Raw genomic sequence first — 102,696 nt, 5'->3', positions numbered from 1 at the left:
CGCGTCCGTCCCTTGGGCCTCGCTCGACGCAGAGCACACCGCCTCCTCGGCGGGCTCCACGGACTCGGCCGGCTCGATGAGCTCGGGGGCGGCCGGCTCGGGGGCTCCGGTGGCCTGCCCGCCGCGGCCATCCCGGCCGCCGTGAACGTCTCGGACATCCCCGGTGTTCTCGACGCTGCCGGTCTCCCCGGCCTTCTCCGCGTTCCGGCCGCCCTCGGCGCCCAGGATGTTGTCGGCGTCTGCGGTGGCTTCGGCGTCCTGAGTGTCCGGGCGGCTGCCGAGATCCTCGGCGTCGCTGGTGCCAGCGTCCTCGAGGTTCTCAGTGTCCTCGGTGTCGCTGGTGCCGACGTCCTCGAGGTCCTCCGTGTCCTCCTGGCAGTTCTCGCTGTCCTCGGTGGCGGTGGCGTCCTCGGGGTGGTTGGCGTCGTCGTCCTGGTCGGGGGCGGTGTCGGTGACCGGGTCGGTGGGGAGGGACTCGGCGTTGACCAGCACCAGAAGCTCGGCGACGATCTTCTGCTCCAGCAACGCGATCAACGCATCGGCCTGACGTACCCGCAGCGGCCGGTCATCACCCTCCGCCCGGGGCCGGGCATAGGCATCCAGCAACACCCGCAACCGGGCGGCCGCCTCACGCGGCAGATAAAACTCCCCCTCCAGCCCACCCCCTTTGCCGGGACGGACCCGCAGAAACCGCCGCCCGTAATCGGCCCGCTCATCACGCTCGTCCCCATCAGGGTCCAGCACCGCCCGCAGATACCGGCCCGCCCTGGCCACCTCCGCCGGCCCCGCCCGGCCCGCCAACTCCAGCAAAATCGGCTCGGCCAGCCCCACCTGCTCACCGGTCAGGTGCTCGGTAGCCACACAGATGGCCTCCACCACCCCCGCCGACAGCTCACCGTCCGCAAACTTCTTCCGCACCCGCGGCAACCGGGCCAGCTCCACGCCCAACGTCAGCAGCCGGCCCGCCCCCGCCACACTCAACCCACCCGCGGTACGCAACCAACTGCGAGTGGAGGCATGCCCATGCTGCCTAGCCTGCCCCGCCCGATGCACCCGCCCCACCCGATCCGCCAACGCCGACGTGATCCGATCCCGGGCGAACAACAGGTCCTCGGCCTCGGCCAGGCAGACACCGGCATCGTCGGGAACCGGCGCCAGCGCCAACGCCTGCGCCGACTCCCGCAACGAGGCCACCAACACCCACGACGACCGCACCCCCGACGGCCGACCCCGGCCCCGACCCGCACCACCACCGGCATCCCCGGCAGACCCGGCACCAGCCGAACCAGCCCCGGCACCACCGGCGGCGGCACCAAAACCACTGGAACCAGCCGCGGAAGCGGCCCCGGCAGCATCGGCTGAACGGGCGGTCAACCGATCCCACCAGTCGCCGTCGGCATTATTCGAACAACGAGAGTGATCGGGATCCCAGTCGAACAGATCCATCACACCCCCAATTCATTCGAAAGCCTGTATCAATTCTCTCCTGGTCGATACACCTCGGGCAACCGCACAACGTGATTTGTTGGAGCTACAGGCATAGGGGGAGCAGCGGAAACGCGCGCGCCAAACCAGGCGGGAAACGCGGCAGAAAACGTCACAAAGGCTGCTTGTGGGCTCATTGAGCGGTAAGCGGGGAATCGAGCACTCGTGCACGGGGTCGAAGTGCCTGGCTGACCGTGGCTCGGCTGACTGTGGCCCGGCCGCCGCCCCCGCGTCGCGGCCGGGGCGCAGCCTCACCAGGCCCAGGCCTCCGGGCCGGGGCCGCCGTTCCCGACGGGCGGGAACAGCTCCTCCAGCCGGGCCAGGGTCCCGGCGGACAGCTCGGTACGCAGCGCGGCCAGCGGCAGGTCGAGCTGCCGCAGCGCCCCGGACAGCGCGCCGAAGTGCAGCGGCGAGTAGGGCAGGATCCCGATGCCCAGCTCGATCGCCGCGGGCAGCACCTCCAGTTCGACGTGCCGGGTGAGCAGGTTGTACTTGCACTGTTCCGAGACCAGGCCGAGGAAGTTGCGCCGTTCGGCCGCCGCCTGCGCACGGGCGAGGTGCCAGCCGGCGAAGTTGGACGAACCGACGTACCGCACCTTGCCCTGGACGACCAGCGTTTCCGTGGCCTGCCAGATCTCCTCCCAGGGGATGTCCCGCTGCACGTGGTGCATCTGGTAGAGGTCGATCCAGTCGGTCCGCAGGCGGCGTAGCGACGCCTCGCAGGCCGCGATGATGTGGCGGGCCGAGAGCCCGCCGTCGTTCGGCCGCTCGGTCATCGGGGCGTACACCTTCGTAGCGAGCACGATGCGGTCCCGGTGGCCCGCCTTGTCGAACCAGCGGCCGATGAACCGCTCGCTCAGGCCGTCGCCGGTCTCCCGGCCGTACATGGTCGCGGTGTCGACGAAGTTCACGCCTTTCTCGTACGCCCGGTCGAGGATCGCGTGGCTTTCGGTTTCGCCGATCTGCCAGCCGAAGTTCATCGTGCCCAGGCAGATGCGGCTGACGAGCAGGCCGGTCCGCCCCAGACGGGTGTATTCCATGCGCCGACCGTAGGAACCGGGGGGTGCTCTCCGCTAACCGTTCGAGCGTGCTCGAATGGACAGGTGATCCGGATCGAGTTCGCCCTCGCCGACCTGTTGCGGCTCAGGTTCGCGCACAGCCCGATGGCGGAGGTCGTGGCCAGTTGCCTCGCGCTGCGGTCCCGCTCTGCGCGCCTGGTCCCCGCGTCCTGGCGGGCCAGGGTCGAGCCGCTGCTGCGGGGCCTGACCACCCTTGGCGCGCTGGTCCCCGGCCCCACCGGCTATGTGCCGGACTTCCTCACTCCCGCCCCCGGCGCCGCCCGGCCGACCCTGGAACAGGAGCTGCGGGTGGTGGCCGCCACCCCGCTCGACCGGGCCGCGTACGAGGTGGACCGGGCCTGGGCGGGGCACCGGGCGCCGCCGCAGATCGAGCGGTTCGCGGCCGACCCGGCGGCAGCGCTGGCCGCGACGGTGCGGGAGGCCAGGCGCTATTTCGCGCTGGCGATCGCGCCGAGCTGGCGGACCTGCATCCCCGGTTGGACTGGGACGGCGAGGCGCTGCGGCTCGCGTACGCCAAGGATGGGGAGTTCGGCCTGGACGGGCACCCGCTGACCCTGCTGCCCACCGGCTTCACCGGCTCGCCGAGCCGCCGGCGGCGCTGGCCGCCCTGCTCGGCCCGACCCGCGCGGCCGTGCTCGTATATAGACCGGTCTAGTTGCGCCTACTGGACCGGTCGGTCTAGTGTGATCGGCATGACGCGAAGGAACGACACGCGCGAGCGCGTCCTGCGCACGGCCGCCGGGCTCTTCCAGCGGCAGGGCTACAACGCCACGGGCCTCAACCAGGTGCTGGCGGAGAGCCGGGCGCCCAAGGGCTCGCTGTACTTCCACTTCCCGGAGGGCAAGGAGCAGCTGGCCGCCGAGGCGGTCGCCCTGTCCGGCGGCGACCTGGGGGAGCGGATCACGGCCGCCGTGGCCGCCGCCTCCGGCCCGGCCGAGGCGATCGCCCTGATCGGCGATCTGCTCGCCCACGACCTCGAGCAGTCGGAGTTCCAAGAGGGGTGTCCGGTGGCCACGGTGGCGTTGGAAGCCGCCGGTGCCAGCGAGCCCATCCGGTCGGCCTGCGACGCGGCGTACGCCTCCTGGCTGGACGGGCTGACCCGTTACCTGCGCGGGCACGGTGTGGGTGAGGCCGAGGCGCTCGCCGACCTGGTGCTGTCCTCCCTGCAGGGGGCGCTGCTGCTGGCCCGCGTGCGCCGCGACACCGGCGTCATCCACTCGGTCACGCGGCGGATCGGCGCTCTGGTCGACGACACCGCTCAGGGGAAGGGCTCCGCATGAAGATCCACCACCTCAACTGCGCCTCGATGCGGAAGATCGAGCCCGTGTATGACGACCTGGCGCCCGCGCACGCGGTGGCCCACTGCCTGCTTGTCGAGACCGACCACGACGGCCTGGTGCTGGTGGAGACCGGGCTCGGTCTCGGCGACGTACGCGACCCGGCGGGCTCGCTCGAACGGGAGTGGACGGAGATGGCCGAGCCGCTGCTCGACCCGGCCGAGACCGCCGTACGCCAGGTCGAGCGGCTCGGGTACGCCCCCGCCGACGTGCGGCACATCCTGCTGACCCACCTCGACGTCGACCACTCCGGCGGCCTGCCGGACTTCCGGCACGCCCGGGTGCACGTCCTGGAGGAGGAACTGGCCGCCGCGATGGCCGAGGCCCCCAGCCGGCGCTACCGCCCGGCGCACTGGGCCCACCGGCCGCACTGGGTGACGTACGAGCCCGGCCGGGGGGAGGAGTGGCTCGGCTTCGGCGGCGTACGGCAGCCGGAGGGGCTGCCGCCGGAGTTCCTGCTGGTGCCGCTCGGCGGGCACACCGCCGGGCACGCGGCGGTGGCCGTGCGCGACGGCGGCCGGTGGCTGCTGCACGCGGGCGACGCGTACTTCCACCACGGCGAGCTGCGGGCGGGGGAGCCGCAGCCGCACCCGCTGCTGGACATCGTGCAGACCGGCTCGCAGGTCGACGCGGAGCTGCGGCTGCGCAACCGCGACCGGCTACGCGCACTCGTCCGCGACCACGCGGGCGAGGTGGAGGTCTTCTCCGCCCACGACCCCTGGGAACTGAGCCGGTACAGGACGGAGCGGTAAGGCGACAGGCTCCGCACCGGAGTCAGCCGGCGAATGAGCCGGTCCCCGGGCCCGGCCGCGCCCGCTGAACAGGTCTTCGGACCTCCGGACGGCGGGGACCAGAAACGCCGTCCTGGTCGGCCGGCCCGGCGACGACGTGACCGTCGTCGAGCGCCTCTGACCCGGCCTCAGCCCTCGGGCTCCCCGCCGTCCGGCGCGGGCAGATGGAACACCAGCGAGTGTCCCGCGCTGTCGACGACGTCGGCCAGGGTGAGGTGAAAGGTCCGCGTCCCCAGGCCGGGGGCCGTGATCGTGCGGGGCCGCAGGCGCGGACCGTGGACGTGCCGCTCGTCCCACCAGCGGCGGAACTCGGGGCTGGCCTCGCTCAGGCCGGTCACCAGTGCGCTCATCCTCGGGTCGCCCGCCAGCGGCGGGTAGGCGGTGCGCAGCCGGGCGACGACGTCGAGGGCGTCGCCGTGCCAGCCGGGCAGCCGGCGCTTGGCCTCGGGGTCGGTCAGCAGCCACCACAGGATGTTCCTGCGTGCGTCCGGCAGTCGCCCGAAGTCCGTGTACCACCGCGCGGCCGCCCGGTTCCACGCCACGACGTCGCCATACCGGTTGCCGGCGTAGAGCGGCCAGGGGCCCTGCCCGGCGGCCTCGACCAGCCGCGCGACGAGGTCCCCGTCCACGACGGTTCCGTCCGCGGCGACCGGCCGGGTGCGCGCGAGCAGGTGGACATAGCGGCGCTCGTCCTCGCTGAGACCGAGCACGCGGGCCAGGCTGTCGAGCACCGCGGGCGAGGGATTGATGTCGCGGCCCTGCTCCAGGTAGGTGTACCAGGTCGGGCTGAGGCCGGCCAGCACGGCGACCTCCTCGCGCCGCAGCCCCTTCGTCCGGCGATGGGGCCCGACCGGCAGACCCATGTCCTGCGGCGCCACCCGGGAGCGGCGGTCGCGCAGGAAACGCGCCAGCTCGCGCCTGTTGTCGTGCCCGGTCTCGCCCATCAGCCCCCCGCCGGTCGCCCGTGTCCGTCCATCATCGCGAAGCCGGCGATCCCGCAGAAGAGCCCGGCGCGCCCCACCACCGGTCCGGCACCGTGAGCACCGCGGCGGCCGCCGCCAGCGCCCCCAGGCAGACCAGGCTCGCCGCGAACGCCCTGCCGTACGCGACGGGGGAGGAGCCGCCACCGAGGACGCCGAAGAAGACGATCCCGATCACCGCGACGCCTAGCGCCCCGGCCATCTGCTGCACGGTGGACAGCACGCCCGCGGCCGAGCCCGCGCTGCCGGAGCCGACGCCGGACAGCGCCTGCGACAGCAGCGGGGCGCCGACCATGCCGATCCCCGCTCCGGCCACCGCCATCAACCCCTCGTACAGCGGGAGGTTCACCCCCGCGCCTGCGTCCCGGGTGACCAGCGCGAGGCAGCCCTCCCCGGCGACGATGAGGACCGCGCCGGTCGTGAGCGTACGGCGGCCCAGCAGGCGGGTGAACCGCGCGGCGTTCGCCGAGGTGGCGAAGAACGCCACGCCCATCGGGAGGAACACCAGGCCGGCGCCGAGAGGGGATCGGCCCAGCCCGTCCTGCACGTACAGCGCGATGACGAGCATGAACGAGGCCATGCCGCCGTAGACCGCGAGCACGGTGGCGAGGCCGGCCAGAAACGACCGGGACCGGAACAACGACGGCTCCACCAGCGGGGTGCCGCCCGCCCGCGACAGGCGCAGCTGCTGGACCGCGAACAGGGCGAACATCATCGCGCTCGCCGCCAGCGACGCGAACGTCCAGCCCGGCCACCCCTCCTGCCTGCCCTCCACGAGCGGCACCAGCAGGAGCAGCAGCGCGGGCACGACGAGGGCCACGCCCGCCAGGTCGAGCCCCCGCGCGGTCTCGGAGCGCGACTCGGGCACGAGGCGCAGCAGGAGCAGCGTGACCACGCCGACGGGCAGGTTCACCAGGAAGCAGGCGCGCCAGCCCAGGCCGAGCACGTCCGCCGCGATGAGCAGGCCGCCGAGGACCTGACCGCCGACCGTGGCCAGGCCGAGCGCGGCGCCGTACCCCGCGAACGCCCTGGGTCGGTCGCCGCCCGTGTAGGTGACGGTGATGACCGACAGGACCTGCGGGAACATCAGCGCCGCCGCGACCCCCTGGAGGACGCGGGCGGCCACGAGCATCACCGGGCCCGTCGCCAGGCCGCACAGCGCCGACGCCACGGTGAACCCCGCCAGCCCGATCGCGAACACTCTGCGCCTGCCGTACAGGTCGCCGAGACGGCCGCCGGTGATCAGGCCCGACGCGTACGCCATGCCGTATCCGGCGACCACGAACTGGATCTGCGCGTCGGTGGCGCGCAACTCGGCCTGGGCCGAGGGGATGGCGACGTTCACGATGAAGAAGTCGAGGATCGTCATGAAGGTGCCGACGAGGATCACCGGAAGGGCGAGCCAGCGGCGGCGCCCTCGCACGACCGTCCCGGCCGGTTCCGTAACGAGAGAGGACATGCTTCGTCTCCTGGTCTGGTGGGGGAGTCCCGGTCAGAGCCTCCCCGGCCACGGCGGGGAGGGCCAGAATCGGCCGATGCCGGTATCGCGAGTGCCACCATCCGCGGGCGCGGGCCGGGCGCCGCCGATTCCGGAGCGCGGCCCGCGGCGCGGTAACCTCAACCGTCCACCGCTGTTTGGGAGCCCGGATGGCCTGCACGCACAACCGCACCACGACGACCCGCGCCCGCGGCGGCCGGGAGGCCCGGCGATGAGCGCCGTCACGAGTGAGGCGGCACGCCGCCGCACGTTCGCGGTGATCAGCCACCCGGACGCCGGAAAGTCCACGATGACCGAGGCGCTCGCCCTGCACGCCTCCGCCATCACCCAGGCCGGCGCCGTGCACGGCAAGGCCGGCCGGCGGGGCGTGACGTCCGACTGGATGGAGATGGAGCGGGCCCGCGGCATCTCGATCACCTCGGCCGCGCTGCGGTTCGACTACCGCGACCACGTGTTCAACCTGGTGGACACGCCCGGCCACGCGGACTTCTCCGAGGACACCTATCGCGTGCTGGCCGCGGTCGACTGCGCGGTCATGCTGCTCGACGCGGCCAAGGGCATGGAGCCCCAGACCATGAAGCTGTTCGAGGTCTGCCGCCACCGCCGCATCCCCGTCATCACTTTCGTCAACAAGTGGGACCGGCCCGGCCGCGAACCGCTGGAACTGCTCGACGAGATCGAGGAGCGCACCGGCCTGCGTCCCACGCCGATCACCTGGCCGATCGGCACCGCGGGGAACTTCCACGGCGTGGTCGACCGGCTGGCCGGCCGCATCGTCCGTTACACCCGCACTCCCGGCGGCGCCACCAAGGCCCTGGAGACCGATCTGACCCCCGAGCAGGCCGTGGCCGAACTCGGCGCCGACTGGACCCGCGCGGGGGAGGAGGCCGACCTGCTCGCCGCGATCGGCGCCGAGCACGACCAGAAGGCGTTCGAGGCGCACGAGTCCACGCCGGTGCTGTTCGGCGCGGCGCTGTCCAATTTCGGCGTGGCCCGGCTGCTGGACGTGCTCGTAGACCTCGCCCCCGCTCCCGCGCCCCGGGCGGACGTCGAGGGCGCGGCCCAGCCGCTGGACGCGCCGTTCTCCGGCCTGGTCTTCAAGGTGCAGGCCAACATGGACCCCGCCCACCGCGACCGCATCGCGTTCGTCCGGGTCTGCTCGGGCCGGTTCGAGCGCGGCATGGTGCTCACCCACGCCGCCACCGGCCGCCCGTTCGCCACCAAGTACGCCCAGTCGGTGTTCGGCCAGGAACGCGCCACCATCGACGAGGCGTACCCCGGTGACGTGGTGGGGCTGGTCAACGCCACCGCGCTGCGGCCGGGAGACACCCTTTACGAGGGCAAGCCGGTGGAGTTTCCGCCCATCCCCAGCTTCGCCCCCGAGCACTTCGCCGTCGCACGTTCCCGCAGCACGGCCAAGGCCAAGCAGTTCCGCCGCGGCATCGACCAGCTCGACGGCGAGGGGGTGATCCAGGTGCTGCGCTCCGACCTGCGCGGCGACCAGGCCCCCGTGCTCGCGGCGGTCGGGCCCATGCAGTTCGAGGTCGTGCAACACCGCCTGGCCACCGAGTTCGGCGCGGAGATCGTCCTCGACCGGCTGGAATACACGCTCGCCCTCCGCACCGACGCCGAGTCCGCCGAGGTGCTGCGGCGCCAGCGCGGCGCGGAGGTGCTGACCCGCAGCCGTGACCAGGCACTGCTCGCCGTGTTCGCCGACCAGTGGCGCATGCGCTCGATCCAGCGCGAACACGCGGGCCTGACCCTGGAACCGCTCATCGCCGGTCAGGGCCTGCCCGGCGCGACCGCCTGACCGCGATATCCGCCACACCCCGGGTTTGTGCCGTCGTCCCGGACGACCACGCATCCTTCCGGGGCGAGGCCGGCATAAGCCCGGCAGTCCGCTTGCGTCATGGGCGCGACGGCCAGGCGCGCCAGGTCGCCGTTCCTCATGGCCGCAGTCTGCCTGCCGCCACCGACATTCCGCCCGCCGGTGGAGTGCCGGTCATGATCTGTCGGTCCTGATCTGTAGCGTCCCGGGCCATGGCTGATGCGGTGCTGGCGTACTCCTATGTGCGCTCTTCGGAGCTGGACCTGTCCTCCGGTCTGCTCGACCTGTCCACCTCGGGAGGCGTGACCCCCAGCGGACCGGCTTCCCATCCCGCGTTCTTCAGCGGGCTGCTGACTCGGGCGGCGCCGGCGGCGGCCGGGCTGCTCGGAGTCGCCGACGTGGCCCGGGCCCGCTACTACGACGCCCGCCCCAACGGGATCGTGCGCGATCCGGTCGTGACGTGCAACGGCGACCGGTTGCGCTTCGAGTCCTTCTCCGCCTGCGGCGGCGTATACGCCCGGCTGGACGTGCTGCAGCAGGGCCTCGACGGCGAGGTGGTCGAGCTGGGCACGACCAACGTGGACGTCAACGACCCGCTGCGTCGGGCGCTGGTCCGGGTGGGCGGCGGCGATCCTCTGCATCTGCGGGTCGGCGCCGAGGAACTGGTGGCCACCACGCTCGATGGCGCGGTGGTGGAGAAGAAGGTGCCGCTGCCCGAGCGGTGGGTGCGCGGCTTCGCGGAGGTGCAGGTCATCGCATCGGGGTTCGACCTGCGCGCGGAGGCGACCGGGCCGGAGGCGGTGCGTTTCCTGCGGGCGCTGCCCAGGCGCGGGGTGCTGTGGGCGGTGCCCGCCGGAAGGTCGCTGCGTCTGTCGGCCCGTCCGGCGGCGGGCGCCGTCTGCCTGCCCGGCCCCGAACGGCTGGCCACCCTGCTCCCTCTGCTGCGTTTCGCCACCGGCCTGAGGGTGTACGGCCCGGCCGTCCCCGCGCACGGCCTTCCGGTCGCGAGCGCGTGGGAGCTGGAGCTCCCCGGCATGCGCTACGTGCTGACCCTGTCGCCGGAGGCCCGCAGAGGGTTTTCCGGGGAGGGCGCGGTGCTGGGCGACCTGGCCACCGCGCACGCGGAGGAGGACGCCGGCCTGGTCGGGGCGATGCTGTCGTTCGAGCCCCGCCTGGACGCCGACCTGCTGGCGGAGCGATCCGGGTTGCCCAGGAACCGGATCCGCGCCGCGCTGACCCAGCTCGGCACGGCGGGACGGGTCGGCTACGACGTGGCGGAGGCGGCGCACTTCCATCGTGAGCTTCCCTACGACCCCGGCCGGGTGGCGGCGATGAATCCGCGGCTGAAGGCGGCCCGGGACCTGGTGAAGCGGGGAGCCGTCCGCTTCACCGCGCCGGACACGGCGGTGGTGGGGGAGCGGCGGGTGCGGCTGACCTCGGACGGCCCGGTCTGCACGTGCCCCTGGTACGCCGACTTCCGGGGCAGCCGCGGCCCGTGCAAGCACGTCCTGGCCGCCCAGCAGGTGCGCGACCAGGGCGGGGCGGCTCCGGAGGGCGGCACGCGATGAATCCCTGGAAGGAGGTGGCTAGCCGCATCGAGGCGGGCGACGACACGGAGATGGCGCGCTTTCTGGCCACCCTCGACGAGGATGGCCGGAGGGCGGTCGCCGCGCGGCTCCCCGGATACCTGTCCGAGCGGCTGGCCCAGGGGTGGGAGGGCCAACTCTGGATCCAGAATCAGACGGAGGTGTTCCGCCTCGCGGGGGCGGCCTGCCTGAGCGGTGCGGCGCAGGTCGCGGCCTGGCTGAACCGGCGTGACCTGCGCTGGGTGCGCCGGCCCGAGGCCGACGCCGCCCGCATCCTGGCGCTGATCGGGGACCGGCCGGCCACATGGCGCGAGGATCTGGCCGTCCGCCTGGTGGAGCGGCTGCGGTCGCCGTCGAGGTCCGCGTCGCGGCTGCTGGACATCGGTGTCCCGGGGTGGGACCTGGCGGCGGGCCTGGTGCTGGAGACGGGTGTCGAGCCGCCGGACAACGACGCGTTCACCGTCGGGTGGCTGTGGCGGCTGATCGGGCGTCACGGGGCGAACCAGGGCACCCTGGACGCGCTCGCCGTGGACCCGCTGCTCGGCCGTCTGCTCCCCCGGGTGTTCCGGGCCACGGGCGTCGCGGCGGCGCTGACCTGGGATCTGGTCCGGAACCGCGACAAGGGCGTCGTCGCCGCCCTGGTCGCGCTCGCCGAGAAGGGCCGGGTGCCGCGCGGGGTGCTCGTCGGCGGATGCGTGGAGCGGTTCCTGGCGGGCGGCGGCGCCGAGGAGATCGCCCCGTTCGCGACGCTGTGGCGCAGGCTGCGGCCCGAACCGGAGGAGATCCCCGCCGTCGAGTTCGCCCGGCTCCTGCCGTCGGCCGCGCCGCCGCTCGTCGAGCTCGTGCTGGAGGAGCTGAGCCGCCTCGACGAGGCGGGCCTGCTGGGTGACGAGTCGTTCGGTGAGGCGGTCGAGGCGCTGGCGTTCCGGCCGGAGAAGAAGTACGTCACGGCCGCCCTGCGGTGGATCGCCGGCGCCGCGCCGTCCAGGGCCGACGCCGCGGAAGCGGCGCTGGCGGCCGTGTTCGACCAGGACACCCCCGCGCTGCGGGACCGGGCAGTGCGCCTGGCGGTCAAATTCGCCCCGCACGCGTCCGGCCCGGCCCTCGACGCGGTCCGAACGGCGGCCTCCCGGCTTCCCGCCGACTTACGGGAGAAGATCGCGGCCGTCGCCGGTGTGGTGGAGGCCGACGAGCCGCCGCCGATGACCCCGGCCGCTCTGGTGGTGAACCCGCTGCCCGCCCTGCCGGCGACCCCCGGCTCGCCCGGCGAACTGGCCTGGGAGATCGAGGCGCTGGACTGGCGGACCGGGCCGCCGCAGTTCGAGCGCATCCTCGCCGCGCTCGTCGAGCTGACGCACCGTGACAGGGACGCCGTGTCGCAGGCACTGCGGCCGTGGTGCGACAAGCACTGGCGCCGGCCGTTCGACCCGGCCACCTACGTGTACGGCATCAGCGGCTTCGGGCGGAACACCCACGCGCTGCTGATGCGGTGCGCGCTGGCGGTCGTCGCGCCCGCCGACAGCAGGAAGCTCTCGGCCCTGCTGGCGAACTACCACCGCAGCCATCCCGAGTATGAGCCGGCGATCCAGCTGCTGGTCCAGCGCCGGCTGCGGGAAGTCGTCGAGATGCTGGAGAGGGGCCGCAGTGTGGCGGTGCTGCTGGCCACACCGACCGCCCCCACCGGCCACGTCGATGCGGAAATCCTGGTCGAGCGGATGGAGCGCCTGAAGGGCGCCGAACCGCTTCAGGCCGACTTCCACCAGGCGCTCCTCCGGCTGCCGCGCGAGATCGACCCACGGGCCGTCGTACGTGCCGATGGACTGACCTCCCAGGCGGGCCGGGTCCTGGCGGAGTGGCTGCGGCGGGGCGGGCTGCCCGACCCCGAGGTGATCGTGGAAGTGGAGGCGGCGCAGCGGCCGGACGCGGACAGCGGCCCGGACCACTACGGGGAGGTGTTCGCCGAGATCACGCCACCGGCCTGTGTTCCCCAGCCCGTCGCCGAACTCTGCACCGGGTCGCGGCGCATCCTGCACGACGTCGGGGAGGCGACGTGGTGGCCGGCCGTCATGCCCTCCCACCGCGAGGTCGTCGCCGCCCACCTGCTGGAGACCCTCGCCCTCGGCATCGACGACACCCGGGGCGGGGGCCACGTCCTCGCCGCGCTGGCGCACGGCGACGGGCCGGTGGGCCCGGCCACCGCGAGCGCGCTCGCCATCGGGATGGGGAACAGGCATCCCGGCCAGCGGGCCGCGGCCGTCGACGCCCTCATCACCCTGGCGGCACGCGGACACCTGCCCGCGGGAGATCTCGGCCGGGCGGTCGCGGGGCTGACCGACGCGGGCCTGGTCAAACTGAACCGGATCACCTCCGCGCTGGACGAGGCGACGACGGCGGGCGCCCACGCGCAGGTGTGGCGGGCTCTCCTCACGGCGCTGCCTCCGCTGCTTCCCCGCACGGGGGACAGGCCCCGGGCCGGGCTCGGGGAGCTGCTCGCGGTCGCGGTCAAGGCGGCCACCCTCAGCGGAGAGCGCGGCGACGTCCCCGGGCTGGCCGAAACGGCGGCGCGCGGGGGATCCAGCCGGCTGGTCCAGGAGGCCCGCCGCCTTCAGCGGCAGGTGAGCCGATGAGCTTCTGGGCCGCGATCATCCGGCGAGCCGGGCAGCCGCCCGGGTTGGCCGACGGCATCAGGGCGGGCGACGCGGAGAGGACGGCCGATCTGCTCGAACGGGCGGGCGACGAGGCGAAGCGCACACTGGTGGGGCACCTGCGGACGTTCGCCGCTCAGGGCGGGCTCGGGAGGGGATGGTGGGACGGTCCGCCGCACGACCCGCAGGCGCCCGCGCTTCGAGCGGCCGCCGCGGCCTGTTTCGACACAGCGGCCGAGGTCGCGGACTGGCTCACGCGTCCCAGCCTGTGGTTGTTCGAAGGGCACCAGGACGACGCCCGCCGCATCGCCCGCCTGGTGCGCGACCGGCCGGCGCGGTGGCGGGCGGAACTCGTCCGCCGGCTGGCGGAAGAGCCAGTGTGGAGGGACGAGGCCGACGGCGGACGGGCGCACCGCCTGTCGGCGTGGTTTCCGGCGGCCCGCCTGGCGGAAGAGGGCGGCATCGAGCCGCCCGGCGATGCCGCCTTCGTGCTGGGCTGGTTGTATGCCGTGGCCGACCGCGGCGGCGATGTCGCCGATGAGCGGCTTACCCGTCATCTGGCCGGGAGCCTGCTGCGCGGCAGAGGGCTGGCGGCGCGGCTGCGCGGCGCGGGAGACCCGGTCGCCGCGTGGGCCGCCGCGGTCGCGCGCCTGGCAGGCGACGGCGTCCTCGAGCGCGGCACCTTGCTGGAGGGCTGCGCCGGCGCGTTCTACGACGGTGAGACCCGGCCGTTCACCGACCTCTACGCCGCCCTGCGGCCGAATCCGCGGGAGATCCCCGTCGGGGATCTGGCGCGGCTGGTGCCCACCGCCCCGGGACCGGTCGTTCAGCTCGCGGTGACCGAGCTGCGGCGTGCGGACGTCGCCGGGCTGCTTACCGACGAGCTGTTCGCCGAGGCGACCGAGACGCTGATGTTCCGTCCGGAGAAGAAACACGTCCGGGCGGCTCTCATCTGGGCGGAGGCCGGCGCCCGCGGCCGGCCGGGGCGGTCCGGCGCCGCTCTCCGAGCCGTGACCGCGGCCTTCGGCAGCGTTCACCGCGACATCGCCGAACGCGCCGCCGCGGCGGCGTCACGGCTGGCCGCCCGCGCGGACGAGGACGGTCATGCCGCCGTCCGCGCGGCGGCCGACGCTCTCCCCGCCGATCTGCGGGACCGGCTGGCTCCGGTCTTCCGCCTGGACGCTCCACCCGTCCCCGTGCCGGTCGCCCTGCCGGCCCCGCCGGTCGAGGGGGCCGATCCGGTCCCTGTCGTCGAGTCGCCGGAGGAGCTCGCCGAGCTGGTCGTCACCGCGCGGGACCCGCTGACGGTCGAGCGGCTGCTCGCCGGGCTGGTGACGCTCGTCCACCGCGACCGTGAGGCGGTGCGCGCGGTCGTCGAGCCGGTGCTCCGCGTGGACTGGCCGGCCCTGTTCGATGCCGAGCCCGCCGCCTCCGGTATCGGCGGGATGGACGAGGACCCGCGTCTGCTGACGGTCCGCGCCGTGCTCGCCGCGGTGGCGCCCGAGGCCGCCAGAAGGTTCCGCGAAGGGGTGAGGTCCTACCCTCCCCATGAGTGGGAGCCGGTGCCCGACACGCTCGTCGTGACGCGCCTGAGAGAGGTCGTCCGTGCGCTCGAGACCGCGCACGTGCCGGTCCTGCTGGCCACGCCCACCGTCGAGTCCGGGCACATCGACCCGATGACGCTGGTCGAGCGCATGGAGCGGCTCGAAGCGGCCGGCGCCGAGCCACTGGACGCCGACTTTCAGCAGGCGCTCCTGCGACTGCCGCGGACGATCCCCCCGGCGGCGGCCGACCGGGCCGCGACGCTGACATCGGCCGCCGGGCGGGAGCTCGCGGCGTGGCTGCGGCGGGGCGGGCTCGCCGACCCGGTGAGCGGCCACCGGGTCGTGCGGCTTCCCTGGTATGAAGGCTCCGCCCCGACCGTCACACGGATCCTCCCGGTCGTGCGGCCCCGCGAGGAGGACCTGCCGGACCTCGTCCGGCGCATGTGCGTGGTCGAGCCCGCCCACGCCGTGAACCTCGCTTCCCAGAGGATGGACTGGTGGCCCCTGCTCATGCCGTCGCACCGGGAGGTGATCACCGCCTGGATCCTGCCGCGGCTGCCCCCGCTGGTCGGATCCCGCCGGGCCGATCTGGCACCGCTGCACCGGCTGGCCTGCGGGCAGGGACCGGTGGGCGGAGTGACCGCCGCCGCGCTCGCCCACGGTCTGGGATGTGAGGACGACGGCGCGCGGGGCGTCGCGGTCGACGCGCTGCTGGTCCACGCCGCCCGCGGCGACCTCGACGGCGGCGACCTCGGAGGGTTCCTGTCCGTCCTGGCCGCGGCGGACGTGGTCAGGCTCGGCCGCGTCGTCACCGCTCTCGGCGACGCCCTGGCGGCGGGTGCGCATGCTCAGGTCTGGACCGCCGCCGCGCGCATGCTCGCCGAACTCCTGCCCGAAGGCCGGGAGCGGCCTCGCACCGGCATGACCGGCCTGCTCGGGATCGCCGCGACCGCCGCCTCCCTCACCGGAGCCCGTTCACCGATTCCACGGCTGGCCGCGGTCGCGCGGCGGGCCGGCGACGGTGCCTTCGTCAGAGAGGCCCGGCGCCTCCAGGAGCTGATCGCCGGAAGGGAGGAGACGGCATGAGCTCGGGCGTTCCGCCGGTCATCCCACGCGGCGTAGCGCCTCGGGCGTGAGGTCCTTCAGGGTGGGATATCCGTCGACCGCCATGATGAGGTCCGCTTCGGCCAGTATGGAGCGCAGCACGTGCACCACCCCGTCGACGCCGCCGACCGCCAGCGCGTACGCGTACGGACGACCGATCCCCACCGCGGTGGCGCCCAGCGCCAGCGCCTTGATGACGTCGGCGCCGCTGCGTACGCCCGAGTCGAACAGGACCGGCAGCCCGTCGGCGGCGTCGAGCACGCCGGGCAGGCACTCCAGGGAGGGCAGCCCTCCGTTGGCTTGCCGTCCACCGTGATTGGAACAGTAGACGGCGTCCGCGCCGTGGTCCTTGGCACGGCGGACGTCGTCGGGGTGGCAGATGCCCTTGAGCATCAGCGGCAGCCCGGTCTGCGAGCGAAGCCAGTCCAGGTCGTCCCACCTGAACGGTCCACCGAAGATGGGCAACGTGCGCACCGCGGCCTCCGTGGCGTCCTCGCCGGGGCGCAGTCTCCTCCGGAACACGGGATCGCCGGTGTAATTGCTCAGGCATCCGCTGGGCACCTGCGGGTAGTTCGAGCCGCGCAGGTCGCGGGGCCGCCAGCCGGTGACCCAGGTGTCGAGGGTGACGGCGATGCCCTTGAAACCCACCGCCTCGGCCCGGTGCACCAGGCTCGCGGCCAGGTCCCGATCGGGGGGCGTGTAGAGCTGGAAGAATCCCGGCGTGTCTCCGAGCACCGCGGCCACGTCTTCCATGGGATCCGCGGAAAGGGTCGCCGCGAAGAACGGAACGCCCGTCCGGACGGAGGCCCGCGCGCATGCGAGATCGCCGTGCCCGTCCTGGGCACACACCCCGATCACACCGATCGGCGCCATGAACACCGGCGCGGGCAGCTTCACCCCGAACAACTCGATCGACATGTCGCGCTCGGTGGGAGCGACCAACATGCGCGGATACAAGCCCCAGCGTGAGAACGCCTCGCAGTTGGCCCGCTGGGTGTGCTCGTCACCGGCGCCGCCGGCCACGTACCCCCAGACTTTCGGCTTCATCGCGGCCGACGCCCTGTCTTCCAGCTCCGCGAATGTCATGGGATACGGCGGCTGATGGCCGGTCCGTCCCTGGGCGTACAGCTCATTCTGGTATTCGGCGAAATTCATACGAGCGCGTTACCCGGGGGAGGGTGCATTACCCGAGCCGAGCGGCCAAGCAAAAGCCAACTATGTGAAAAAGGGCCAGGGACAACGTAAGCAGTTCCTCATCGCAGAGAGACCGTGACGCCGCCGGAGAAGAGCGAGTCGTGCAGTTCGACGGCCTTGAGGGCCAGGCCCTTCGGCACGTCGAAGAGCAGGAGACCTTTGACGCTGTTGCCCGGGTTGATGTTCTCCAGGAACGCGTTGGAGTCCTGCAGCCAGACGGCCGCGCCGGAGTCGGCGTCGAACGTGCGGCCCTTGGTGTCGATGAGCTTCTGCGCGGAATCGGTGAACATCTGGGCCTCATCGCCGATGTTCTTCACCGTCAGGTGCACCAGGACGTACTGCCCCTGGGCCTTGTGGACCGTGAAGCCCTCGCCGACTTGGGACAGCCCCTTCTCCACCTTGGTGACCTTGAAGGCGAATCTGCCGTCCTTCACGACCTCGCCCACTCCGGGTGCGACCGGGGTTTTCCGTGGCTTGGCCGCGTGCGTGGTCTTCGCGGAACCCTCCGTGAGGCTGACCTCGGAGTCGCCGCCGCGGCCGCCGAGAACGACGCCGACCACGATCAGGATCATGAGCACGCCCGCGCCGACGAGCACGGCCTTCAGGCAGCCGTTGCCCTTCTTCTGCACGATCACGGTCGGCTGGTAGTGCTGCGCCGGGGGCTGGGGGTGGGGCTGCTGTGGGTACTGCTGCGGATTCTGGTGCACCGGACAGGCTCTCCTTCCTCTCCGCCACGCGTTGGCGACGGGCATGGCCAGTAGAGTACATGTGAACGGTACACACAAGCTATTTATCTTTGACTTTTACTTTGTTCGTTACCTTGTGGCCGTGGCGCTCACGGCGGCAGATCTGGTTGAATCACGCACACGAGACCTCACGGGGACGCATGTCGCCGCTCCGCGTTCTGGCCCGAAGCGGGTGCATGCGTGGGATGACCGGCGCCGGTGGTGACCAGGCTTGGGGCCGCTTCGGTGGACCTGCTCGGCCACCGGTACGCCGCGTCCGTGTGAAGGCCGGTCAGCGCGAAAGGGCGGTCAGCCGGACAGCGCCAGCAGCAGGTCGGCGGCGGCGGGGCGGGTGCGCGGGTCCTTGTTCAGGGCGGCGGCGAGCGGCCGCCGCAGCGCGGCGGGCAGCGGGCCGAGGTCGGGGGAGTGCTCCAAGATCCGCTGGGAGACCGCGAAGACCGAGGGCCCGTCGAACGGCAGCCTGCCGCTGGCGGCGTAGTACATCGTGCTGCCCCAGCTGAACACGTCGGAAGCCGGGCCGGCCTGCTCGCCGAGCACCTGCTCGGGGGACATGAAGGCCGGCGTCCCCTTCGTCCCGGCGCTCGTGGTGAGCCGGTCCATCGCCCTCGCGATGCCGAAGTCGATCACACGCGGGCCGTCGGCTCCGAGCAGCACGTTGGCGGGCTTGAAGTCCCGGTGCACGATGCCCGCGTTGTGGATTCCGCGTAACGCGGCCAGCGTCGAGATGGACAGCCTGGTGAGGCTGTCGGGATTGCGCGGGCCCTGCTCCCTGACGAGCCGTTCGAGAGAGGGGCCGTGGACGTACTCGCTCACGATGTAGGCCAGGTCGCCCTCGACGCCGACGTCGATGACCTGGGCGGTGGCGAACGACGGCACGCGCCGGGCGGCGAGCGCCTCTTTGACGAAGGCGTCCCGCTCACCCAGGTCCGGCCCGATCCTGATGTGCAGGATCTTGACCGCAACCTGCTGCCCGTCCGGCGCCTGGCCGAGGTAGACCGTCCCCTGCCCGCCCTCGCCGACCTTCGTGAGCAGCGCGTACGGCCCCACCCAGGCCACGCCGGCACTACGGCCGGACGCCGGATTCGGGCCGCCGGTGACGTACTGGGGGTACGCGCCGGAGGCGTGCGGCACTGGCCAGGTCGGGGGAGTCGCCGGGGCACGGTAGGCCGGCGGAGTGCCATAAGCCTGCGGACTGCCATGAGCCCGCGGAGCGGCATAGGCCCGCGGAGCGGGATGGGCCTGCGGAGCGGGGTAGGACGGCACCGCCTGCACGGCAATATGGGGGAAGACCCTGGTGCGCAGCAGGAAGGTGTGAATCGCTCCCCCGGCCCACATCCCGCCGAACCAGACGACGGCGGTGACGGTGTTGCGCCAGTCGTCTCGGGGAACGCCCTCCAGCAGGTTCGTCGCGACGATGAAGGCGACGAGCCCCAGGGAGTAGCCGCCGGCGGCGAGGGCGAGCCGCCGTTCTCTCAGCCGGATGGCGGCGAAGGCGACGACGAAGGGTGTCCCCAGCCCGCATGTGAGCAGCGGCACGAGTGCCCACCAGAAGCTCTTGCGCGACAGGTCGCCTCCGGATCCGCGGGGACCGTACTGATAAGGCGGACCGTGACGCATGGGTCAGCATGATAGGCGATCAGTCCGCCGGGAATTTCGGCGTTTGGCCCGTTCCAGGTGTGCGTCTTTCAGTTGGTCCGGGTGTTCGGCAGATGATCGCCGAGGTAGCCGACATAGATCTTGCCGGTGTCGCCGCCCGAGTCGTCGTGGAAGTACATCCGCGGTGCCGGATATCCGACGGCGCGCAGTTTGACGTGTGCCTCCATGACGATCTTTCCGTGGGGGTGGACCTCTGCGGGGACGGGGAAGGTGCGCGGCTGACTGAACTTGGCGTTGCCGGTGACCGACGCCGATTCACGCATGGCCAGCATCCCGGTCGGAATCACCCGCCGGCTGCCGGAACCGTCGGTGCACCAGTCGTAGAAGCCGCCCGCGAACTCGCCGGAGGAGCGGGCGCGGGCGAAGTCGTCCAGCGCGAGCAGCGCGTCCCACGCCTTGGCCGCCCACGTACGGCTGAGCACCGGGTCGGCGTGGTCGAGCCGGACCGCGGCGGCGTCGGTCGGGCCGATGACGAGGTGGGTCAGCCGGGAACGGGCCTCGACCAGGGTCTCGGCGAGGCTCGCGGGGGTGAAGGGCTCGCCGGGCGTCGCGAGGCCGTAGACGGGATGCCCCGACTCGGCGAGGGTGCGCTCGAGCCACCGGACCCGTTCCTCAAGCACGCGGGCGGCGGTGACGGCCTCGGCGTACTCCTCCCGGAGCAACTCGTGTGCGACGCGCAGATCGTCCTCGCTCCCCGCGGGAGCGGCGGGGACGATCAGTTCGCGCAGGCCGGCCAGGTGCAGGCCCAGGGTGCGGACCTCGCGCAGCACGTCACGGCCGGTGTCGGCGCCCGCGGCCAGGCCGAGCGCGGTGTCCAGGTCCTGGCGCATGGCCTTGACGACCATCTCGGCCACCCGATGCGCGAGATCGGGGCCCGGCGACTCGGCGACCACCGCGACCGGATCCGGCGTGGGCTCGGGCTTCGGCGCCGGTTCGGGCTCGGCCGCGACCGGCGGCGCCGCGGAGGGCGCCGGGCGGACGGTCAGCGCCATCATCTTCCGCCGCAGTTCCTCCCGTGCGGGGTCGACGGGCGTGGGGCGCGGCGCCATCGCTCCGTCCAGTTCCGCGACCTCCGCACGGCCCGCCAGGACCCGCAGCACGACGGGCAGGGACTGCCGGACCTCGGGAGGCAGATCCATCGCGGAGGCGCGGCCGATCACGCCGTCGGCGATCTTCTCGAGCGCGCCCTCCTCCCGTAACTTGGCGGGCCGCATCGGCGGATGCCGGTAGGGACTGCGTTCACTGGCGGGGTCGAAGGGGGCGGCGTACGTGCGGATCGCGCCGCCGTACACCGCCAGCTCGTCTCCCATCAGACGGTTGAAGAGGTGTTCGGTGCGCCTGTCGGCCAGCCGTACGACGACTCCGGCTCCGGCCGTCGCCTCCGCCAGCCGGTCGGCGCGGGAGGTGTTCTCATCGCCCTGGCCGGGCGACACCACCACGACGGGAACCCGGCGCCGGGGCTCGGTCAGCACGCGCAGGAAACGGTGTACCTCGTCCTCCGCCAGCAGCTCCGCGCGGTCCACCAGGTGGATCCCGCCGTCGGTGATGCGCGCGGTGCGCAGGTACGCCGGGACGAAGCCGGGGGCCCGGACGTCCGGCCGCGTGTCCCCCTCCCGCTCGACCGTGACCAGGACCCAGCCGGGCTCGCCGTCGAGGAACACCGCTCTGGTCCGCAGTCGTCCGCCTTCCACCGGTTCCTCGAGGGTGTAGCGACCGCACCCGGCGCGCCGCTCCATCACCAGGCGAGAGCCCGCGTGCTCGTGGTCGACTCGCGGCCTGCCCGCGTCCGGCGGCGGGAAGCCCTTGGACTGCGCCCAGGCGGACAAGACGCGGTGCAGCCGCACCCAGATCGGCCGGCCGGGGTCCCGCAGGAGCGCCTGGTACAGCTGCGTCGGTGCCATGAGCCGATCCTTCCGCTTGCCCTCGAGGGCGTTTCCGGACATGGCAGCGTAACAAGGACGCGGCGTGGCCGTTCTGTGAATCGGCTAAACAAATAGAACCCTCCGAAGCTAGGCCAGGAGAAGGGCCCTCCGATAGTGTGGGGGACGGATTGGCTGAGCTGGCGGCACCCGCCGAGATTGGTGTGAACCTGGCATGCTGGTGAGCGTGAAGGATTCCGGGGGGTTCATACGCATGGGCGGCACGGCGGACGAGCGCAGGGTTCCGGTGGCACAGTTCCGGCGGGCAGCAGGGTCCCGGGGGAACGACGATGAGTCGTGAGGACGTGACGGTCAACGCGGCCGACATCGCGCGGCTCGCCGACGTCGGCCGGGCCGCGGTGAGCAACTGGCGCAAGCGGTTCGAGGACTTTCCGCAGCCGGTCGGCGGCACGGCGAGCAGCCCGGCCTTCTCGCTCGCGGACATCGAGGCGTGGCTGCGCCGCCACGGCCGGTACGTCGAGGTCGCGCCGATCGAGCGGCTCTGGCAGCGGCTGCGGGCCAGCACCGACGACATCCGGCTGGGCGACGCCGTCGCCTACGCGGGAACACTGCTGCTGTCCCTGCGGGAGGATCCGGACGGCTGGCGTGAGCTCGACGACGACTCCCTGCTCAAGCGGCTACCCGAGGCCGCGCCCGACGGGGTCGCCGTGGACGCCGGCCTGGTCAGGGCCATCGCCGAGGTGGGCGAGGCCGAGGGCCCCGCGGCGGCCTTCCGGGGCATCTGCGACCGCTATGTCGAGCTGCATTCGCGCAGGCTGCTGGCCACGCCGCGTCCCGTCGCCGAGCTGATGGCGAGACTCGGCGGCACCGCCGGCGCGACGGTCCTCGATCCCGCCTGCGGGATCGGCACGCTGCTGCTCGCCGCCGGCGCGTCGCGCGCCCTCGGCCAGGAGCTCAACGAGAGCGCGGCGCGTCTGGCCGGGATCTGCCTGCGGTTCGCGGACGTCGCGGGCACCGTCACGGCCGGTGACTCGCTGCGGGCCGACGCCTTCCCCGGCGAGCTCGCCGACGTGGTGGTCTGCAACCCCCCGTTCAACGAGCGCGGATGGGGTTACGAGGAGCTGACCAGCGACCCGAGGTGGGAGTACGGCCTGCCGCCGCGAGGCGAGTCGGAGCTCGCCTGGGTGCAGCACTGCCTCTCTCATGTGAAACCCGGCGGCCTGGTGGTCGTCATGATGCCGGGCACCGCGGCCGCCAGGCGTCCCGGCAGGCGGATCCGGGGCAACCTGCTGCGCGCGGGGGCGCTGCGCGCGGTCATCACGCTCTCTCCGGGAGCGGCCCCCGCCTCCAGCGGCGCGCCCGACCTGTGGGTGCTGCGCCGGCCGGTGCCGGGGGACAGCCCGCCGTCCGATGTGCTGATGGTCGGGGCGGGTGACGATCTCGTCCTTGCGGACAAGGCGTGGCAGGCGTTCACCGAGGGCGCCGAGCTGCCCGCGGGCAGCGGCAGCGTCCGGATCATCGACCTCCTCGACGAGGAGGTCGACCTGACCACCGGTCATCGGGTGGTGTCGCCGGAGCAACAGGAGTCGGCGGGATACGCGGCCGTCCGGGAACGGGCCGAGGCGCTGCTGCGCGGTCTCGGCGCCGGGCTGCCCAGGCTGGTCGCCGGCGGACGCGGGGAACTGCCGATGACGACGCTCGGCGAACTCGCCCGCGCGGGCGTGGTGGCGATCATGCAGGGACCGCTCAAGATGCCCGACGAGGGTGACCTTCCGGCGCTCACCGCCAAGGACCTGCTGCTCGGCCGGGCGCCGAGCGGCCGTACGGCCGACGTGGCGGGCCAGGTGCGGATCGAGGCCGGAGACGTGGTCGCGCCGCTCATCGCGGGAAGCGGCCCGGTCCCGCGGGTGATGACGGAGTCCGGCGCGGTGCTGGGCGCCCAGCTCCTGCTCATCCGGGCCGACCCCGAGCGGCTCGACCCGCACTTCCTCGCCGGATGCCTGCGCGCGGCCGGCGGCACCTCGACGAGGCTCGGCTCCTCGATGCGCTTCGATCCCCGCCGCGCGCAGCTGCCCCGGCTCGCCGTCGAGGAGCAGCGCAGGTACGGCGAGGCGTTCCGCGGGCTGCTCGAATTCGAGGACGCGATGCGGGCGGCGCGGGAGATGAGCGAGAGCCTGGTTGCGGCCGGCTTCGACGGCCTGTTCGATGGCACCCTGCGACTCGAATGATCTGACAGTCCCGGGGAGGCGCGGGTGACCCTCATCGCCGGCAGATACAGGCTCGACCCGGCACGCGCCGGCGGGGGAGGGATGGGCGAGGTCTGGGGTGCCGTCGACGAGAGGCTGGGACGCCGGGTCGCGATCAAGTTCGTGAGGTTCCCCGGCGGTGTGCCCGACCGCGACTGGGAGGCACGCTTCCGTCACGAGGCCACGATCATGGCGAGGCTGTGTCACCCGGGCACGCCCGCCGTCCACGACGCCGGGGCCTACGACGACCCGCTGCGCGGACGGCGGCAGTTCATCGTCATGGAGTACGTCGAGGGGGCGGGGCTCGACGACGTCGTGGCCGAGACCGGGGCCCTGCCCGTGGGGTGGGTGGCGTCGATCGGCGCCCAGGTGGCCGCGGTGCTCGACGCCGCGCACGCCGGAGGGATCCTGCACCGCGATCTCAAACCGGCCAACCTGATGCTGCGCCCGGACGGCTCGGTCCAGGTGGTCGACTTCGGGCTGGCGATCATGCACGACCCCGCGCTGACGAAGCTGACCCGGACCGGTGAGATGCTCGGCACCGAGTCGTACATGTCGCCCGAGCAGGTGCGCCAGGAGGAGCCCACCGCCCGCAGCGACCTGTACGCGCTGGGCTGCGTGCTGCACGAACTGCTCACCGGGCGGACGCTGTTCACCGGCCCGACCGCCTTCAGCGTGATGCGGCAGCAGGTGAGCGTGCCGCCCGCGCCCGCGGGCCGGTGGCGTGCCGGCGTGCCGGCAGGGCTCGACGACCTGCTGCTGTCGATGCTGGCCAAGAACCCGGAGGACCGGCCGGGGAGCGCGCGGGAGGTCCACGACCGGCTCATGCCGTACCTGGCGGACACCGCGCCGCTCCCGGGGTTCACCTCGCCCGCGCCGAGCCCGGCCCGGATGTACGCCGCCGCGGCCGGCCGCACCGGCACGGACGGCGCAACGGCTCCGCCCGCGGGCGCGTCCGCCGCGCCCGCGGACGCAGCCGGAAACCGGCGCGACGGGCAGGACGGGTTCAGCCGTGGCGATCTGCGGCGCGCACGGCAGCGTGCGGACGCGCTCGTGCGCGGGTCCCGGTACGCGGAGGCGGCCGCCGTGCTCGCCGAGGCCGTCGCCCCGGCCGGCCGCGTACTCGGCGCGAACGACAGTGAGGTGCTGAGCCTCGGCGTCCACCTCGCCGACGTGCTCTTCGAGGGCGGCGACCATCTGGCGGCCGCGCAGGCGTTCCACCAGCTCGCCGCGCAACTCGGCCCCGGCGACGAGCGGGCCTTCCAGATCAGGATGCGCGAGGCGACGTGTTTGCTGCATCTCGGCGACACCGAGACGGCCCTGCGGCTGGCGCGTGACCTGCTGGCGGGTGAGCTGCGCGCCTGGCCCGGGGACGACCCGCGGACGCTGGAGCTGCGCCGGCAGGTCGGCGAGCTGGAGGTCGCCGCCGGACGGCACGAGGCGGCCCGGCGGACGCTGGACAGCCTGCTCGGCGACCTCACGGCGCTCTACGGCTCCGGCCACCCCGCCACCGAGCGGGTCCGCGAGATCCTGGCCGGCCTGTAGGCCGTCACCACAGGCGCCCGGCCAGCGCCCGCACCTCGGTGTGCAGGCCGCGCAGCTCCGCGGCGGTGGGGCTGAGCTCGTAGCCGTGGTAGTGGCAGGCGCGGCTGAGCGCGGCCCAGCACCGCGCCGCCAGCCGGGCGGTGCCGGGATCGCGGTAGCCCTTGAGGCAGACGATCTGGGCGTGCGTGTCGCAGCGCTCCAGGCCCGGCGCCGTCCTCGACCAGTAGTCGGCCAGGCACGCCTCCAAAGCCAGCCGGATGAGGAACGCGGCCGCCCTGGGCCACGTCTTGTCTCCTCTTCCGCTCAGCAGGGCGTCGGCGTCGTCGAGGAACGTGAGGCACCGGGACATCAGCGGGCCTCCCGCAGACGACGGGCCAGCCGGGTGACGTTGCCGATCGGATCCTTGCCGTGCCCACGCAGGATCTCGTGGAATCGCCGCGGATTGTGACTGCCCTGGTTGCACGCGCGGTAGACCGCGCCGGCCCAGTCGCCGAAGCGGTGGTCGAGCTGGGCGGGCACGTCCTCGCGCGGTACGCCGAGGGCGAGGGCGGCGATTTCCGCGGTCGACCGGGCGTCGGCGATGTCGCGTTCGGTCACCGTGTAGTCGACCCCCTCCGACAGCAGCCGGCGGCGGGCCGCCTCCACGAACGCCGTCTCCAGCGCCACGCGACACAGCCCCGGCAGCACCGTCTGGCCCACGTCACGGGGGAGCCGGGGGTTCAGCGCCACGCCGCGGGCCTCCCGGAGCGCGCGCTCCACCGGGTCGAGGTCGACGGCGATGTCGATCTCGGACCGTTCGCCCCGGCTGACCTCGAGGATGGTCGCCTCGATCCCCAGGCGGCGGATCGCCTGCGGCAGCCGCGTGTCGTGCGTGAAGACGATCACCTGCCGCTTCCTGGCGACCTCGTCGAGCAGCTGCGCCAGGCCGTCGACCTTCTCGGGGTCCATCGACTGGACGGGGTCGTCGATGACCAGGAAGCGGAAGGGGCTGTGGTCGACGAGGGCGCGGGGGAGGAACAGCGACAGGGCCAGCGCGTGCAGCTCGCCCTGGCTCATCACGCCGAGCGCCGCGCCGGGGATGTCGTCGACGGCCACGCTCAGCTCCGCGCGGCGCTGGTTGCCCCTGCCCTCCAGGCGGATCTCCCGCAGCGCCACGTTGCTGTGCCCGCGCATGATCTGCCAGCAGAGACGCGCCTCCTGTCCCTGTGCCGCCATCCGCTCGGCCCGCAGCGTGTCGTGCAGGTCGCGGGCCAGAGCGTCGGCCTTCTTCACCAGCGCGAGGCGCGCCTTCGCCTCCTGTCCCGCACGGGCGTCCCGGCACCAGGCGGCCAGCTCCGGTGCGACCTCCCGCCAGTCGCCGTCCATCTCGGCCAGCCGGCGGCGGGCCTCCTCTCGTACGGCCGCGCACTCGGCCGCCAGCCGCAGCCCGGCGGCCTCGAAGACGCCGGGGTCGCCGAGGGCGCGGCAGGCCGTCCACGCCTGCCAGACACCGGCCAGCCGTTCGGGCAGGCCGGGTGGCGGGTCGGCGATGAGCCTGCGCGCGGCCTCGCCCGCGTCCCGTGCCTCCCGCACGGCCGCCGTCGCGTCCGCGGCCTCCCGCCGGAGCCGGGCGACCTCCTCGGCCGCCCGCTCCGCCCAGCCCGCGCCGAGGGCGTCAGGGGTGCCGCAGGCCGGGCACGCGGGATCATCCGGGTGTCGCCGGTGGTGGGCCAGCGCGAGATCGAGCAGGTCGGCCCGCCTTCCGGCGTCCTCGGCCGCGGAGTCCCTGACGCGCTCCGCGGCGTGACGGGCGCGGCGCAGGCGCGCGGCGGCCTTCCGGACCGCCTGCTCGGCGGGCCCGGTGAGGTCCGCGAGGCGGCGCAGTGCCTCGTGCTCGGCGCCGCGCGGGCGCTCGCCCGTCACGAGCGCCTCGGCGACGGACAGATCGGGGTGGGCCTTGCTCAGCTCGGCGTGCGCGGCCGCGGCTCTCGAATCGGACACGCCCGCGAGCCGCGCGAGCAGCGGAGGAAGAGTCTTACGCGGCGTGCGTGCCGTCTTGTCGAGCGCCAGCGCCTGCTCGTGCAGGGTCGTGCAGGCCGCGGCCAGCCGCCCCAGGCCCAGGATCGCGGAGATCTTGTCGTGGATCTCCGTCGGCTTGTCGAGCGCGGTGCCCAGCTCCGCGTACGGGAGGAAAGGCCGGAAGTCCGTCAGGGCGCGTGCCAGCCCGAGAGCGGCGAGCGGCGTCTCCGGACGACCGGGACGGGTGACGGTCGCGGCCGTGGTGTCGTGCCTGTCATCGGTCCAGGTGCGTCTCACCACGCTCGGTTCGCTGTCGCCCGCGATCGCCAGCTCGACCTCGATCTCCGGTGCGACCCCCGCGTGGAGGTTGGCGAAGCCGCCGGTCCAGATCTGCGACCTGTCCCTCCACCGGGAGTTCTCACCGGTGAGCGCCGTCTCGACGGCCTCGGCGAAGCTGGACTTCCCCGAGCCGTTCCTGCCGGTGACCAGGGTGAGCCCGTTGCCGGGGGTCAGGGACAGGCGGGCGGCCCGGCCGATGCCGCGAAACCCCCGGACGGTCACGGCCCCCAGGTAGACGCCGGACACGGCCGGCGAGTCCTGGGGCGGCGCGGCGCCGAGTGCGGCGCGGACGAGTTCCGCCACCTCGGCGGGCGGCTTCACCTCCGCGAGCCGGGCCTCGACTTCCTCGTCCAAGGTGGCCGCAACGGCGGCCCGGGGGACGTCGGGCATGGGGGATCTCCTGGTGTGCGGGGGTGAGCAGGGCTGCAGGCGGGCGGCCGTGCGGATCCCGCCCGCAAGCAGTAAAGCACACCTGTGTATGCCCTTCACGTGCATACGGGAGATTACCCTGGTTTCGGACCGAAGTCCTTTATGTCCCCAGGCGTACCGGAAGGTGGGCGAGGCGCCAGGAGAACGGGAGAAACTGCCGGTCGAGATCCTGCGGCGCGACGGCCAGTTCGAGCCGGGGGTGACGGCGCAGCAGTGCGCCGAAGGCCACCTCGCCCTCCTGCCGGGCCAGCGCCGCGCCCAGGCAGTAGTGCAGGCCGTGGCCGAAGCCGACATGGACCTCCTTGTGCCCGTCGGCCTCGCGGGCGATGTCCAGACGATCGGCGTCGTTGAAGCGCCGGGGGTCGTAGTTGGCCGACACCAGCACCGCCATCACCGGCTCGCCACGGCGCACGGTCATGCCGCCGAAATCGACGTCCTCGGCGGCGTACCGGATCCGGGTGCCCTGGACGGGCCCGCACCAGCGCATCAGCTCGTGCACGGCGCGCGGCAGCAGCGCGGGATCGGCCCGCAGCGCGGCGAGCTGGTCCGGGTGGGTCAGCAGCGCGGCGGTGCCGTTGCCGATCAGGTGGGCGGTGGTCTCGTGCCCGGCGAGGACGAGGGTGAGCACCATGGTGACCATCTCGGTGTCGGTGAGCCGGTCGCCGTCCTCGTCGTGAACGCGGATCAGTCCGGTCACCAGGTCGCCCGCCGGCTCGGCCCGGCGGCGGTCGATGAGCTCCAGGATGTAGGTCACCATGTGCCGCAGCGGCTCGGCCGCCGCTCCCGGTTCGAGCGAGACCAGGGCCCTGCCCCATTCCCGCCACAGCGGGCGGTCCTCCTCCGGGATGCCGACCAGCTCGCAGATGACGGTGATCGGCAGGGGGTAGGCGAAGTGCTCGATCAGGTCCACGACGCCGTCCTCCGCGTGGCCGTGCAGCCGGTCGAGCAGGTTCTCGGTGATCTCCTCCACCCGGGGGCGCAGCTCGGCCACGCGGCGGGCCGTGAAGGCGCGGGAGACCAGCCTGCGCAGCCGAAGGTGGTCGTCGCCGTCGGCGTCGAGGACGCTGTCCAGGATGTACGCGGCGTACTCGCGCGGGATGCCGCGGGCCTCGATGAGCTCCTCGCGGATGTTGCGCACGTCGGCCCCCGGCACGTTGGCGGGGTTGTTGACGAAGCGGCGGTCGCTCAGCACGGTCTTGACGTCGTCGTATCGCGTGACGAGCCAGACCGGGGAGTTGAGGCCGGGGAAGGAGCCGCGCACCATCGGGGCCTGCTCCCGCAGCCGGGAGTAGCCCCCGAACGGATCGCGCACCAGGGCCGGGTCGAACAGGTTGACGGGCTCCGCCGTGCTGGACGTGCTCATGACCACCCCCGCGGGTTCGGCATGATGACCGGGGCTGTCAACGTACGTCAGGGCGGGCGTCGGGGCAATGGCTCCGCGCCCACCCGTCCGCGCCCACCCGTCCGCGCCCACGCGTCTGCCTGCGCTCGGCGAGGAGTGTCTGCCACCCGCCGACGGGTCAGAGCCAGCCGTTGTGGCGGGCGACCCTGACGGCCTCCATCCGGTTGCGGGTGCCGGTCTTGGTGATGCACGCCGACAGGTGGTTGCGTACGGTGCTCTCCGACAGGTGGAGGCGGCGCGAGATGTCGGCGGCGGCGGAGCCGTCGGCGGCGGCGATGAGCACCTCGCGCTCGCGCGGTGTGAGCGGGCTCGGCCCGGCGCTCAGGGCGGCCGTGGCCAGGGCGGGGTCGACCACGACCTCGCCCGCCAGCACGCGCCTGATCGCCCGGGCCAGTTCGCCGACGGGCCGGTCCTTGACCACGAATCCGCGGGCGCCCGCGTCCAGCGCCCGGCGCAGGTAACCGGGCCGTCCGAACGTCGTGACGATGACCACCACGCACTCCGGGAGGGCGGCCCGCAGGTCGGCGGTCGCGTCGAGCCCGCTGCCGCCGGGCATCTCGATGTCGAGCAGGGCCACGTCGGGCTTGGCCCGCAACGCGGCGGAAACGATCTCGCCCGCCGTGGCGACCTGCGCGACGACCTCGAAGTCGTCCTCCAGGTCGAGCAGCACGGTGAGCGCGTCGCGCATCATCGTCTGGTCCTCGGCGATCAGCACGCGGGTCACGGGCCGTCCTTCCGGTCGTCGTCGTCCACACCCGCGTGCGGGATCTCGGCGGTGAGGACGAACCCCCGCGGCAGGCGGACCGCGCTCAGCCGCCCGCCCGCCGCCGTCAGGCGCTCGCGCAGTCCGCGCAGGCCGCTGCCGTCCTCCTCGCGGGCCGGTCCGCCGGCGCCGTCGTCGCTCACCTCGACCAGCACCGGGTCGCGGTCGCGGAGGAGTGTGATGACGCAGCGCCGGGCGCCGGAGTGCCGCACCACGTTCGTGACCCCCTCCCGCACGACCCAGCTCAGCAGCATGTCGGTCTCCCACGACAGCGCGGGCCCCGACTCCTTCACCACGCAGTCGACGCCGGCCGCGGCCAGGGCCGCCCGTGCGCTGTCCAGCTCGGCGGCGAGGCTCGCGTCCCGGTATCCCGTGACCGCCTCGCGCACCTCGGTCAGCGCCTGCCGCCCGATTGCCTCGATGTCGGCGGCGTGCCGTACGGCCGCGTCCGTGTCGCGCGGGGCCAGCCGCCGTACGGCCTCGGCCTTGACGACCACCATCGAGAGCGTGTGGCCGAGCAGGTCGTGCAGGTCGCGGGAGAAGCGCAGGCGCTCGGCCGAGACGGCGGCGACGGCCAGCTTCTCCCTGGTCCGGCCGAGCTCCCCGATCACCTCGCCCATCCGGCGGAAGCCGTACGTCGTGATCCCGGCGAGCGCGGCGGTCAGGGCCGTGCCCCACAGGGCCACGTCGAGGGCACCGCCCCGGGCCAGGACGATCGCGGCGGCCGAAACGGCCGTGACGGCGACGGCCCAGGCCGCGACGCGTGTGGGCGCGACGAGCGCCACGGCGACCGCGAGCAGGGAGAACAGCGTCCGCCACTCGTCCGCCGAGGGGTAGGCGAGGTTCGCGGTGATCGCGGTCGCCGCCAGCAGCCCGGCGAACACCGGCGGCAGGGGCCGTACGGCCGGGCGGGTGCGACCGGCGGTCAGCACGGCACCCGCGAACGACAACCCCGCGGCGGCCACCAGGGTCCACGCGGGCCAGGCGGGAACTGCCGACGCCGCGGCGATGGCCGGCGCGGTCAGCAGGAGGACGGTCAGCCCGAGCGCGGGAGCGAATACCCGGCCCGGCAGCCGCGCGGGCGGCCACGGCCGGGAACGCCGCACCCCGGGCCCGCACTCGTCCGCCCGCGCCGCCGCCTCTGCCATGGCCGCCATTATGGTCGGCTTCCAATAACGGTGGACAGAGTGGAATATCGCGGTCCCGGCGGTACGAATGGCCCAGACGAAGGAGTCCGGCTCGTCCGGCGACGACGAAGCGTGCCGGCGGGCGGCCCGTGACGCGCACGGGCCGCCCGGGTACGGCTACTCTCCGACGGCCATCAGGTGCTGGGCTCGCGCACCCAGAGACGCGTCGTCGCCCGCCCAGGTGACGATGTAGTAGTACTGGCCCGTCCGGGGTGGGGTGTCGGTGAAGGCGAACGATCCATCGGCCGTGACCGTCGCCTTCGGCAGGTTCCAGCTGGGGAAGACGTTGTCGTATCTGATGGCGCGCCTCACCGTCAGCGAGGCACCCGGCGCGACGGTCTCCGCACCGTTGTCCAAAGTCCCGGTGATCCGGATCTCCTTCCCCGCGACCGCGGTGGACGGCCCGGACAGGATGATCGACGACTCATACTTCGCCAGGGTGACCGACACCCAGTCGGAGATGCTTCCCCGGTAATTCGAATCACCCTCCCAGAGCGCCCTATAGGTGACCTGCCCGCCGGTGGGAGGGATGTCGGTGACGGTGAACGTGCCGTCCTCCGCAGTGGTCACAGCGGGCAGCGTCGTCCTGGTGCCGTCGTCGGGCCGGTTACGCGTCACCACGATCGGCTGGGCGCCCGGGGCGGCGCCGCCGGGCAGCGTCAGCCGGCCGGTCAGTGTGAGCGGTTGGTACGCGGCGCCCGTGGACGGAGAGACCAGGGTGAGCGAGGTGGACGGGAGGAAGACGTCGTCCAGCCGCCACAGGTAATACCTGTCGGTGGTCATGTCGGCGATCAGGGTGACGACATCGTCGCCGCCGGCGAAGGCGACACTCGCGTTCAGACGGTTGTATGGCAATGAGGTGTAGGTGTGCGTGCTTTGCGCGCTCGCCGTGTCGTACAACATGACGCCGGAGCCGAACCCACCGGCGAGATGTTCGCCGTCCGGGCTGACGGCGACGGCGTTGGGGTACGTGCCCGGCGTTTTTGCGGCGGCGTACGTGCGGACCTTGGTCAGGCTGGTGGTGTCCCATCCGTTGTACCCGTCCTCGACCGGCACGATGACCATGGAGCCGTCCGGCGTGACGGTGAGGTCCCTCATCTGCCAGATGCGGGCGATGGTGCCGCGCAGCGTGCCGGGGGTGGTGCTCACGTCGTACACCATCAGGTCGGTTGTTCCGGCCCCCGGCGCACCCACCACCAGCGTGCTCCCGCCCGCGGCGACGCGCGGGGTGGCGTAGTAGACGCCCTCGGCGATCCCGGCCGGCTCGGGTGCCGCCGCCGACAGGTCGAGCCCCAGGACGCCGCCTTTGTCGCCCCAGCCGCACCAGTACGCGACCCACATGTGGTCGCCGGCGAGTGATGGCTTTCCGAGGCAGGAGTAGGCGGACAGGTCGATTCTCCGGAGGACGGTGAAGTCCGCGGTGTCGATTTCGACGACCGCGGCCGGATCGCTCAACGTCGCGTACAGGCGGGTGCCGTCCGGCGTGATGGCGAGGTTGTCTGTCCCGGACAGGTCGATCGGGGCGTCGGTGAGTGTGCCGCGGGCGTCCGCGATCCTGATGCGGCCCTCCGCGGACAGGAACACTCTGTCGCCATCGGCGGCCATGCCGCTGACGCCGCTGAAGGGCAGTTCCGTCAGGCGGTCGGCGGCGGACGCGGCGGGGCCCGTGGCGGTGAGCAGACCGGCGGCCACGACCATGGTGCCGCAGAGCGCGGTCAGCCGGCGGGTCAGAGGGGCGGCGGGGCCCGTGGCGGTGAGCAGACCGGCGGCCACGACCATGGTGCCGCAGAGCGCGGTCAGCCGGCGGGTCAGAGGGGCGGCGGGGCCCTCTCCCGATCGTCCCCGGTGGGGGCGTCCGCGACGGAAAAATCTCTGGCGTAAGTCGTTGATCACGATCACGATGTAGCCACACCACCACAACGTCAGTCAAGAGAATATCGAATTTATGTTCGATACATGCCTGCGGCTTGCCGGGCCGGGTCTTCGGTCACACCGAGCCGGGACCTCCGCACCTGGAGAGGTCTCCGGGGCGCGCAGCAGCCTGACGTTGGGGGTGCGTGCGATGAGACGGTGCAACGAGGAGGTCGCCGGGCTGCTGCAGGAGTACGCCGACCTGATCGCGATCACCGGGGGCGACGCGTTCAAGGTGCGGGTCTACGAGAAGGCGGCCCGGTCGGTCGGCGGGTACGGCCGGGACGTCGACGGCATGGACGTGCCGGAGCTGCGGCGGATACCGAACGTGGGCGCGTCGATCGCCGCGAAGATCGACGAGTACCTGCGGACCGGGGCGATCCACCAGCTGGAGGAGCTGCGGACGAAGATCCCGGCCGGGGTCCGCCTGCTCACGACCATCCCCACGCTCGGGCCGAAGAAGGCCATGGTGCTGTATCACGAGCGGGGCGTCGACTCGGTGGAGAGGCTGGAGCACGCGATCCACGCGGGGGCCCTGCAGGGCCTGCACGGGTTCGGGGCGAAGACCGAGGAGAACCTGCTCCACGGCATCGAGGTGATGCGCAAGACCGGCAGCCGGGTGCACATCGGGATCGCGATGGCGGTCGCCGAGGAGGTCGTCCCCGCGTTGTCGGCCGTGCCGGGCTGCGAGCGGTGCGCGTACGCGGGGTCGCTGCGCCGGATGAAGGACACGATCGGCGACGTCGACGTCCTGGCCGGTGCCGGTGACCCGGCCGCCCTGATGGTGGCCTTCACCACGCTGCCGTACGTCACCGAGGTGATCGCGCACGGCGAGACGAAGAGCTCGGTCCGCACGGCCGCGGGGCTCCAGGTCGACCTGCGGGTGGTGCCGAGGGACTCCTGGGGGGCCGCGCTGCAGTACTTCACCGGGTCGAAGGCGCACAATATCCGCACCCGGGAGATCGCCGTGCACCGCAAGCTGAAGCTGTCGGAGTACGGCGTGTTCGACGTGGCGACCGGCGAGAAGATCGCCTCGGCGGACGAGGCGGAGGTGTACGGCATGCTCGGCCTGCCGTGGATCGAGCCCGCGCTGCGCGAGGACGCCGGGGAGATCGAGGCCGCGCTGGGCGAGGGGCTGCCGAGGGTGGTGACCACGGCCGACGTGCGCGGCGACCTGCACACCCACACCGATCTGACCGACGGGCTCGCGCCACTGGAGGAGATGGTGGAGGCGGCCGCGGCGCGCGGCTACGACTACTACGCGGTGACCGACCACGCGCCCAACCTGTTCATGCAGCGGATGACCGGCGAGAAGGCGCTGGAGCAGCGCGACCGGCTCCGCCGCCTCGGCGCCGCCCGCCCCGGCATGACGCTGCTGCACGGCACCGAGCTCAACATCGGCCCGGACGGCGAGGTCGACTGGCCGCCGGAGTTCCTGGCCGGGTTCGACCTGTGCGTGGCCTCGGTGCACTCGCACTTCACCCAGCCGCCCGAGGAGATGACCCGGCGGCTGATCCGGGCCTGCGAGAACCCGTACGTGAAGATCATCGGCCATCCGACGGCCCGGATCATCGGCAGACGGGACCCGGTGGACGCCGACTGGCCGAGGGTGTTCGACGCCTGTGTCCGCACCGGGACGGCGCTGGAGATCGACGCCTTCCCCGACCGGCTCGACCTGCCCGCGGACCTCGTGCGGCGGGCGGCCGCCCGGGGCGTGCTGTTCTCGATCGACAGCGACGCGCACGCCGTGCCGCATCTCGACGTCATGCGGTACGGCGTCGGCACCGCGCAGCGGGGCTGGCTCACCCCCGAACGGGTAATCAACACCTGGCCACTCGGCCGGCTGCGGGAGTTCCTCCGGCCGCGATGAAGGGGGTTTCATGCTGACGATCGACCGGCGGCCGCTGCCCGTCGTGGGTCGCGCCCGGATGTACGTGTGCGGGATCACGCCGTACGACACCACCCACCTCGGCCACGCCAGGACGTTCGTGTGGGCCGACGCGGCGGCCCGGGTGCTGCGCAACGCCGGCGTGCCCGTCGAGGTGTGCCGCAACGTCACCGACGTGGACGACGTGCTGACCTCGGCGGCGCGCCGGGCCGGCAGCCCGTACGACAGCTTCGCCGCGGTGCAGCAGTTCCACTTCGAGCGGGACATGGCGGCGTTGCACGTGCACCCGGTGACGTACGAGCCGCGGGCGCACACGTACGTGCCGCAGGTCGTCGCGCTCGCCCGGGCTCTGATCGGCCTGGGTCACGCCTACGAGCGGGACGGCGCGGTGTACTTCCGGGGCGCGGGCGTGCGCGAGCGGGCCGGGCTCGGCGCCGAGGAGGCGGCCCGCCTGATGGCGGAGTTCGGCGACGATCCGGATGACCCGAGTAGGGACGACCCGGCGGACGTGGCGGTCTGGCGGCCGTCGGCGAAGGGGGAGCCGGGCTGGCCGAGCGAGTGGGGCGACGGGCGGCCGGGCTGGCACGCCGAGTGCGCCGCCATGGCGCTGACGACGTACGGGCCGGCCCTCGACCTGCACGCGGGCGGCGCCGACCTGCGCTTCCCGCACCACGCCTATGAGGCGGCGATGGCCGAGGCGGTGACCGGGGTGCGGCCGTTCGCCCGCGCCTGGCTGCACGTGGGGGTGGTCCGCGTGGACGGCGCCAAGATGGCCAAGTCGGCGGGCAACCTCGTCTTCACCACCGACCTGCTGCGGGACCACCCGGCGGGAGCCGTACGCCTGATGCTGCTCGGCCATCCGTGGGCGGCCGACTGGGACTACCACCCCGGCGCGCTGGAGGAAGCCGCCGCACGCCTGGAGCGGCTGCACGCGGCCGCCGGGAGGTCCGCCGCCTCGCCGGCGGGGGAGCGGGCGGCGGTGCGCGCGCTGCTGGACGACCTGGACGCCGCGACCGCCCTGGCGATCGCCGAGGAGGAGGGCGGGCAGGCCGCCCGCACGGTGATCGCGGTGCTCGCCCTCGGCTGACGGCCGGACGCGCGGGCGGCGTTACATGATCACGAAGGGCCGGCCGGCGCCCTCGGGCCCTGCACGATCACGAAGGGTGTCCTGCCAGGCCGGCGCCGTCGTCCGCGGCGAACCGCACGATCACGGTGTGGGGGTCGTAGTCGTCGTGGACGGCGACGACGTCGCCCTCGCGCCCGGCGGCGGCCAGGATCGAGGCGGCGATGGACGCCCGGTAGCCGCTCGCGCAGTGCGTCCACACCTCGCCGCCGGGCACCTCGTCCAGCCGCCCGGGCAGCTCGTGCAGCGGGATGTGGACCGCGCCGGGGATGTGCGACTCGCGCCACTCCACCTCGCGGCGCACGTCGAGCACCACGACCGGGCGGTGGCGGCGCACGGCCGCCAGGTCGGCGAACGTCGCCGTCGGCATGGACGCGGCCTTGTCGTCGCCGGTCCAGTCGGCCGGGCCGCCGGTGGCGGCCGCGGCGGGGCGGTCGATGCCGATCCGCGCCAGTTCGCGCTGGGCCTCCGCGATGTCCCGGGGCGTCTCGCCCAGCAGGGTGACTGGTGTCCGCGGTGTTCCCGACGAGCTCCAGGGGATGAGCCAGCCCAGGTAGACGGCGAGGTTGCCGTCCAGCCCGAAGTTGAGCGTCCCCGCGAGGTGCCCCGCCGCGAACGCCGTACGGGACCGCAGGTCCACCACCCACTCGCCGGCCCGCAGGCGGCGGCGCAGCTCGGCGGCGTCCGCGCGGTGCGGCGGGGACAGGTCGGGCGCGTCGGGCCCGGCCTGGTTGAGCGGGGCCATGTGCGCGTAGTACGCCGGGTAGGCGTCCAGCCCGGCCAGCAGTGACTCCACGTACTCGTCCTCGCTCCGGGTCAGGACCGGGTTGACCCGCCGCTCCCTGCCGATCGTCGACTCGGTGACCTCGGACTGCGTGGCCGAGCAGAAGCTGCCGAACCCGTGGGTGGGGAAGACGTCCGTCTCGGCCGGCAGCTCGCGGGACAGCCGGTGCGCCGAGGCGTACTGGGCGCGCACCAGCGTGCCGGTGTGCTGCGGGCCCAGCAGATCCGGCCGTCCGGTCGTGCCGTGCAGCAGTGAGCCTCCGGTGAAGACGGCGGGCGGCCGGTCCGGGCACTCCAGCACGTACGACAGGTGGGTGAAGGTGTGGCCGGGAGTGGCGACCGCGCGCACGCGCGTCCGCGGGCCGATCTCGACCACGTCCCCGTCGTCGAGGGGGCTCCGGTCGAACGTCATGGGGTCGGCCGCGTTGACGTGGTAGTCCGCGCCGGTCGCGGCGGCCAGGGCCGGCCCGCCGGTCACGTAGTCGTTGTGCACGTGCGTCTCGAAGACGTGCCGGATCTCGACACCGCGCCGCTCGGCCAGGCGGAGCATCCGGTCGATGTCACGCTGCGGGTCCACCACGAAGGCGATCTCCCCGTCGGCGACGAGATAGCCGCGGTCGCCCAGAGAGGGGGTGTCGACAGGGATGATTTCGATCATTCGGGTCCCTCCTCGGCTCGTGAGGCACCCGTACCCTGGGAAAAGGCCTTCACCTCCTCCCGGGTCGGCGGAACCGCGCCGGCGCGGGTGCAGACGATCGCGGCCGCGGCGCACCCGCGCCGCAGCGCCTCCGCCACGCGCTCGCCGTTGATCGGAGCGCCGTCGAGCGCGTCGAGGTAGGCGGCGGTGAAGGTGTCGCCCGCGCCGACCGTGTCCACGACCTCGACCGCCGGGGCCGGGCAGGTGATCACCTCGCCGTCCGTGGTCTCGTCACGCAGCACCGCGGCGGCGCCGTCGCCGCCCTGCGTGACCACGACGAGCTCCGGGCCCAGGCCGGCCCACCGCCGTGCGACGTCGGCGAAGGGCTCGCCCGGGTAGAGCCAGCCGAGGTCCTCCGCGCTCACCTTGACCAGGCGCGAGAGCCGTACGCACTCCTCCACGTGGGCCAGGGCGCGGGCCCGGTCGCCGATGAGGGACGGCCGGATGTTCGGGTCGTAGGACACCGTGATCCCCGCTCCGGCGGCGGCCCGCATCAGGCCTCTGACGTGGTCGCCGCCCGGGGCCACCAGCGTGGCCAGCGAGCCGGTGTGCAGGCAGGTCACCCCGTCGAGCGTGACCGGGGCCGAGAAGGTCCAGTCGAAGCGGAAGTCGTAGGAGGCCGAGCCGTCCGCGCCGACGCGGGCGAAGGCCAGACCGGTCGCCGTCGCCGGGGCGAGGTCGCCTCCCCCGATCCCGTGGCGGGCCAGGTGACCCCGGAGCAGGCCGCCGAAGAAGTCGACGCCGGTCTCCCCGGCGAACCGCACCGGCCGGCCCAGCGCGGCCAGCGCCACCGCGACGTTGAGCGGGCTGCCGCCGGGCACGGCGGTGAAGGTCCACGATCCCGGCGTGCCGATCAGGTCGACCAGGCTCTCCCCGGCCACCAGGAAGGTCATCCGGCGTCCCCCGGCGTGTCCTCCGCCAGCACCCGCTGGGCGACGGCGAACGCGGCGTTGGCGGCCGGCACCCCGCAGTAGATCGCCGTCTGCAGCAGCACCTCCTTGATCTCGTCGGTCGTGAGCCCGTTGCGCCGCGCGGCCCGCACGTGCATGGCCAGCTCCTCCAACTGCCCGCGCGCCACCAGGGCGGTGAGCGTGATGCAGCTGCGGGTCCGGCGGTCCAGGCCCGGCCGGGTCCAGATCTCACCCCAGGCGTAGCGGGTGATCAGGTCCTGGAAGTCCGCGGTGAACTCGGTGGTCCGCTCCCGCGCCCGGTCCACGTGCGCGTCGCCCAGCACCTCGCGGCGCACCCGCATGCCGTCCTCGTAGCTCATGCCGTCCTCCAACGGGTGGTCAGGTGGCGCGTGATCGCGTCGTTCACGACGTCCGGGCGTTCGGCGGTGGCCAGGTGGGCCGCTCCCGGCACCACCAGCAGCTCGGCGTCCGGGATGCCACCGGCCAGGATCTCGGCGTCCGCGGGCGGGGTGGCCGGGTCCTCGGCCCCGGCGATCACCAGCGCGGGCGCGCGGACGCCGGCGAGCCGGTCGCGGACGTCGAAGACCGCGAGGGCGTCGCAGCACGCGGCGTACCCCCCGGGGGCCACGCCGCGCAGCATGTCCAGGTAACGCCCGGCGTCCGTGAAGGCGGGAGTGAACCACCGCGACCTGGTCGCGTCCACCAGGGGCCCGGTGCCCTCCTCACGCACCAGCGCGGCGCGCTCGCGCCAGCTCTCCGGCGTGCCGAACCGGGCGGAGGTGCAGCACAGGACCAGGCTCGCGACGCGGTCCGGCGCACGCAGCGCCAGCGTGGTCCCGACGGCCCCGCCCAGCGACACCCCGCCGTACGCGACGGTGTCCAGGCCGTGCCGGTCGAGCAGCTCCAGCACCCCGTCGGCGAGATCGCCGACGGTGAACTCGGACGCGGCCGGGGACCCATCGTGGCCGGGCAGGTCGTAGCGGAGCACCCGCCAGGTGCGCGTGAGCACCGGCAGCTGGGGTTCCCACAGGCCGAGTGTCGTGCCCAGCGAGGGCCCGAGCACGACGACCGGAGCGTCCGGCGGCCCGTCGAATCGGTGGTGCAGGATCATGACGCCTTTCCCTCGTGGTGCCGCAGGGCCCGGTCGACCAGCGCGGAGGCGGCGCCGGTGCCGGGGTCCTGCGAGGTGCTCGCCAGCACGGCGAGCAGGTGATCGAGATTGTGCCGCATGCGCTCGGGGAACACCTCCAGCCCCTCGGTCAGCTCGGCGGCCGTCTCGGCCGCCCCGCCGGCCAGGCGCAGGCACTCGCGCAGCGGCTGCCACTCGGCGTGCCAGCTCCCGGCGGGCCGCTCGTGCTCGGCGACCCGCGAGCCGAGCAGGATCTGCGCGAGCGCGGGCGCCTGCAGCGCCGCCGACCTGATCATCGTGGCGAGCACCGGATTGCGCTTGTGCGCCATCGCCGACGAGCCGCCCCGGCCCGGCGCGGCGGGCTCGGCGACCTCGCCCACCTCGCTCTGCGCCAGCAGGATCACGTCCGCGGCGAGCTTGCCGAGCGCGCCCGTCACGTCGGCGAGCGCGCAGGCCAGGTCGGTCACGGGCGTGCGCAGCGCGTGCCAGGGCAGCACCGGCTCGGCCAGCCCGGTCTCGGCCGCGAACAGCGGCGGCAGGTCGAGGGCCCGCTCGCCGTACCCGGCCATCGTGCCGGCCGCGCCGCCGAGCTGGACCGGCAGCCGCACCGCCGCCAAGCGGTCGCGGGCGTCCCGGCAGCCGGTCAGCCACCCGGCGGCCTTCAGTCCGAAGGTGATCGGCACGGCCTGCTGACCGAGCGTACGGCCCGCCATCGGCGTCTCGCGGTGCTCGCCGGCCAGCCCGGCCAGCGCGGCGAGCACCCGGTCGAGGTGGCGCAGGATCACCGCGCGGGCCCGCGCGGCCACCAGCATCGTCGCCGTGTCGAGGATGTCCTGGCTGGTGGCGCCGTGATGCACCCAGGGTCCCGCCTCGCCCGCCGCGGCCCGCAGATCCTTGACCAGCGGCACGACGGGGTTGCCGGCGTCCCTGGCCCGCCGGGCCAGACCGGCGACGTCGAACCGCTCCGGGCGGGCCGCCTCGGCGATCGCGGCGACGGCAAGCTCAGGGACGACGCCGAGGCGGGCCTGCGCCCGCGCGAGGCAGACCTCCGCCTCCAGCATCGCCCGCAGCCAGGCGTCGTCGGCCGTGATCGCCGCCACGTCCGTGCCCGCCCACACCGGGGAGAGCAGCCCGTGATCGGCACCCGCGTCAGAACTCAAGGAAGACCGTCTCCTGCTCGCCCTGCAGCCGTACGTCGAACCGGTAGACGTCCTGCCCGTCCGGGCGGGCGAGCAACGTCGCCCGGCGGGCCGGGTCGAGGGAGCCGAGCAGCGGGTCGTGCACGTCGGCGAGGTAGACGCGGGTCCGCACCGGCTTGAGCAGGCCCCGGGCGAAGACCAGCAGGGCCGCGTACGGCCTTGCCGGCGGCGCCAGGCGGAACCGGTAGGAGCCGTCGGGCGCGGTGCCGCACCGGCCGAAGCCGCTGACGCCCGCCCGCGTGCGGCGCAGCGCCTCGCGGGGCGCGGAGCCGCCGGTTCCTGTGTCTCCGCTCCACAGCTCCAGCAGGGCGTCCGGGATCGGCTCGCCCGCCCCGTCCAGCACCCGGCCGGTGATCGTCACGGCCCCCGGATGGCCCTCGGGGACGAGCTCCCAGTCGCCGGCGTACGGCAGGGCGAACCCGAAGAACGGGCCGACGGTCTGCGAGGGGGTGATCACGCGTCCTCCATCGGGGTACGGCCGAGCACCACGTCCCACCGGTAGCCGAGCGCCCACTCCGGCTCGGTGATCTCCAGGTCGAAGGTGGAGACGAGCCGCTCGCGGGCGGCCGGGTCGGGAATGGACTGGAAGATCGGGTCGAAGGCGAACAACGGGTCGCCCGGGAAGTACATCTGCGTCACCAGGCGCTGCGTGAACGCCGCGCCGAACACCGAGAAGTGGATGTGCGCGGGTCGCCAGGCGTTGTGGTGGTTGCGCCAGGGGTAGGCCCCCGGCTTGATCGTGACGAACCGGTAGCGTCCCTCGTCGTCGGTCAGGCACCGGCCCGCGCCGGTGAAGTTGGGATCCAGCGGCGCCGGGTGCTGGTCGCGCTCGTGGGCGTACCGGCCGGCGGAGTTGGCCTGCCAGATCTCCACCAGCGTGTTCGGCACCGGCCGGCCCGAGGCGTCGAGGATCCGCCCGGTGACGATGATGCGCTCGCCGAGCGGTTCGCCCGCGTGGCCCGCGGTCAGGTCGGCGTCGAGGGGGTCCACCTCGTCGCGGCCGAAGACCGGGCCGGTCAGCTCGGCCGCCTCGGGGTCGTCCTTCATCTGCAGCGGAGGCCGGGACGGCGCCCGCAGGACCGTGCTGGCGTAGTCCGGGTACAGGTAGGGCGGGTGCGTCACGATGTCTCCTCTTCGTAGGGCAGACCCACGTAGTTCTCCGCCAGCGTGGTCCCGGCCGCCTCGGAGGACGTCACGTAGTCGAGGTAGGAGGTCTGCAGCTTCCGGGCGTACGCGTCGTCGGACTCGAACGTGTGCAGCAGCGTCGTCATCCACCACGAGAAGTGCTGCGCCCGCCACACCCGGGGCAGGCAGGCCCGCGAGTAGGCCTCCAGCCCCTCCGTCGAGCCGTCGGCGAAGAAGCGGGCCAGCGCCTCGGTCAGCACCCGCACGTCGGCGACCGCGAGGTTGAGCCCCTTCGCGCCGGTGGGCGGCACGATGTGCGCCGCGTCCCCGGCGAGGAACAGCCGGCCGTACTGCATGGGCTCGGCCACGTAGCCGCGCATCGGCGTGATCCCTCGTTCGATGATGTCGCCGGTGGCGAGGGTGAAGCCGGGCACGGTCTCCAGCCGGGCCCGCAGCTCGGCCCAGATCCGCTCGTCGGGCCACTCGGCGAGGTCCTCGTCGGGCGCCACCTGGAGGTAGAAGCGGCTGATCTCCGGGGAACGCATGCTGTGCAGCGCGAAGCCGCGCTCGGTCCGCGCGTAGATGAGCTCCTCCGACGACGGCTCGACCCGGGCCAGGATGCCGAGCCAGGCGAAGGGGTAGTCGCGGCGGTACTCGGTCAGCACGCCCTCCGGGATCGACGCCCTGGAGACGCCGTGGAAGCCGTCGCACCCCGCGATCACGTCGCAGTCCAGCCGCTGCTCCGTCCCGTCGGCACCGGTGAAGGTGAGGTACGGGCGGTCGGTCGCCGCGTCGTGCACCGCCACGTCGTCCACCTCGAAGCGGAGGTCGCCGCCGGCCGCCAGCCGGGCGGCGATGAGGTCCTTGACGACCTCCTGCTGGCCGTACACGGTGATGGCCCTGCCGGGCACCAGCCGCTCGAAGGCGATGCGGTGGCCCGCTCCGCCGTACCGCAGCTCGATTCCGTTGTGGGGGAGGCCCTCCTGTTTGAGCCGCTCGGCCACCCCCGCCTCGACGAGTGTGTCCACCGTGCCCTGTTCGAGCACTCCCGCCCGCACCCGCCGCTCGACGTACTCCCTGCTGCGGCGTTCGAGTACGACGGACTCGATCCCGCGCAGATGGAGGAGATGGGAGAGCAGCAGGCCGGCCGGTCCGGCCCCGATGATCCCGACCTGAGTTCGCATACCTCCGAGCATCGGGACGACGACCCGCGCCGCGTAGGCTTGGCTTCTGCTCAGTGGAAGACGACGCGGTTTTTTACCGAATGAGGGGCATCATGTCCGGTGGAGCGCGCGATGCGGGACGGACCGTCACCTCCCGGACCCTGTCCATCCTCGGTGCCTTCGACGACCACCATCCGCGGCTCACGCTGACGGAGATCGCCGGACGTACCGGCATGGCGCTGAGCACCGTCCACCGCCTCGTGGGGGAGCTGGAGGAGTGGCGCGCCCTGCGCCGCGGCGCCGACGGGCGCTACCAGATCGGCCGCCGCCTGTGGGAGCTGGGGCAGCTCGCCCCCGACCCGCTGCAGGAGGTGGCGCACCCCTGGCTGCAGGAACTGTTCGGCGGCACCGGCGAGAACGTCCACCTGGCGGTGCGCGACGGGCTCGACGTGCTCTACGTGGACAAGGTGTACGGCAAGCGGGCCGTGCCGATCGTGTCGCGGACCGGCTCGCGCCTGCCCATGCATCCGACCGGCGTGGGCAAGGCGCTGCTCGCCTTCGAGCCGGACTGGTTCGTCACGGCCTACCTGTCCCGCCCTCTGGAGCGGCCGACCGGGCACACGATCACCGAGCCTGGCCGGTTGGCCCGCGAGCTGGCCCAGGTGCGCGCCCAGGGATACGCGACGACGCACGAGGAGATGACGCTCGGCTCCTGCTCGGCGGCCGCGCCGGTGCTGGTCGGGGACCGGCCCGTCGCGGCCGTCGGCATCGTGGTGTCCTCGCGGCGGGTGCGCGAGCTGCCCCGCCTGGTCGATCCGCTGCTGGCCGTCGCGGGCCGCATCGCCGGCGACTACCGGGCCGCCGTCACGCGGGCGTGACGGGCCGCGCCGTCACAGCGGCGTGCAGGTCACGTTGCTCAGCCCGAACGTGCCGCCCGTGGAGTTGCCGACCGCGGTGATCGCCACGCTCGATCCGGGATTGATGGCGCCGTTCCAGGACACGTTCGTGGCGGTGAGGCTCCGCCCGGTCTGCGTCCACTGCGTGGTCAGCAGCGAGAAGAGCTTCTCGTCGCCGGTGAACGTCCAGGAGATGCGCCAGCCGGTCAGCGGGGTCGTCCCGGTGTTGACCACGCTTCCGTCCGCCACGAAGCCCGAGGACCATGAGTGCACGGTCGGGAAGCCGACCGAGCAGGACGCCGTGCCCGCGTGCGCGGCGGGCGCGCCGATCGCCGCGGTGGCGGCCAGCGTGGCCGCGGCGACCCAGACGGCCCGCCCCCGTCTGACTCCCCGTCTGAAACCGGTTTCATGAGCGCCCGAAAAAAAGAGCCGTGCCATGTCCCTGTCCTTTCGCCGTGCCGGGATCTCCGGCGCCCGATGCGACGAGACGTCGCTTCAGGAATGTCACACGGTCACGGGCGGATGTCATCGGGACGGGCCGGATCCGGCCTGTTGTGGCGGCACGCGGATGAAAGTTTCATCCCACGACACGTTCCTGACCGGCGCCGGAGTGGCCGCGCTCGGCCCTCTCGCCCGCCCGTGACCGCGGGCGAGAGGGCCCCGACCTGGAGGCCGTCGTGGTCATCGCCCGCAGCACGCAGGAGGCGATCGTGGTCAACCTGCCCGAGCTCGGGTGGACCGGCCCGGTCCGGACGACGGCGTGACCATGGAGGTCGCCGCCACGGCGACCGCGGCGGCGGCCGCCGGCATGCTGTCGGTCAGTACTGCCAGCGGCAGGCCCACCCGGAGCCGCAGGTGTTGGGGTTGAAGCCGCAGTCGCAGCCCGCGGCGGACCCGAACCGGACCTCGTCCGAGGCGGTCTGCGCGGGAGCCTGGGCAACGTCGGACGACGGAACGTCAGGCGTGCCGGAATCGCCGTCGAAAAGGTCCGTGACCATGTCGACGAGGTCGGCAAGAAATTCGAACATGGGTTTCTCCCGCAAGGACGTTCGTCACTGGAAGAGCAATTGCTTGACCTCTGCCAACTCCCGGGGCATCGGGATTTTGACGAGGAGTTGCGTGATACGCGCGGCGAGATCGGCGAGGTCGTCGGCAGTGAAGCCGGGCCGGGAGAAGTCGGCCGCGCACGACTTGCCGAGGCGGTAGGTGAAAAGGCCGTTCAGCATGACGTTCACCGCCACGACCGACGGCACTCCGACGACCGGAAAGGCCACGATCAGAGGCAGGGCGACGGCCGAGAGCATCTTCGATCCGGCGTAGTAGCCCGAGACTCCGGCGACCGCCGCGGCGACCACCTTTCCCACCGTCGCCGTGGAAGCGGGATGTCCGGAAGCCCTGGCGATGGCCACTACCATCGTGGTCCAGGTGGTGGTGATTCCGGCCAGGTCGACGACCGGAAGGAAAGTACCCACGGTGCCTACCCCGGCAGCGCTGATCATGGCAGTTTTCACGATGCCCTGATAGCGATGGTCGAGTGTCATAATCGCACTCCGGATGATGAGAGCGGGAATTGGTGCCGCTCTCAGGATCCGTTCAGGTCAGCGCGGTGGAAATCACCAGAACTGGTGAAACCGCCGGTGCCGGTGACGCGTCACCACCGCCGGTGGGTCGTTTCCGTGCACAGGCCCAGTTCCCTGGCCCACAGCATGGCGACCACCTGCTGCGTGGGCGGCACGGCCGCGTCGGCGACGGAATGAGTGGCGAGATATTTCTTCCGGATCCGCAACAGGTGGCTGTTGACGGTGTTCACCTCGATGTTGAGCCGCCCTGCCACGTTCACCGCCGTCGCGCCCGGAGAACACCCGAAGGCCCGCAAGATGTCGATCTCGCGGTCGGTGAGCTGGTGCAGCCTCCGCCGTAGCGCGGCGGCGGCGAAGATCCGGGTCAGCGCTCGCTGCAGGCCGTCCGCGTCGAGGCCCCGGGCCGCCGCGATCCGGCCGCCGGCCTCGCCGCGGACGAAGGCCCTCAACACCTCCTGGTCGGAGAAGGAGAGCTCCTGGCCGTGCGGGAGCCTGCGCTGCTGCTTGTCCTCATAGAACATGGCCGCCAGCACCGGAGACAGGTGCTTGCGGCCGTCCGCCGCCGTGGCGATCGCCTCGATCAGCCGGGCCTCGTCCGGCGACGACTTGTCGATGTAGCCGTGCGCGCCGGCCGCGATCGCGTCCAGCACCTGCGCGGCCGACGCCTGCCCGGAGATCAGCAGAACCGACCAGCCCTGCGAGCCGAGACGGCGTACGGCGTCGGCGCCCGACAGGCCTGGACGAAGATCGACGTCGCATATGGCCAGCCCTCGCGTCGTGATCGGAGGAACCTTCTCCACGCCCGGCACCGGATCGAGGACACGGAACCCGTACTCGAGGAGGCGGGGCCTGACCATGTCGTCCAGGGATCTGGCGACGAGCCCCAGGTTCTCGACGAGGATGACCAGCGGTTCACTCCCCATCGGGCGCCTCCGTCCACGTGATCAGAACTCTGGTCCCCTCACCCGGGATCGAGGTGATCGTGCAGGAGCCGCCGATCCGCCGGACGGCCTCGAACGAACGCGTGAGACCGCCGCCCCGGGGCGCCGCGGCCGAGTCGAACCCGTTGCCGTGATCGATCACGGACACCTCGAGCCTGCCGTCGTCGAATTCGGCGAAGAAATACACGTCGACACCGTCCCCGGCGTGCTTACGGGCGTTTCCCAGGGCCTCGCCGGCCGCGCCGATCACGACGTCGGCGACGGCGGCGGGCGGCTCCGCGTGAACGTAGAACCTGGGGTGCACGATCAGGTGGAGATCGACGAAGGTGTCGGTGAGCTCGATGAGCCGCGCCTCGAAGCGTGTCTTCCTCGGGTCCGACGTGAGGAGCATGGTGCGGGCCTTCAGCGCGCCGCGCCGGACCGACCGGCGCGCGTCGGCCGGAAGACGGCGATCCTTCGCCAGCACGTCCAGGATGGACAGCACCCCGTCGTGGAGTCCCATGCGCACCCGCTCCCTGTGATGGGCGAGTTCGAGCCGGCGCGTCTGCTCGGCCACCAACTGTTCGGCGGCATGCCGCTCGGCGGTGGCCTGGGCGGTCTGCGCCGCGAGGATCCGCAGGAGGCAGGACACGTAGAGGCCGACCATGTACCACAGGATGAAGCCGAGGAGGTCGGAGCCCACTTTCTGCGTCAGGTCGGGGAGAAGCGTGAGGAACCATGCGACCCACATGGTGAACACGGCGACGATCGCTTTCCTGCGCAACCCGACCGCGAATCCCAGGACGAGGGAGGCGACGAGGCTGTAGGGGACCACCTCGGTCATGACCTCGTTGCGCAATTCGGATGTGGCCGCGCGCGAGCCGATCACCATGAGGGCGACGCAGAAACCGGTGTCCACCCAGGCGATCGTGGTGTCGTCACGAATGCTCCTGCGTGTCCAGGCCCGATGGACGAACCAGGACGCCTCGATCGCGCTCGCCGCGAATGCGATCACCGCGAGAACCGGATACTCGAGCTGATGCCAGACGAACAACGGGATGGCCAGAAAGGGCACCATCAGAGCCCGGATGAAAGCGGCCATCCTGGCCAGCCGCTCCTCGTTCCGCACGACGGCCCCGGAGATATCGTTTTCGATTACCGGAACGCGGCTCCAGTCGAGCGCCTCGATGATTCGAATCCACAGCTCGCGTCGCGCCCTTCCCGTCACATTCTTCTCCCGGCAGGCAGTGGACACGTCACCCGCGGTCATAGTGGCTGATCGCCGAACGGAGTGGGAAGGGCGACGTCCCGAATGGTGTATGACTGTGACGCGTTACTGACTCGCCGGGCCGATTCGTAGGACACCGGGGTCAAGGCGGCGACCATGCCATCGCCGGGCAGGCGATTCCGTGCCTCCGGTCCGGGCCGATTCGGGAAACCGAAAAGGATTTCCGGGAAAACGCCGGGCGGTCTCTTCAGCCCTGGCGTCCCGGGGAGCCTGCCGGTCCCGGACGCGGTGCGCCGTACGGCCGCTGGGCCGCGGGAAGGGCCGTCCCGGGAACGGCCTGGCGGACGTCGAAGGTGACCTGCGGCGGCACCCGCAGCGTGGTGCGGAGCGCGCAGTGCTCAAGGACCGACAGGAGCGAGGCGCGCAGCCCGGCGGGCAGCCCGGGGGCGTCCACCGACAGCTCGATGCGGTCGATCCGCCCCGGGCAGACGCCCAGGCCGTACCGCGCGGTCACGCCGACCCCGGCGGGCAGCTGACGCTGACGCAGGTAGCGTTCTGCGCAGCAGGCGACGCCCGCGGCCACGCTGCCCACGAACAGCTCGGCCGGCGTGGGACCGGTGTCGCTCCCGCCGACGTCCGCGGGCTGGTCGGCGCGGACCTCGTGGCGCCGGATCCGGACGTCGAACCGGTCGGCGCCGTGCCAGGCGACCCGGATGACGCCGTCACACGCCTCACCCATGGCGCACGGGCTCCCGGTGCTGTGCCGCCGCCGTCATGGCCCACCCCCGTGTCCGACCCGGCTATATCCGAGTATGTCCGGGGCCCCGGCCGGAGGGATGCACACGGACAGTAAGAAGCCGGTCGCGACCTGGTAAAGAGCGGGAGCCCGGAGTGTCTGCGTTTGCGACACTTTCAACTGTGGCGGACATGCGTGGCGCCGACGGGGAGGCGGACCATGATCCCGCAGACGCACCCGGACGGGCTGCCGGCCGAGCTGCACACGAGGCTGCAGGCGGTCGTGCCGACGCGTGATCGGGTCCACGCGCTGCTGGAGGCGGTGGTCTCCGTGGGCGGAGAGCTCGACCTCGAGACCGTGCTGCGCCGGATCGTCGAGACCGCCGCCACGCTGGCCGGCGCCAGGTACGGCGCGCTGGGTGTGATCGGGGAGGACAACACCCTCGTCCGGTTCATCCCGGTAGGGCTGACCGAGGAGGAGATCGCCGGGATCGAGCACTGGCCACACGGCCTGGGCCTGCTGGGGCTGCTGATCGAGGAACCCCGGCCGCTGCGGCTCGCGCGCATCTGCGACCACCCCGCGTCGTACGGTTTCCCGCCCGGCCATCCCCCGATGACCGGCTTCCTCGGCGTGCCCGTACGAGTCAGGGGCGAGGTCTTCGGCAACCTCTACCTGACCGAGAAGCGCGGGGGAGGGGAGTTCGACGAGGACGACGAGGCGATCGTTGTGGCCCTCGCCAGCGCCGCCGGGGTGGCGATCAGGAACGCGCGCCTGTACGAGGACACCCGCCGCAGGGAGACCTGGCTGCGGGCGTCGGCGGAGATCACGACGAGGCTGCTGTCCGGCGCGCGGACGCCGGGGGTGCTCACGCTGATCGCCCGGCGCGCCCGCCAGATGGCCGGCGCCGACGCGGCGGCGATCCTGCTGCCGGAGGAGGGCGGGCGGACGCTGCGGGTCGTGATCGCGGACGGCGTGCCCGGCGGGGAGGAGACGCAGGAGGAAGCGCAGGAGGGGGCGTGGGGACGCCGGCTGCCCGTCGAGGGCTCGCTGGCCGGGCAGGCCTTCGTCCACGCGGAGCCCCGCGTGCTCGCCGACCTGGGTGACACCGACCTCATCGCCGCCGTCGGGAAATCGGCCGACACCGGAGCCGTGTGCGCGGTGCCCCTGGGAGCCCCGGGAGCGGTACGCGGGGTGCTGTCGCTGGGCAGGCGGCCCGGCCGCGTCCCCTTCAGCCGGTCCGAGGTGCGCATGCTGCACTCCTTCGCCGGGCACGCGGCCGTCGCGCTCGAGCTGGACGAGGCGCGCAGGGACGCCGAGCGGCTCGGCCTGCTGGAGGAGCGCGACCGCATCGCCAAGGACCTGCACGACGTCGTCATCCAGCGGCTGTTCGCGGTCGCGATGACGCTGACGAGCGCCGCGCGGCTGGAGGAGCACCCGGAGGTGGCCGCGCGCCTGCGGACGGCGATCGGCGAACTCGACGACACGATCCGGCAGATCCGATCCACGATCTTCGCCCTGCAGGCTCCGGCCGGCGCCCCCGGACTGCGCGCCCGCCTCGTCGAACTGGCCGAGGGTGCGCGCGGGCCCCTCGGCTTCATGCCGGCCCTGCGTCTGGAGGGCCAGCTCGACACCCGCGTGCCCGCCTCCGTCGGTGAACACCTGCTCGCCGTGGCGCGGGAGGCGATCTCCAACGTGGTGCGGCATGCCCACGCCACCCGCGCCACCGTCACCGTGCGCCTGGAGAAGGACCGGCTGACCCTGCTCGTGGAGGACGACGGGGTCGGCATCCCCGCGCGGGGGCGCCGCAGCGGCCTGCGCAACCTGCGCGACCGCGCCGAGAGCCTGGGCGGTTCGTGCGCCGCGGAGGCGCGCGCCGCCGGAGGCACCCGGCTGTGCTGGACCGTCCCGCTGCCGTCGACGCCGTGAGAAACACCGTGAGGAGGCATCGTGCCATGACCGAGCCACTGCACAATGATGTGCACGGTGAACTGAACAGTGAATCGGTGAGTGATCCGGTCGGTGATCCCATCGTCGTCGGCACCGACGGGTCCGCCGGGGCGATCGGGGCGGTGGAGTGGGCGGCCGGCCACGCCGGCCTGCGGGGAGTGCCCCTGCGGGTGGTCCATGCCGCCGACCGCCTGCCGTACGACGGTCCGCGCTACCCGATCCCCGACTGCTACGACCGGCTGACCCCTTCCGGAGGGCAGATTCTCGACTGCGCCGAGCGGGTCGCCCGGGACCGGTGGCCCGGTCTCGAGGTGACCACGGAACTGGTCGAGGGGCGTCCGGGCCGTGTCCTGCGCGACCAGGCCGCCCACGCGGCCGAAGTGGTGCTCGGCAGCCACGGCGCGCACGGTTTCCCCGGCATGCTGCTCGGGTCGGTCGGCAACCACGTCGCCGGGCACGTGGGCGTGCCGGTCGTCGTCGTACGGCCCACGCCCGCGGAGGCGATGCCGGAGATCGTGGTGGGGTTCGACTGCTCGGAGTCGTCCGCGCCCGCCCTGGCGTACGCGTTCGAGGAGGCGCGGCTGCGCGGTTACCGGCTGCGCATCGTCTGCGCCTGGGAACCGCCGGTGCCGTACGGGGCCGCCATGAACCTGGACGAGATGCGGCAGGCCGCGGAGGACTACGCACGCGGGGGGCTGCGGCCGTGGCGGGGCGGGTACGCCGACGTCAAGACCGAGCTGGAGGTGGTCCGCGCCCATCCGGTCACCGCGCTCGTCGAGGCGTCGTCCCGGGCCGCCCTGCTCGTCGTCGGCTCCTACGGCCGCAACGCCCTCACCGCGGCCGTGCTCGGCTCGGTGAGCCGATCCCTGCTCGGCCACGCGCACTGCCCGGTCGCCGTCGTGAGGAGGACCCGGCCGCGCGGCGGTGAGCCCGTCGTGTCATGAGCCCGGCGAGCCGGTCGTGCCGTGTGGTGGGCCGGTCGTGTGGTGGGCCGGTCGTGCGGCGAGTCGTCAGAGAAGGCGGGCCGGCCGCACCCCGGGAACCGCCTGCGCCAGCAGGTCGGCCACGTGTTCGGGGCCCTGGCCCTCGGGGCCGCGCAGGTCGACCTCGCCGTCGCGCACGCGCACCTCCCAGGACGTCTCCGAGGGGTAGCGCTCGCGCAGGGCGGCCAGCACGGCCTCGCGCAGCTCGTCGTCCGACCTGGCGAGCAGCCCCATGAGATCGCGGCGGCTGACCATGCCGACGACCCGTTCGTCGCGCAGCACGGGCACGCTCTTGACCCTCTTCGCGATCATCAGGTCCGTCAGCACCCTCGCGTCGGTGGTGTCCTCGACCGCGCTCACCTGGCGGGACATGACGTCTCCCACCGTCCCCGGCACCGAGGCGCCCGGCGTGAACGCGCCGCACAGCAGATCGATCTCGCTGACCATCCCGACCAGTTCGCCGTGCTCCCCGAGCACGGGGGCGGCCGTGATGTGGTGGTCGTACAGCACCCGGATCGCCCGCCGCACGGAGTCGCCGCGCCGCAACGTGATCGCCGGGCTGCTCATGACCTCACCGGCCCGCATGGCCCACCTCCCGCGTCTCGCCCCACCTGCCCGGCACCTGCGCCGACATGGTCATTCCACCGCCGTCCGGGCCGTACGGGCAGGTGCCGGAGGTCCCCGTCCGTGAGGTCTTTGGGCCCGTGCGGCGCCCTGACCCCCGTGGTCGGATGGAGATGGCCCGGTGCGGGCGAGCCCGGCCGCGCGCGGGGCCGGTGCCGTACGGCACGCCGCCGTGGGGAGGAAACGATGACCGTAGAAGCCATGACCGCCGCCGACGTGATGAGCAGGGTGCTCGTGACCGTGAAGCCGGACGAGTCGCCGCTCATGGCCTGGGAGCTCATGCGCCGTGGGTCGATGCATCACCTGCCCGTGGTGGACTCCGGTTCCCGCATCATCGGCGTGCTCACCCGGGAGGACATCGCGGCCCACTGGTCCGGCGGGCCCGCGGAGCAGTCGAGCAGCCAGGTGCGGCAGTTGCTGGCCGGGCGGAGGTGTCCCCACGTGCCGCCCGACACGTCGCTGCCCGTCGTGGCGGCCGTGATGCTGGAGTCGGGGGTGGACGTCGTCCCGGTCATCGGGGCCTCGGGCGCCCTGCAGGGTCTCGTCACCGTGACCGACGTGCTCGTGGCGGTCGCGGGCAGGCGGGGAGCCTCGCACGGTCACGAGGAGGTGCCGGCCGGGATGTTCCGCCTGGAGCCGGTGCTGCCGCCCAAGCCGTCCCGGACCGCCGAGGACCAGCGGCAGGGGCCGTGACGGCGGTCGTGCCCCGGTCGTGGCCGTTCGCCGGGCGGTGTGCAGAATAAGGGCATGTTCCGCTCGGTGGTGATCTTCAAGTGAGTGCCCGTATCGACCATGCCGTCACGTCGGGCACCTTCAGCCTGGACGGCCAGACCTTCGACGTCGACAACAACGTGTGGGTGCTCGGTGACGACGCCGAGTGCGTGGTGTTCGACGCGCCCCATGACGTCAAGGCGATCACGGACGTGATCGCGGGACGGCGCGTCGTGGCGATCCTCGCCACCCACGCCCACGACGACCACGTGAGGGTCGCGCCGGAGCTCGCGGAGGCCACCGGGGCGCCCGTCCTGCTGCACCCGGCCGACCTGCCGGTCTGGCGGCTCACCCACCCCGGCCGCGAGCCCGGCGGCACGCTGTCCGACGGGCAGGTCGTCGAGGTCGCCGGAACCCGCCTCGAAGTGCTCCACACTCCCGGGCACGCTCCGGGCGCCTGCTGCTTCCATGCGCCAGGCCTGGGCGTCGTCTTCACGGGCGACACCCTGTTCCAGGGCGGCCCCGGCGCGACCGGTCGCTCGTTCTCCGACTTCGGCGTGATCATCGATTCGATCCGCGACCGTCTGCTCGTCCTGCCGCCCGAGACCGTCGTCCACACCGGTCACGGCGACAGCACGACGATCGGCGCGGAGGCGCCGCACCTCGACGAGTGGATCCGCCGGGGCCACTGACGCCCCCGGAGCCGACGCCCCCCGAGCCGCCGCCCCGCCCGCCGTGGCTCATCCCGCGACCCGGACGCCGGTGACGGTGAAGCGCTCCACCTCGGCCACGTGGCCGCCGGTGCTCGCGACGAGGGTGAGCGTGCGGCCCGCGGCCGCGCGGAAGGTCACCGTGGCGGACCAGGGGACGTCGTCCCCTCCGGCCGAGACGCAGCAGCGCTCGCCGAGTGGGCCGGCGCTCCCGGTGCCGCGCACCCGCACGCGGATGCTCTCGTCCACGCCGGTGATCCTGCCGCCCACCGTGACGGGCGAGGACACGAGCGCGCCGTACCGGGGGGTGGTGAGGGAGAAGGTGGTGTCGTCGGTGCCCACCACCTCCCACGGGGCGTCCGGTCCGGTGCCGAACCTGACCAGGTGGACGACGGCGGCGATGCCCGGCCGCCCGCCGCCCTCGCCGCGGATGCCGACGGAGACCCGGGCGTGCGCGCCGGTGACCGTGCGCGTGACCACCTGGTCGACGCCGGTGAAGCCCAGGAAGCCCTGGGTGAAGGCGAGCGCGGTCTGTTCGGCGTCCAGATGCCAGGGCTGGTGGCCGCCCGAGCGGTAGCCCTCCTGCCAGTCCCGCACCTGTTTCTCGTCCGCGAAGGGCCACAGCGGCTGGTAGTGGCCCGCGACGAGAGAGCCCGAGGGGGCGGGGGTGGCCACCGGACCGCTTTCCGGGCCCACCACCGGGCTGATCGCGGGGCTGATTCCCGGGCCGGCGTCTCCGCCACTTCCTGAGACGCTCGCCGGGCCGCTTCCCGGGCCGCTCCGCTCCGGGGTCTGCGGGCCGGATCCGCACGCGCCCGCCAGCAGGCCGAGCGCGGCCAGCACGGCGGGCGCCCACCGGGCCAGTCCTGCCCGGCCGTTGGTCACGCCGCCAGTCACGCCGCCAGTCACGATGCGGGCTCCCGCCTCACGAGAGGTTCCTTGACCGAGAGCATGCCCCCGGCGGGATGTCGGACACTCCCTCAGCGGCACTTGCCCCGCAGCCAGGCGCGGTATTCCTTGGGATAGTTCGTCATGACACTGCCCGGCGACTGGTCGAGCACAGCCTGCCACTGGGACACATTGCCCTTCCACGAGGCAGCCGGCTCGGTCCAGTGGACGCTGTCGGTCCACCGGCCGGCGGACCCCTTCAGCAGGTCAGGGTGGCGCTTGGCCAGCTCGCTCTGGATCCAGGGGTCGTTGGAGTAGACCATGATCCGCTGCTTCCCCCGGCGTTCCCCGATCGGGCCGGAGATCTCCTTCCAGCCCCGCGCCGCGAACTTCGGATTCGTGAGGACGGGCTTGGTCTCGGGTTTGATCTCCAGGAGCGCGACCAGCCCCAGGGAGCGCGCGTGGTCGAGCCACTGCCGCAGCGAGTAGACCCGCTCGCCCCGGTAGGGACCCCGGATGACGCGGCGGCCGGCCAGGTTCCCCGCGCCGTACGTCCACCAGATGCCGGTGAGTTTCTGCTGCGTGCCGGTCAGCCCGTGAGTGGTGCTGTTGTGCCACATCACGGCCTTGGTCCCCTCCTTGGTGAGCTGGACGTCGGCCTCGACGCCGTCGGCTCCCCAGGACTTCTGGTCGGCGAGCCCCCGCACGTTGTTGGGCTGGCGCATCTGGTCCTTCGCCCAGCCGTTCGCGCCCTCGGGGTAACCCCCGTGCCCGAACACCAGCGGGCAGCGCGGCAGCGCGCTCATTCCGGACGCCGTGGCCGGTGCCGCGCCCACCGTCGCGCCCGCGGCGAGGACGGCCGTCGCCGCGCACAGAGCGGTCGTGATCCTCATCGTCCAACCCCCCGAGACGGACTGTGTATCAGCGCGGCATCGTATTGGCACGGTCATCGGGAGATCAAGAAACGGCCGGACGGCGGCCACCGGAGTGGTCCTGCACGCTCACCGGCCGGTGCCAGAACTGTTAACGATAACAGCGGCGCTGTCAATGGGCCGGGTTCTCCGGAACGAGGCCTTGACCAGAGCCAATGCGAACGCTAACAATCGGCCCGCGAGACCTGCCGCCTGACTAAGGAGTTCCTTCGTGCTTCAGGCACAGCTGACCATCGACCCCGCCCATCGGGTGGCTCCCGTACGGCCCCGCACGTTCGGCACGTTCGTCGAGCACCTCGGCCGCTGCGTCTACACGGGAATCTACGAGCCCGGCCATCCCACGGCGGACGAGGAGGGCTTCCGCGGCGACGTGCTCGCGCTCACCCGCGAGCTCGGCGTGACCACCGTGCGCTATCCCGGCGGCAACTTCGTCTCCGGCTACCGCTGGGAGGACGGCGTCGGCCCGCGCGAGCGGCGGCCCCGGCGGCTCGACCTGGCCTGGCACAGCACGGAGACCAACGAGATCGGGGTCGACGAGTTCGTCCGGTGGTCCCGCCTGGCCGGGCTGGAGCCGATGATGGCGGTCAACCTCGGCACGCGCGGCGTTCAGGAAGCCCTCGACCTGCTCGAATACTGCAACATCCCGTCCGGCACCGCGCTGTCGGACCTGCGGGTCGCCAACGGCGCCAAGCAGCCGCACGACATCCGCATGTGGTGCCTGGGCAACGAGATGGACGGCCCCTGGCAGATCGGGCACAAGACCGCACGTGAGTACGGCAGACTCGCCGCGGAGACCGCCCGCGCGATGCGCATGGTCGATCCGGGCCTCGAACTGGTGGCCTGCGGCAGCTCCGGATCCTCCATGCCGACCTTCGGCACGTGGGAGGAGACCGTCCTGGAGGAGACCTACGACCTGGTCGACCTCATCTCCTGCCACGCCTACTACGAGGAGAAGGACGGCGACCTCGGCGGTTTCCTGGCCTGCGCCACCGACATGGAGCACTTCATCTCCACGGTCGTGTCCACGGCCGACCAGGTGGGGGCGAGGCTCGGCTCCGCCAAGAAGATCTCCGTCTCCTTCGACGAGTGGAACATCTGGTATCTCAGCCGCCACCAGGCGGCCCCGCCCCCGCCGGACTGGCCGGTCGCGCCGCCGCTGCTGGAGGACCACTACCACCTCGCCGACGCCGTGGCGCTCGGCAGCCTGATCATCACGCTGCTGCGGCACAGCGACCGGGTCGCGGCGGCCTGCCTGGCCCAGCTCGTGAACGTGATCGCGCCCATCATGACCGAGCCCGGCGGCCGGGCCTGGCGGCAGACGACCTTCCACCCGTTCGCGCAGGCGGCGCGGTACGCCAGGGGCGAGGTCGTGCGGGTCGACCCCGTCTGCCCGTCGTACGAGACCGCCGAGTTCGGCCGGGTGCCCGTGGTGCACGCGGTCGCCACGCGTGACGAGACGGACACGACGGTGTTCGCGGTGAACAGGTCGTCGACCGAGCCGGTGGAGCTGGAGCTCGACGCGCGGGCGCTCGGAGCCGTGCGGATCGCCGAGGCGACGACGCTCACCCACGAGGACGTGTACGCCAGGAACACGGCCGACGACCCCGATCGGGTGGCGCCCCGTCCCAACACCGGCCACGGCGCAGACCCGCTGCGGATCGTGCTGCCGCCGGTCTCCTGGAACGTGATCCGGCTGTCGGGGGCCTGACACCCGCCCGGCGCCCGAGCGCGTGATCACGGGCCGAGGCACCCGCCCTACACTCGTTGGCTGTCCTGTGCCGCCTGTTTGGGGCAGCGGCCACGTCCACACGGGTGGGGAGCAGAGGTGGAGTTCCGGGTTCTCGGCCCCGTCGAGGTGCGCGGCGGCGACGGCCGTCCCGTCGACGTGGGGGGGCAGCGCCCCCGCTCCGTCCTGGCCAGGCTCCTGGCCGCGCGGGGCACCGTCGTCGCCACCGAGACGCTGATCGACGACCTGTACGGCGACACGCCTTCCCAGGGGGCGCGGGCCACGCTGCACGCCTATATCTCCAATCTCCGCCGCGTCATCGAGCCGGGCCGGGGGCCGCGCACCCCCGCCCGGCTCCTGCTGTCCAGGCCGCCCGGGTACGTCCTCGCCACGAGGAACGTCGACGCGATCCGCTTCGCCGAACTGGTTGGGGCGGCGGAGCCGGGCACGCCCGGGGAGGCGCTGGTCCGGCTCGACGAGGCTCTCGGGTTGTGGCGCGGTGCGCCGTACGGGGAGTTCGCCGGTGAGCCCTGGGCGGTCGCCGAGGCCAACCGGCTGGGCGAACTGCGCCTGATCGCGGTGGAGCGGCGCGCGCGGGCGCTGCTGGATCTCGGCCGTCCGCAGGCGGCGATCGACGCTCTCACGACCGAGACGGCGGACCATCCGCTGCGGGAGAGCCTGTGGTCGCTGCTCGCCACCGCGCTCTCGCACGCCGGCCGGCACGCCGAAGCCCTGTCCGCGATAGGCCGGGCCAGGGACGCGCTCGGGCGGCTCGGCCTCGACCCCGGGCCCGAACTGCGGGCGCTGGAGCACGACATCCTCGAGCAGGCCGGCTCGGCCCGTCCGGCCGTCCCCGTCGCCGTCGGCAGGCAGCGGGAGCTGGCGGAACTGAAGACGCTGCTGGAACGGGCGGACCACGGCCGGGTGGCGATCGGCGCGGTGACGGGCGAGCCGGGGATCGGCAAGACGTTCCTGCTCGACGCGCTGCGGCGGCACTGCGACGACCTGGGATACCTCGTTCTCAGCGGGGGCTGCCACGAAGCCCAGGGGGCGCCGCCGCTGTGGCCGTGGCTCCAGGTGCTGAACGCGCTGGCCCTCGTCTGCCCCCCGCCCGACCTGCCGGCGCTGGCCGGGCTCCTGGACGAGGAGGCGCCCGCCGGGTCCGGCGACGCGGCGCGGCTGCGGCGCAACAAGGCCGTCGCCGAATGGCTCGCCGGGGCCGCGCGCGCCCGGCCGATGCTGATCGTCCTGGACGACCTGCACTGGGCCGACCCCGCCACGCTCGAACTGCTCAGGGACGTGGTGATGTGCACCGAGGCCGCGCCGGAACCGGCGCCGCTCACCCTGGTGACGGCCTTCCGCGACGCGGCGTTCGCCGGTGTGCCCTCCAGGAGCACGAGCGGCCTCACCGTGGACGAACTGCTCGGGCGCGTCACGCGGTACGAGCTGCTCCGCGTCCGCCTCACCGGCCTGGGGACCGACGCCGTACGCGCCATCGCGGCCGGGATGGGCACGGACCTCGACGAGCCCACGGCCGGCCGGCTGGCCTCGCGCACCGGCGGGAACCCGTTCTTCGTCCGCGAGAGTGTGCGCCTGCTCGCCCAGGGCCGGGCGCTGGACGCGCTTCCCGAGGGGGTGGCGGACGTGGTCCGCCGGCGGATCGCCGCACTCCCGCCGGAGACCGGCGAGGCCCTGAAGATCGCCGCGGTGATCGGCCGGGCCTTCGACCCCGCGGTCGTCGCGGAGGCCGGCCGTACGGACGTCTACGAGCCGCTGGATCGCGCGGCGCAGGCGGGTCTGGTCGTCGAGCGGGACAAGCGGATGGCCTTCGTCCACGACCTGGTGCGGGAGACCCTTCTCGCGGACATCCCGCCGCTGCGCAAGGCGGCCCTCCACCGCGACGTGATGGCCTCGCTGGCCTCCCGCCCCGGCAGTGACGTGGCCGCGATCGCGCATCACGCGGTCGAGGCCGGCCCGGCGGCCTATCGCGAGGCGGTGCGCTGGGCCCGCGCGGCGGCCGAGCAGGCGAGCCTGCGCATGGCCTTCGACGAGGCGGCCTTCTGGTGGAGCCGGGCGATCGACGCCCACGGCGCCTGCTCGGGCGATCTGATGGACCATGTGGAACTCCTGCTCCGCCAGGTCCGCGCCCTGCTCGACGCCGGAGACCTGGTGAGGGCCCGCGACGCGAGAGCCGAAGCCGTACGCGCCGCCGACCGGGCCGGGGCGGGGCCGGAGCTGACCGCCCGGGCGCTGACCGCGCTCGACGTGCCCGCGAAATGGCCGCTTCGCGACCCCTACGTGGCGGTGGAGCTGAGACTCGTCCACCGCTTCGAAACCTGCCTGCGGACGTTGCCGCAGGCGGACAGCCCCGAACGCGCTCGCCTGCTGGGCGGCCTCGCGCAGGAACTGTACGACGGGAGCGGCAACCCGCTCTGCGACTCCCTGTCGGCCGAGGCCGTACGGATGGCCCGCCGCCTGGGCGACCCGCACCTGCTCATGGGAATGCTCAACGCGCGGCACCTGGCCCTGCCCCAGCCGCTCCACGTCGGCGAACTGCGGGACGTCACCGACGAACTGCACGCGCTGGCGCTGAAAGCGGAGTCGCCCGGGTACGAGCTGCTCGCGCAGCAGCTGTACACCAACGCGCGGCTGGAGACCTTCGATGTCAGGGGCGCGGACGAGGCCGCCGCCCGCTGCGACGCGATTCTGGAGCGGCTGCCGCTCCCGTGGCCCCGCTTCCAGCACGCCATGTGGCGGGCCGTACGGCTGACCCTGGACGGCAGGTTCGGCGACGCGGTCGAGATGTACGACGAGGCCGAGCGCCACGCGGAGCGGATCGACATGTGGCACGCCCACGGCCTCATCGCCCTGGGACGTGTGATGGTGCACTACCACGAGGGCACCATGGCCGATGCGGGGGAGGCCGTCGAGGCCGCCGCCGTCTTCCATCCCTTGATGGGCAGGGACGCCCGGATTCTGCTGCTGTGCGCGCAGGGCAGGACCGGCGACGCGCGGCTGCTCGCACGCGACGGCCGGCAGGCGCCGCTCAAGGAATGGTCGTGGCTGCACGCGAGCTGCCTCCAGGCGGCGGCGCAGGCGGCGCTCGGAGACGGTGCCGCCTGCCGGCTGAGCTATTCGACGCTGCTGCCCTACAGCGGGCGTGTCTCCGCCTGGTCCGGGGTGATGTGCGTGGGGCCCGTCGACTGGTACCTGGCACTGCTCGCCGACGCCCTGGGCGACGCGGGCGCCACGCGGCGGCACCTCGAACTGGTGGCGCGGCTGGCGGGCGAGAACGGGCTGACGTGGTGGCGGGACCGGGCGCTCGCACAGCGGGACCAAGAACAGCGGGACCAAGAACAGCGGGACCAAGACTGACCAAGGCGGGCCAAGAGGGCCCAAGAAAACCCCAGACAGTGATCTCCAGGATGGACGCAGGGCCGCAGGGCGCGGCCCGGTACAACCAACTGGGGGTATGTCATGCGTGACATTCTCAAGATCGAAGACCTCCCCGCGGGCGTCTCCGAGCTCTCCGGGGCGGACCTGGACGCCGTCGCCGGTATCGACATCGTGCTGGACGACGGCAGCGTGATCACGGCGGACCTCAAGCCCGGCACCGGCTTCCTCTGCACCGCCAGCCAGACGAAGGACTGCTGGAACACCTGATCACCGCGGTGATCCGGCCGCGGTGACCGCCACCGGATCCCGACTGTGAACAGCGGGGAGCCGGCGTCCGCGGGCGCCGGCTCCCATCGCGTTATGGCGAAGGAGCACGTGACCGTGTTATTGATCATCAGTAGTGCCCGCGACGACTCGGTTCACATGGTGCTGCCGAAGCTGGAGAAGCGCGGCGTGCCGCTGCTGTGGTGGGACGAGGCCGACTACCCCGGGGCCTCGGCCCTCACCACCCGCTATGCCGACGGCCGCTGGCGGCAGACGCTCACCTACCGGGGAAAGACGCAGGACCTGTCCGAGGTCACCGCGGTCTGGCACCGCCGCCCCGGCAAGCCGGCGGCGCCGGACGTGCGGGAGTCGTCGCAGCGCGAGTTCGCCGAGCACGTCGCCAAGCTGGCGCTCCGCGGGGCCTACGACCTCATGACGGGGGCGCGGTGGATGCCGGCGCCGCCGCAGCACGCCCTGGCGATCGACAACAAGCTGCTGCACCTGCACCGTGCCACCGAACTCGGCTTCACCGTGACGGAGACCGTGGTGACGAACGACCCGGACGAGCTCGTCCCTGCCTGGAACCGAGCCGGCGGCAAACTGATCACCAAGACGCTCGACTACCTCCCTTTCTCACTTGACGACGAGGCCCGTCACCTCTACACCACTCAGGTGACCCGGCGGTGGCTGTCCGGACGGCACCGGCTCCGTCACGCCCCGGCGATTCTGCAGCCCAACGTGCCCAAGGCGTACGAGCTGCGGGTGACGGTCGTCGGCGAGCGGGTGTTCGCCGCCCGCATCGACTCCCAGGTGTCACGGATGACCGCCGTCGACTGGCGGCACCACGACGACCCCAAGGTGATCTATTCCGCCTACGATCTGCCGCCGGACGTGGCCGAGCGTTGCGCCCGGCTGGTCGCCGGGCTCGGCCTCACCTTCGCCGCGCTGGACTTCATCGTGACGCCGGACGGCCGGTACGTCTTCCTGGAAGTCAACGTGAACGGCCAGTGGGGGTTCATCGAGCTGCTCAGCGGCCTGCCGATCAGTGACGCGATCGCCGACTGGCTCGCCGACGCCACCCTCCGCCCCGACTTCAAGGAATCCACCGATGCCCGCTGACCAGAGCACGCTTCCCCTCCCGGCCGCCTTCGCGAACGACCTCGTCGACGCGGTCGCGCTTCTGCGTGGCCTGCCCGCCACCCCCGAGACCGTGAACGACGCGCACCGGAGCGTGCGGGACTGGGCGGCCGAGCGGCCGTGGCTGCGCGCCCAGCTCGTGGTCGACGAGACACCCGGGACGGCCCGCGTCGGCTACGACCTCCTCCTGGAGCACCCCGAAGGCGGCTCCGTCGCGTTGTCGGCCCAGGTGGACGACGGCATTCCCTGGCTGGTCGACCACTCCAGCCACTGGGCCGCCGCGAACATCCTGAGCGTCGACGGGGTCGGGCTGTCGATCGGGGTCGCGCTGTCGGCGATCCGTTCCCTCGGCGTCCGCGACCCGCGGGTGCACGAGCAGTTGGTGGACCACCGCATCCTCATGAACGAGATGGAGGACGACCCGCGCCCGGTGACCGACGACGAGATGCGGCGGGCCGCCGACGACTTCCGCAGGCGGCTCGGGCTCACCACCCGCGAGCAGACCCTGGACTGGCTCGCCCAGAACGGCATCTCCGAGAAGGGGTTCTGGGGGCACGCCAAGATGCAGGCGCGCGTCGCCCGGATCCGCGAGCGCTTCTCGGGCGACCCGGCCCGCCGTTACCTCGCCGAGCACCCGCAGCGGTTCACCGTACGACGGGCCGCGTGGGTGACCGGGCCGCGCCCTGAGCCGCTGCGGGCCCTGCTCGACGGGCCGGTGAGCGAGTTCGCGAGCCGGGTCACGGCCGCCCTGCTGTCGCCCGGCGATGGGGCAGGCCTGCGCCTGGAGGCCGCCGCGGCCGTCACTCCCCGGCTGCCGGAGCCCCTGCACGACGTCCCCGCGGGAACGGCGGCCGGGCCGGTCGCCTACGACGGAGGTCACCTGGCCGGGGTCGTGTACGAGGTCGTCCCGCCGGACCCGGAGGCCCCCGAGGTGCTCGACGCGGCGCGGGACGCGGCGTTCCAGGCATGGCTGGACGAGCGGCGGCGCACCTCCGAGATCAGGTGGTTCTGGCTGTGAGCAGGCGAGTGCCGCTGCGGATGCAACTCACCCGCAGCGAGTGCGGCGCGGCCTGCCTCGCCATGGTGCTCGGCGCGCTCGGGCGCCGCACCAGCCTCGGGGAGGTGCGCGAGCACCTCCCCGAGGGCGTCGACGGGGTCAGCCTGCGCGAGATGATCCAGGGCGGGGCCCGCTTCGGGCTCCGGCTGCGTGCCTGCCGCGCCCCGATCGAGACCGTCGCGAAGCTGCCCACGCCGTTCATCGCCGTGTGGGAGAACAACCACTTCGTGGTGGTCGAGCGGGTGACGCCGCACGGCGTCGCCGTCCTCGACCCGGCGCGGGGGCGGCGACGGCTGTCACAGCGGCAGTTCAGTGCCGGCTACTCCGGCACGGTGCTGCTCGCCGACGCTCCCGCAGGGCTCACGCCCGCCGTCAGGTCCCGGCCGTGGCGGGTGCTGCGCCCGCTGGTCGCCCCCGCGCTGGCGAACCGGAGACTGGTCGCCGCCGTCCTGCTGGCCTCGCTCGCCACGCAGGCCCTCGGCCTGGCCGTACCGCTGTTCACCAAGATCGTGGTGGACCGGCCGGTGGAGGTGGACGTGACGGCGCTCGCGGCGGCCGCCTGCGTCGTCGTCGTCGTGCACGCGCTGATCACGTGGACCCGTGCCTGGACGTTGATCAAGCTGCAGACCTCGGTCGCGGCCGAGATCATGCGCACGCTCGTCGGCCACACGCTGGCCCTGCCGTACCGCTTCTTCCAGCAGCGGTCCAAGGGCGACCTGCTGAGCCGGCTCAGCGGGGTGGCGATGCTCCGCGACCTGCTCACCGAGCAGTCGCTGACCTTCCTGTTCGACCTGTTCACCGCCGTGACGTACCTGACGCTGCTCTTGGTGGCCTCGCCCGGGCTCGCGGTGCTGACGCTCGCGGCCGCCGTCGCCCAGGCCGTCGTCGTGCTGGCCACGGCCGGTCGCGGACACCATCTGGCCCTCGCCGCGGTGCACGCGAACGCGGCGACCCAGTCCGCTCTGGTGGACAGCCTCACCGGCATCGAGGCGATCAAGGCCGCCGGCGGCGAGGCGGCCGCCGTCGCTCGCTGGCGCGGACACCACGACGAGGAGCTGACCACCGGGGCGGCCCGGAACCGGCATGTGGCCGGAGTACAGGCCGCGAGCAACGCGCTGGGGCTGGCGCTCGATCTGGGGCTGCTCGTCGCCGTGTTCGCCACCTCGGGCGACGGCGCGACGCTGGGGGACCAGCTCGCCCTGGTGTCCCTCGCGGTCTCGGCCACCACGCCGCTTGCGTCGTTGCTCGGCATCGTCTACCAGCTCCAGCTCGCGGCCGCGCACATCGGGCGGATCGCCGACCTGATAAGCGCTGAGCCGGAACGCGCCGGCGGCGTCCGGCTGAACGGCGGGCTGCGCGGCGGGATCACCGTCACCGGGATCAGCACCGGCTACGACGCCCGCACGCCGGTGCTGCGGGACGTCTCCCTGCACATCCCGCCCGGCGCGCGGGTCGCGATCGTCGGCGCGTCCGGGTCCGGCAAGACCACCCTCGGCCGGGTTCTGGTGGGGCTGGTGGAGCCGTCGGCCGGGCAGGTCCGCTTCGACGGGGTCCCGCTGGAGGAGCTCGACCTGCGGTGGCTGCGCGGGCAGGTGGGCGTGGTCACCCAGCAGCCGCATCTGTTCGCCGGCACGATCATGCACAACATCGCCGGATTCTCCGGCCTGAACAGGTACGCGGTCGAGCACGCCGCCCGCATGGCCGAGATCCACGACGAGATCGTGCGGCTTCCCCAAGGGTACGACACCGACATCGGCGAGGGCGGGGCGCGCCTGTCCGGCGGGCAGCGCCAGCGCATCGCCCTGGCCCGCGCGCTCGCCCGCCGCCCCCGGATCCTGCTGCTGGACGAGCCGACCGCCAGCCTCGACGCGGTCACAGAAGAACGCATCCGCCGCAACCTGCTGCGGCTCGGGCAGACCCAGATCGTCATCGCCCACCGGCTGTCGACCATCCGCGACGCCGACCTCATCGTCGTGCTCAACCGGGGCCGTCTGGTCGAGGCCGGCACCCACGATCGGCTGATGGCCCACGGCGGTCACTACGCCGATCTGGTCCGCTACCAGCACCAGGCGCCCGGCGTCACCGCGGCCGCTCCAGGCGGTCGCCAAGTGTGATGCCAATGATCCGCAAGTCCGTCCTTGTTGGGTGGGGGGTGAAGAAACACCCTCACCTTAAGGACGTACATGCGCACCCCCGACCATTCCACGACGAGCTGCGCAGCCGCGGGCGCGATGCGGTTCCGCGTTCTCGGGCCGGTGGAGGTCCGCGACGGTGGTGATGTGCCCGTCGGCCTCGGCGGGCGTCGCCAGCGGACGCTGCTGGCGAGGCTGCTCGCGGCGAACGGTGCGGTCGTACCGCTCGGCGAGCTGATCGACGACGTGTTCCGCGGCGCGCCCCCGGCGCGCGCGCGGACGACCCTGCAGTCGTACGTGTCGAACCTGCGCCGCGCCGTCGAGCCGGGTCGTGCTCCGTGGACGCCGCCGCGACTGCTGGTGGCACGGCCCCAGGGGTACGCGCTGGCGACGACGGACGTGGACGCCCTGCGCTTCGGTGAACTGATGGACCGCGCGGACGGCCGCACGCCGGGCGAGGCGCTGCCCCTGCTCGACGAGGCGCTGGGCCTGTGGCGGGGTTTCCCGTACGGCGAGTTCTGCGACGAGCCGTGGGCCGCCGCCGAGGTGACGCGCTTGTGGGACCGGCGCGCGGTGGCGGTGGAACGGCGTGCCCAGACGCTGCTGGACATGGGCCGGGCGCGGGCGGTGATCCCCGACCTGGAAGGGGAGACGGAGGCGAACCCGCTCAGGGAAGGGCTCTGGTGCCTGCTGGCGCTCGCCTTGTACCGCACCGGCAGGCAGGCCGAGGCGCTGGCGGTCCTGCGCCGCGCCGGAAGGCTCCTGGACGCTCGGCCGGGGACGCGCCACGGCACGCGGGTGCGCGCGCTCGAGACCGACATCCTGCGGCAGGCCGGCTCTCTCGAACACGCCCCTTTCAGCGCCGAGTCCTTCAGCGCCGAGTCCTTCAGCGCGGCGTCTCTCAGCGCGGTGTCCCTCGGTGCGGACTCTTCCGGCGCGGAACCGGTGCGGCGGCGGCCCCTGCGTGGACGGGAGAGGCAACTGGCGGAGCTGACGAGGCTGCTGGACAACGACGGCCCGGCCGCCGCTGTGGTCGACGGGGAGCCGGGCATCGGGAAGACGTCCCTGCTCACGGCCTTCCGCGACCACTGCGCCCGGCGCGGGCGTCTGGTGCTGTGGGACGGCTGCGACGCCAGCACGCCGCGGCTGTGGAGGCGGGTGCCGGAGGAGTTGCGGCGACGCTGCCCGCCGCCCGACCCCTCCATGCTGGAGTGTCTCCTCGGCGACCGGTCGCATCCGGGATCCGGGCACGGGGCATCCTCGCGCCGCAGCCGGGCGGTCGCCCAGTGGCTGGTCACCGCCGCACGTGAGCAGCCCCTCGTGATCGTCCTCGACGACCTGCACCGCGCCGGCCCGGCGTCGCTCGAGATGCTCAAGGACGTCTTCGTACTCGCCCGTGCCGTGCCCGGCGGCCCTCCTCCCATCACCGTCGTCACCGCTGTGCGCGGCGCCTCACCGCATCGGAGCGCCGTGCACGACCTTCTGGGCGGCCTGGCCTCGTACGACCTGGCCCGCGTCCACCTCGGCGGTCTGGGAACCGAGGCGGTGCGGGCGCTCGCGGCCGATCTGGGGACGCCGGTGGACGAGCGGACCGCGCACCGGCTGGTCGAACGCACCGGGGGGAACCCTCTCTTCCTGCGTGAGGTCCTGGGCGCTCGCACGCGGAACCAGACGCAGGACACGCTTCCGGATGCGGTGTCGGAGTCGATCCGTCAGCGCATCGCCGGGCTGGGGCCGCGGACCGGCGACGTACTGCGGATCGCCGCCCTTATCGGGCAGGACTTCGATCCCGCGCTGATCACCGAGATCGCGGGCGATTCCGCCTGCGAGGCGCTGGACCTGGCGGCGCAGGACGGGGTGATCGTTCCCCGGGCCGGCCGCATGGCCTTCGCCTACGGTCTGCTCAGGGAGACGATCCTCGGCGACATCCCGCCGTCGCGCCAGGCCGAGATCCACCACGCCGTGATGGTCTCCCTGTCCTCCCGCCCCGGCGCCGACGTGGCCGTCATCGCCCGGCACGCGGTCAAGGCCGGACGCCGTGCCCACCGCGAGGCCGTGCACTGGGCGCGAGCGGCCGCCGAGCAGGCGAGCCTGAGCCTCGATCACGCCGAGGCCGCCGCCTGGTGGGGCCGGGCCGTCGCGGCCCACGCCGCGTTCGGCGGCGATCCCCTGACCCACGCCGACCTGCTGTCACGGCGTGCCCGAGCGCTTCTCGACGCAGGGGAGGACGCGGGGGAACCCGTTCACCCGCCGCTCCACGTGGTGGCGTCGTCCTCCTTCCACCGCAGCTCGTCCACGACGTCGACGACCCCGCTGACCCGGCGTGTCATCCGTACGGCCGTGCGCGCGTCGCCGCGCCGGTCCATCTGGCCGATGAGCGTCACGACGCCCTGATGGACGTGGACGCCGACCCCGGAGGTGTCGGCCCGCAGGCTCCGGCCGAGGATCTCCACGCGCACCTCCCGCTCGATGTCGTCGTCGGCCCGTATGAACGTCTTGATCAGGTCGTGCCGGCTGACGATGCCCCGCAGCCGGCCCTCGGCGTCCACGACGGGCAGCCGTTCGACCCCGTGCTCGTCCATCAGGCGGGCCGCCGCGACCGTGGTCGTTCCGGCGGTGACGGTGACGGCGGGGGAGGTCATCAGGGCGGCGGCCGTCTCGCCGGCCGCCTTGGCCCGCGCCCCGCCCTGCTGTCCGAGGCGGGCGCGCAACCGCGCGCGCAGCGGCGGCCGGTAGCCCTCGTGGTAGTACTGCTCCCTGAACTCCTCCCTGCGCAGCAGATCGGCCTCGGACACGACGCCGATCACACGCCGGTCCCCGTCCACTACGGGAACGGCGCCCACGGCGCGGGCGATCAGCAGCTCGGCGATGTCCCTGAACGGCGTGCCGGCGTGGACGGACGCGACGTCCGTGGTCATGACGTCCTGCACCTTTATGTGCATGTCGGCCTCCTTCCGGCTCGTGGGGCGCCTTCTGGGGGAGCGGCCCGCGCTTTCCATCCCATCCCCGGGGCCGGGATCCGGGGCAGGGCCGAAGGTCCCAGGGTCGTCCGCACCCGGCCAGGCGGCGCCGGGCGGGCGGAAGTCCCGGCGCCTGAGGACTTTGGTCTGCTGCGCGGCGGGCAGCGGACACGATGCGATGGTGGGCGGGAGCATCGACCCTCGCGCGTCCGCGAACCGCTTCAGCACAGGAGGAAAAGCACATGGCCGGACAGATCGTCGTCGCCGTGGACGGATCGAAGCCCGCGACGGCGGCGCTGGAATGGGCGGCGGACGACGCGCGGCGCCGGGGAGACGGCCTGAGAATCGTCCATGTGCGCGAGCCGTGGGCGCACGAGTACCCGTTCCATGCCGTGGAGGGCTTCGCCCAGTCCTACAGCGAGTTCTGTGAGGGTGTGCTCGCCGCGGCCGCCGCCCGCGCCCGCGAGATCGCCCCCGGCGTGGAGGTGACGACGGAGCTCTCCGAGGGGACGGTCGTCGAGGCGTTGCGTGCGGGGTCGGCCGATGCCGGCGCCCTCGTGGTCGGCAGCCGGGGGATGGGGGGTTTCTCGGGCCTGATCCTCGGGTCGGTCGGTCTCGGGCTGGCCGGTCACGCGGAGGTCCCCGTCGTGGTGGTGCGCAAACCGCACCGGGACGAGTACCACGAGGTCGTCGTCGGCTTCGACGGGTCGCCCCACTCGGAGGCCGCCCTGGAGTTCGCCTTCGAGGAGGCCAGAGCGCGGCGCGGGCGGGTGCACGCGGTGTACGCCTGGGAGATGCCGGTGCTCTCGTCGCCTTTCGCCGTCGGGTACGGCGCGGCGCTCGACGAGATCTACGACAGCGAGTCGCGGGCGGCGCGGCTGCGGCTCGCGCCATGGCGCGACAAGCACCCGGACGTCCCGCTCGTCGAGACGGCGGTCTGCGGCCACCCGGTTCCGGCGCTGGCCGACGCCTCGCTCGTCGCCGACCTCGTGGTCGTCGGGTCCCGGGGGCTCGGCAACGTACGCGGCGCGCTCCTCGGCTCGGTCAGCCATGCCGTGCTGCACCGCGCACACTGCCCCGTCGCGGTCGTAAGGCCCCGCGACGGCGAGAGCTGAAGGCGCGGACCAGCCGAGGGCCCCACCGGCGCCGGAGCGCGGGAGCGGCCCTCGTTCGGCGATGCGGGACGGGTCAGCCCAGGACGATCGTGGTCAGGGCGCGCGGCGCGATCGTCACGCTCTTGCCCCGCAGTGCGATGGGGACCACCGCGTTGTTCTCGTCGGTCACGTACGCCCTCGCCCGGCCATGCCCCTTGATCGTGTCCCAGGTGACGGGGCCCGTGCCCGTGTTGAGGATCTCGATGACGCGGGAGCCGTCGGCGTTGCGGAACGCGGAGACCTTCAGCGCGGGGTCGGAGGCCGACGCCCCGATCCGCACCGCACCGGGCCGGATGAACCGGCTGTAAGCGGCCATCGCCCACAGGCGCTTGGACACCCGGTAGGTGTTGTTCGTGGTGTCAACGCTGATGAACGCCCTGGTGGCGCCGCTCGAAACCCCCAGCCAGTAGATGTAGGCGGAGGCGTTGCCGAGCGTGAGCGCGTCGTGGACGGCCTGCGCGATCGTCATGCCGTCCTGGCCGCTGCCGTCGTCCCAGTTCTCGTCCCAGGTGTTGCCGCTGGGGCCCCACTCCGACATCCAGGTGTTCCGGCCTGTCGGCAGTGGGGAGGTCGGGGGACTGGCGTAGGAGTGCCCAGTGTGGACCTTCACCCAGCGCCTCGCCTCGGGGTCGGCCTCGATCGCCTCCGTGTACGCCTTGGCCTGGTCCCAGCCGAACGAGTCGCAGCACACCAGACTCACGTGCGCGGCCGTGGCCGCCGGGCCGAGCACCTTGACGAACTGGGCGGCCTGTTCAGGAGTGAAGCGCATGGACTCGTAGGGGGCCGTCCAGTCGGGCTCGTTCGTGAAGCCCAAGTCGGTGATCTTGATTCCTTCCTGCTTGTAGAACTTCGCGTACTGCACGAGGTAGTTCGCGTAGGCCTGCTGCCACTCCGGCAGCAGCGTGCCGCCGTTCCTCGCGTCGCCGTTGTCCTTCATGTAGCCGGGGGCGCTCCAGGCGTCGGCGAAGAAGCGCTCGACCCCGTATCTCCGGGCCGCCTTCGCCATCCAGACCTGGCTGTTGTCGTCGCCGTCCCAGACGTACTTGGGCGGCGCGGCCGGGCCGCCCGGGTCTTCTGGCTGGATCGAGACCATCTGGTCGTACGGGACACCCGCCGGCCTCGCTCCGATGCCGAGCCGGAGGAGGCTGAGCCCGGCACCCTTCTCGCGGCTGAACCACAGGTCGAGGATCTCCCGCTGCTTGTCCTCCGGCAGGGCTTTGATCAGCTCATTGCGACGGAACGCAGTGGAGACGCCGAAGCCGTCGATCTTCTGGTACTTGGCGCTGTTGTCGATGTCGATGGCGACCGCCGACGCGGTCGCCGGCTGCGCCTGCCAGATCAGTGGAACGACGAGCAGTGAAGCCAAGATCAGATGTCTACGCATGGCTACTCCGGTGTTCGGTTGTCGGGGGAGCTCTTGGTGCCCGAACAGGCATCGCATTGATAGCGCTAACAATCGCGGCTGATGATTGAGGTGGGAATCGTGCGCAGACCTGAGATCGCCCGGCAAACCCCGAAGTTCGGCAGGGCCGCAAATCGCACTGAATGGGAACACCCATAGTGATAGCACGCCGGATAGTCCGGCTCAATACGTCGGGCCGGATTGGCGAAAATTTCAGGCCGCTCCTCCGGTCCGAGGGGGTGGGAACCCGCTCGCCCAACGCGGGTCGCGCGCTGCGCCTGTCGGCCCGGCGACGGACGTCCTCGTGGAGGGCTCCGCTTGCCTCGGCTGGCCCCAGCCGTGTGAAGGCTGAAGTATCGACGGCTCTGCCTGGGAAAACGCGCTGTAGTGTCCTGGATACCCCTTCCGGGAGCGCGTGTTCCCGGCTGCTGCGCGGACGCTCTTGCCGACTGTTAGTGGCAGGCCTGAAATCCGGCCCGAAACATCGGCCTCAGTCCGAAAGTTTCTGATCGATTACCGGTAATAGGTCACACGCCGGGCCGGCTGGGCGAAGCCGGGCGGCGGACGCTCATGGGGTCGTTTCGGTGCGTTCGCCGGCCCATGCGCCTCTCCTTGCCGCCCGGCGCGAAAGCCCGCGTCCTCGAATTCTGTATGCGTCGATCGCCTGTGAGCTTCGTGCCGAGTCGCGCACCCGCCCTTTACACAAACGCCGATCGCATTCATGGGAAGGGGGCGCCTGCCCCGGCCGCTGGGCCTTCATCTACCAGCCGGCCCATGCCAGGCGTAGGGGGACCCCGTAACCGGCGGGGCTCAGAGTGTCAGGGAAATCTACATAGTAAAGGAGCTCGGCCGGTTGTCACCGCTCGGCCTCGTCCAGCACGGGCTTGATGTCGAGCACAGGAGTGCCGTCGATGGCTTCCAGCGGCCGCACCCGCAGGCCCCTCGCCGGGTCGATCTCCAGGACCGTGACCCGGTGCAGGCCGATCGGGTTGGGGCGGTCCGGGGAGCGCGTGGCGAACACGCCGGCCACCGGATTGCTCGTCTCCCCGCGCGGATGGACCCGCAGGGTTTGGCGATCGGCCTGGTGGAACCAGGTGAGGAGGAGCATCTCGTCGCCCGCCGTCACCCCGTCGAGGGCCTCCGCGACGGCCGTGTCGATTTCCAGCCAGGCGTCCGGCGCGCCCTCGCGCCCCTGCCGCGGCGCCTCGGCACGGTCGGTCAGCACGGACTGTACGACGCCGACGGGCCGCACGGTGAATGTCTCGGTGAACGCCTCGGGCTCGCTCATGATCCGTTTCCTTCCTGACGATGGATCACCACGATGTCATCCGGTGCCGACATCTCCGGACCGTTCCGCGGGAATGCCCACGAAATGGACGTCGAGGCGGGCACGTACGCGTTGGGGCCGAGGTCCGGCCGGCTCCTGGTCCTCACCGGCCGGGCCGGGCTGGGCGCCAAGGCCGGGCATGACCTCACGATCGAGGTCACCCGGTGGCGGGGCGAGGCGGTGGTGGCGCCGGACGACCTGGCGGGCTGCCGGGTGGCGGTGGAGGCCGAGGTGGCCTCGATGCGGGTCCGGGAAGGCACGGGCGGGGTCAAGCCGCTCACCGACTCCGATCGCGTCGACATCGAGAAGAACATGCGTGACAAGGTCCTCAAAGCGGATCAGCACCCGCTGGTCACGTTCCGGTCGACCCGGGTCGTGGGCGAACCCGAGGCGTTCCGCGTGGAGGGCGAGCTGACAATCATGGGCGCCACTCGGCCGGTCACGGTGGACGGGGCGTTCGCGGACGGACGAGCGCGCGGCCGGGCGACGGTCGTGCAGTCCGAGTGGGGCATCCGCCCCTACTCCGCGTTCTTCGGCGCGCTCAAGCTGCGCGACGAGGTCGAGGTCATCTTCGACGTACGGCTGGGGGAGGGGCGGGGCTGACATGTGTGATGCTTCGGGCACCATGGATGCGTGACTGTGGTGCGCGACGCGGGAATTGCCGAGCGGTGGGGCTTGCTGGCCGATCTCGTGGCCGACGGCGAGGTGGTGGTCCTCAGCGGGGCCGGCCTGTCGACCGAGTCCGGGATCCCGGACTACCGGGGGGAGACCGGCCGCAGGCGCAGGGCCGACCCGATGACCTACCAGACCTTCGTGAACAGCGCGGCCGCCCGCAGGCGCTACTGGGCGCGCAGCCACCTGGGATGGCGTCACATCGTGGACGCCGCGCCGAACACCGGGCATCGCGCGGTGGCCGAACTGCAGCGCCGCGGCCTGGTCGCCGGGATCATCACGCAGAACGTGGACGGTCTGCACCAGGCGGCGGGTGCGCACGGGGTCGTCGAACTGCACGGCAGCCTGCATCGGGTGCGCTGCCTGGCCTGCGGGCACCGCACCTCGCGGTACGCGCTCGACCGAAGGCTGCGCGCGGCCAACTCCGGCTGGCGGGCCCGTTCGGAGATGATCAATCCGGACGGCGACGCCGTTCTGGCGGTGGACGAGATCGAGACGTTCCGCACGGTGGACTGCGAGGGCTGCGGCGGCGTGCTCAAACCCGACGTGGTGTTCTTCGGCGAGAACGTGCCGCCGTCACGGGTCGAGGAGTGCTACGCGCTGACCGAGCGGGCCGGTCTGCTGCTCGTCCTGGGATCCTCGTTGACCGTCATGTCCGGATACCGGTTCGTCCGGCGCGCCGCCGCCCGCTCGATCCCCGTCGCGATAATCAATCAGGGGCCGACCCGGGGCGACGGCGAGGCGCTGATGACCTTCGACGCCCCCCTCGGACCGGCCCTCACCTCTCTCCTGGAGGCCCTCCGCTAGTTGAGAGGAGTCAGGCTGTTCCGGCCGGACGCAGTCGTGCCTCGGCACGGACGCCCTGACGCAGGGAACGCTCGGTGAGGCCGCCGAACAGCAGTCCGATGGCGGCCCACAGGGCGAACTGGACGCCGAACGACGACACCCTGAACCACCAGAGGGTGTCGGCGGGGAAGTCGCCGGACACCTCGTTGATCGAAGGCAGCAGGGCGTACGAGACGCCCACGAGGACGGCGTAGACGACGATGCCCGCGAGGGTCGCGTTCCAGCCGCCCAGCCGGGGCGACAGGGCGCGGCCCGCGTACGTCGCGACCGCGGCGGCCAGCAGCGCGACCAGGATCATCGTGAAGTACAGCGCGGTTCTGCGGCCGATGGTGTCGGGGTTGCCGACGGCCGGGGGATTGGGCGGGTACTTCAGGATGGGGGTCACGTACACGACGACGAATCCGGCGGCCGCGACGACGAGGGCCGTGGCGCGGGCGCCGAGGGCGCCGAGGCGTCCGTGGGCCACGGCGTACGCGATGGAGAAGAAGCCGCCGAGTGCGGCGCCGTAGACGAGCAGGGCGGTCAGGAGGCCGGCGGTCTCCTGGACGGTCCGGCTGACGAGTTCGTGTTCGTGTGCCTCCCCTGTCGCGGCGGCCTTGGCCTCCTCGAGCGAGATGGCGGCGGCGACTTGGGGTTCGCCGGCGAACCAGGCCACGACGTACGCGAGCAGCGCGGCCACGAGGCCGACGAGCATGCCGCGCACCAGCAGGGAGCGCATGGTGGGCATCCGGCGGGCCTCAGTGGCAGGGGAAGCCGAGGAGGTGGCGGCCGTCGTGCACGAACTCGTGCACGGTGTGCCCGCTGATGAGGTGGGTGGCGCCCTGCTCCGCGCCGACGAAGTAGATCAGGATGAGCCCGACCACGGCGGCGAAGACCGCCCAGGGCAGGATCTCGCGCACGGGGATGGTGACCGGCAGGGGCCGGGATACGGGAATGGCCGGCTGAGCCATGATTTCTCCTCACGGGGTGCCTCGCCCCGGTGATGGAGGACAACGGGTCAGTGTCCTGACTCCCGGGTCATCGTGTCGCCCGACCTTCCAGCCGTCTCGGCCGTGGTCACAAGCGGGGGACACTCCCCGGTCACAGTGGCGGGACCGTCCTGGATTCGCACCAGGTTCCTGCACACCGTCGCCTCTGTCTGTAATTGTCCCCTAGAGCGTGCACCGTCTGCAAAAGTACGTCAAGCCGTGGTCCATACTCGTGACCTATGAAGCGCGTCCTCATCATCGGCATCGGCGCCGGGGACCCAGCCCACCTCACCTTCCAGGCCGCCGCGGCGATCGCCTCGGCGGACGTGTTCTTCCTGCTCGACAAGGGTGCGGAGAAGGACGGCTTGGTGCGGCTGCGGCGCGAGCTGATCGCGGCCCACGCGCGGGAGCCGTATCGGGTGGTGGAGGCACGCGACCCGGAACGCGACCGGACGAGCGGCGCCTACGTGGAGGCGGTGGCCGACTGGCGGGCCCGCCGGGCGGAGGTCTACGCGCGGCTCATCGCCGACGAGGTGCCCGAGGACGGCGTGGGCGCGTTCCTCGTCTGGGGCGATCCCGCCCTCTACGACAGCACGATCGCCATCGTCGAGGACGTCCTGGCCAGGGGCGGAGAGCCGTTCGACTACGAGGTGATCCCGGGGATCAGCAGCGTGTCGGCGCTGGCCGCGCGGCACCGCGTCAGCCTGACCAGGGTCGCGAGGCCCCTGCACATCACGACCGGCCGCCGCCTGCCCGCCGACGTCGAGGCCGCCGACGACATCGTGGTGATGCTCGACGCGGGATGCGCGTTCGCCGACCTGCCGCAGGCCGCCGACGCGGACGTCTACTGGGGCGCCTACGTCGGGACCGAGGACGAGATCCTCCTGGCCGGGCCGGTGCGCGAGGTCGCCGGCGAGATCCGGCGGCGCAGGGCGGAGGCGCGCGCGGCGCACGGCTGGGTCATGGACACCTACCTGCTCAGGAAACCCGCTCGATGAGGCCGGTGTCGGTCGTCGGGATCGGCGCGGACGGCTGGGCCGGCCTCACCGACGCCGCGCGCGCCGAGCTGACCGCCGCGGACGTCGTGGTCGGGTCGGCCAGGCAGCTCGCGCTGTTGCCCGCGTCGGTGGCCCCCGAGCGGGTGCCGTACCCGTCGCCGCTGGTCGCGGGGTTGCCGGGGCTGTTCGACGCGCACGCGGGACGCGCGGTCGTGGTGCTGGCGAGCGGCGATCCCATGTTCTTCGGGATCGGCGCGACGCTGGCCCGGCTGCTCGGGCCCGAGCGGCTGCGCGTGCTGCCGCACGTGTCGTCGGTGACGCTGGCCTGCGCGCGGCTCGGCTGGCCTGCAGAGGGCGTCGAGACCGTCAGCCTGGTCGGGCGTCCGCTCGCCACGCTGACCGCCGCGCTCGCGCCGGGCCGCCGCGTCCTCGTCCTCAGCGCGGACGCGGGCACGCCCGCGCGGGTCGCCGCCCTGCTGACCGAGCGGGGATACGGGGCGAGCCGCGTGACCGTCCTCGGCGATCTCGGCGCGGCGACCGAGTCGCGCCATGACGGCACGGCCGCCGACTGGACGGGCGCCGGCCGGCCGGGCGCCGAGCCGATGCCGGCCCTGAACATCGTGGCCGTGACCTGTGCCGACGTCCCTGACACCGTGCCACTGGGGAGGGCTTGCGGGCTTCCGGACGACGCGTACGAGTCGGACGGGCAGCTGACCAAGCAGGAGGTGCGCGCGGTCACCCTGGCCAAGCTGGCGCCCCTGCCGGGCGAACTGCTGTGGGACGTGGGGGCGGGTTCGGGGAGCGTGGCCGTCGAGTGGCTGCGCGCCCACCCCTCGTGCCGGGCCGTCGCCGTCGAGCGCGACCCCGTGCGGGCGGACCGCGTCAGGCGCAACGCCGACGCGCTGGGCGTGCCGCGCCTGCGGGTCGTCACCGGCGCCGCGCCGGACGCGCTCCACGGGTTGCCGGCCCCGGCGGCCGTCTTCGTGGGCGGCGGCGTGACGAGGGCCGGCGTGGTCGAGACCTGCTGGGACGCCCTCGCCCCGGGCGGGAGGCTGGTCGCGAACGCCGTCACCGTGGAGTCGGAGGCGGTCCTCGCCACGTGGCACGCGCGGCTCGGCGGCGACCTCGTGCGGTTGTCGGTGCAGCGCGCCTCGCCGGTGGGCGGCTTCACCGGGTGGCGTCCCCTGATGCCGGTGACCATTTGGACGGCGCGGAAGGAGCGCGAGCAGTGACGGTTCGATTCATCGGTGCGGGGCCCGGCGCGGCCGACCTCATCACGGTGCGCGGGCTGCGCGCCCTGCAGGCGGCCCCGGTGTGCCTGTACGCGGGGTCGCTCGTGCCACGCGACCTGCTCGCCGACTGCCCGCCCGGCGCGCGGCTCGTCGACACCGCCGACCTCACCCTGGACGAGATCATCGCCGAGATGACGGCGGCGCACGCCGCCGGGCTCGACGTGGCCCGGCTGCACTCGGGCGATCCCTCGCTGTTCAGCGCGGTCGCCGAGCAGATGCGCAGGCTCGACGCGCACGGCGTGCCGTACGAGGTGATCCCCGGAGTGCCCGCCTTCGCGGCCGCAGCCGCGGCGCTGGGGCGGGAGCTGACGGTGCCCGAGGTGAGCCAGACCATCATCTTGACCAGGACGTCGGCGCGCGCCACCCGGATGCCGCCCGGTGAGGACCTCGCGACGCTGTCGGCCAGCCGCGCCACGATGGTGCTGCACCTGGCCGTGCAGCGGATCGGCGCCGTCGTGGCCGAGCTGCTGCCCGCGTACGGGGCGGACTGCCCGGTGGCGGTCGTCGCGCGGGCCAGCCGGGACGACGAGGAGATCATCAGGGGCACCCTGGACGACATCGCCGATCGAGTGATCGCGGCGGGGATCAAGCGGACCGCCGTCATCGTGGTGGGCCGGGCGCTGGCGGCGCACGATTTCCGCGACAGCCACCTCTACTCGGCCGAGCGGGACCGGGCGTGCTCGTCCTGATCCTCGGCGGCACCGCGGAGGCGCGGGCGCTGGCGGCCGAACTGGCCGCCCTGCCCGGTCTCCGGGTGGTGTCGTCGCTGGCCGGGCGGGTAGCCGATCCCCGGCTGCCGGTGGGCGAGGTCGTCTCGGGCGGCTTCGGCGGCCATGAGGGGCTCACCCGGTGGATCGCCGGGCACGGCCCGGGCGCGGTGGTGGACGCCACGCATCCGTTCGCGCGGACGATGAGCGAATCGGCGGCGCGAGCGTGCGCGGCGACCGGTGTGCCGCTGCTCGGCCTGCGGCGTCCGGGCTGGTCGGAGGGGCCGGGGGACGCGTGGCTGCGGGTGCCGTCACTGGAGGCCGCGGCGGACGCGCTGCCCGGTCTCGGCGGCCGGGTGTTCCTCACCACGGGCCGCCGCAGCCTGCCGGTCTTCGCGCCGCTGACCGGGCTGTGGTTCCTGGCCAGGTCGGTGGACCCGCCGGAGCCGCCGGTGCCCGCGAACGTCCACGTGATCCTCGACCGGGGGCCCTACACGGTGGCGGGGGAGCGCGCCCTGATCGGCGAGCACCGGCTCGACGTGCTGGTCACCAAGGACAGCGGCGGGGAGCTGACCCGCGCCAAGCTGGTCGCGGCACGCGAGCTCGGGCTGCCGGTCGTCATGGTGGACCGGCCCCCGGCGCCCGGCGGTGTCACCCAGGTGACGGACGTCGCCGACGCCGTCGCCTGGGTTCGCGATCACACGGAGAATCACATGGAAAATCACACGGGATAGCGGCGCGGGGTGTAAACGGTCGTCCGGCCGGCGCGTTCGACGACGCGGGTGGTGGACGAGCCGATGATCAGCAGGCAGCGCATGTCGATCGCGGCCGGGTCGAGGTCGCCGAGCGTGGTGACCGTGACCGACTCCCGCGCGCCGCCGACGTCGCGGCCGACGACCACGGGCGTGGCCGGGTCGCGGTGTTCGAGCAGCAGGTCACGGGCCGCGGCGACCTGCCAGGTGCGGGTCTTCGACGCCGGGTTGTAGATCGCGAGCACCAGGTCGGCGCGGGCCGCCGCGGAGATCCGGCCCGCGACCACCTCCCACGGCTTGAGCTGGTCCGACAGCGACAGCACGCAGTAGTCGTGGCCGAGCGGCGCGCCTGCCCGGCTCGCCACGGCCTGCGCGGCGGTCAGGCCGGGCACCACCCGCACCGGGACGTCGGCGTAACGCGGGTCGGCCGCGGCCTCCAGCACCGCGCTGGCCATCGCGAACACGCCAGGGTCGCCCGACGACACGACCGCCACCCGCGCCCCGGCGAGGGCGAGGTCGAGCGCGTGACGCGCCCGTTCCGCCTCGACGCGGTTGTCGGTGCGGTGCCGGGTCTGGCGCGGGTTGGGCGCGACGCGGTCCACGTAGGGGCCGTATCCGACCAGGTCGGTGGCCCCGGCGATGACCTCCTGCGCCTCGGGGGTCAGCCAGGGCCGTCCTGCGGGGCCGAGGCCGACGACCGCGACCTCGCCCGAACCGGTGCGTCCCGTGGTCTCCGGTACGAATGTGAGCTGGGCCGGGCTCGGGATCAGCGCCAGCGAGAAGTACGGCACCTGGCCGGGGTCCACATCCTTCAGGGGGGCGACGCGCTGGGCGTCGGTGGTGGCGCGTTCGACGTACCAGGCCTCGTCGAGACGGCCGGCCTCGGCGAGGGCGTCGCGCACCTTCTCGAACGTGCGGCCCAGCTTGAGCACCGCGGCGGAGTCCGTGCCGCGAAGCTTCTCGGCCAGCACGCCGGCGGGCAGGGTTCCGGGCAGGACCGTCAGCGTCTCGTCGCGTTCGACCAGCGGGCGGCCGAGCACGGCCGACGCGCCCGCGATCGACGTCACGCCGGGGACGACCTCGGCCGGGTAGCGCTGCGCCAGCCGCTTGTGCATGTGCATGTAGGAGCCGTAGAAGAGCGGGTCGCCCTCGCACAGGACGACGACGTCGCGCCCGGCGTCCAGGTGGGCGGCCAGGCGGGCCGCGCAGTCGGCGTAGAAGTCGTCGAGCGCGCCCTGGTAGCCGCCGGGGTGGTCGGTCGTCTCGGTCGTCAGGGGATACTGGAGCAGCTCCTCGATCTGGCCGTCGCGCATGTGGTGGGCGGCGATGGAGCGCGCGATGCTGCGGCCGTGCCGGGCGGCGTGGTAGGCGATCACGTCGGCCGCGCCGATCAGGCGGGCGGCCTTCACCGTCATCAGTTCGGGATCGCCGGGGCCGAGGCCGACGCCGTAGAGGGTACCTGTCACGTCACGTCACTCCTGCTCGCTGGCGATGGCGTTGATCGCCGCCGCCGTCATGGCACTGCCGCCCCGGCGGCCGTGGACAACCAGAAACTCCAGGCCGGACGCCGCGAGGGCGCGCTTGGACTCGGCCGCGCCGATGAAGCCGACCGGAATGCCCAGCACGGCGGCGGGCCGTCCCGCGCCCTCCGCGACCAGCTCGAGCAGCCGGAACAGCGCGGTCGGTGCGTTGCCGACGGCCACGACCGCGCCGTCGAGCCGGTCGAGCCACAGGTCGAGGGCGGCGGCGCTACGCGTGGTGCCGAGCCGCTCGGCGAGGGCGGGCACGCGGGGGTCGCCGAGCGTGCAGACGATCTCGTTGCCGGCCGGCAGGCGTTTCCTGGTGACGCCGGAGGCGACCATCTGCGCGTCGCACAGTACGGGCGCGCCCGCCAGCAGCGCGGCGCGCGCCTTCGCGACCACGCCGGGGGAGTAGCCGAGGTCGGCGACCAGGTCGGTCATGCCGCAGGCGTGGATCATGCGGACCGCGACCCTGGCCAGGTCGCCGGGCAGGCCCGTCAGGTCGGCCTCGGCCCTGATGGTCGCGAACGACCGCCGGTAGATCTCCGCTCCGTCGCGGACGTAGTCGTGCTCGGGCACGGACACCCCTGTTCGTTCGATGGTGTTCGTTCAGTGGCTCACGCGGTAGCCGCCGGGCGTGGCGACCACGTCGGTGACCCGCCCGCGCGGGCGCCCGCAACGACGTTCGCAGCCCGCCCAGTGGATCGGCCCGTCCGGCAGCTCGGGCGTGCCGGTCTCCGCCCAGCGCGCCGCGTCCGCCCGTACGTCGGCCAGCGCCTTCGCGCAACCGGGCCGCCCGGTGCAGGCCGACAGTCTGGCGTACGGCGAGGCCGGGTCGATCACCAGCCCCGCCTCGACGAGCGAATCGGCCACCGGCCCGACCGTCCCGGGCGCCAGGTCGGGCAGCACGACCGTACGCCACGGCGTCAGCCGCACCTCGGCGGGGGTCAGGCCGGCGAGAAGGTCCGCTTGTGCGGGGGTGAGCCTGCCGAGCGGCACGATCACGTCGACCGCGACCCGCCCGTCCGCCTGGGGAAACACCCCGCCCTTACGCGGCTCGGCGGCCGCCACGGTCACGGGCACGGCCACGGGCGCGGCGCCGGGAAGGCGGGCGGCGATCGTCGCGGGGCCGCCGGGGAGCTCGGCCACGCGCCAGGCGTCCCCGCGTACCGACTGGAACGCCTCGGCGGCGGCGAGGGCGACGGCGACGGCGTCGCCGGCGGTCACCGATCTGACCGGCTCGCCCGCGAGCAGGAGCGTCAGATCGCCGCCCAGGTGGTCGACAGGACGGCCGGGCCGCGCGGCGAGCGTCACGTCCGCGCCGAGCCCGAGGACGTCGCGGGTGCCGTCGTCGAGCGCGAACAGGAACCGGCCGGGCAGGCCGGCCAGCGCCGGACGCCCGCACAGGTCCGCGTCCAGCGCCGTCACCAACGGCCGGACGTCGAGGACGCCCGTGGCCGACCGGCCGCTGAGGGGCGAGGCGACGATGTTGCGCACGCGTTCGTGGGTCGCCGACGGCAGCAGCCCGGCGGCGGCCATCCGCGCGGCGAACGCCGCCGGGTCCGCCAGCCCTCGCACCTGGACGTTGGCGCGTGACGTGAGCTCGATGACCCCGTTGCCCAGCTCCCCGGCGCAGGCGGCCAGCTCGCGCAGCGCGTCGGTGGTCAGGGCGCCGCCGGGCACGCGGACGCGGGCCAGCGCCCCGTCCGCGGCGACGTGCACCTGGAGCGCGCCGGGGCAGGCGTCCCGAGCCGCGCGTCCGGAAAAGCCACCTATGACCACAGGCAGGATGCTAACGCCAGTTTTTCGATAGGGCCTCCGTCCCGTAAGGTCGGCGATGAACGATGGCAAGCGGAGGAAGCCGGTGTGAATCCGGCGCGGTCCCGCCACTGTGACCGGGGAGCGAACCCCACCACACGGCCACTGTCGCAAGACGGGAAGGCCGGGGTGAGCGTCGATCCGGGAGCCAGGAGACTCCTGCCGTCGTGCCGCCACGACCCGGGGCGAGGACCCCGAGGGAGGACCCTGCCATGCGCACGGACCAGCCACTCATCGTGCTGTTGTCCACGTCGGACACCGATCTGCTGAGCGCGCGCGCCAGCGGGGCGGCGTTCCGGCTGGGGAACCCGGCCCGGCTCGCCGTGGACGACCTGCCCGCGCTGGTCGAGGGGGCCGGCCTTGTGGTCGTCCGGCTGCTCGGCGGGCGGCGCGCCTGGGAGGACGGGCTGGACGCCCTGCTCGCGGGCCCGCGCCCGGTGGTCGTCCTCGGCGGCGAGCAGGCCCCGGACGCCGAGCTGATGGAGCTGTCCACGGTGAGCGGCGGGGTGAGCGGCGGCGTGTGCGCCGAGGCGCACGCCTATCTCGCGCACGGCGGCCCCGCGAACCTCGCCGAACTGCACGCGTTCCTGTCGGACACGGTCCTGCTGACCGGCCGCGGCTTCGCGGCCCCGGCCGCCACGCCGACCTGGGGCGTGCTCGAACGCGACGCCCGGCCCGGCGACGGCCCGGTGATCGGCGTGCTCTACTACCGGGCGCACCACATGGCGGGCAACACGGGCTTCGTCACCGCGCTGTGCGACGCGGTCGAGGACGCGGGCGGCCGGGCGCTGCCGGTCTTCTGCTCCTCGCTGCGCACCGCCGAGCCCGAGCTGCTCGACGTGCTGCGCCGCGCGGACGCCCTCGTCGTGACCGTGCTCGCGGCGGGCGGTTCGCGGCCCGCGACCGCGTCGGCGGGCGGGGACGACGCGGCCTGGGACGTCGGCGCGCTCGCCGGCCTCGACGTGCCCATCCTGCAGGGCCTGTGCCTGACGACCGGCCGCGCCGAGTGGGAGGACAACGACGACGGGCTGTCCCCGCTGGACGCCGCCTCGCAGGTCGCGATCCCGGAGTTCGACGGGCGGATCATCACGGTGCCGTTCTCGTTCAAGGAGATCGACGACGACGGCCTGACGGTCTACGTCGCCGACCCCGAGCGCGCGGCCCGGGTCGCGGGCATCGCCGTCCGGCACGGCCTGCTGCGGCACGTGCCCCCGCAGGACAAGAAGCTCGTCGTGATGCTGTCGGCGTACCCGACGAAGAACTCGCGGGTCGGCAACGCCGTCGGCCTGGACACCCCGGCCAGCACGGTCGGGCTGCTGGCCCGCCTGGCCGAGGAGGGCTACGACCTCGGCGACGGCTTCCCCGGGCAGGCGGAGCAGGACGGCGACGCCCTGATCCACGCGCTCATCGCCGCGGGCGGCCAGGACCAGGACTGGCTCACCGAGGAGCAGCTCGCGGCCAACCCCGTGCGGATCCCCGCCGAGACCTACCGCGCCTGGTACGACACCCTGCCCGAGGACCTGCGCGCCGGCGTGGAACGCCACTGGGGCGCCCCGCCCGGCGAGCTGTTCGTCCACGACGGCGACATCGTGCTCGCGGCGCTGCGCAGCGGGAACGTCGTGGTGATGGTGCAGCCCCCGCGCGGCTTCGGGGAGAACCCCATCGCGATCTACCACGACCCCGACCTGCCGCCCAGCCACCACTACCTGGCGGCCTACCGGTGGCTGTCGGCCGAGTGGGGCGCGCACGCCATGGTGCACGTCGGCAAGCACGGCAACCTGGAGTGGCTGCCCGGCAAGTCGGCGGGCCTGTCGGCGTCCTGCGCCACCGACGCGGCGATCGGCGACCTCCCGCTCGTCTACCCGTTCCTGGTGAACGACCCCGGCGAGGGCACCCAGGCCAAGCGCCGGGCGCACGCCGTGCTCGTGGACCACCTGGTGCCGCCGATGGCCAGGGCCGAGACCTACGGCGACATCGCCCGCCTTGAGCAGCTCCTCGACGAGCACGCGACGATCGCGGCGATGGACCCGGCGAAGCTGCCCGCGATCCGCGCCCAGATCTGGACCCTCATCCAGGCCGCCCGCCTCGACCACGACCTCGGCCTGAGCGAGCGGCCGCACGACGCCGAGTTCGACGAGTTCATCCTGCACGTGGACGGCTGGCTCTGCGAGGTCAAGGACGCCCAGATCCGCGACGGCCTGCACGTCCTCGGTGCGGCCCCGACCGGCGAGGCCCGCGTCAACCTCGTGCTGGCCATGCTGCGCGCCCGCCAGATGTGGGCCGGCCGCGAGACCCTGCCCGGCCTGCGCGAGGCACTCGGCCTGGCCGAGGACGGCAGCGCCGCGACCGGCGTCGTGGACCGCGTCGAGGCCGAGGCCCGCGCGCTCGTCACCGCCATGGAGGAACGCGGCTGGGACCCTGCGGCCGTCGCCGGCGTCACCGACGACCCGGCGGTCGCGCGGGTGCTGACGTTCGCGGCGACCGAGGTGGTGCCGCGGCTCGCGCGGACCACCGACGAGCTCGACCACGTGCTGCACGCGCTCGCCGGGGGCTACGTGCCCGCCGGGCCGTCCGGGTCGCCGCTGCGCGGGCTGATCAACGTGCTGCCGACCGGCCGCAACTTCTACTCCGTCGACCCGCGCGCCGTGCCGAGCCGCCTCGCCTGGGAGACCGGGCAGGCCATGGCCGACTCCCTGCTGGCCCGCTACCGCGCGGAGACCGGCGAGTGGCCGCGCTCGGTCGGGCTGTCGGTGTGGGGGACCAGCGCCATGCGCACCGCCGGTGACGACATCGCCGAGGTGCTCGCGCTGCTCGGCGTGCGGCCGGTCTGGGACGAGGCGTCGCGGCGCGTCACCACGCTCGAACCGGTGCCGCTGAGCGAGCTGGGCCGCCCGCGCGTGGACGTGACGGTGCGCATCAGCGGGTTCTTCAGGGACGCCTTCCCGCACGTGGTGGCGATGCTCGACGACGCCGTCCGGCTCGTCGCGGGGCTCGGCGAGAGCCCCGAGGACAACTACGTGCGCGCCCACGTCGACGCCGACCGGGCCGCGCACGGCGACGACAGGCGTGCGACGCTGCGCGTGTTCGGGTCGCGTCCGGGCGCGTACGGCGCGGGCCTGCTGCCGCTCATCGATAGCGGCAACTGGCGCGACGACGCCGACCTCGCCGAGGTGTACGCCGTCTGGGGCGGCTACGCCTACGGCCGCGACCTCGACGGCGCGCCCGCCCGCGAGGACATGGAGAACGCCTACCGCCGCATCGCCGTCGCCGCCAAGAACGTGGACACCCGCGAACACGACATCGCCGACTCCGACGACTACTTCCAGTACCACGGCGGCATGATCGCGACCGTCCGCGCGTTGACGGGTCGCGCGCCCGCCGCGTACGTGGGCGACAGCACCCGTCCCGACGCCGTCCGCACCCGGACCCTGTCGGAGGAGACCTCGCGGATCTTCCGCGCCCGGGTCGTCAACCCCAACTGGCTCGCCGCGATGCGCCGCCACGGCTACAAGGGCGCGTTCGAGCTGGCCGCGACCGTGGACTACCTGTTCGGCTACGACGCCACCACCGGCGTCGTCGCCGACTGGATGTACGACACGCTCGCCTCGACATACGTGCTCGACCCGGTCAACCGCGACTTCATGGCCAAATCCAACCCGTGGGCGCTGCACGGCATCGCGCAGCGCCTGCTCGAGGCCGCCGAGCGGCGCATGTGGGAGCACCCCGACCCCGATGTGCTCGCCGGGCTGCGCGAGGCCTACCTCGCGATCGAGGGCGACCTCGAGGAGGGCTCGGCGTAGGCCAGCAGCCGCCGGGCGAGATGCGGCGCGCCCGCCCAGTGCAGGTGCAGATAGGACGCGGTGAGCCGGGCGTCGCCGGCCCCGTCGGCCCCGCCCCGCCACCGGAAGACGGGCTCCCCGCCGCGGGTGATCGTGGTCCGGTGGAACTCGTGGCCGCGCAGCCGCTCGCCCTGCCGGGTCAGCAGCGTGTCGCGTACGGCCACGGCGTCGCGGTAGCCCAGCGTCAGACGGTCGGTCATCCGCCCCACGCCCGGCACCCGGCCGCACATCGGACGGCCGTCCAGCTCCTCGCACAGATAGAGCAGCCCCGCGCACTCGGCCGCCACCGCGCCGGGGAAGGCCGCCACCTCGGCGCGCAGCCGCTCGTTGGCCGACAGCTCCGCCGCGTACACCTCGGGGAAACCGCCGCCCACGACCAGCGCGGACGCGCCCTCGGGCAGGGACTCGTCGCGTACCGGATCGAACACCGCGACCTCGGCCCCGGTGGCGGCCAGCATCTCGACGTGCTCGGCGTAGCCGAACGTGAACGCCGCGCCACCCGCGACCGCGACCACCCGCCGTTCGCCCGGCTCGTGTCCGTCCGACGGGTCCCACGGTTGTCCGGTGAGCGGGGACGCCGTCGCGGCGAGCCGTACGAGACCGTCCAGGTCGCACGAGCCCGCCACGAGCGCGCCGAGCCGGTCCACCGCCGACACGGCGGCGGGCAGCCGCTCGGCCGCCGGGACCAGCCCGAGGTGCCGCGACGGCGTCATCACGGCGTCGTCGCGGTGGACCGCCCCCAGCACCGGGACCCCGGTCTCCTCCAGCGCGGCCCGGCACAGCTCCTCGTGGCGCGCCGAGCCGAGACGGTTCAGCACCACGCCCGCCACCCGCACCCGCGAGTCGAACGTCGCGAACCCGTGCACCAGCGCCGCCACCGACCTGCTCTGCTTGCCGGCGTCGACCACGAGCACCACGGGCGCGCCGAGCAGCCGCGCCACGTGCGCGGTCGAGGCGAAGTCGCCCTCGCCACGCCCGTCGAACAGCCCCATCACGCCCTCGACGACCGCGATGTCACAGCCCGTCGAACCGTGCAGGAACAGCGGCGTCACCCGATCTTCGCCGGTCAGCCAGGGATCGAGGTTGCGGCCGGGCCGCCCGGCGGCCAGCGTGTGATAGCCGGGGTCGATGTAGTCGGGGCCCACCTTGAACGGCGCGACGCGCAGCCCGCGCGCCGCCAGCGCCGCCATCAGCCCGGTGGCCACGGTCGTCTTGCCGCTTCCCGAGGCCGGGGCCGCGACCACGAGACGCGGGACGCCCGTCACCACTCGATGCCCTTCTGGCCCTTCTGCCCGGCGTCCATGGGGTGGCGGACCTTGCCCATCTCCGTGACGAGGTCCGCCGCCTCGACGAGCCCGGCCGGGGCGTCGCGGCCGGTGATGACGACATGCTGCGAACCCGGCCGGCCGGCGAGCGCCGAGATCACGTCGTCGAGGTCGATCCACCCCCACTTGAGCGGATAGGTGAACTCGTCCAGCACGTAGAACCGGTAGGTCTCCGCCGCGAGGTCGCGCTTGATCTGCTCCCAGCCCTCGCGCGCGTCGGCCGCGTGGTCGGTCTCGGTGCCGGGCCGCTGGATCCACGACCAGCCCTCGCCCATCTTGTGCCAGGCGACCGTGCCGCCCTCGCCACTCGCGCCCAGCACGGTCAGCGCGCGCTCCTCGCCGACCCGCCATTTGGCCGACTTCACGAACTGGAACACACCGATCGGCCAGCCCTGGTTCCAGGCGCGCAGCGCCATCCCGAACGCGGCAGTCGACTTGCCCTTCCCCGGGCCCGTGTGGACCATGAGCAGCGGCCTCGTCCGGCGCTGCCGGGTCGTCAGGCCGTCGTCCGGCACGTTCTCCGGCTTGCCCTGCGGCATGTCAGCCCGCCTTCCTTCGTACGAGATCACCGAGCGACTCCAGCGGAAGCACGCGCGCGCCGAGTCGCAGGGCGAGCGCGTGCGCCATGCCCAGGCGGACCGGGCCGCTCTCGCAGTCCACGACCACCGAGGTCACACCGGCGAGCGCGGCGGCCGCGCGGGTCACGTCGCCGCCGGAGGTCGCGCGGCCGTCGGTCACGACGACCAGCAGGGGGCGGCGGTCGGGGTCGCGCAGCCGCTCCACGCGGAGCACCTCGGCGGCGGTGGCCAGGCCCTCGGCGAGCGGGGTGCGGCCGCCGGTCGGGAGCGCGCGGAGGCGGGCCGCGCCCGCTTCGACCGACGAGGTCGGCGGGAGCGCGACCGTCGCCCCCGCTCCCCGGAAGACGACGAGGCCGACCTTGTCCCTGCGCTGGTACGCGTCGAGCAGCAGGCTCAGCACCGCCGTCTTGACGGCCGTCATCCGCCTGCGCGCGCCCATGGAGCCGCTGGCGTCCACGACGAACAGGACGAGGTTGCCCTCGCGGCCTTCGCGGACGGGCTCGCGGAAGTCGTCCCGGGTGAGGACGAGGCCGGGGCCGCGCCTGCCGCGGCGGAGCTGGTGCGGGGCGGCGGCGAGGAGGGTCGCGGGGAGGTCGATGCCGGCGGGGCCGGCGCCGGTCGGGACGCGGGTCCCGATCGTCCGGCCGTGCCGCCCCCGGCCACTCGACCGCCGCCCCGCGACGCCCGCCCCGACTCCGGCGACCGTGAGAACGGGCACGCGGAACGGAGCACCGGCCGCGGCCACGTCCTGGGGACGGTCGTCGTCGTGGGCCCGGCCGCCGGAGCCGACGGCGGAGTTCGATTCTTCGGAGCCGGACCCCACGGAGCCGGACCCCACGGAGCCGGACCCTTCTGAGACGCCCGCAGTGCCTTTGGGGGCGCCGCTGCCGGCACCCGGGCCGCCGGAGCCGTCAGGGCCCTCGGACCGGCCGGAGCCGGGCCCGCCGGAGTCGTCGGGACCCGGGCTCTCGGGACCCTCAGGACCGCCGGGATCGTCGGGATCATCGGGGTCCTCGGGGGCGGCGGGCTCGGTCTGGTCGAGGAGCTCGTCGAGAAGACGCTCGTCCAGGCCGGGCGCGTCGAACGGATCCCTTCGACGCCGGTGGGGCAGTGCCAGCCGGGCCGCCACCCGGACGTCCTCCCGGGTCACCACGTCCCGGCCCTGCCAGGCGGCGTGCGCCACCGCCGCATGCGCCGTGACGAGATCGGCCCGCAGCCCGTCCACCCCGAACCCCGCGCAGACGGCCGTGATCTGCCGCAGCCGCGAGTCGGGCAGCCGCACCGACCCGAGGACGGCACGGGCACGCGCGATCCGTGCGGCCAGGGCGGCCTCCTCCGCGGCCCAGCGCGCGGCGAACCCCTCCGGATCGGCGTCGAACGCGAAGCGCCGCCGTACGACCTCGGCCCGCTCGTCCGGCTCCCGCGTCGCGCGCACCTCCACGGTCAGCCCGAACCGGTCGAGCAACTGCGGGCGCAGTTCGCCCTCCTCCGGGTTCATGGTCCCCACGAGCAGGAACCGCGCGGCATGCCGGATCGAAACGGTCTCCCGCTCGACGTAGCAGACCCCGAGCGCGGCCGCGTCGAGCAGCAGGTCCACGAGGTGGTCGTGCAGGAGGTTGACCTCGTCCACGTAGAGCACGCCGCGATGGGCCGCCGCGAGCAGCCCCGGCTCGAACGCCTTGACGCCCTCGGTCAGCGCCCGTTCCAGATCGAGCGAACCGACCAGCCGGTCCTCGGAGGCCCCCACAGGAAGCTCGACGAGGGACGCCGCCCGCAGCGCCCCTGCCGCGTCCGGCTCGTGCGGCCCGTCGGGGCAGCCGGGGTCCGGCGCCCCGGGGTCGCAGTGGAACCGGCACCCCGCCACCACCGCGACCTGCGGCAACTGCGCCGCCAGCGCGCGTACGATCGTGGACTTCGCGGTTCCCTTCTCGCCGCGGACGAGAACGCCGCCGACCCGGGACGAGACCGCGTTGAGCACCAGGGCCAGCTTCAGATCGGCGAGCCCGACGACGGCGCTGAACGGATAGGCGGAGTTCACAGGGCGGCCTTCCTGTTGACGTAGGCGATCCGCCAGCCGCCGTGCCGTGCGGCCAGCTCGGTGCGGGACAGCGGGGCGATGTCGAACAAGGCGGCCCGCGTCGCGGGCAGGCCGAGCGCGTGCGCGAGCGCGGCCCGGACGGGCCCGGCGTCGCAGACGGCGACCACGCGGGCGGCGTCCGCGTGCACCGACTCCAGCCACGCGGCCACCCGCGCGCCCAGCTCGGAAAGGCTCTCCCCGCCGTGCGGGGCGGCGTCCGGGTCGGTCAGCCAGGCGCCGAGACCCTCGGGCTCGGTCTCGGCGATCTCCGCGAACGGCCGTCCCGCCCAGGTGCCGTAATCGGCCTCGGCGAGCGCCCCGGCCACGACCGGCTCGCGCCCGGACGCGGCCCGCGCGGTCGCCACGGCCGCGGGCCAGGGCGCGGCGAAGACCACCGCGTCATCGGGGAGGGCCGGGTCGGTGCGGGCCAGATCGGTGCGGCGCAGGGCGGCGGCCTGCGCCAGCCCCGACGGATCGGCGTCCTCGGGGGCGGGGAAACAGGCGCGGCGTGTGCCGGGCGTTCCCGCCTGGCGAATGATCAACATGGGCCGTTCGCGCCGTTCGCGCCGGGCGGCAGGGCCCGCAGGCCCGGCGTGGGTCCGCTTCCGATGAGCGAGAGCAGCCCGCCGGTGTCGACGTTCCGCTCGACCAGGTCCCCGAGCGCGTCCAGCCGCGCCTCCCGCAGCCCCGCGAACGACAGCGACGGATCGCCCCGGAACTCCCGCCCGGCCGCCCTCGCCACCTCCCCGAGGAAGGCTCGCCGGAACCCGTCGTTCTCCAGCGCGCCGTGCCAGGTCGTGCCCCACACGTTTCCGGCGCGGCACCCGTCGAGGAACGGCTCACCCCCGTCGTGGGTGACGACCCCGTGATGGATCTCGTACGCGCGTACCGGATGCCCGTAGCCCTCGCCGACCGGCCGCCCGAGGGTCTTCTCCCTCGCGAACGCGACGTCGGCGGGGAGCAGCCCCAGGCCGGGCACCGTGCCGGCGCCGGACTCCACGTGGTCGGTGATGGTGCGGGCGAGCATCTGGTAACCGCCGCAGATCCCGAGCACCGGACCCGTCCTGCGGACGACGAGGTCGGCGATGCCGGTCGCGCGCAGCCAGGCCAGATCGTCCACCGTGGCCCGCGAACCCGGCAGGATCAGCAGGTCGGCGTCGGCGCAGGCGGCGGGTGAGGTGACGAAGCCGACCGTGACCCCCGGCTCGGCGGCCAGCGCGTCCACATCGGTGAAGTTGGAGATGCGTGGATACCGCACGACGGCCACCCGCAACGCGCCGTCAGCCGCGGCGCTCCCCGTGTTCCCCGTGTTTCCTCCCGGCCGGTTGTCGAGCGACAGCGAGTCCTCGACGTCCATCCACAGCCCGTCGAGCCACGGCACGACCCCGTAGACCCGGCGCCCGGTCAGCCCTTCGATCATGTCCAGCCCCGGCGCGAGCAGCTCCCGCGCGCCCCGGAACTTGTTCACGATAAATCCGGAAATATGCGCCTGATCGGCGGCGTCGAGCAGGGCGACCGTGCCGTACAGGTGCGCGAAGACGCCGCCGCGGTCGATGTCGCCCACGATGATCACGGGCAGCCCGACGGCCCTGGCCAGCCCCATGTTCGCGATGTCCCCCGCCCGGAGGTTGATCTCCGCCGGGGAGCCCGCCCCCTCGCAGATCACCACGTCGAACTCGTCGGCCAGCCGCCGGTACGACTCCACGGCGATCGCGCGCAGTTCGTCGCGATGCGCGCGGTATTCCAGCGCGTCCACGTCCGCGACCGGCCGTCCGCGCACGACGACCTGGCTACGGCGGTCGCTGCCCGGCTTGAGCAGGATCGGGTTCATGTCGGCCGTCGGCTCCAGCCCGCAGGCGGCCGCCTGCACGGCCTGGGCCCGCCCGATCTCCGCGCCGTCAGCCGTGACGTAGGAGTTCAGCGACATGTTCTGCGCCTTGAACGGCGCGACCCGTACGCCGCGGCGGGCCAGCCACCGGCACAGACCGGCCACCAGCACGCTCTTCCCGGCATCGGAGGTGGTGCCCGCGACCAGCAGGCCGCCGCCGGGCGCCCCGGCCATGGGATGTCCCCCCTGGGGGTGTCCGCGCCCCCGGTAGAAGGTCCGACGGCCGGAGTATCCTGGCTCCCGGATCCGCGCTTTCCCTCAGCCTTCCCGCCCGTGCGGGGCAGTGGCGTGGGTGAGGGTCGCTCCCCGGTGACAGTGGCGGGACCGCGCCGGATTCACACCGGCTTCCTCCGCGTCCGTCGCTTGCGGTGGTCAACATACACCTTCATGCCGGACGTTCCGCAAGTGTGCCGCTATGTGCGTTTCAACGTGGCGATCATGTAGAACGGCTCGTTCTTCGTGACCTCGTTCTCGCCGTGCCCGTTGTAGTCGAAGGTCATCGTCCCGTTGTCGTGGACGGTGAGGTAGATCGTGCCGTTGCGCACGCAGTTGCCCCGCATCGACACCCGCTTCAGGCGCACAGTGGTCCCGCTGACCACCTGGAGTCTGGACCTGCCTACGCACCGGTAGTCGACGAACTGCTCGGTGACGGTGTCGCCGCCCTTCGGCACGGTCAGCACGAGCGTGTCGTACGCGCCGGGCTCGTAGTCCACCCTGCCGCGCCACACGCCCGCGAAGCGTGCCGTGAAGCGCAGGGGCACGCGCGCGGTGGGCGCCGGACCGGGCCCCGAACCGAACGTCGGACTCGGCGCCGGAGCCGGCGTCCGCGTGGGTGTCCCCGCGAGTGTCCCCGTGAGTGAGGTGGCGGGCGAGGGGGCCGGAGTGACGGCGGCCGCAATGTGCCGCGCGACACCGTCGCCGTCACGGCCGCCGTCACGGTCGCCGTCACCGCCGGCGACGCCTCCGGACGGGAGCACGGACAGCAGCACGGCCCCCGTCGTCGCGGCCGCGAGCGTGACCGCCGCCCCCGCGAGCAGCCCACGGCGGCGGCCGGAGCCCCGCCGTGAGGGCACGGTGTCCTGTTCCGGAGAAACGGGACGCCCCGCGGCGGCGAGCAGGCCCGGAACGTCCCCGGCGGTCCCCTCCGGCGCCGCGGCGAGCAGCCGCATCGTGATGTCGAGGATGCCCGGGCGCTGTGCGGGGTCCTTGCGCAGGGCCAGCGCGACGATGGAGCGCAACGGCTCCTCCAGGTCGCCGAGGTCGGGCTCCTGGGTGAGCACGCGGTTCAGCACGGCGGGCAGCGCGTCGCCGCCGAACGGCGGCCTGCCGGTGGCGGCGAACACCATCACGCCGCCCCACGCGAACACGTCCCAGGCGGGCGCGGGCGGCTCGCCGGCGATCTGCTCGGGCGCCATGTAGGCGGGCGTGCCGAGGGCGCCACCGGTCGTCGTGGTCGCGTCGAGACGGCGTGCGACCCCGAAGTCGACGACCCTCGGACCGTCGGGCCCCAGCAGCACGTTGGCGGGCTTGAAGTCGCGGTGGACGATCCCGGCCTGGTGCACGGCGGCGAGTGCGGTCGCGGTCGCGACGGCCAGCCGGTGCAGGGCGGGCCCGGACCGCCGTCCCGCCCGCTGCAGCGTGGGGCCCTCCACGTACTCGCTCACGACGTAGGGCCGCGGGCCGTCCAGGTCGAAGCCGAGCACCCGGGCCACGCAGAACGGCGCGACCCGCCGCGCGGCGGCGATCTCCCGCGCGAAGCGGCGGCGGGCGTCCTCGTCACCCGGCCGGCCCCCGTGCGCCGGCTCGTGCAGCAGCTTGACCGCCACCGGCGCGCCCTCGGCCGTACGGCCGAGGTAGACCACCCCCTGGCCGCCCGCACCGAGGCGGCCCTCCAGCCGGCAGCCGCCGATCTCGGCCGGATCTCCGGGCAGCAACGGCTCCACCGCAGGCATGCAGCCCTCCTCGGCCCGTTTTCCCCTCACCCTAAATGAACGGAACGCTGGCACTTCCCGATCATGCTTGCCATCATGCCGGGATGGACGTGGTGGGGACGGTCCGGGCGCGGCTGCCGCTGGTGGTCCGGCGCGCCCTGGCCGAGCCCCTGCTGCTGACCGCCGCTTTCGGCTCCATCCTGCTCGCGACCACGGCGATCTCGGCGCTCCTGCTGCACGCGGGGTCGGCGACCCAGACGGGCGTGCGCCGGGCCCTGGAGACGGCGCCGCTCGGCGCCACCGCCACCGTCGTCACCTCCTCGGTCACGGCGAGGGACTTCACCGCCGTCGACCGGGCCGTGCGCGCGGGGATCGCCCACGCCCACCCGGAAGTGCCCGTACGGGTCACGGTGCGCGTCGAGTCCGGCTCCTACGCGCTGCGGGGACGGGAGCGCGGCGATGATGACCAGCCCGTGCTGACCCGGTTCGCCACGTACGAGGGACTGGACGGCCGGACGGACCTGGTGAGCGGGCGCTGGCCGGCCGAGGGCGGCCCCGCGGCGGGGGCGGCGGCAACGGTGGAAGCGGCGCTGTCCGAGCCGGCATCGCGGGCCATGGGGGTGTCCGCAGGCGACGAGTTCACCGTCGTGGGACGCCTGGACGGCGCGCCGGTCCGCGTACGGGTCACCGGCCTTTTCCGGTTGCGCGACTCCGGCGACTCGCGCTGGGCGGGGGAGGACCTGCTGCGCTACGGCACGCGGACGGGCGACTTCACCTCCCAGGGGCCCCTGGTCGTGCCGGCCGGCGCCTTCCTCGGCCGGTTCACGACCGGCGACTCGGCCCGCTGGCTGGCCGAACCCGACCTGCGCCGGCTTCCGCCCGACCGGGTGCGGGCGTTGTCCACGTCGGTCGCCGGGGTCTCCGCCGACGTGCGGGCCGGCTGCCCCCGGTGCGCGGTCACCGAGACGCTGTCCGCGACGCTGCTGCGGCTCGACCGTGGCGCCCTGACCGCCCGCTCGACCATGCTGGTCCCGGTGTTCCAGTTGCTGGTGCTGGGCGCGTACGCGCTGGCGCTGACCGCGCGGCTGCTCGCCGAGCACCGCCGGATGGAGACGGCCCTGCTGCGGTCGAGGGGCGGCGGGTCGCCGCGGCTGGCCGCCCTGGCCGCGGGGGAGGCGCTGCTGATCGCGCTGCCCTGCGTGCCGGCGGCGCCGTTCCTCGCGCCCGTCCTCCTGGGGCTGGTGAGCGCGTTCCCCTGGATAGAGGCCACCGGCGTGCGGCCGCCCGGAGCACCGGACGGAGCCACCTTCGCGGCCGCGGCGGCGGTCGCGCTCGCCTGCGCCGCCATGCTGGCGGCCCCGCCCCTCCTCGCCGCCCGCCGTACGTACGCCGAGGAACAGGCGGCGCGGGGGCGCGACGACCGGCCGGGCCTGATCCAGCGGGCCGGGGCCGACGTGGCTCTGCTCGTCGTGGCGGGCCTCGCCGTCTGGCGCCTGCGTGACCAGGACGCCGGCGGAACCGCCCGGCTCGGCGGCGAGCTCGGGCTCGATCCGCTCATCGGGGCGGGACCGGCGCTGGCTCTGCTCTGCGGCGGCATGGCCGCCCTGCGGCTGGTGCCCGCCGTGGCCGGGGTCGCCGAGCGGGCGACGCGGCGGCGCTCCGGCTTCGGACCGGTTCTGGCCGCCCGGCAGGTGAGCCGGCGCCCGGCCCGCTATTCGGGGCCGGCGCTGCTGCTGACGATGGCGGTGGCGATCGGCGTGATGTCCCTGGCCACCGCCGCGACCTGGCGCGGCGCACAGGAGGACCGGGCCCGGCATCTCGTGGGCGCCGACCTGCGCGTCGCGGCTCACGCGGGGGACGGCACTGGGACCTTCACCGGGCTGCCGGGGATCGTGGCGGCCGCACCGGCGCACCGCGTCACGGTCGTCGCGAACGGCGGGGACGCCACTTTGATCGCCATGGACGCCACAGAACTCGGCCGTGTCATGCTGCTGCGTCCCGACCTGTCGCGGCTGTCACCGGCAGGGCTCGCGGCCCGGCTCGCCGGTCCACCCGGAGAGACGCTGCGGGTGGTGGTGACCGAGGGCCTGGCGGACACCGTACGGATCACGGCCGGCACGGCGACGATGCCGATCGAGGTCGTGGGCGTCGTCGCGGCGATGCCGGGCACGCCGGAGGGGACTCCGGCCCTGCTCGCCGACCTGGCGGCGCTGCGGGCGCACGGCGAGCAGGGGGGACAAGGCGGGCAGGGGGGACAAGACGAGCAGGCGACGCAGTGGCCGGTGACGGAGTGGTGGCTGGCCGCCGGCGGGCACGACACGACGCGGGCAGCCGCCGCGCTGGCGGCGTCCGGGCGGGAGACCGGCGAGGTGACCGCCGTGGCCGCGCTCACCCGCGGCCTCAGGGACGACCCCACGGCGGCCGGCCTGCAGGGGGCGCTGCTGCTCGGCTTCGCGGCGGCGCTGGCGTTCGCCGTGCTGGGATTCCTGGTCAACGCGGCGGTTCTGGCGCGCGAGCGCAGGGGCGAGTTCGCCGTGCTCGGCGCGCTCGGCGTGAACTTCCGGCAGACGCTCGGCCTGCTCGCGGCCGAGCAGTCGTTCGTGATCGGGCTCGCGCCGGCCGGCGGAGTGGCGCTCGCCGTGGTCGTCTCCGCCGCGGTGGTGCCGCCGATGGTGTCCACCGCGGCCACCGGCGCGCTGCGCGTGCTCCTCCACGTCCCATGGGCGCAGGTGGTGGCGCTGGTGGCCGCGGTCATCGCGGTGTTGTCCGTGATCGTGGCGGGGCTCGCGCGGTCGCTGCACCGTCGCGAGCCGGCCGGCGCGCTGCGAGACGGGGAGGCGCCGTGATCCGCCTGCTGGGTGCGCACAGGGGTGTGGCGGCGCTGCTGGCCGCGCTGGTGTTCGGCGCCGCCCTGACCGTCTCCGCGCTGCCCCGGACGGTCGAGTCGTCCCTCGACGCGGCGGCGAGGGCGGCCGTCGGTTCCGCGCCGCCCGTCACCGCCACGCTGGCGGTGCGGTTCGACCGGCGCTTCGACCTGACGGCCCTGGGGACCACGGCCGAGGCCGCGCGGGCGGACGGCGCCTGGCGCGGGTTGCTCCCCCCTGCGCTCAGGAAGGTCGCGGGCGACGAGCCGCACTTCGGGTTCGCGGCCGCGCCGAGGCTCATCGACCAGCGGACCCACCGTTATCTCACCCTGCAGTGGGTGTCGGGGGCGGACCGGCGGGTCCGCTACGTCGAGGGCCGTCCGCCCGGTCCCGGCTCGGGCACACGTCTCGAAGTGTCCGTCCCCGCCGTCGCCGCCGCCGAGATGTCGATCAGGACGGGCGACACGCTCGATCTCGGTGCGCTGGCCGGGTCCGGTCTCCCCGGCGCGCTGACCGCGACGGTCACGGGCCTGTTCGAGCCGGTGCGTCCCGCCGACCGGTTCTGGGCCGCCGAGCCGGAGCTCACCCGTGTCGTCCACCGTCGCGCGCCGCGCGCCGAGGAGGACGACCTGATCGTGGCCGGTCTCGCCGACGGCGACAGCCTCGCGGGCGTCCCCATGCCGCTGACCTACCAGTGGCTCGTCACCCCGGTGCCCGGCCGGATCACCGCGGGGGACGCGGCGGCGGTGCTCGCCGCCACGGAGGAGTTCGGCCGCCGCCTGGGGAGGCAGGACCTCGAACTCGCCCTGTCGACCGGGTTCGACCGCGTCCTCAGGGAATACCTGGACCGGATGGCCGTCACCCGCGCGCTCATCGCGGTATTCCTGAGCGGGCTGGCCGTCGTGTGCCTGGGCACCACGGCCCTGGCGGTGCTGCTGCTCGTCCGGCGGGTGCGCGGCGACCTGCTGCTGATGCGCGCACGTGGCGCGTCCCTGGCCCGGGTCGTGCTCGCGTGCGGGGGAGCGGTCGCGCTCGCGGCGGTGCCGGCCGCGGTGGCGGGCCAGGCGGCCGCGGGTCTCGTGCCGGGCGCCGCGACTCCGGCCGCGCGACTGGGGCCGGCCGCGCTGGTGGCGGGGACGATCGCGATCGCCTGCGCCGCCGTCGCGCTGCGCCTGTCTCCAGTACGCCTGTCGCCAAGACGGCGGTCCCCGGGGCGGCGAACCCATGGGCGGCTGACCGGGGGCGCGCCCCGCCGGATCATGATGGAGATCCTGGTGCTCGTGGTCGCCGTGGCGAGCGTCCATCTCCTGCGCGCCCGCGGTCTCGGAACCGGCGACGCCCTCCTCACGCTGGCACCCGTGCTGCTGGCGGCGGCCACCGCGCTCGCGGTGCTGCGCGCCGGTCCGGCCGTGATCTACCTGGCGTTCCGGGCGGCCGCGCGGCGCGCCGCCGCCGTGCCGTTCCTCGGGCTCGCCGCCGCACGGGGCGTGCCGGGCACCGCGCTGCCGGTGCTCACGCTGCTGCCGGCCATCGCGCTGGCGTCGTACGCCATGATGACCGCCGGCGGGCTGGAGGCGGCCCAGCGGCAGACCGCGTGGGAGCGGACCGGAGCCGAGATCAGGGTGGAGAGCGAGCAGGGGATCCCGCCGGAGACGGTGGAGCGCATCGCCCGCGCGCCGGGTGTCAGGGGCGTCGTCCCGGCCGCGGTCGGGACGACGACCGCCGAGGTGGGCTTCGGCGGGCGGCCGGCCACGGTCGTCGTGGTCGACCTCGGCGACTACCGCCGGCTGGTGGCGGGCAGCCCGCTCCATCTGCCCCCGCCGGGGACCGGTGTGCTGGTCTCGCCCGGCCTGTCCGCGATGCGGAGCTTCGAGATCGGCTGGCCCGAGCGGATGACGGTCACCCCGGCGGGGACCGCCGGCACGATGCCCGGGGTGGAGACGGGCGACGGTGATCTCATCGTCCTCCCCGCGGCTCCCGCGCACGTCACCACGCTGCTGATCGCGGGCGACGCCGGCGCGGTCAGGCCGCTGCTGCCGCCGGGGGCGCGCATCACCACCGTGGCGGGCGCGCTCGCCGAGATCACCGCGGCGCCGCTGACGGCGGCGCTGATCACGGCGTTGCGCGTCGCCGCCGCGGTGCTGGCCGCCTACGCGCTGGCGGCCGTCGCGATCGCCCTGGCCGCGGGAGCGGCCCGGCGGGCGGAGGACCTCGGGCTGCTGCGCGCCCTCGGCCTCACCCGCAGGCAGGCCGGCCTGATCACCGTCCTCGAGGCGGCGCCGCTGCTCGTCCTGACCGCCGCCGTCGCGCTGGCGGCCGGTCTCCTCATGCCCGCGCTGCTCGGGCCCGGCGTCGACCTGTCGGCGTACGCGGGCGGGCGGCCGGGCGCCGCGGTGGCCGGTTGGGCCGCCCCCGTTCTTCCCGGTGCTCTGGCCGCCGGGGTCGCCGCCGTCGCCCTCGCGGGCGCGTATCTGGGAGGTAGCCGTGGACACGCTGGCTGACCTGGAGGCCCGGGCCACGCGGGGCGCTCCCGCGTTCGGCGCTGACGCCCACATCCTGTGCGACAACCTCGTACGGATCTACAAGGTCGACGGCTCCGCCGCGGTGGAGGTGGTCGCGCTGCAGGGCCTCGACCTGCTCATCGGCCGGGGTGAGCTGGTGGCGATCGTCGGGGCCTCGGGTTCGGGCAAGTCGACGTTGCTCAACATCCTGTCGGGGCTCGACGTGCCCACGGCGGGGCTGGCCCGGGTCGCCGGGATCGACCTGCTGTCCATGACCCCGCGCGACCGCCTCCGCTACCGGCGCTCGGTCGTGGGCTTCGTCTGGCAGCAGACCGCCCGCAACCTGCTGCCGTACCTCACCGCGCGAGAGAACGTCATGCTCCCCATGCGGCTGGCGGGCGGCGCGTCCCGGCGGGTCCGGTCGTCCCGCACCGACGAGTTGCTGGAGCTGACCGGGATCGCGGACCGCGCGGACCGGCGTCCCGGGGAGATGTCCGGCGGCGAGCAGCAGCGGGTCGCCGTCGCCGTCGCCCTGGCCAACGCGCCCGAGGTGGTGCTCGCCGACGAGCCCACCGGGGAGCTGGACAGCGAGTCCGCCGAGACGGTCTTCGGGGTGTTGCGCCACGCCAACCGCGAGCTCGGCGTCACGACCGTCGTCGTGACGCACGACCCGTTGGTGTCGGAGCAGGTCGACCGGACGATCGGCATCCGGGACGGCCGCACCTCCAGCGAGACGTTCCGCCGCACCTCCTCGGACGGGAGGGTGGTGGCCGAGGAGTACGCGGTGCTGGACCGGGCCGGGCGCCTGCAACTGCCGAGGGAGTTCATCGACGCCCTGTCCATGGAGCACCGGGTGCGCCTGGAGCTCGAACGTGACCACATCGGCGTCTGGCCCTCCGCGGCGGAGGACGCGACGGATGAGTGAGCCGCTGGTCGTCGTCGAGGGTCTGCGCAGGACCTACCCCAAGGGCGTGCGCGCGTTGAGAGGGGTCTCTTTCGAGGTCCGCCCCGGCGAGCTGGTCGCGATCCGCGGGCGTTCCGGCGCGGGCAAGACGACGCTGCTCAACCTGATCGGCGGCCTTGACCGGCCCGACGAGGGGCGGGTGCGGGTGGCCGGGCAGTCGGTGCCGGACCTGCCGGAAGAGGGCCTGCTGCGGCTGCGCCGCGACGTCGTCGGGTTCGTCTTCCAGTCGTTCCGGCTGATCCCGGTGCTGTCGGCCGCCGAGAACGTGGGCGTGCCGCTGAGGCTGGCGCGCGTGCCCGCCGGGGAGAGGCGGGAGCGGGTCGCGACGCTGCTGTCCCTGGTCGGGCTGTCCGGTCAGTCCGAGCAGCGGCCGCATGAGCTGTCGGGCGGCCAGCAGCAGCGCGTGGCCATCGCCAGGGCCCTGGCCAACCGGCCCCGCCTGCTGCTCGCCGACGAGCCGACCGGCCAGCTCGACTCCCAGACCGCCCGCCAGATCATGGAGCTGCTGCGGGTGCTCGTCCGGGGCGAGGGCGTCACCGCGCTGGTGGCCACGCACGACGAGGGCCTCGTCGGCCTCGCCGACCGCGTGCTGGAGCTCAAGGACGGCGAGTTCCTCGCCTAGGGAATGTCAGACACGCGTCAGGTCCAGGGGAGGGCGGCGCGGCGGGCCCAGTAGGTCTCGGCGTCCTCCACCAGCCCGGCGAGTGCCTGCTCGACCTCGTCGTCCCAGCTGACGGCGAGCGCCGCCAGGTTCTCGGCGAGCTGCGCCGTCGTGGCCGCGCCGCTCAGGACGACCCCCGCCCACGGGCGGGCGAGCACGGCGGCGAGCGCCAGGGCGTCGGGGGTGACGCCGCGTTCGTGTGCGGCACGCGTCAGGGCCGGCGGCGCGCCGCGGGCGGTCAGCCTGCCGTTGGCCACCCCCTCTTTGACGATCACCGCCAGACCGGCGGCGTGCGCCCGGGCCAGGGCCTCGCCAGCAGAGCGCTCGAGCAGGTTCCACGTCGACTGCACGCTGTCGAACAGCCCGGTCGCGACCGCCCTGTCGATCGTCGCGGCCTGCGCGGGGCCGGTGGTGGACAGGCCGACGGCGACGCCCTCGGCGCGCAGAGCCCGCAGCTCGCCGAGCACCTCCTCGTCGTCGAGCACCCCGCTCTCGGCCGTCGCCGAGTGGATCTGGTAGAGCGACAGGTGATCGCCGAGCAGCTCCCGGGTCTCGCCGAGCTGGCGGCGCAGCCGCGCGGCCGACAAGTCCTTCTCCTCGTGGCGGACGGCGTCCATCCGCCAGCCGCCGACGTACTCGTACCCCCACTTCGAGCCCACGGCGGCCTCGCCGGGCCGGATGCCCCGATCGGCCAGCCAGCCCGCGAGGAACTCCTCCGCGAGGCCGTAGGAGCGGGCCGCGTCGAGGTAGCGCACGCCCGCCGCCCACGCGGCGTCCAGCACCTCCCAGGTGCGCGCCCGCATCGCCGCCACGTCGCGGTGGCCGCCGAGGTCCTCGTCCCGGCCGAGCGTGATGTACGCCGGGCGGCCGAGCGCGGCGAGCCCGAGACCCATCTCCTGCACCCATTTCCGCATGGGGCATCAGGTTAGGGGATGTCGAGCGATCGGGAGGCGCGCGCCGCCGGTCCGGACCGAGGAGCGAGCGGGGAGCGAGCGGGGAGCACGTGTGGTGAGGAGGCGGCCGGGGTATGCCGACAAGTCCAGCCGGCCTGTGGGTCCATTCGAGCCCGAGGTGGTGGGAGCGTGACGGAACCGGTGGCGGAGGGAGTGCGGACCGCGGCGGACGTGCTCGCCCGGACGCGTGACCTGGTGGAGCCCGCTCTGCGCCGCGCGGTCGGCACCCTGCCGCCGTCGATGCGCCGGATGGCGGGCTACCACTTCGGGTGGTGCGACGCGCGGGAGCGGCCGGTGCGGGCGGGCGGGGGGAAGGCCCTGCGGCCCGCGTTCACGCTGCTCGCGGCGCAGAGCGCGGGAGGAGACGCGGAGGAGGCGCTGCCCGCCGCCGTCGCGGTCGAACTGGTGCACAACTTCTCCCTCGTCCACGACGACGTCATGGACGGCGACGCGGTCCGCCGCCACCGTCCCACGGTCTGGAACGTCTTCGGGCGCGCCGAGGCGATCCTGGCCGGCGACTCCATGCTGGCGCTGGCCTTCGCCGCGCTGGCCGAGGGCGGCGGGAACGCCGAGAGCGCGCGCACGCTGTCCCGGTGCGTCCAGTCGCTGCTCGACGGCCAGAGCGCCGACCTCGGCTTCGAACAGCGTGCGGACGTGAGCCTGGGGGAGTGCGTGCGCATGGCGGAGGGCAAGACGGGCGCGTTGTTCGGATGCGCCTGCGCCCTCGGCGCGCTCCACGCCGCCGGTCGCTCGGGGGATGTCGCCGCCGAGCAGGTGGCCTTCCTGCGCGTGTTCGGCGAGCGCGTGGGGCTGGCGTTCCAGATGGTCGACGATCTGCTGGGAATCTGGGGCGACCCGGCGGTCACCGGCAAGCCGGTCCATTCCGACCTGCGCAACCGCAAGAAGTCCCTGCCGGTCGTCGCCGCGCTGACGTCGGGCACGCCGGCGGGCAGCGCGCTCGCTGTGATGTACCGCCGCCCGCTCGCGCGGGCCGACCTCCCCCGGGCGGCGCGGCTGGTGGAGGAGGCCGGCGGGCGCGCGTGGTGCCTCGCCAGGGTGGACGACCTGCTGTCGGAGGCGCTGGAGGCGCTGCGGTCGGCGGAGCCGGCGCCCGGGGCGGCGGCGAGTCTGGAGGCCCTGGCCCGCCTGGCCGCCGACAGGGACCGCTGACAGGGACCGCTGACAGGGACCGCTGACCGCCGGGCGGGTCCGTCACTCGTTCATGAGCATGACCTTGACGTCGCCCTCCCGGCGCTCGAACGCCTCGGTGTACCGCCGCAGCGGCACGCGCCGGGTGATCAGCCGGGCGAGCCAGCCGGGGTCGGCTTGGGCGAGGGCCCGGGCTCCCGCCACGTAGTGGCTGAGATTGGCGTCGATGGTGCCGATGACGACCGCGTTCTCCAGGACGATCTCGCGGTTGAGTGTCCCGGCGTCCACGGTGATCCGCCGGCCGCCGGGGGTGACCCCGGTCAGGCAGACGATCCCGTACGGCCCGATCGCGACGATGGCGCCGATGATCATTTCGGCCGCGCCGGTGGCCTCGATGACGATGTCCGGCCGGATCGAGGCCATCACGTCCTCCACGTCTCCCGTGTGGTAGGCCGCGCCGAGGTCGGCGACGAGGCTCGGTTTGGGCCCGGA

At 73.5% G+C, this 102,696-nt stretch carries 82 protein-coding genes, 1 pseudogene and 3 riboswitches (1 of these 86 cut by a window edge); of the genes and pseudogenes, 36 read left to right on the top strand and 47 right to left on the bottom strand.

What is annotated here, in order from left to right:
- Together AB0O28_RS10150 and AB0O28_RS10145 are read right to left on the bottom strand one after the other, a co-directional pair.
- Positions 1-1,446 (bottom strand): DUF222 domain-containing protein (locus tag AB0O28_RS10150; RefSeq protein WP_363638370.1); only part of this gene is annotated, 1,446 nt, incomplete at its 3' end.
- A 290-nt stretch (positions 1,447-1,736) separates the two neighbouring features.
- Positions 1,737-2,525 carry an aldo/keto reductase gene (locus AB0O28_RS10145; protein WP_363638368.1) on the bottom strand — a complete coding sequence of 263 codons (789 nt, stop codon included), beginning with the start codon at positions 2,523-2,525 and terminating at the stop codon, positions 1,737-1,739.
- Between the two features lie 63 nt (positions 2,526-2,588).
- On the opposite strand from AB0O28_RS10145, the gene AB0O28_RS10140 reads away from it, so the two are divergent.
- The 3 genes from AB0O28_RS10140 to AB0O28_RS10130 all read left to right on the top strand — a co-directional run bounded on the left by AB0O28_RS10140 (position 2,589) and on the right by AB0O28_RS10130 (position 4,653).
- Positions 2,589-3,116, top strand: a complete 528-nt coding sequence (locus AB0O28_RS10140; RefSeq protein WP_363638366.1) for a hypothetical protein — start codon at positions 2,589-2,591, stop codon at positions 3,114-3,116.
- Between the two features lie 140 nt (positions 3,117-3,256).
- Entirely contained in the window at positions 3,257-3,844 is a 588-nt protein-coding gene (locus AB0O28_RS10135; RefSeq protein WP_363638364.1) for a TetR/AcrR family transcriptional regulator, read from the top strand.
- Positions 3,841-4,653, top strand: a complete 813-nt coding sequence (locus tag AB0O28_RS10130; protein ID WP_363638362.1) for an MBL fold metallo-hydrolase — start codon at positions 3,841-3,843, stop codon at positions 4,651-4,653. Before AB0O28_RS10135 ends, AB0O28_RS10130 begins: the two co-directional genes overlap by 4 nt.
- Positions 4,654-4,820: 167 nt before the next feature.
- On the opposite strand, the gene AB0O28_RS10125 is transcribed toward AB0O28_RS10130, so the two are convergent.
- Entirely contained in the window at positions 4,821-5,636 is an 816-nt protein-coding gene (locus tag AB0O28_RS10125; RefSeq protein ID WP_363638360.1) for a helix-turn-helix transcriptional regulator, read from the bottom strand.
- A gap of 31 nt (positions 5,637-5,667) precedes the next feature.
- Positions 5,668-7,131: an MFS transporter gene (locus AB0O28_RS10120; RefSeq protein ID WP_363638358.1), complete on the bottom strand. Its 1,464-nt coding sequence runs from the start codon at positions 7,129-7,131 to the stop codon at positions 5,668-5,670.
- A 250-nt stretch (positions 7,132-7,381) separates the two neighbouring features.
- Between AB0O28_RS10120 and AB0O28_RS10115 the strand changes: the two genes are divergently transcribed.
- The 4 genes from AB0O28_RS10115 to AB0O28_RS10100 all read left to right on the top strand — a co-directional run bounded on the left by AB0O28_RS10115 (position 7,382) and on the right by AB0O28_RS10100 (position 15,859).
- Positions 7,382-8,980 carry a peptide chain release factor 3 gene (locus AB0O28_RS10115; protein ID WP_363638356.1) on the top strand — a complete coding sequence of 533 codons (1,599 nt, stop codon included), beginning with the start codon at positions 7,382-7,384 and terminating at the stop codon, positions 8,978-8,980.
- Between the two features lie 230 nt (positions 8,981-9,210).
- Positions 9,211-10,566, top strand: coding sequence for an SWIM zinc finger family protein (locus AB0O28_RS10110; protein WP_363638354.1), 1,356 nt, complete (start codon positions 9,211-9,213; stop codon positions 10,564-10,566).
- A gap of 14 nt (positions 10,567-10,580) precedes the next feature.
- Positions 10,581-13,211 carry a DUF6493 family protein gene (locus AB0O28_RS10105; RefSeq protein ID WP_363638352.1) on the top strand — a complete coding sequence of 877 codons (2,631 nt, stop codon included), beginning with the start codon at positions 10,581-10,583 and terminating at the stop codon, positions 13,209-13,211.
- Positions 13,208-15,859, top strand: coding sequence for a DUF6493 family protein (locus AB0O28_RS10100; RefSeq protein ID WP_363638350.1), 2,652 nt, complete (start codon positions 13,208-13,210; stop codon positions 15,857-15,859). The genes AB0O28_RS10105 and AB0O28_RS10100 overlap by 4 nt, the downstream gene beginning before the upstream one ends.
- A gap of 18 nt (positions 15,860-15,877) precedes the next feature.
- On the opposite strand, the gene AB0O28_RS10095 is transcribed toward AB0O28_RS10100, so the two are convergent.
- The 4 genes from AB0O28_RS10095 to AB0O28_RS10080 form a co-directional block, all read right to left on the bottom strand.
- A complete protein-coding gene (locus AB0O28_RS10095; RefSeq protein WP_363638348.1) occupies positions 15,878-17,032 on the bottom strand; it encodes an alpha-hydroxy-acid oxidizing protein in 1,155 nt (384 codons plus the stop codon).
- Between the two features lie 98 nt (positions 17,033-17,130).
- Positions 17,131-17,778 (bottom strand): DUF4352 domain-containing protein, encoded by a 648-nt coding sequence (locus tag AB0O28_RS10090; protein WP_363638346.1) that lies wholly within the window; start codon positions 17,776-17,778, stop codon positions 17,131-17,133.
- 327 nt (positions 17,779-18,105) lie between these two features.
- Complete coding sequence (locus AB0O28_RS10085) at positions 18,106-19,434, bottom strand: serine/threonine-protein kinase (protein ID WP_363638344.1); 1,329 nt, start codon at positions 19,432-19,434, stop codon at positions 18,106-18,108.
- Positions 19,435-19,502: 68 nt separating this feature from the next.
- Entirely contained in the window at positions 19,503-21,374 is a 1,872-nt protein-coding gene (locus tag AB0O28_RS10080) for a hypothetical protein (protein ID WP_363638342.1), read from the bottom strand.
- Between the two features lie 308 nt (positions 21,375-21,682).
- On the opposite strand from AB0O28_RS10080, the gene AB0O28_RS10075 reads away from it, so the two are divergent.
- The gene (locus AB0O28_RS10075) at positions 21,683-23,581 is read left to right on the top strand and encodes an N-6 DNA methylase (protein ID WP_363638340.1); all 1,899 of its coding nucleotides are present in this window, start codon (positions 21,683-21,685) and stop codon (positions 23,579-23,581) included.
- 24 nt (positions 23,582-23,605) lie between these two features.
- The gene (locus AB0O28_RS10070; protein WP_363638338.1) at positions 23,606-25,144 is read left to right on the top strand and encodes a serine/threonine-protein kinase; all 1,539 of its coding nucleotides are present in this window, start codon (positions 23,606-23,608) and stop codon (positions 25,142-25,144) included.
- A gap of 4 nt (positions 25,145-25,148) precedes the next feature.
- Here the strand turns inward: AB0O28_RS10070 and AB0O28_RS10065 are convergent, their stop codons facing one another.
- The 6 genes from AB0O28_RS10065 to AB0O28_RS10040 all read right to left on the bottom strand — a co-directional run bounded on the left by AB0O28_RS10065 (position 25,149) and on the right by AB0O28_RS10040 (position 33,035).
- Complete coding sequence (locus AB0O28_RS10065; protein ID WP_363638336.1) at positions 25,149-25,493, bottom strand: hypothetical protein; 345 nt, start codon at positions 25,491-25,493, stop codon at positions 25,149-25,151.
- On the bottom strand, positions 25,493-27,871 hold the full coding sequence (locus AB0O28_RS10060) for an AAA family ATPase (protein WP_363638334.1): 2,379 nt from the start codon (positions 27,869-27,871) through the stop codon (positions 25,493-25,495). Before AB0O28_RS10060 ends, AB0O28_RS10065 begins: the two co-directional genes overlap by 1 nt.
- Positions 27,872-28,010: 139 nt before the next feature.
- Positions 28,011-29,273 carry a cytochrome P450 gene (locus AB0O28_RS10055; RefSeq protein ID WP_363638332.1) on the bottom strand — a complete coding sequence of 421 codons (1,263 nt, stop codon included), beginning with the start codon at positions 29,271-29,273 and terminating at the stop codon, positions 28,011-28,013.
- A 157-nt stretch (positions 29,274-29,430) separates the two neighbouring features.
- Positions 29,431-30,036: a response regulator transcription factor gene (locus AB0O28_RS10050; protein ID WP_363638330.1), complete on the bottom strand. Its 606-nt coding sequence runs from the start codon at positions 30,034-30,036 to the stop codon at positions 29,431-29,433.
- Positions 30,033-31,223 (bottom strand): sensor histidine kinase, encoded by a 1,191-nt coding sequence (locus AB0O28_RS10045; protein WP_363638328.1) that lies wholly within the window; start codon positions 31,221-31,223, stop codon positions 30,033-30,035. The genes AB0O28_RS10050 and AB0O28_RS10045 overlap by 4 nt, the downstream gene beginning before the upstream one ends.
- A gap of 156 nt (positions 31,224-31,379) precedes the next feature.
- Positions 31,380-33,035: a hypothetical protein gene (locus AB0O28_RS10040; RefSeq protein WP_363638326.1), complete on the bottom strand. Its 1,656-nt coding sequence runs from the start codon at positions 33,033-33,035 to the stop codon at positions 31,380-31,382.
- A 289-nt stretch (positions 33,036-33,324) separates the two neighbouring features.
- Between AB0O28_RS10040 and polX the strand changes: the two genes are divergently transcribed.
- Positions 33,325-35,043 carry a DNA polymerase/3'-5' exonuclease PolX gene (polX, locus tag AB0O28_RS10035; RefSeq protein WP_363638324.1) on the top strand — a complete coding sequence of 573 codons (1,719 nt, stop codon included), beginning with the start codon at positions 33,325-33,327 and terminating at the stop codon, positions 35,041-35,043.
- A gap of 10 nt (positions 35,044-35,053) precedes the next feature.
- Positions 35,054-36,148, top strand: a complete 1,095-nt coding sequence (locus AB0O28_RS10030; protein WP_363638322.1) for a class I tRNA ligase family protein — start codon at positions 35,054-35,056, stop codon at positions 36,146-36,148.
- A 67-nt stretch (positions 36,149-36,215) separates the two neighbouring features.
- On the opposite strand, the gene AB0O28_RS10025 is transcribed toward AB0O28_RS10030, so the two are convergent.
- Genes AB0O28_RS10025 through pobA form a run of 8 tightly spaced genes read right to left on the bottom strand, consistent with a single transcriptional unit; the run spans position 36,216 to position 43,212 of the window.
- Positions 36,216-37,625, bottom strand: a complete 1,410-nt coding sequence (locus AB0O28_RS10025; RefSeq protein WP_363638320.1) for an MBL fold metallo-hydrolase — start codon at positions 37,623-37,625, stop codon at positions 36,216-36,218.
- Positions 37,622-38,557: a carbohydrate kinase gene (locus AB0O28_RS10020; RefSeq protein WP_363638318.1), complete on the bottom strand. Its 936-nt coding sequence runs from the start codon at positions 38,555-38,557 to the stop codon at positions 37,622-37,624. Before AB0O28_RS10020 ends, AB0O28_RS10025 begins: the two co-directional genes overlap by 4 nt.
- Positions 38,554-38,934, bottom strand: a complete 381-nt coding sequence (gene pcaC / locus AB0O28_RS10015) for a 4-carboxymuconolactone decarboxylase (protein WP_363638316.1) — start codon at positions 38,932-38,934, stop codon at positions 38,554-38,556. The genes AB0O28_RS10020 and pcaC overlap by 4 nt, the downstream gene beginning before the upstream one ends.
- Complete coding sequence (gene pcaD / locus AB0O28_RS10010; RefSeq protein WP_363638314.1) at positions 38,931-39,686, bottom strand: 3-oxoadipate enol-lactonase; 756 nt, start codon at positions 39,684-39,686, stop codon at positions 38,931-38,933. Before pcaD ends, pcaC begins: the two co-directional genes overlap by 4 nt.
- Positions 39,683-40,864 (bottom strand): 3-carboxy-cis,cis-muconate cycloisomerase, encoded by a 1,182-nt coding sequence (gene pcaB / locus AB0O28_RS10005; RefSeq protein ID WP_363638312.1) that lies wholly within the window; start codon positions 40,862-40,864, stop codon positions 39,683-39,685. Before pcaB ends, pcaD begins: the two co-directional genes overlap by 4 nt.
- The gene (gene pcaG / locus AB0O28_RS10000) at positions 40,854-41,360 is read right to left on the bottom strand and encodes a protocatechuate 3,4-dioxygenase subunit alpha (protein WP_363638310.1); all 507 of its coding nucleotides are present in this window, start codon (positions 41,358-41,360) and stop codon (positions 40,854-40,856) included. The genes pcaB and pcaG overlap by 11 nt, the downstream gene beginning before the upstream one ends.
- Positions 41,357-42,025: a protocatechuate 3,4-dioxygenase subunit beta gene (pcaH, locus tag AB0O28_RS09995; protein WP_363638308.1), complete on the bottom strand. Its 669-nt coding sequence runs from the start codon at positions 42,023-42,025 to the stop codon at positions 41,357-41,359. The genes pcaG and pcaH overlap by 4 nt, the downstream gene beginning before the upstream one ends.
- Positions 42,022-43,212 (bottom strand): 4-hydroxybenzoate 3-monooxygenase, encoded by a 1,191-nt coding sequence (gene pobA, locus AB0O28_RS09990; RefSeq protein ID WP_363638306.1) that lies wholly within the window; start codon positions 43,210-43,212, stop codon positions 42,022-42,024. The genes pcaH and pobA overlap by 4 nt, the downstream gene beginning before the upstream one ends.
- A 92-nt stretch (positions 43,213-43,304) precedes the next feature.
- Here pobA and AB0O28_RS09985 point away from each other — a divergent pair, with 92 nt between their 5' ends.
- Complete coding sequence (locus tag AB0O28_RS09985) at positions 43,305-44,069, top strand: IclR family transcriptional regulator (RefSeq protein WP_363638304.1); 765 nt, start codon at positions 43,305-43,307, stop codon at positions 44,067-44,069.
- 12 nt (positions 44,070-44,081) lie between these two features.
- On the opposite strand, the gene AB0O28_RS09980 is transcribed toward AB0O28_RS09985, so the two are convergent.
- The 6 genes from AB0O28_RS09980 to AB0O28_RS09955 form a co-directional block, all read right to left on the bottom strand.
- The gene (locus tag AB0O28_RS09980) at positions 44,082-44,525 is read right to left on the bottom strand and encodes a cellulose binding domain-containing protein (protein ID WP_363638301.1); all 444 of its coding nucleotides are present in this window, start codon (positions 44,523-44,525) and stop codon (positions 44,082-44,084) included.
- Between the two features lie 380 nt (positions 44,526-44,905).
- Complete coding sequence (locus tag AB0O28_RS09975) at positions 44,906-45,115, bottom strand: hypothetical protein (protein ID WP_363638299.1); 210 nt, start codon at positions 45,113-45,115, stop codon at positions 44,906-44,908.
- Between the two features lie 24 nt (positions 45,116-45,139).
- Complete coding sequence (locus tag AB0O28_RS09970) at positions 45,140-45,628, bottom strand: hypothetical protein (RefSeq protein ID WP_363638297.1); 489 nt, start codon at positions 45,626-45,628, stop codon at positions 45,140-45,142.
- A gap of 110 nt (positions 45,629-45,738) precedes the next feature.
- The gene (locus tag AB0O28_RS09965; RefSeq protein ID WP_363638295.1) at positions 45,739-46,590 is read right to left on the bottom strand and encodes a LuxR C-terminal-related transcriptional regulator; all 852 of its coding nucleotides are present in this window, start codon (positions 46,588-46,590) and stop codon (positions 45,739-45,741) included.
- Positions 46,580-47,689: an ATP-binding protein gene (locus tag AB0O28_RS09960; protein WP_363638293.1), complete on the bottom strand. Its 1,110-nt coding sequence runs from the start codon at positions 47,687-47,689 to the stop codon at positions 46,580-46,582. Before AB0O28_RS09960 ends, AB0O28_RS09965 begins: the two co-directional genes overlap by 11 nt.
- Before the next feature lie 373 nt (positions 47,690-48,062).
- Positions 48,063-48,554: an OsmC family peroxiredoxin gene (locus AB0O28_RS09955; protein WP_363638291.1), complete on the bottom strand. Its 492-nt coding sequence runs from the start codon at positions 48,552-48,554 to the stop codon at positions 48,063-48,065.
- Between the two features lie 216 nt (positions 48,555-48,770).
- Between AB0O28_RS09955 and AB0O28_RS09950 the strand changes: the two genes are divergently transcribed.
- Together AB0O28_RS09950 and AB0O28_RS09945 are read left to right on the top strand one after the other, a co-directional pair.
- Positions 48,771-50,477 carry a GAF domain-containing protein gene (locus AB0O28_RS09950; protein WP_363638289.1) on the top strand — a complete coding sequence of 569 codons (1,707 nt, stop codon included), beginning with the start codon at positions 48,771-48,773 and terminating at the stop codon, positions 50,475-50,477.
- A gap of 77 nt (positions 50,478-50,554) precedes the next feature.
- Positions 50,555-51,442 (top strand): universal stress protein, encoded by an 888-nt coding sequence (locus AB0O28_RS09945; RefSeq protein ID WP_363638287.1) that lies wholly within the window; start codon positions 50,555-50,557, stop codon positions 51,440-51,442.
- 66 nt (positions 51,443-51,508) lie between these two features.
- On the opposite strand, the gene AB0O28_RS09940 is transcribed toward AB0O28_RS09945, so the two are convergent.
- Complete coding sequence (locus tag AB0O28_RS09940) at positions 51,509-52,066, bottom strand: CBS domain-containing protein (protein ID WP_363638285.1); 558 nt, start codon at positions 52,064-52,066, stop codon at positions 51,509-51,511.
- A 225-nt stretch (positions 52,067-52,291) separates the two neighbouring features.
- Here AB0O28_RS09940 and AB0O28_RS09935 point away from each other — a divergent pair, with 225 nt between their 5' ends.
- Positions 52,292-52,798, top strand: a complete 507-nt coding sequence (locus AB0O28_RS09935) for a CBS domain-containing protein (protein ID WP_363638283.1) — start codon at positions 52,292-52,294, stop codon at positions 52,796-52,798.
- Between the two features lie 80 nt (positions 52,799-52,878).
- Entirely contained in the window at positions 52,879-53,508 is a 630-nt protein-coding gene (locus AB0O28_RS09930; protein WP_363638281.1) for an MBL fold metallo-hydrolase, read from the top strand.
- A gap of 48 nt (positions 53,509-53,556) precedes the next feature.
- Here AB0O28_RS09930 and AB0O28_RS09925 read toward each other — a convergent pair whose 3' ends face one another.
- Entirely contained in the window at positions 53,557-54,435 is an 879-nt protein-coding gene (locus AB0O28_RS09925) for a hypothetical protein (RefSeq protein WP_363638279.1), read from the bottom strand.
- 71 nt (positions 54,436-54,506) lie between these two features.
- Positions 54,507-55,307 (bottom strand): glycerophosphodiester phosphodiesterase family protein, encoded by an 801-nt coding sequence (locus AB0O28_RS09920; protein WP_363638277.1) that lies wholly within the window; start codon positions 55,305-55,307, stop codon positions 54,507-54,509.
- 250 nt (positions 55,308-55,557) lie between these two features.
- On the opposite strand from AB0O28_RS09920, the gene AB0O28_RS09915 reads away from it, so the two are divergent.
- The 7 genes and pseudogenes from AB0O28_RS09915 to AB0O28_RS09885 form a co-directional block, all read left to right on the top strand.
- Entirely contained in the window at positions 55,558-57,054 is a 1,497-nt protein-coding gene (locus AB0O28_RS09915; RefSeq protein WP_363638275.1) for an alpha-N-arabinofuranosidase, read from the top strand.
- 117 nt (positions 57,055-57,171) lie between these two features.
- Positions 57,172-60,447, top strand: a complete 3,276-nt coding sequence (locus AB0O28_RS09910) for a BREX system ATP-binding domain-containing protein (RefSeq protein WP_363638273.1) — start codon at positions 57,172-57,174, stop codon at positions 60,445-60,447.
- Positions 60,448-60,549: 102 nt separating this feature from the next.
- Entirely contained in the window at positions 60,550-60,735 is a 186-nt protein-coding gene (locus AB0O28_RS09905) for a hypothetical protein (RefSeq protein WP_363638271.1), read from the top strand.
- 108 nt (positions 60,736-60,843) lie between these two features.
- Entirely contained in the window at positions 60,844-61,851 is a 1,008-nt protein-coding gene (locus tag AB0O28_RS09900) for an MvdC/MvdD family ATP grasp protein (RefSeq protein WP_363638269.1), read from the top strand.
- A complete protein-coding gene (locus AB0O28_RS09895) occupies positions 61,841-62,887 on the top strand; it encodes a TIGR04500 family putative peptide maturation system protein (protein WP_363638267.1) in 1,047 nt (348 codons plus the stop codon). Before AB0O28_RS09900 ends, AB0O28_RS09895 begins: the two co-directional genes overlap by 11 nt.
- A complete protein-coding gene (locus AB0O28_RS09890) occupies positions 62,884-65,040 on the top strand; it encodes a peptidase domain-containing ABC transporter (protein ID WP_363638265.1) in 2,157 nt (718 codons plus the stop codon). Before AB0O28_RS09895 ends, AB0O28_RS09890 begins: the two co-directional genes overlap by 4 nt.
- A gap of 69 nt (positions 65,041-65,109) precedes the next feature.
- Positions 65,110-66,438: pseudogene (locus tag AB0O28_RS09885) on the top strand (BTAD domain-containing putative transcriptional regulator); the annotation flags it as partial.
- Positions 66,439-67,301: 863 nt separating this feature from the next.
- Here AB0O28_RS09885 and AB0O28_RS09880 read toward each other — a convergent pair.
- Positions 67,302-68,000 (bottom strand): CBS domain-containing protein, encoded by a 699-nt coding sequence (locus AB0O28_RS09880; RefSeq protein ID WP_363638263.1) that lies wholly within the window; start codon positions 67,998-68,000, stop codon positions 67,302-67,304.
- 260 nt (positions 68,001-68,260) lie between these two features.
- Between AB0O28_RS09880 and AB0O28_RS09875 the strand changes: the two genes are divergently transcribed.
- Entirely contained in the window at positions 68,261-69,133 is an 873-nt protein-coding gene (locus AB0O28_RS09875; protein WP_363638261.1) for a universal stress protein, read from the top strand.
- Positions 69,134-69,206: 73 nt separating this feature from the next.
- On the opposite strand, the gene AB0O28_RS09870 is transcribed toward AB0O28_RS09875, so the two are convergent.
- A complete protein-coding gene (locus AB0O28_RS09870) occupies positions 69,207-70,538 on the bottom strand; it encodes a glycoside hydrolase (RefSeq protein ID WP_363638259.1) in 1,332 nt (443 codons plus the stop codon).
- An 892-nt stretch (positions 70,539-71,430) separates the two neighbouring features.
- On the bottom strand, positions 71,431-71,862 hold the full coding sequence (tsaA, locus tag AB0O28_RS09865; protein WP_363638257.1) for a tRNA (N6-threonylcarbamoyladenosine(37)-N6)-methyltransferase TrmO: 432 nt from the start codon (positions 71,860-71,862) through the stop codon (positions 71,431-71,433).
- Positions 71,863-71,946: 84 nt separating this feature from the next.
- On the opposite strand from tsaA, the gene AB0O28_RS09860 reads away from it, so the two are divergent.
- Together AB0O28_RS09860 and AB0O28_RS09855 are read left to right on the top strand one after the other, a co-directional pair.
- Positions 71,947-72,504 carry a YceI family protein gene (locus AB0O28_RS09860; protein ID WP_363638255.1) on the top strand — a complete coding sequence of 186 codons (558 nt, stop codon included), beginning with the start codon at positions 71,947-71,949 and terminating at the stop codon, positions 72,502-72,504.
- Between the two features lie 30 nt (positions 72,505-72,534).
- Positions 72,535-73,380, top strand: a complete 846-nt coding sequence (locus AB0O28_RS09855; RefSeq protein WP_363638253.1) for an NAD-dependent protein deacetylase — start codon at positions 72,535-72,537, stop codon at positions 73,378-73,380.
- 10 nt (positions 73,381-73,390) lie between these two features.
- Here the strand turns inward: AB0O28_RS09855 and AB0O28_RS09850 are convergent, their stop codons facing one another.
- Together AB0O28_RS09850 and AB0O28_RS09845 are read right to left on the bottom strand one after the other, a co-directional pair.
- Positions 73,391-74,146 carry a CbtA family protein gene (locus AB0O28_RS09850; protein WP_363638251.1) on the bottom strand — a complete coding sequence of 252 codons (756 nt, stop codon included), beginning with the start codon at positions 74,144-74,146 and terminating at the stop codon, positions 73,391-73,393.
- A gap of 10 nt (positions 74,147-74,156) precedes the next feature.
- A complete protein-coding gene (locus tag AB0O28_RS09845; protein ID WP_363410733.1) occupies positions 74,157-74,369 on the bottom strand; it encodes a CbtB domain-containing protein in 213 nt (70 codons plus the stop codon).
- A gap of 27 nt (positions 74,370-74,396) precedes the next feature.
- Positions 74,397-74,602, bottom strand: a riboswitch (cobalamin riboswitch).
- 24 nt (positions 74,603-74,626) lie between these two features.
- Between AB0O28_RS09845 and cobF the strand changes: the two genes are divergently transcribed.
- Genes cobF through AB0O28_RS09825 form a run of 4 tightly spaced genes read left to right on the top strand, consistent with a single transcriptional unit; the run spans position 74,627 to position 78,118 of the window.
- Positions 74,627-75,385, top strand: coding sequence for a precorrin-6A synthase (deacetylating) (gene cobF, locus AB0O28_RS09840; RefSeq protein WP_363638248.1), 759 nt, complete (start codon positions 74,627-74,629; stop codon positions 75,383-75,385).
- On the top strand, positions 75,382-76,617 hold the full coding sequence (gene cbiE / locus AB0O28_RS09835) for a precorrin-6y C5,15-methyltransferase (decarboxylating) subunit CbiE (protein WP_363638246.1): 1,236 nt from the start codon (positions 75,382-75,384) through the stop codon (positions 76,615-76,617). Before cobF ends, cbiE begins: the two co-directional genes overlap by 4 nt.
- Positions 76,614-77,366: a precorrin-4 C(11)-methyltransferase gene (gene cobM, locus AB0O28_RS09830; RefSeq protein WP_363638244.1), complete on the top strand. Its 753-nt coding sequence runs from the start codon at positions 76,614-76,616 to the stop codon at positions 77,364-77,366. Before cbiE ends, cobM begins: the two co-directional genes overlap by 4 nt.
- Positions 77,354-78,118, top strand: coding sequence for a cobalt-precorrin-6A reductase (locus AB0O28_RS09825; protein WP_363638242.1), 765 nt, complete (start codon positions 77,354-77,356; stop codon positions 78,116-78,118). The genes cobM and AB0O28_RS09825 overlap by 13 nt, the downstream gene beginning before the upstream one ends.
- Here AB0O28_RS09825 and AB0O28_RS09820 read toward each other — a convergent pair.
- Genes AB0O28_RS09820 through cobG form a run of 3 tightly spaced genes read right to left on the bottom strand, consistent with a single transcriptional unit; the run spans position 78,106 to position 81,438 of the window.
- On the bottom strand, positions 78,106-79,602 hold the full coding sequence (locus tag AB0O28_RS09820) for a precorrin-2 C(20)-methyltransferase (RefSeq protein ID WP_363638240.1): 1,497 nt from the start codon (positions 79,600-79,602) through the stop codon (positions 78,106-78,108). The genes AB0O28_RS09825 and AB0O28_RS09820 overlap by 13 nt on opposite strands.
- Positions 79,603-79,608: 6 nt before the next feature.
- Positions 79,609-80,235, bottom strand: coding sequence for a precorrin-8X methylmutase (locus AB0O28_RS09815; RefSeq protein WP_363638238.1), 627 nt, complete (start codon positions 80,233-80,235; stop codon positions 79,609-79,611).
- A gap of 30 nt (positions 80,236-80,265) precedes the next feature.
- Positions 80,266-81,438 (bottom strand): precorrin-3B synthase, encoded by a 1,173-nt coding sequence (gene cobG / locus AB0O28_RS09810; RefSeq protein ID WP_363638236.1) that lies wholly within the window; start codon positions 81,436-81,438, stop codon positions 80,266-80,268.
- A 72-nt stretch (positions 81,439-81,510) separates the two neighbouring features.
- Positions 81,511-81,633, top strand: a riboswitch (cobalamin riboswitch).
- 53 nt (positions 81,634-81,686) lie between these two features.
- On the opposite strand from cobG, the gene cobN reads away from it, so the two are divergent.
- Positions 81,687-85,274 (top strand): cobaltochelatase subunit CobN, encoded by a 3,588-nt coding sequence (gene cobN / locus AB0O28_RS09805; protein WP_363638234.1) that lies wholly within the window; start codon positions 81,687-81,689, stop codon positions 85,272-85,274.
- On the opposite strand, the gene AB0O28_RS09800 is transcribed toward cobN, so the two are convergent.
- From AB0O28_RS09800 to AB0O28_RS09775, 6 genes are all read right to left on the bottom strand, one after another.
- Positions 85,232-86,578: a cobyrinate a,c-diamide synthase gene (locus AB0O28_RS09800; protein WP_363638232.1), complete on the bottom strand. Its 1,347-nt coding sequence runs from the start codon at positions 86,576-86,578 to the stop codon at positions 85,232-85,234. The genes cobN and AB0O28_RS09800 overlap by 43 nt on opposite strands.
- Positions 86,575-87,177, bottom strand: coding sequence for a cob(I)yrinic acid a,c-diamide adenosyltransferase (cobO, locus tag AB0O28_RS09795; RefSeq protein ID WP_363638230.1), 603 nt, complete (start codon positions 87,175-87,177; stop codon positions 86,575-86,577). The genes AB0O28_RS09800 and cobO overlap by 4 nt, the downstream gene beginning before the upstream one ends.
- A gap of 1 nt (position 87,178) precedes the next feature.
- Positions 87,179-89,254, bottom strand: a complete 2,076-nt coding sequence (locus AB0O28_RS09790; RefSeq protein ID WP_363638228.1) for a VWA domain-containing protein — start codon at positions 89,252-89,254, stop codon at positions 87,179-87,181.
- Positions 89,251-89,838, bottom strand: coding sequence for a histidine phosphatase family protein (locus AB0O28_RS09785; RefSeq protein WP_363638226.1), 588 nt, complete (start codon positions 89,836-89,838; stop codon positions 89,251-89,253). Before AB0O28_RS09785 ends, AB0O28_RS09790 begins: the two co-directional genes overlap by 4 nt.
- A complete protein-coding gene (locus AB0O28_RS09780; protein WP_363638224.1) occupies positions 89,832-91,355 on the bottom strand; it encodes a cobyric acid synthase in 1,524 nt (507 codons plus the stop codon). Before AB0O28_RS09780 ends, AB0O28_RS09785 begins: the two co-directional genes overlap by 7 nt.
- Positions 91,356-91,407: 52 nt before the next feature.
- A riboswitch (cobalamin riboswitch) is annotated at positions 91,408-91,532 on the bottom strand.
- A gap of 62 nt (positions 91,533-91,594) precedes the next feature.
- Entirely contained in the window at positions 91,595-93,133 is a 1,539-nt protein-coding gene (locus AB0O28_RS09775; RefSeq protein WP_363638222.1) for a serine/threonine-protein kinase, read from the bottom strand.
- Positions 93,134-93,216: 83 nt separating this feature from the next.
- Between AB0O28_RS09775 and AB0O28_RS09770 the strand changes: the two genes are divergently transcribed.
- The 4 genes from AB0O28_RS09770 to AB0O28_RS09755 are packed head-to-tail and all read left to right on the top strand — an operon-like array spanning position 93,217 to position 100,063.
- Complete coding sequence (locus tag AB0O28_RS09770; protein ID WP_363638220.1) at positions 93,217-95,958, top strand: FtsX-like permease family protein; 2,742 nt, start codon at positions 93,217-93,219, stop codon at positions 95,956-95,958.
- Positions 95,955-98,477: an FtsX-like permease family protein gene (locus AB0O28_RS09765; protein ID WP_363638218.1), complete on the top strand. Its 2,523-nt coding sequence runs from the start codon at positions 95,955-95,957 to the stop codon at positions 98,475-98,477. The genes AB0O28_RS09770 and AB0O28_RS09765 overlap by 4 nt, the downstream gene beginning before the upstream one ends.
- Positions 98,461-99,402: an ABC transporter ATP-binding protein gene (locus AB0O28_RS09760; RefSeq protein WP_363638216.1), complete on the top strand. Its 942-nt coding sequence runs from the start codon at positions 98,461-98,463 to the stop codon at positions 99,400-99,402. The genes AB0O28_RS09765 and AB0O28_RS09760 overlap by 17 nt, the downstream gene beginning before the upstream one ends.
- Positions 99,395-100,063: an ABC transporter ATP-binding protein gene (locus AB0O28_RS09755; RefSeq protein WP_363638214.1), complete on the top strand. Its 669-nt coding sequence runs from the start codon at positions 99,395-99,397 to the stop codon at positions 100,061-100,063. The genes AB0O28_RS09760 and AB0O28_RS09755 overlap by 8 nt, the downstream gene beginning before the upstream one ends.
- A gap of 17 nt (positions 100,064-100,080) precedes the next feature.
- On the opposite strand, the gene AB0O28_RS09750 is transcribed toward AB0O28_RS09755, so the two are convergent.
- The gene (locus AB0O28_RS09750; RefSeq protein WP_363638212.1) at positions 100,081-101,016 is read right to left on the bottom strand and encodes an aldo/keto reductase; all 936 of its coding nucleotides are present in this window, start codon (positions 101,014-101,016) and stop codon (positions 100,081-100,083) included.
- Between the two features lie 168 nt (positions 101,017-101,184).
- On the opposite strand from AB0O28_RS09750, the gene AB0O28_RS09745 reads away from it, so the two are divergent.
- A complete protein-coding gene (locus AB0O28_RS09745; protein ID WP_363638210.1) occupies positions 101,185-102,225 on the top strand; it encodes a family 2 encapsulin nanocompartment cargo protein polyprenyl transferase in 1,041 nt (346 codons plus the stop codon).
- 42 nt (positions 102,226-102,267) lie between these two features.
- Here the strand turns inward: AB0O28_RS09745 and AB0O28_RS09740 are convergent, their stop codons facing one another.
- A protein-coding gene (locus AB0O28_RS09740) for a glucose 1-dehydrogenase (RefSeq protein WP_363638208.1) crosses the window boundary here: on the bottom strand, positions 102,268-102,696 show its final stretch. It continues 621 nt past the right edge of the window; the window shows 429 of its 1,050 coding nt (coding positions 622-1,050); its start codon lies beyond the right edge, outside the window — the gene reads right to left on this strand; its stop codon occupies positions 102,268-102,270.

It is taken from the genome of Microbispora sp. NPDC088329, assembly GCF_040685655.1.
Lineage (GTDB): Bacteria > Actinomycetota > Actinomycetes > Streptosporangiales > Streptosporangiaceae > Microbispora.
The sequence above is the reverse complement of the archived record's forward strand: the minus strand, read 5'-3'. Positions and strand labels throughout refer to the sequence as shown.

What these genes read in the sequence shown, in the direction of transcription:
- AB0O28_RS10145 (WP_363638368.1), bottom strand. Translation starts at nt 2,525, where the DNA reads ATGGAATACACCCGTCTGGGGCGGACCGGCCTGCTCGTCAGCCGCATC.
- AB0O28_RS10135 (WP_363638364.1), top strand. Translation starts at nt 3,257, where the DNA reads ATGACGCGAAGGAACGACACGCGCGAGCGCGTCCTGCGCACGGCCGCC.
- AB0O28_RS10130 (WP_363638362.1), top strand. Translation starts at nt 3,841, where the DNA reads ATGAAGATCCACCACCTCAACTGCGCCTCGATGCGGAAGATCGAGCCC.
- AB0O28_RS10125 (WP_363638360.1), bottom strand. Translation starts at nt 5,636, where the DNA reads ATGGGCGAGACCGGGCACGACAACAGGCGCGAGCTGGCGCGTTTCCTG.
- AB0O28_RS10120 (WP_363638358.1), bottom strand. Translation starts at nt 7,131, where the DNA reads ATGTCCTCTCTCGTTACGGAACCGGCCGGGACGGTCGTGCGAGGGCGC.
- AB0O28_RS10115 (WP_363638356.1), top strand. Translation starts at nt 7,382, where the DNA reads ATGAGCGCCGTCACGAGTGAGGCGGCACGCCGCCGCACGTTCGCGGTG.
- AB0O28_RS10110 (WP_363638354.1), top strand. Translation starts at nt 9,211, where the DNA reads ATGGCTGATGCGGTGCTGGCGTACTCCTATGTGCGCTCTTCGGAGCTG.
- AB0O28_RS10100 (WP_363638350.1), top strand. Translation starts at nt 13,208, where the DNA reads ATGAGCTTCTGGGCCGCGATCATCCGGCGAGCCGGGCAGCCGCCCGGG.
- AB0O28_RS10095 (WP_363638348.1), bottom strand. Translation starts at nt 17,032, where the DNA reads ATGAATTTCGCCGAATACCAGAATGAGCTGTACGCCCAGGGACGGACC.
- AB0O28_RS10085 (WP_363638344.1), bottom strand. Translation starts at nt 19,434, where the DNA reads ATGCGTCACGGTCCGCCTTATCAGTACGGTCCCCGCGGATCCGGAGGC.
- AB0O28_RS10080 (WP_363638342.1), bottom strand. Translation starts at nt 21,374, where the DNA reads ATGGCACCGACGCAGCTGTACCAGGCGCTCCTGCGGGACCCCGGCCGG.
- AB0O28_RS10075 (WP_363638340.1), top strand. Translation starts at nt 21,683, where the DNA reads ATGAGTCGTGAGGACGTGACGGTCAACGCGGCCGACATCGCGCGGCTC.
- AB0O28_RS10065 (WP_363638336.1), bottom strand. Translation starts at nt 25,493, where the DNA reads ATGTCCCGGTGCCTCACGTTCCTCGACGACGCCGACGCCCTGCTGAGC.
- AB0O28_RS10060 (WP_363638334.1), bottom strand. Translation starts at nt 27,871, where the DNA reads ATGCCCGACGTCCCCCGGGCCGCCGTTGCGGCCACCTTGGACGAGGAA.
- AB0O28_RS10055 (WP_363638332.1), bottom strand. Translation starts at nt 29,273, where the DNA reads ATGAGCACGTCCAGCACGGCGGAGCCCGTCAACCTGTTCGACCCGGCC.
- AB0O28_RS10045 (WP_363638328.1), bottom strand. Translation starts at nt 31,223, where the DNA reads ATGGCAGAGGCGGCGGCGCGGGCGGACGAGTGCGGGCCCGGGGTGCGG.
- polX (WP_363638324.1), top strand. Translation starts at nt 33,325, where the DNA reads ATGAGACGGTGCAACGAGGAGGTCGCCGGGCTGCTGCAGGAGTACGCC.
- AB0O28_RS10030 (WP_363638322.1), top strand. Translation starts at nt 35,054, where the DNA reads ATGCTGACGATCGACCGGCGGCCGCTGCCCGTCGTGGGTCGCGCCCGG.
- AB0O28_RS10025 (WP_363638320.1), bottom strand. Translation starts at nt 37,625, where the DNA reads ATGATCGAAATCATCCCTGTCGACACCCCCTCTCTGGGCGACCGCGGC.
- AB0O28_RS10020 (WP_363638318.1), bottom strand. Translation starts at nt 38,557, where the DNA reads ATGACCTTCCTGGTGGCCGGGGAGAGCCTGGTCGACCTGATCGGCACG.
- pcaC (WP_363638316.1), bottom strand. Translation starts at nt 38,934, where the DNA reads ATGAGCTACGAGGACGGCATGCGGGTGCGCCGCGAGGTGCTGGGCGAC.
- pcaD (WP_363638314.1), bottom strand. Translation starts at nt 39,686, where the DNA reads ATGATCCTGCACCACCGATTCGACGGGCCGCCGGACGCTCCGGTCGTC.
- pobA (WP_363638306.1), bottom strand. Translation starts at nt 43,212, where the DNA reads ATGCGAACTCAGGTCGGGATCATCGGGGCCGGACCGGCCGGCCTGCTG.
- AB0O28_RS09985 (WP_363638304.1), top strand. Translation starts at nt 43,305, where the DNA reads ATGTCCGGTGGAGCGCGCGATGCGGGACGGACCGTCACCTCCCGGACC.
- AB0O28_RS09980 (WP_363638301.1), bottom strand. Translation starts at nt 44,525, where the DNA reads ATGGCACGGCTCTTTTTTTCGGGCGCTCATGAAACCGGTTTCAGACGG.
- AB0O28_RS09975 (WP_363638299.1), bottom strand. Translation starts at nt 45,115, where the DNA reads ATGTTCGAATTTCTTGCCGACCTCGTCGACATGGTCACGGACCTTTTC.
- AB0O28_RS09970 (WP_363638297.1), bottom strand. Translation starts at nt 45,628, where the DNA reads ATGACACTCGACCATCGCTATCAGGGCATCGTGAAAACTGCCATGATC.
- AB0O28_RS09965 (WP_363638295.1), bottom strand. Translation starts at nt 46,590, where the DNA reads ATGGGGAGTGAACCGCTGGTCATCCTCGTCGAGAACCTGGGGCTCGTC.
- AB0O28_RS09960 (WP_363638293.1), bottom strand. Translation starts at nt 47,689, where the DNA reads ATGGCCGCTTTCATCCGGGCTCTGATGGTGCCCTTTCTGGCCATCCCG.
- AB0O28_RS09955 (WP_363638291.1), bottom strand. Translation starts at nt 48,554, where the DNA reads ATGGGTGAGGCGTGTGACGGCGTCATCCGGGTCGCCTGGCACGGCGCC.
- AB0O28_RS09950 (WP_363638289.1), top strand. Translation starts at nt 48,771, where the DNA reads ATGATCCCGCAGACGCACCCGGACGGGCTGCCGGCCGAGCTGCACACG.
- AB0O28_RS09940 (WP_363638285.1), bottom strand. Translation starts at nt 52,066, where the DNA reads ATGCGGGCCGGTGAGGTCATGAGCAGCCCGGCGATCACGTTGCGGCGC.
- AB0O28_RS09935 (WP_363638283.1), top strand. Translation starts at nt 52,292, where the DNA reads ATGACCGTAGAAGCCATGACCGCCGCCGACGTGATGAGCAGGGTGCTC.
- AB0O28_RS09920 (WP_363638277.1), bottom strand. Translation starts at nt 55,307, where the DNA reads ATGAGGATCACGACCGCTCTGTGCGCGGCGACGGCCGTCCTCGCCGCG.
- AB0O28_RS09905 (WP_363638271.1), top strand. Translation starts at nt 60,550, where the DNA reads ATGCGTGACATTCTCAAGATCGAAGACCTCCCCGCGGGCGTCTCCGAG.
- AB0O28_RS09895 (WP_363638267.1), top strand. Translation starts at nt 61,841, where the DNA reads ATGCCCGCTGACCAGAGCACGCTTCCCCTCCCGGCCGCCTTCGCGAAC.
- AB0O28_RS09880 (WP_363638263.1), bottom strand. Translation starts at nt 68,000, where the DNA reads ATGCACATAAAGGTGCAGGACGTCATGACCACGGACGTCGCGTCCGTC.
- AB0O28_RS09875 (WP_363638261.1), top strand. Translation starts at nt 68,261, where the DNA reads ATGGCCGGACAGATCGTCGTCGCCGTGGACGGATCGAAGCCCGCGACG.
- tsaA (WP_363638257.1), bottom strand. Translation starts at nt 71,862, where the DNA reads ATGAGCGAGCCCGAGGCGTTCACCGAGACATTCACCGTGCGGCCCGTC.
- AB0O28_RS09860 (WP_363638255.1), top strand. Translation starts at nt 71,947, where the DNA reads ATGGACGTCGAGGCGGGCACGTACGCGTTGGGGCCGAGGTCCGGCCGG.
- AB0O28_RS09850 (WP_363638251.1), bottom strand. Translation starts at nt 74,146, where the DNA reads ATGCCCACCATGCGCTCCCTGCTGGTGCGCGGCATGCTCGTCGGCCTC.
- AB0O28_RS09845 (WP_363410733.1), bottom strand. Translation starts at nt 74,369, where the DNA reads ATGGCTCAGCCGGCCATTCCCGTATCCCGGCCCCTGCCGGTCACCATC.
- cobF (WP_363638248.1), top strand. Translation starts at nt 74,627, where the DNA reads ATGAAGCGCGTCCTCATCATCGGCATCGGCGCCGGGGACCCAGCCCAC.
- cbiE (WP_363638246.1), top strand. Translation starts at nt 75,382, where the DNA reads ATGAGGCCGGTGTCGGTCGTCGGGATCGGCGCGGACGGCTGGGCCGGC.
- cobN (WP_363638234.1), top strand. Translation starts at nt 81,687, where the DNA reads ATGCGCACGGACCAGCCACTCATCGTGCTGTTGTCCACGTCGGACACC.
- cobO (WP_363638230.1), bottom strand. Translation starts at nt 87,177, where the DNA reads ATGCCGCAGGGCAAGCCGGAGAACGTGCCGGACGACGGCCTGACGACC.
- AB0O28_RS09785 (WP_363638226.1), bottom strand. Translation starts at nt 89,838, where the DNA reads ATGTTGATCATTCGCCAGGCGGGAACGCCCGGCACACGCCGCGCCTGT.
- AB0O28_RS09780 (WP_363638224.1), bottom strand. Translation starts at nt 91,355, where the DNA reads ATGGCCGGGGCGCCCGGCGGCGGCCTGCTGGTCGCGGGCACCACCTCC.
- AB0O28_RS09775 (WP_363638222.1), bottom strand. Translation starts at nt 93,133, where the DNA reads ATGCCTGCGGTGGAGCCGTTGCTGCCCGGAGATCCGGCCGAGATCGGC.
- AB0O28_RS09770 (WP_363638220.1), top strand. Translation starts at nt 93,217, where the DNA reads ATGGACGTGGTGGGGACGGTCCGGGCGCGGCTGCCGCTGGTGGTCCGG.
- AB0O28_RS09755 (WP_363638214.1), top strand. Translation starts at nt 99,395, where the DNA reads ATGAGTGAGCCGCTGGTCGTCGTCGAGGGTCTGCGCAGGACCTACCCC.
- AB0O28_RS09750 (WP_363638212.1), bottom strand. Translation starts at nt 101,016, where the DNA reads ATGCGGAAATGGGTGCAGGAGATGGGTCTCGGGCTCGCCGCGCTCGGC.